The organism is Chryseobacterium sp. OV279 (assembly GCF_900128945.1).
Classification (GTDB): Bacteria; Bacteroidota; Bacteroidia; order Flavobacteriales; family Weeksellaceae; genus Chryseobacterium.
This window is the reverse complement of sequence record NZ_FQUD01000001.1, coordinates 1,197,774-1,313,116: the sequence shown is the minus strand read 5'-3', so window position 1 is coordinate 1,313,116 and position 115,343 is coordinate 1,197,774. Positions and strand designations below refer to the sequence as shown.

Genomic DNA, 115,343 nt, shown 5'->3' with positions numbered 1-115,343 from the left:
AGCAGCTGGGGGAAATTTTTATATACTATCTTCGGATTCATATGAACCTTGCCAGATATTCTCTTTATGCTACATTTATAAATATTAATAATCTATATGAAAAAAAAACTTTTATTTATTGTCTTATTTATTGGAGTATTATTGAATGCTCAAAAATTAAAGTTTAATGATTTTAAACTCATTACTTACGATGTCGAATCAGATAATACTATCATTATCCATTCGTATTCAAGTATTGATAAAGATGGAATATTACATGTTTATTTAAAAAGATATAAAGACACTATTTTTTATAAATACCAACTGACTAAAGATGAAATTGATCAGGTTAATCAACTCTCTTCAAAAAAATTGGAAGATTTTGTCGTGAAAAAACAATTGGAAAAGAATCATTATTATGCCGGAAACAGGAATTATATCACATTCAAAGTCGGGAAGAATAATGATAAGCTTTGCTTTATTCAACCTTTTATGGATTCAGATTTTAATAGAATTATTACTTTGCTTGAAGATAAAATTTATAAACAAGATGAATTGGGGAAATCAGCTAATTTTACTATTGATTTTGAATCTATAAAAAAAGAGATTCTCAAACAAAATGAGATAAACAATTACCTACCTCAAAAACAGCTTCCACCCCCACCAATGCAAGCAGCTAAATAATTAACGGGGGATTCCTTTTGCATAAAATATAATCTTCAGTATAGTGAGAAACTGAAGATTTAAATTAATAAGCTTAAAATAGGGAAATAATAGAGCTGATTTACATCACTATTTCCACCTTCCTGTACATCCATCTCCTCAATCTCCTCACCGGCAGATACACAAAAATGACAGAAAGAATTCCCGCCAGCACACCTACAAGCACCGCCATTGCCGTAGCATCCAGCTTATAGTATTTTGAATAACCAAACTGCGCAAAAAGTAAGACAGACAAAACCAGTAATCCGGTGGTGAGTCCGTGCAGAATACTCAGTTTCGTCATCAGTTTCTTTTTATTGAGCTGCTCATCTACTGTAAATTCAATCGCGCCCTGCTCGGCAGCAATGATCACCCTGTTGATGATATCGATGGTCAGAACTACCGGTAAAAATATCGCCATGGGTAGCGTCAATCGGGCCATATTTTGGGTTCCGGAAAAGAAGTGGGTGTATCCTAATTCCTGAAAACTGGCGTAAGCGATAATGAAATTGAAGAATACATTCGGAAGAACATAGTAAATTGTACGCTTGATTAAAAAGCGTTTCAACGTGGTTTTTTTGAGTTTTTTAGGGGGTGGCGGCTTCAGTTTAAATTTCATAGCGATGAGGTCAGGAGTTCAATGGCTTTATTTTTAATGGTAACAGCTTCTTCTTTGGGCAGAAAATGCTCGTTGGACATAAACGTAAAGTCCATTTGCTGGTTATACGTTGTTGTGACCAAAGTATTCGAATTCAGCCATGGAAAGGCAACAGTCGGACTGATGATCGTCTCCACTTTAAAATTTTTGTAATCGCTTGGGATATTGATTCTTCCCATATTGGAAAGCGTTACATCATGACCGCCTTTGCTGGATTTCATCATAGAAACCATACGTTCAGCGACCGGATGCATCTGCTCACCCATCCACAGAAGCTCTCTGGCCTCCATTTTTTCTATTTTTTCTACAAGATCTTTTTTGATCTGTCTGGCATTACTCAGTAAATCTGTATTTCCTTTTTTTAATGACAGTTCAACCGTTGGTGCAAAAGCAAAAACCTGATCCTGCCTGATCTCCGGAATAAAATGACGCACATCCACAGGACTGATCACTTTTCCTTTTGCCTGCTTTCCCTGAACATCCTGAAAAGCCTGCATAAACGAAGAACAAAGCAAAGCATGTACAGAAACACCGTGAGCTTTAGACTTTTCTGTGATTTGTGCGGTTGTATCTGAATTCAACTTCCAATGAACAACGTAATTGCTGCCAAGGTTTCTTGTCTTACTTTTACGCTGCATAAGAAAAAAGAGTCGCGCCATCATCAGGTAAAAACGGGCTTTTCGCTTCTTTTTTTTCATATTGAAATCAATAGGCAGAAAATCATTGACTGAATTGAATACATCATAAGGATTCATTTCAAAAGAAGGATCATCCAGAAGCCCCAAAAGTTCCTTCATCATGGTGACCAGTGAAGTTCCGTCGCAGATACAGTGAGGCAGTACCCAAAGAATTTCAGATACATCATTTCCTTTAATCCAGACCAATTGAGCCAGTGGCTTTTTATCATCTTTAAACAGCCGAAACCATTCACTTTCGGATTCCTGCAGCCAGTCTTCATCTGTTTTCCGCTCAACAATACGGAGCGGAATAGATTCAACTTCTTCTACTTCTATAAAAAAGGGATATTTTTCACTGCTGTTATCAATTCTGGTTCTCAACAATGGATGTTTCTGCTGGATTTTTTCTAAAGCAGCCTTAAAGTTTTCCTCAGGGATATTCCCTTTGATTTTTGCCGTAAATACACAATTGACAGGTGTTTCGGGATCCACATACATGATCCGTTCTACCATCATTAAATTTCGCCTGATCATAATACTGCTATATGGTCTAATTGTAATTTTACCGTCTGAATCACCTCATCACGAATCGCTAAGGCTTCAGCATACGGTAAATATCCCTCACTTCCTACAAATGAAAAATCCATTTCCCCGTTGAATGTTGATGTCACCATCGTCGTCGTATTTCCCAAAGGTCCGATCACCGAAGGACTGAAAATGGTATCCAGTGTAAATTCTTTGTATTGATGGGGAATCTGAATGCGTCCCAAGTTGGAAAACATACAGTCGTTGGAAGACTTGCCATGCTTCAACAGCTTCGTGAAATTTTTCAAAGCATCATGCGCGGATTCCATCACCATCATGGTAATGTAGGGATTCAGTTTGGAGGTTTTTCTTTCTACAGATTCCTGCATCAGTCTTAAGTTTTCTGAGAAACTTATTTTTTGATTCGCTGAAACCACGATCATCAGCCCGAAAGCAAAAATATGATCCTCTTTGATCTGCTTTGCAAAACGTCTGATATCTACCGGACACGAAACTTTATTGAAAGCCGCTGCCCCTCTCACTTTTTTAAATGCCTGAAGCACGGCTGCACTCAGGAACGTATTAACCGTAACTTCCTGTGATTTACAGTAAGCAATCAGTTCCTGGCTCATTTCTTTGTCAAATTTCCAGTGGATCAGATAATCATTTTGTCGGTCAATGGCTTTTTTGTTGACAGGAATACATTTGATGGCTGTCGCTGCCAATCTTCCGATCACTTTCGCTTTCAGTTTTTGTTTGCGGTTGGTTAAAATCTCAGCAGGAACCACATCATGAATTCCAAGTATGGGATTTTCCACCCCAATTTCTGCGGAAGGACGATCCAGCAGCTGTAAAAATTCATACAGGAAAGCCATCGCAGAACCACCGTCACACAAACAGTGATGAAAAGAAAAAAGCATATCTGAAACCTCTTCCCCTTTGATCCATACAAAACGGATCAATGGCAATTCTCCGTAATTAAACAAGGTTTTCCACTCTCTTGCGGATTCTTCTTTCCAGTCGTCCTCTCCTTTTCGGGCCACGATCCGTATCGGGATGGGCAGACGTCTTTCCGGAACTTCAAACCACGGGATATTGTTTTCATCATGGCTGATGAGTGCTCTCAACCATGGATGTTTGCCCTGAATCTGATTCAGGGCATGTTGAATATTTTCCTCTTTAAAGGTTCCGCGCAACCGGAACGGAATCACCGCATTGAAGGGCTCTGTTCCGTCACCCAGCAGCATGCGCTCACCAAATAACAATTTTCGTCGCATAGGCTTATACCGTAACTAATGTTGAACGATGTTGCTGTACAAACTCTTCCAGAAGCTCTACCGCACGGTCATTACCACCGGCATTCAGCAAATTGGCCTGAACCTCTTTCGCTGCATTTCTGTACGCAGGATTTTCCAGCAATTCAAAAACAGTTTCACGAAGAGCCTCAACACGTAATCTCTTGTATCGGATGCTGATTCCGCAGCCTGCCTTTTCAATTAATTTAGCAATATGAAAATGGTCGTAGGCAATAGGGGTAATCAACATCGGTAACCCGTTGGTGAATGTATCATTAACGGTATTAAAACCTCCGTGGCAGATCACCGCATCCATATGAGGCATCAATGCAGATTGCGGTACAAAACCATTCACGATGAAATTAGAAGGCCATTCATCAAATATCTCCGGCGGAGTGGCTGCAATCACCGTTACAGGCTGATCTGCAAAAGCGGCAATCACCTTTTCAAAAAAGGCTTTCCGGATATCTACCAACAAAGTCCCGAGTGATACAAATATTTTTGGGGTCGTAGATGCTTCCAGTTTTTCCCAGTCAAATGGAGCCGGATTCGGACGTCCTTTTACCGGTCCTACAAATCTCATATGAGACGGAACAGTTTCAAAATCAGCAAACGTCTGTGATGTGAATACCAGATTCAGCTTATTGGAATGGATAAAAATACCTTCATCATTGATCCCCACTTCTTTTTGAAGATCTTTGATCAGGTTTTGCTGCCATTCGAATATTTTGGGTGCATTATTCGCCGTATCGCCCATTACATCGGGGGGAACAGGCGTAGTTGTTACACAAGGAATATGATGTTTATGGGCAAAAAGAGCTCCTCCGAAAGTGATGCAGTCATTCACCAGAACATCCGGTTTCCAGCTTTCCATGAGACGCTCCAATCCGGGCATCATCATTTTAGCAAACGGAACATAGGTTTCTTCCAGTGCGAGCTTTATCACTTCAGGTCCTGAACACGCCGGCCCGTCATCCTGTCTCTTTAAAATACGTTTGATATCCTCCTGAAACGGAATAAGATCTTCTTCAGGATAAAAATAACTTCCTCCTTCCGGAATATGTTTATTGTCTAATGGGGTAATTCCAAACCATTTCACTTCATGTCCACGGGCGATCAGGCTGGCTCCCACACTTAAGGTCGGGCTGATATGGCCAAAAAACGGCGGGATCACAAATAAAAATTTAGACCCCAGCTTTATGGTTTCATCAGCAGGAATTAATGCTTTTTCAAGCAAATTGGCTGCGGTGGCTGTACCTCCGGCTTCGGTGAAAGATTCACGAACCGTTTCAGCAGCTTCTTTATATTCTGAATTGTTTAATATATTTTTCACGGCTTCGTTTAAATGATGGGATTTAAATCTGTTAAAATTAAGACGCTCTCCTGCTCCGGTACGCACAACGCGTCCTGCTACATGAGACTGATCATACGCAATCGGGATCACAACCAGCGGAAGACCATTGGAAAGTGCTTCAGAAACAGTATTGTGACCGCCGTGGCAAACGACTCCATCCAGATAAGGCAAGAGATCCAGTTGAGGAACCTGATTGTAGACCATAAAGTTTTCCGGCCAGCTGTCAAAAAGCTGTGGATCAGAGACCAGTACAACCGTCAGATCTTCATCTTTAAAGGCATCCACCACTTTTTGGAAGAATGCTTTTTTATGATCATGATCGAAAGTGGTTCCGATGCTTACCAAAATCTTTTTGTGGGTACTGCTTTTCAATCTGTCCCAATCAAATTCACAGGAGATGCGGCGTTCCATAAGAACAGGTCCTGTGAACTGATAATTTTCCGGCAGATCCATTTCGCCAAAGAAATATTTTGAAGTTAAAACAAGTGTCAACAGATCAGAAGATGCCAGTGAACGGTTTTCCGTTACACCGAGTTCTTTCTGCAATTCAATGATTTTATTGACTTCCCATTCATGCACTTTAGGCAGCTCGTCCATCATTTTAATGGCGGCCGGAGCCGTAACGGATGTGCTGTATGGAAGATTTAGTTTTTTAGCAGCAATAGCGGCAGCAAATAACTGATGATCTCCAATCACCAAATCGGGTTGATATTGTTTTAGTAGAGTAACGATTCCATTGTAGCAATGTCTGTTTAAAGGAATTAATACGTCATCGTAAAGAAACTTAATACTGTCGATACCGTAGACTACTTTTTTAGAAATAATATCGAGATAGCTTTCACTTTCTCTTTTCTCCTCGTCGGTCTGGTCATATTGAATGAGCAAAAGTTCTCCCCCGACAGGAAGTTTTGCACTTAAATTTTTGTCAAGACTGATCCAGGCCACTTCATGTCCTCTTTGCAGTAATTCTGCGCCGATGCTTAAGGTTGGATTGACATGGCCTGTCAATGGTGGAACAACAAATACAAATTTAGCCATGATTTTGTGTTAATGCGTTAGATAATGATTGAGATAAAAAATGAACCATCGATTCTGCAATCTGAACGGGTTCCTGTATCGGGACATTGTGATCACCGGGAATCAGTTCCAGTTCAGATGAAATGATCTGCGTTTTCAGCCATTCTCCTGTAGGTTTACAGTTCGATTCAGATCCGTAAAGCAAAAGTGTGGGCGTATCCAGTTCTGAGAAATTCGCTTCCCCCAGAAAATGTTTTTCCCTGATCATATCTGCTTTAATGCTGGTCTTTTCAAACAGGAATTCATACATCCGGTGGTTTTTCTCCATCTGTCTTTTGCCCATCTGCACTTTGGTGGTGTCCGTAAAATTGGCCACGTAATGTTCGAGGAATTCTTTACTGTATTCATCGATGATGTTACGAGCCTTTTCGTCCTGAGGATCCGGAGCTTCTATAACGACCAGCTGACTGACACGGTCCGGCGCTTTTAATGCCGTTTTCAAAGCAATAAGCCCTCCGAAACTGTATCCCGCCAGATGTGCTTTTTTAAGGTTTAAAACATCCATCAAAGCCAGTACATCGGATGACATACTTTCCAGATCGTAGCCGTCTGTAAAACGTTCGCTCATGCCGTGACTTTTCAGATCGTACATTACCACGTGGAAATGCTTCGCCAGAATCGGGGCAATATTAAAATAATAAATGGAGAGGTTGCTGAACATCCCGTGGATAAGCACCACCGTCTGTTCAGCCCCTTTGTTGAGTTCCTGAATATGAACCTGTTTATGGTTTACATTGATTATTGGCATTCGTAGATATAATTGATGATCATACGGAGGTCAAGGTTGATCAGTTCGTCTAAGTCCATAGAAGACAGCCATCCCGTGAAATCAATCTGATCCCCGAAATGCGCTTTGATCTTCTCGGAAAAAGAAACGATTTCTATGCTGTCCATTTCCAGGTCTTTGGTGAATGAACTGTCCGGAGTGATATCCATTTCCTCTACAAATTCAGCGCCTATCACTTCCGTAATAAAACCTTTTAAAAGAGTGAACAATTCTTCGTGATTCAATTTTAATGTGTTGTTTATAGTGTCCATCCGATAATATATTTTTTATGTTTAATAGTTTTTATTTCAGTTTGGTTGATCCATAAATGATCTCCCTCAATATTGGTAATTTCAAAGGCCTTTGGATTTCCTTTCAGTCCGGTTCCCAGAAACTTTCCGTACGCTTCTTTGGCTACCCAGAATCTGGTGGTCCATTCTGCCTGATCTCTGTCTTTTAATAAGGTTAATTCGTGATCGGTAAATACCAGGTCGTAAAATCCGGAGCTGCGTTCCTCCATGAGTTCCATGTCGATTCCCACCGGGCCGCCCTGACGTGCAATACCAACCGCATCCTTTTCTTTATGGGCTAAAGAAATATGGATATCTTCCGTGACATCGCCTATCAGATAAGGTTTTCCGACTTCATCCTTCCCTATTTCAAAAGTGATGGGAAAACAGGGATGATTTTTCTTTTCACGGAGAAGGTTTCGTACGGCATCTTTCACGGCTACACGGCTTACCATCCATTCTTTCCGCTTGTTGGGAAACAACTGCTGATGATATTGCTTTTCCGTCTGATTGAAATATCTTTTAAGAATAAAATCCCACGAAGCCACTCTCGTATACGCCTGATGAAAGAAAAATACCTCAGGAGCTATTTCCTCCGAAAGGCGGTTGTGCAAAGGCGACATGGAAACATTCCACAGCGGTTCATCAATTTCCAGTCGGCGGTTTTGCCAGCCTGTAATCGCGCACCATACCTTTCCGTCTCTTTTAAGGATAATATCGGCAATGGCAAATTCTTCATTGAGCTCGGTAAGGATGCAGGTACATTCAAAAAGGCCGTCCTGATCCTCCATATCTCCGAAGAATTCAATATCTCTGATTTTCACAGGGAAAGCAATACGGTCTTTGGTCAGGGTAAGCTGCAGCCACAATCCGAATAATTGCCCGGCATTATCCAGTAAAGATCCTTTTCCACCGTTTCCTTTGATTTTTCCTACAATTCCCTTCGTTCCTACTGCTGAAATCTCTGTAATTCCCTGGTACAGTTCTCCATGGAACATATGTTTATCATAGATCTCTTCAGGTGTTCTTTCAATCGGCAGAAGGTCCCCGATTGCCAGATTAAAGGCAGGAACAGCAGGTGCAGATGAAGCCAGTAAGACTTCTGCATTTGCAAAGTTCTCGATATCAAGGTAAGCATGGTTATTGGAACGCCATTCTCCTTTGACTGTTTTTTCAAAAGGTTTGGCCACATTCATCCATTGAAACACACTTACATTCATGATTTTATGAATGCGGGTTCCCGGTATTTCGGCCTGTGCTATTTCTGCTAACTGCTCAAAAATCATGGTCATCGGGATCACCGGCTCCATATCAGAAACAGTGGTCCATCCTTTCGGCTGTCTCAATAAACTGTGATCGATGAGGTAAGGATGCGTATCTAAAGTAACATACAGAAGTTTCGAGAAATTTTTGCTGACAGGTGCTTTAGAAACCACAGGTCTTGGGATTGTAATTTCCGGACGGTTTTGAAACAATGTCAATACCTCTTCCTGCATCCGGATCATATCAGTGATATTTTCCTGGAAAGCCTGAACCAGAGGATGACCTGTCTTAGCGACCGTCGCTGAAACCGTATTTTGTTTTGGCATCTCAAAGGACTGAGCCAGATTTTGAATTTCTTTAAAATCACGGATGATCGGCGAACCTAACTGTAATTTGATTCCCTTTCCTGATGACTTTTTAGATTGGCTTTGTACTTCTAAAAAGTCCAATGCTACGGTTTTACCTTCCACAAATAATGCGGCTACCACACGCTGCAGCTGAGCCAGTGCAGATCTTGTGGCCACGCTGGAAGCAATCGTACTGAATGCTTTTCCTTTCAAAGTATCATCAATAAACCCGATCAATCCTCCGGTACCAATCTGAATAAAGAATTTTGCACCTTCTTCATACAGTTTATCCGTCAGTTCACGGAAACGGACCGGCTGCACCAAATGCTCGGCACTTAGTTTTCTGATCGCATCCTGATCGGCAGGATACGGTTCTAAAGTCGTTGCAGACCACAACGGGATTTTCGTCTGTTGAAACTGCGCTTTTTCCATTCCTGCTAAAATCACATCCAGTTTATCAGCGATAAACGGTGAGTGAAAACCGGACTGGAACGGCAGAACCTGATGAAAGATTTGTTTTGATTTTAACAATGGAACCAGTTCATCCAGAGCAGCATTACTGCCACAAAGGATCACCTGATTGGGACAGTTGTCATTGGAAATATAAAGATTGGGAATGGTATCGATAAAAGGCTTGACTGCATCAATCCCCGCTCCTATCGCAATGAATCTGGAATCTTTTAATTCAAAGGTTTCCGGATTCAGAACATCAATCAAAGCTTTAACAGAATTCACTTCTGCCAGTTCTGAGGAATATCCTGCCAGCCATTCTCCCAAGCTGTGTCCCGCATTCATATCCGGAACAATTCCCAGTTTTTTCAGGGCGTTATCAAGGATGCTGCATTTGTTGAAAATTCCCAATGCATCACTTAATAAACCTTCCCCTTCTGTTTCGATAGGCTCGGTTAATCCAAAATAACGGCTCACACTGTCCACCTCTCCTTTCGCAAGGCCATCCAGCCCCGGAAATACAAAGGCAATTTTACCTCCATCTTTCAGTAAAGGTGTGTTGGTGTACCAGATATCCTGTTTATTGCGCCATGGATTATTTTTAGCTACAATTTTAGTCGCTTTTTCTATTCTTTCAGGGGTCGGGTCGAATAAAGCAATCCTGTAATCCCCTTCTCCTACTCTGTTTTCGTTGTTTTTTAAAGCTGAAAGTAATTCTTCATGGGTAGGTCTTGCCAATACTAAAACACGGTCTTTCTTCGGCATATCATAGCCTTCCAGAACAACGTGTGCATTGATCCCTCCAAATCCGAAGGCATTAACTGCCGCTACTTTCGGCAAGCCTGTTTTTGACCAGCTTTTCGGTTCCTGTACCGGAGCAAAACGGGTCTGCTCCATATCTGCAATTGGATTTTCACAATATAATGTAGGCGGTAAAGTATCATGATGAAGCGCCAGACAGGTCTTGATTAAACCTGCGATCCCGGCAGCCGGCATGGCATGTCCGATATTGGATTTAACGGATCCGATTCCTGCAGCCTGAGTTGTTTCTTCTTTAGTAAAAAACTGAGCCAGGGTCTGGAGTTCTGTTTTGTCTCCAAGCGGTGTTCCTGTCCCATGGGCTTCCAGATAACCGATCTGCTTTTCGTCCAGATCTGCATTGATCCAGGCCTGTTGTAAAGCTTTAAGCTGACCTTTAACGGACGGGCTCATCACGCTGGTTCCGTTCCCATCGCTGCTTACTCCAACACCTTTGATCACGGCGTAGATTTTATCCTGATCACGGACTGCATCTTCCAATCGTTTTAACACGACGAAACCACAGCCTTCACCAATTAATAAACCGTCTGCATCCATACTGAACGGCTTGATCTGCTGTTGATGAGACAAAGCTCCCAACTGGGCAAAAATACTCCAGAAAGCAGCATTCTGTCCGGTATGTACACCTCCCGCGATGACCATATCACAACGGCCACGGTTGAGTTCCTGAACGGCGTGATCTACTGCAATCAAAGCACTGGCACAAGCGGCATCTACTGTGAATGCAGCACCTCCCAGATTGAAACGATTCGCTACTAAAGAGGCAACCAGATTGGGAATCAATCCCATGGCTGTATCTGCTGCGAAACGGCCTTTTCGCTCCTGGAAAGCATGTTTCACTTTTTCGATATCTGCTGAAGATACCTGAGGCAGTAATTCCTGCAACAGCGAAGAAATCTGTTCTCCGGTGCGTACGATTTCAATGGCACGCGTCGCGCCGGGACCGGTATAGTTTCCTTTACCAATAATGATACCCGTTTTCTCAAGAGATATTCCCTTTTGAAATACGCCGGCATCTTCAAGGGCTTTCTGCACCAAATCAAGGGTTAATAAATGATCTGGCTCTGTGCCTTCTACTGCTAACGGGAGAATCCCAAAAGCCGTCGGATCAAATTCATAATCTGAAATAAATCCACCACGCTGACAGTAAAATCTGTCGACAGGACTGGTCTTATCACTAAAGTGTACAGGATCAATCCTATCAGCCGGAGCCGATTGGGTAGAATCTACCTTGTTGACAATATTCTGCCAAAAAGTATGGGCATCCTGTGCCCCGGGAAAGACACAGGATAAGCCAATAACAGCAACATCTGTTTTTTTCATAGTTATCGTATACAGAGGGTTACCAGTTGTTTCCAGACATGATCAATACCTGACTTTCGGTTCCGTATTTGATCTCGTTAAGGAAGATTTCTTTCCCCTGGTCCAATGGAATTAAAGAAATACCGCGGCGTTCATATTCTGTTTCCAGAGTCGATGAAACCATTCCGGCTCCTTTCCATGGGCCCCAGTTGATGGAGATTACTTTTCCTTTTAATTTTTTGTTTAAAGCTTTCGCATAATCATCCAGTACGGAGTTGGCCGCAGCATAATCTGTCTGTCCTTTGTTCCCGTATACCGAAGCGATGCTTGAGAAGAGCACTACAAACTGACAGTCGGCACGCAGCTGTTCTGCCAATACACGAAGCGGTTTTACTTTGGTATCGAATACACGCTCAAATGAGCTGGAGGTTTTCTGTCTGAAAAGTTTGTCTTCCAAAAGACCTGCTCCATGAATAACTCCGTCTAAACGGGCGTATTTATCGTAAATATTTTTGATCAGATCTGATAATCCTTCTTCGTCACAAAGATCTAAAGACTGATACACTACCGTACTTCCCAGTTGTTCCATATCACGGATGGTACGCAGAATCTGATTGTTTTTGAAAATTCTTACGGTCTCTTTTTCTATTTCAGAAGGAGAAGTGAATTTTCCGGTTTTAATAAGATAGCCTCTTATTTCTTCCTTGGTTTTCATGGCTTCCACTTCTTTAAGGTCCGCTATGACATCTCTAGGATCTGCCGATCTTCCTACCAAAATATAGGTACACGGATACGCTCCGGACATATGCTTCACCAATTCAGAAGTGATTCCCTGTCCGCCTCCGAGTACTAAGACTACAGATTTCTGATCCAGCTGGATATGCGCTTCTTCAAGGCTTGTTGACAATGGAGATGGGATAATATCTATTTTATGCCTTTGGTCGTGTTTGTAAACGACTTCGGAAGGTTTATCTGTGGTTAATATTTCTTTTAAAGCGATCTCTGTAATCTGATCAACTTCCTGTGGCGTGCTCAGACTGATCAGTCTGCAAGAGGTTTGTTCAAATTCTCTTGCTAAACTTTTGAAAAGTCCCGGATAGCCTTTGTAATGACGTAAAAGACGGGTATCAGTCAGTTCCTGAATATGAGCCGGAATATCTGAAATCAGATACACCCATTTGGCTTTATCAAGATCCAGTTTCTTGATCTGATCTACGTGATCAATGATGCTGTGTTTTACGGTTGAGGAGAACAGATCCAGAATGATTAATCCGTCAAAATCTTTAAGATCTCTTTCCGTATCTACCAATTCTGCGATAGCTCCATATTTTTCAAGGGTATTTTTGATCGCCATCGTTTGGGGACTGTTGTCCTGAGTGATGGCAAAACGTTTTCCCTTTATGATTTCTGTATTCTGTTCTGTAGAAACATCGGTTGGAGTGAGGTCAAAACGAAGACGTGACAATAAATTCTGTACCGGTTCAGCATCAGCATCACCATCGGTGTTTCCACTCATTTCGCTGATCCATAAGGCCAATCCTTTTAATGTTTTAATGGCCGCCAGTTTTTCCATCAGATCATCCGCCTGGTCCATATCCTGACCGAAACCTATTTTGGTTTTAAGATCTCCGATAATTTCCATACGCTTAATTGAATCGATACTCAAATCTGCTTCAAGGTCAAGATCCAATCCCAACATTTCTTTCGGATACCCTGTTTTATCACTGACGATATCCAGAATTATATTTTGAAGTTCTTCAAGAGAGAATGCAGATTTACTTTCTACTTCTGCTGCCGGTGTTACTGCAGTTCCGTTTTTTTCAGGAGCGGCTGTTGGAGTTCCTGTCAGTTCTGTCAACCAGGAAACCAGACCGCTTAACGTTTTGATCGATGCTAATTTCTCCATGACCGTATCTTCATCGGCATTACCTGATGTAAGCGCTCCCAGTTCACTGCGAAGCGTTCCGATGATTTCTACCCTTTTGATAGAGTCAATACTCAAATCAGCTTCCAGGTCCATTTCCATGCCGAGCATTTCGTGAGGATATCCTGTTTTATCGCTGACCACCTGTAGCAACAGGGTTTTAATATCTTTTACCGGAGCCTGTTTTACCGCAACAGCAGCAGGTTTTTCTACATGGACCGGCTGTGCAGGAATCGTCACCAAACGATCGTTCACTGGTGCTTGTACCGGCGCAGCATAAACAGGTGCAGGGCTGACCTGTGGATTCTGTCCCAGGAAGGAAAGCATCACATCACGCTGTGCCTGAATCAGCTGTTTCATGGTATTTAAATATTCCTGAAGCATACGTTCAGCGGCAGGCTGAGATTCGGCTACAGGAGCTGGTTGGTTATTCGTAAAATTGTTCATGGGAATAGGATTTAATATCGGTAATGCACCGTTAGCCGGCAGATTACCTGTGGTTGGATGCGCCATTTGTCCGTTCACACGCCAGATGGCTGGATTTTTCTTATACAGTTCAGGCTGGTCTATCTGAATCAGTCTGGCATTACGGCCGTCGAAAAGTTTTTCAATGCTGAAACTTCTGCCAGTTCCCAGATATTGTGCCAGCATAGAAAGAAGATGGCTTAGTTTATTTCGGTTGCTGTCTTCTACATACAGAGTCAGCTGATCTTTTTCCAAGCAGGATTTAGTCAGTCCGGAAAGAACTTTTCCAGGGCCTACTTCAATGAATATTCTGGCTCCGTCTGCATACATCGCCTGAAGTTCTTCTACAAATCTCACGGGCTGTACCAAATGATCCGTCAGTCTTTCCTTGATTGCTGAAGGCGCTGCAGGATAGGTTTCAGCTGTTGTATTCGACCAAACCGGGATCTGCATTTCCTGGAAAGGAACCTCTTTTAAAACTTCATTATATAAGCCTTTGGACTTGGCCAACAACGGACTGTGGAATGCACACGCAACTTCCAGTTTCTTAGCAGAGATACGTTCCTGTTTAAGGATCTCCATTAATTTATTGATTGCCGGCGTACTTCCTGCCACTACACATTGGGTCGGAGCATTATAATTAACCGGATAACAGCCTTCTGTCTTGTCTAATACCGGCTGCAACTGTTCTCTTGTTGCGCTTACCGCAATCATAGTTCCAGGATCACCTCCTTCTACTGAATCCAAAATGGCATGAGCTCTTTGAATACTTAGATCAACCAGTTTTTCTTCTTCAAAAACCCCGGCAAAACATAAAGCTGGTAATTCACCATAGCTGTGGCCTGCTACCATATCCGGAACGATGTCCAGTGATTTCAGGAAGTTAGCTAAAGCCAGGTCAACAATGCCTAAGATAGGCTGCGCCAGGCGGGTATCTTTAATAGTTTCTTTCTGTTGTTTTAAAGCAGCTTCATCAAATGTTGTTGAAGGGAAAACCACTTTCTCCAGTTCAGGATATCCTTCGATCAGGTTACGCATAGCCGGAAAAGCTACGAACAGATCGCGGGCCATATTGATTCTCTGACTGCCCTGTCCCGGGAACAGGAAGGCTACTTTACCATCACGTTTATTCACAGTGAAAGTATCTTTACTTTCGATACCGGATAATGCCAGTTCGATGTTCATCATCAAATGTTCGGCAGTGTCAGCAACGATGGTTAACTGAATTGGTTTATCTGAACCAACCGCTAAGCTGTAAGCCATATCTTTTAATGGAATATCACCATTAACCTCCAATAGAGATTTAATCTGTGACAATGGAATTTTCGCATCCTCATATGTATCCCCACGGAATACAAACAATTCTGACGGCCACGACTGCAATACAGCAGAATCGTCTTCCTTAGGATGGTTGGCAATAACCGTATGAAAATTGGTTCCCCCGAATCCGAAAGCACTGATTCCGGCATAACGGTTTTTCTCGCCCCACAATCCACTTTCTGCATAAAAAGCAAAAGGACTGGTTTGGGCATTATAATAAGCATTAGGCTGCTGTAAATGAAGTGTTGGTGGTTTTACACCGTGATATACTGCCAGTGAAGCTTTGATTAGCCCGGCTAATCCGGCCGCACATTTGGTATGCCCGATCTGCGTTTTTACAGAACCTAAGTGAGTCTGTCCCGGTATCGCTCCTGAACGGCTGAATAAATTCGTCAGTGCACTCAGTTCGGTTTTATCTCCTACTACAGTTCCGGTTCCGTGAGCTTCCACTAAACCAACTGCCGCAGGACTAATCCCTGCTTGGGAATAAGCACGCTCTAAAGCACGTACCTGTCCTATTTTTCTAGGTGCTGTAAGACCCAGTGCTTTTCCGTCACTTGATCCTCCCACTCCTTTGATCACAGAATAAATACGGTCGCCATCTCTAACGGCATCTTCGTATCTTTTTAAGACAAGGATTGCAACGCCTTCTCCAAGGGCAATTCCGTCAGCATCTCCGTCAAATGTAGCACATCTTCCTTTTCTCGAAAGTGCGTGCGTACTGGAAAACATCAGATAATCATTGATCCCGTTATGTAAATCTGCTCCCCCGGCAAGAACCATATCGGATTTCCCTAATATCAGTTCCTGACAGGCCAGATCAATCGCTGCTAAAGAAGAAGCACAAGCCGCATCTACGGTGAAATTTCTTCCGCCAAGATCCAGACGGTTCGTAATCCTACCTGCGATCACATTCGCCAAAATACCCGGAAATGAATCTTCCGTCGTATGTGGAAATGCCTGTTTCACTTCTTCATGAAGCTCTCCGAAAACCTGTTTATAGTATCCTCTGAAACTATAGCTGTTGGCCAGATCATTACCGCCTTCAGCGCCTATAATAACAGAAATATTTTCTCTGTTGATGTGTTTTTCTCCATAACCTGCATCTTCCATCGCACGCTTGGCAACCAATAAAGTTAACAATTGTGTGGGTTCAATGGCAGCAAGAGATTGAGGAGGAATTCCGAATGCCAATGGATCGAAATCAATTTTTGGAATAAATCCGCCCCATTTCGAGTGAGATACATCCGGTCCGTCTGAATCCGGGTGGTAGTAAAGTTCTTTGTTCCAGCGCTCATCAGGGACTTCTGTGACACTGTCTCTTCCCAAAATGATATTTCGCCAGTATTCTTCAAGGTTTTTAGCGCCCGGGAAAATACATTCCATCCCGACAATCGCTACATCCAGAGGTTTTTCTGTGGATACCGGTTGCTCCGGTAAAGCCGCCTCTTCAATATATTTAAAATTATCAATACTTACGTTTTGATGCAGTGATGCAAGGGAAATGACGCGGTTTTGCATCGTAGCCACCTGACCGATCATGTACATTCCAAGATCCAGCTGTTCGTTTTTAGGAACATTAACCAATTTGTCGCCCTGACGATCGATTCCTTTTGCAGCAATCCTAAGTCGGCCCACATTGAGTTTTTCAAGCTGCTCCCAAACTTCTTTTTTATCCATTCCGGCGGCCAGAAGTTTAATTTTCTCGGTGCTGAAATGTTTAGCAAAAGCTGTATTTAAACAACGTGTTTCATGTCCCGGTGCTGTTTCCAGTAAGACCGTGTCTTTTGCCTGCATGGCCTGTACCTGAAATTCTTCCTGAATAGCTCCGGTACGAACGGCTTCTTCTGTATATAAATAAGCAGTTCCGATCAATACGCCAACTTTTACGCCTCTGGCTGCTAAAGGAGCCGCCATGATAGAAACGAATGCTGTTGAAAATGCATTATGAATTCCGCCTGCAAAAAATACGCTGATATTTTCCGGATGTTCTTCTTTTAAAATACGTTCAATCTGTTTTTCCCAAAGCACCATGCTTGAAAGCGGACCTACGTGACCGCCGCACTCACGGCCTTCAAAGATGAAATTGGTAGCGCCTTCTTTCAGGAAAATATCCAGTAATGCAGGAGAAGGAACATGAAGGAAGGTTGTGATACCCGCCTTTTCAAACACCTTAGCCTGCGCAGGTCTTCCTCCTGCGATAAGAACTACCGGAGGTTTGGCTTCCAATATATAAGCGGTCTGTTCTTCTCTTAATTCCTGAGGAGCAAATCCAAGAATACCTACACCCCATGTTTTTTCACCAGCCAGTTTTTTGGTTTCCATCACTAAAGCTTTCGCCTGCTCACCTTTCAGTAAAGATAAAGCAACAAAAGGCAAAGCTCCTGCGTCTGCTACAGCATTGGCGAACAACGGAACATCGCTGACACGGGTCATTGGCCCCTGTGCGATAGGATAACGTAATCCCAGTTTCTGGGCCATTATATTATTTTCACTGATCACTTCAAGTGCTTTGGCCTGCTTCAGGTGACCATACATGGCTTCTTTGAACCCAAAAACCATTTTTTTCAGGCTTTTGAAATCTTCATACAGATCTATTGCCAATGAAATATCCTGTCCCATAGGAATATAACTCTTACTTGGGTCAAGATCCGTGAAATATTGTCTCAGCTCTTCGGCCGTGACATTTTCAGGTAATACAGGTGAATTCGGTCTCACCAATACCCTATGGTTGGCTATAATTTTAGTTTCTGTACCGTTGAGTTTTGAGGACAGGTCTTTGATCTCCTGAGGAACGGAACTCTCCGGGAATAGTGCCAGTTGGCTATCGAGTACAATTCCGGTTGCTCCTAATGATTTTACTGCGGCAGCTGTGTGCAGTCCTATTCCACCCTGTACCCATACAGGTATAGTTTGAATTTCTTTAATGACACGCTGAAACAGTACAAAAGTAGACTCATAGCCTACCAGACCTCCTGCCTCATTTCCTTTTATAATAATTCCTTCTGCACCCGACTGTTCGGCCAGCCTGGCTTCATCCAAACTGGTTACCTGATAGATAACAGGCAGATCCGGTACAATATTCATCGAAACTCCGGACGGAAGGATCGCGAAACTTACTTTTTTCGGGATCTGCAGGGATATAAATTTGTCGTTCGGTAGATAGATACCATAAGAAGGTACATCTGTCTGATCAAGTTGATTCAGTGCTTCCTGAGCGGCCGCCGCATTGTGTCCTAAGCTTAAGATGGGAAATGCACCCGCCTGGTGCAATTTAGGCATAAGACTGACATCCGGCTTTTCAAAAGGCGTTAATCCAATAATGGTTAAGTTTTTCATTGCATTTATGGTATTGAGGTGATAACTAGAAACTCCATAACAAAACGCTGGACCTTTCGGCATCATGAGCGTTTGCTAGTTATGAGGGAATAAAAATAATAAATTTATATTACATTTCTAACCATAAATGAAAATTGATAATAATTTTTTAACAATAAATTATTATGAATTTAAATCCTATTAAAAAAAGCAATTTATATTTTTATTCTCAGAAAATAAGACGGTACAGTCTATCAGATTCAATTATAATTGTTTATAATTGATTAATGTAAGACAAATATAGAAATAAAAACTATAATATTTCAAAAATAAGAGAATTATTTTTCTAATATTACAAAAATATAACATGTCTACAAAAGCGTATGAATTCTGGAAAAAGTGCGTTTGATGATCCGTTAAAAAAAATCATAAAATTCAGAATTTTGAAAAAACAATGACAAAATTTCATAAGATTTTCGCAAAAAAAATAACGTTACCGGGAAGCAACGTTATGAAAATAAGAAGATTATAAAACCTTCTTTATTATCCGATTGGGAAAATCATCCTATTTCTTTACAAAGGTTTTAATGACAAAAACAGGATGATATTCATTTTTAGCCATTTTTACCGGATCAGTAAAATTGCTTTACGATATCGATAATTTCAGTTTCGGGATCCATAAAGAGGTACATACTTCCCTCATCATGGAAAAAATCACCTTTTTTTATTTCAATCTGCCCTAAAAAGAACAGAGGTTGATCGTTTTTAATCGGCCATTCCGGATTCTGTAACCATTTGGGTGGTTTAGTCTGGTATTTAAAAAGTTCCGTGTAGCGCTGTTTTATGTATTGTTTTTGTTCAGATTTTGAAAGTGTTTTGTCTTTTGGCAGAATATGCTGTTCGATAAATCCGGCATCAGCGTCTATATATTTGGGGCTGGTACTTACAATGAATTCATACTCATCAGACTTTTGTGCGCAAGCTGTGATCTCTACTCCAATTTTGCTTAAAAACAGTTGTACCGTTCCTTGAGCATTGAGTCTTCCTTCAGCATTTTTATAATCCTGCTCAATCAGATAAAAGTAAGCAGTGGTGTTTTGTAAATAAGTTCCCCGCCAATCTATTGCCGGATCTGAAAGCCGTTTTTCCAAATCCTGATTGGTGTAAAGCTGCTGTTCAAAGTCTTTATCGGAAAGTTTACCCTCCACGAAATCTTTTAAAATCTGTATTTCATCTGCCATCTGTCAGTATTTTTTTTCCGTCATAGAAGACGAAAGACCAAATTTAAGTCAAAAAAATCACACCAGAATGGTAAAAGAATCTGCCTGATCTGCAAAATTGGCAAGACCTATTTTAAGCTCGCAGATTTCACAGATCAAGCAGATTTTTTAATTAAAATACCTATAAATTAATCCCTGTTCCCGCTTTTGGCTTGTCTTACCGCTTGATTGTCTTTTTGATTAAATCTATAAACCAGCGTTAACCGATACCGCGCGGCATTAGGAATATTGGTCTGGCTAATTTCATAATCTGTTCCTACGGTTCTGCTGTTTGACTTTCGTAATCCAAAGAGGTTACTGACATCGAACATCAGGGTTGCTTTATCTTTTAAAAAAGTCTTGCTGAGTCCAAAATCAATGCTGTGAAGAGCATCTGTACGGGTTTGAGCAGTAGCATTGGCTCCTCTGAAATTATAAAGCATCTGAAAAGCAAGTTTATTCTTCAGCTTCAGCTGAGCACTTACACGGGCAGTTAAGGTATTCCCGGAATAGTCGAAACTCTGATCTTTATAACTTCCCTGTTCGGCATAATGAAACAGATTAAGCTCTGTATTCACCTGCAGCCATTTGACCGGATTATAGAGTACTGACAGTTCAAAACCATAACGGGTTTCTCTATTGATATTAACCGGCATTGTGATAAACAGCCCTTCTGCATTCCGGAACGTATAATCCTCCATCACTCCGGTATTTCGCTGATAATAGAAGGATGGATTCAACGTAAGCGTCTTCCAGTTTTTAAGGAAAGCGATTTCAAAGACATTAGCGTATGAAGGATTAAGATCCGGATTCCCTACATAACGACTTGTAAGATCAGTCAGTTCATTAAAAGGATAAATCATGCCCAGTCTTGGTCTGTTGATCCGCTTGCTGTAACTTCCCTGTAAAGTTGACCGTTCATTGAAACGGTAGCTTATGTTGAATGTCGGAAACAATCGGTTATAATCTTTTTTATTGCTATAGCTTCCCGCGCGGTCTTCGATCCCGATATGGGTGAGTTCGCCACGCAAACCAGCCTGATAACTCAAAGCTCCGGTCTTTCCGGAAAACTGGACGTAAGCGCTTCCAATCAATTCTTTATATAACAAATGATTATCAATCTGTTCAATGATTTCCCAGCCTGCGGAATTCTGCTGTTCTGCGATAAAGTCGCTGTTCACTCTCCTATCCTCTAATTTCAAACCGAATTCAAGAGTAGATGTACTGTCAAGAGGCTGTATCATATCTGTTTTAATCATAAAGTCTTTACTGGCGCCCATTGAACCTGTTCTGATCATCGGTAAGTCAATAGCAGTTGGAAATACTTTGCTGGTTGATAAATTCCAGTCTTTGTCACTGTCCCAGAAATCATACTGCATATCTACTGTCAGTTTCTTACCTGCCTTAGCGAAGTTTTTGGTGTAATTCAATTCGAGCTGATTATAGCTCCGTTTTTCCCATGATTCGCCCTTTCTGGTGAGGCTGCTGTCTAGAGCCCCGTTTTTATTTGAATAGACATAGTTCAGTCGGGTTTTGTCGTGATCATGCGTTGAGTTTCGCATGAAAGCTGCGGTAATGGTATTCTGATCATTGATCTTAAAGTCGGCTCCAAAATAAAGTAATTTAGCATCATCATGTCTGTCCTCATCCTGCCTTCTGTTCAAATCAACCCTCTCTCCTGAAAGTCCGGTGGACTGTTTCATCGTATACAAACCTACATAATCAGATAACCGGATTCCATAAGTCGCAAACAGATTGAGCCTGTCCGATTTATAATTCAGACTAGGACTGATCCGTGTTTCATTGGGAATACCGCCTACCAGACGAAGCTGGCCGCTGAATCCTCCTTTTTTGTTCTTTTTGAGTATAATATTGATAATCCCTGCAGAACCGGCCGCATCAAATCTGGAAGAAGGATTCGTGATCACTTCCACACGCTCTACCTGATCGGCAGGCACCTGTTCCAAAGCATTACCCTGAGTCAGCCCGGTCCGACGACCGTCAATCAATACCAATACATTATTATTTCCCCGCAAACTTATTTCCCCACCGGGGCTTACACTAACCGAGGGAACAACGTTGAGTAGATCCGTTACTGCTCCTGACTGCGAGAGAACATCCTTGCCTACTTCAAAAACTTTTTTGTCCAGTTTTAAACTTATGGATGAACGCTGCCCTGTTATGGAGACTTCCTGCAAAAGTTTTGTATCAGATTCTAAAATAACTGTCCCTACATTGATTACCTCATCAGACTTGACTTCGACAGGTCTGCTGATGGTTTTAAAACCCGCAAGGCTGTAACTGATGGTATACTTTCCGGCCGGAATGCTTTCCAGTCTGAACACGCCTTTACTATCCGAAATACCGGCTGCAATGGCTTTATCCGTACTTTCCTTTAATGTGACCGTTACATAAGATATAGGTACGGCAGATTTTTCCTGAATGATTCCGGTGACCTGAGCTTTCTGTGCTAATGAATACTGAACAGAAAAGAGGGTAAAAATAATGATGACTACTTGTTTCATGATGTAAATTTAAATCGCAGAAACAGCCATTCACAGCAGAAACATCTGAACAACTCTACAGGCTTTCAAACGACATCCGGTTTTTCAAATTAGCTTGTATATTTACATCATGCATACTTTAATGTTTTTATTAACGCTGCTCAGCCTGCTGGCCACGCCTGTTATCCGTAATGAGGACCCGATACCGGTCTATAAAACCGGAGACCATATGATGTGGGCTGATAAAAACTATAACGATAAAGACTGGTCGGAAATAAGAGGCAATACTTCAGACAAGATATTCTGGTCACGTACACAGCTCGACCTGCGTCCGGTGGAGAACGAACTGACACCTCTCGGACTTCAGATCGATTCCTTCGGGGCTTTTGAAGTCTATTGGGATGGTATCCTGATTGGTAAAAACGGACAGCTTCCCAAAAACGGAAATCCTGAAATTCCGGGAACCGAGTGCAGCTATTACAGGATTCCGGATCATCTGATTTCGCCGGGTCTTCATACCATTGCCATGCGCAGTTCTCAGTCACTGCATCCGGATATGCAGCGGAGCATTGGATTTGACATCAATAATTACACAACATTAATCACAAGACCATTGATCACAATGGCTTATATGAACCTGATGGCAGGAGCTTTTCTGATCGCAGCAGTTTATTATCTTTTCCTTTATCTGAACAGCAAACGGAGACAGAAGGACATCCTGATTTTTGCAACCATTTGTCTTCTCTTTTTTACTTTACTGATCATGGAATATCTGAAATTCCATGTGGTGATTCCTTATTCTGAATTTTTCATTCGTCTTGAGATCATCGGATGGCTGACGTTTGCCAATGCATTGCTGGTTCCGTGGTATTTTATGATTCAGTTTAATTTCAGACATGGAAAATGGCTGATGCTCGCATTGCTGTTGACATTGCTGGGACTTTATGGGTTTAATTACGGACACTATGACCTGACTGCCCGACTTTATAGCTTGGCTATGCTGATCGCTGCTTTTATTGTGGTTCTAAATGGCATTATTCAAAAGGAAAAAGGAGGTTTTATAGCTCTGGCGGCTCTTTTGGCGAGCGCATTGGTCAACAGATTGGTGGTTTATGATTTCGGGCTGTTCATCAGTTTTACTATTATTGTACTGTCGATGCTTTACCTTCATTCTATCCGTACCAGTGTTATTGAGGCGGAACACCAGAATGCAGTTTTACTTTCGTCAAGACTACAACTGGAATTGCTTAAAAAGAATATCCAACCTCATTTTTTAAGGAATACCCTGACTTCCATGATGGATTGGGTGGAAGAATCTCCCAAGGATGGCGCCCGTTTTATACAGGCACTGGCCAAAGAATTTGACATTATGAACGAAATCTCTGAACAGACCCTGATCTCTGTCACCAAAGAACTGGAGCTCTGTCGTCAACATATATCGGTGATGGGCTTCCGGAAAGAAATGAATTATATCTGGGAGGAAAAGGGAATCGATGAAACACAGCTGATCCCGCCGGCGGTTATTCATACGTTGCTGGAGAATGGTATTACCCACAGTGAACCTTTGTCTGGAAATACGATTCAATTTATACTCCATTATTCTGAGTCAAAAGAGGCGCATCAGTATATTTTTGAAACTGTAGCGAAGAACAGACAAATCATGACGGACCGCACGGGTGGAAACGGTTTTAAGTATATCAAAGCAAGACTGACTGAAAGTTATGGCTCAAACTGGGCATTCGAATCGGGTGCTACGGAAAACGGCTGGAAGTCTACCATTCAAATTTTAAAATAATGAATATAGTGATTATTGAGGACGAGGCCAGAATAGCCCGCCGTTTGGAGCGTATGACCTCAGAATTTTTTGCGGACAAGCCTAATGAGATCGTTATCTGTGATTCTCTGCAAAAGGGACTTGATCAGGTTTCAGCACAAATTCCTGACCTCCTTCTACTCGATCTTAATCTCAACGGCGACAATGGTTTCGAGTTGTTGGAGCAGATGGTGGCTGCTTCTTTTCATACCATCATTGTTTCTGCCAATATCGATAAAGCTATCACGGCTTTTGCGTATGGCGTTCTGGATTTTGTTCCCAAACCTTTTGATCAGGAAAGGCTCTTTAAGGCTTTGACCAGGTTTGTCAGCCCAGCCTTAAAACCGGATGAAGGCATTAAATACCTCGCTGTAAAAAGAGCAGGACAGGTTCGTCTGATCCATATTTCTGAGGTGATCTACATCAAAGGGGCCGGAATTTACACTGAACTGCATCTCAGCAATGGACAGAATGAGCTCCACGATAAGTCACTTGAGCATTTGCAGCAGCTTCTTCCCGACAGATTTGAACGTATTCACAAATCTTACCTTGTTAATTTTCAACAAATTGAAAAGATCATTATCAATCCCGGGACACGCTATGGAGCCTTGCTTAAAACAGGTGAAGTGCTTCCGGTAGGACGTTCCAAGTATAAAGATTTAAAAAATAAAATGGTTTAATGCCTGAATTTAACGACGAAGATGCAGTTCTTTAAAATAAACTCAGGTCGTACTGCTTCACCAGGTCTAAAATCATATGATAGCCCGCTGCAGAATTTCCATGCTGATCCAATGCCGGGCTGAAAACACCAATTCCCATTTTTCCGGGAACACTTACGGTAATTCCGCCTCCAACACCGGATTTGCTCGGAAGACCTACGGTTCTGGCATATTCTCCGCTGAATTCGTACATGCCGGCAATAAGCATTTGGGATTGAATCAGTCTTGACATTTCTGCATTTTTATACTTGCTGTCTCCGTCAAACCGAACACATTCATTCGCAAAGAAATAGCCTATTTTAGCCAAATCTTCGGCAGTAAGCTCTATAGAACACTGTTTGAAATAATTATCCAGCTGATCTTCATTTCCTGAAATGAGTCCGTTATTTTTCATCAGGTAAAACATCCCGCGGTTACGATCTCCCGTAGACTTTTCGGATTCGTAAACGGATGTATTATAATCAAGAGTCTGGTTTTTAGTGATGTATCGCACCATATCCAAAATTTTCAGAAATGGTTTTTCGCCATCGCCGGAAATTAATGAAGTGGTGAGAATGGCACCAGCATTCATCATTGGATTTAATGGCTTGCCCGTAGTTTCAAGGTTGGAAAAATGATTGAAAGGCTGATCGGTTCCGAAATAGCCCATTTTTTCAAAGACATTGGCTTCGCCTTTTTCACTGACAGCAATCATCAGAGCGATAATTTTGGAGATACTCTGCATGGTGAATTTCTTCTGTACATCTCCCACATTGAATACTTTTCCGTTTTTTTCCACCACTGAAAAAGCAATTGCTTTAGCATCCATTTTTCCCAGCTCAGGAATATAATCCGCTACTTTACCCTTTGTATAATAGGTTCTGTTTTTTTCCAGAATAATGCTTAATGTTTTGTCTGAGATGGTTGAAAGATCTGCTGTTTTCTGAGCATACATCACCGTATTGAAGGAAAGAAAAGCTGCAATACAGATTCCTTTTGCAGAAACTAAGAAACTATTGTTGTTCATAAAGGCATTTTCGGCTAACATCTTATCATCAACCCCGAAAAACAAAGATAAAGTATTTCATCCTTCACTAGCAAATGTCCTGAAAATATACAGGGTTTAAACACGATCCAACCTTATTCAGTATTTCTACTCAAAACCGTAATTGGTCATTTCTACTCTAAAAAAAAAGCATCCTTCTTTGTTACTTTGAACTACCAATCAAGCGGCATCAGTAAAGGCTAAATCCTCAACTGAGACGCTGAAAAAAAGCAGAGGTAAAAACTAACCAACCAAAATACAACCAACATGGAAACATCAAACGTAAGCGGAACCGCCAATTCATCCGGTCAGTTTCAATTAGGGAACGGAGCTCAATTCTGGGTTTATTTGTCTCCTCAGAACAATACAGCCAAAATGATTTCAACATGGCGTGTTACATTCTCACAGGGTAACTGGAGTGATTCTATTTCAAGTGAGGCACCCACTAAACAAATTCAGACGCCTAATCTTTCGGGAATTTTTGATATTAAAGTAGAATTACTAAGCGGGTCTACCGGTACATGGCGCCAGATCCCTCCTCAGCAGGGAAGCTATAATGAAATAGGCTGTAATTCCAACTGTGCCTCAATGGTAGGTATCGTTGCTGACAGCACCACTCCTCCTCCAGGTGCAGTAAATGCCCATTTCTGGACTACATGGGATGCGATGTGCAAAGCCCAATAAAAGCATAAAAAAGTCTTAATCATAACCAGTCCATATCCTTCAATTGCCGGCCGTTTTTTTTGCGAGTTATAGTGCATGATGTAAAACTCGTGTGTTTAAACTTTTCGAAAAACACGGCCGGTAATTGTGCATCATGTACAAAACTTAGGGAAACAAAGTTGGAATTAATTTCATTGATCCCGAAAAAGCGAATGAGAACAGATCGCCTATTTTAAAATTTCACGCAGATTAATCAGATGATGCAAATTTTCATGTTCGTGAATCTGCGTTGTCTGCATAATCTGCGAGAATAAAAATAAAAGTGTTTAAAATGCTTGTATGATCATCATTTAATTCGTGATGAATACACGGATTTCACAGATAAAACTAATACCTATGAAAACAGAAAACTACGACGTCATTGTTATTGGTGGCGGAGCCATAGGCCTGGCTACGGCCTACCATCTTGGCCAACGAAAGGCTAAAACCTTAGTACTGGAACAGTTCACTTTTGTGAATCAGCTTGGAAGTTCTGCCGGAGTTTCCCGCCAGTTCCGTATTCCTTATCCGGATGAATATATGGTGAAAATGGCTCTTGAAGCACAACCTTACTGGGACGAGCTGGAAAAACAGACCAATACTTCGCTGCTGGATAAAGTGGGTACGCTTTGGTTTGGAGACCCTGAAGTACATTCCACGGAAGGAAATATTGCCCTGGCTGAGCAGGCCTTGAAAGAACTGGGTGTTCCCTACACTACCCTAACCTCAAAAGAGATCGAAGAAAAGTACCATTTTAAAAACTTACCGGACAATTATACCGGACTGTTTCAGCCGGATGGTGCAAGCATTAATTTTAAATTAACAATTGAAACGCTTTTAGGCCTTTGCAAACAGGAAGAAACCGTTCAGTTAGAAGAAAATTCGCCTGTACTTGACATCAAACAGGTAGGTGATCTCTTTGAACTCACGACTCCTAACGGAATTTATATTGCTAAAAAACTGGCGATTATTCCGGGGCCTTACATTAACAGTGTCATCAATTTACTGGATTTTAAAATAGAGGCGACGTACTGGAATATGTCTTCGGCTTATTTTAGGAAAACGGATCCAAACATACAGTATCCAACCTGGTTTGTATTCCAGAATGCAATTGAGGAAAATGGTAATCAGTTCTATGGTTTTCCTTCTGTAGACTGGGATCATCCGGAATACATCCGTGTCGCGCCGGATTTTGTTATTACACCTTTGGAAGAACCTAATGACCGAACATTAATTCCTAATCCTCAGGAACTGGCCTATACTTCCGACTGGGTTCAGCAGCATATGACAGGATTGGCTGCAGAGCCTGAATACACTTCAACCTGCCTTATCGCTTTAAGCAAAATACCGAATAAGGAACTGCTGATTGATTTCGCACCAAAATATGTCCCGAATTATAAAAACATTGTGGTCTATGCCACCGGATGGGCTGCCAAATTCACTCCATTCCTCGGAAAAATCATGTCTGATCTTGCCCTGGACGGGCATACGGATTTTGATATTTCTCACTTCCAGTTAGGACGCAAATACTTTAAAGCCATTTAAAAACAATAAACCATGAATAAAAATACACCATTAAACACAGGAAAACATCCTGATTTAAAAATAGAAGTAGCCATCATCGGTGCCGGAACCTCCGGTTTGTATACCGCTTACCGTTTAGTCACTGATAAGAAACTCAAAGCCAGTGAGGTACAGATCTTTGACATGAACAATAAACTGGGCGGAAGACTGGAATCTGTCGTGATGCCGGGAATGAATTTCTGGGGAGAACTGGGAGGTATGCGCTACCTGACGTCTCAGCAAATCGTAACGACCTTGATTGAAGGATATCCGCTTACCGAAGAAGATCCTGCAAAACGAATTCCTGTCCTGAAAGATAAAATGACTCCTGTTCCTTTCCCGATGGGTGATCCTACCAAACTATTGATGTATCTGAGAAAAGAAAGTTTCAAACAGGATGCGTGGGATGTGGCTCAGAAAGAAGGTAAGAAACTGGCTACCCGTTATTATCTGAATGATGATGATTATGGTTTCAGCTCGGATCAGTTATTCAATAAGATTATTTACGATGTGTTGATGGCAGATCCATGGGTAGCTGAGAAATACAGTGATAAGATTATCAAAGGAGACAGCATCTACGATTATAGTTTTAAACTGACCAGTGAGGACTGGGATGATATCAAACCTAAGCTGGTTTATAATTTCCCTAATTCTCCTTATGACCGACGTAAGGTAAATGATCTGGGATTCTGGAACCTGATCAAGGATCAGATTTCACAGGAAGGTTATGAGTTTGTGGCAAATGCCGGCGGATACTACTCCAATACGATCAACTGGAATTCTGCCGAAGCTTTTCCTTATATGGTGGGAGATTTCTCTGCCGGAACCATTTATAAAACCATTGAGGAAGGCTATGACAGCATCGCTTATGCCGTAGCCAATTCTTATATGGAACATGACGGTGCGTGCATCTGGTCTGAAAATAAGCTGCTTACTTTCACCAAAGCGCATCCTTTAATCCATACCCATAAATATCAGCTGACTTTTCTGAATCTGAAAACCAATACGACATGGAATGTATATACCAATAAACTGGTTCTTGCTATGCCGAGAAAATCTCTGGAGCTTCTGGATCAGAACAATTTCTTCTTTAACATTAATGAAAATTCAGTCCTTAATACCAATATCCGTTCGGTAATTATGGAGCCTGCTTTTAAAATATTAATGGGCTTTGAATACCCGTGGTGGAAAGAGAAACAACTGGACATTGATTCCGGCCATTCTATTACTGACCTTCCTATGAGACAGTGTTATTATTTCGGGACGGATCCTCAAACCAATAATTCAATGTTATTGGGAAGCTACGGAGATATGGAAACCGAAACCTTCTGGAAAGCACTCTCCGATGACAAATTACTGTTCGAAGTAAGAGCCGCCAAATCTGCATCACTGAAGGAACTGCACGAACTGGATGATGTTCAGGCGACCCAGATGATGGTAGATGAACTGATGAATCAACTTCGGGAACTGCACGGCCCTGATGTAACGATACCGGATCCTTATGTAACCTACTTTAAAGACTGGACCGATGAACCTTTCGGAGCAGGATATCATGCCTGGAAAGCCGGATATTCCGTTGAAAACGTAATGCCATACATGAGAAAACCGGTAGCTGATGAGTCCATTCACATTATCGGGGAAGCTTATTCCGATCAACAGGGATGGGTGGAAGGTGCTTTCTGCGAAGCTGAAAAAATGCTGCAGGAACATTTTGGAATGCATCGCCCAATCTGGCTGAGCCCGACTTATTATTTGGGATGGTAGACTAATGGGCTGGAAGCTGGAAGAGGGAGGCTGGAAGTTAATAGCGGGATTGGGATTTCTTTTTCTGATTTTTAATGACTTTTCTTTTCAGACTTAAATTTTATTAGCCCATTAATACATTTATTATTCTGAATTTAGATACATACAACCGTCTCATTTTTAGGAATGAGGCGGTTTTTCGTTATACTTTTGTTGTAAAAAAACTTGGGGAGCAAATAATTTTTTTAACGCAAAGAAATTGATTATTCTATTTATAAAAGGAAGCAAAGGTGGAATCAATTTCATTGATTCTAATGAAGGCAATGGAACAGATCACATGATTTTAAAATTTCACGCAGATTAATCGGATGATGCAGATTTTTACTTTTGTTCATCTGCTTTATCCGTATCATCTGCGAGAGAAAAACTTCAAACCATTAAGATTCTGTTAAGCTTTTAAGAATATTAAATTTTAGCTTCGCTTTAAGACGCACAACTTAAAAAATCATTTGATTTTTTCTTAACTCACCTTACATCCTTCATTGATCTTAATGTTTTAAATAGCATGAATTAGATCTGTGTTATCAGAGAAATCTGCGAGAGCAAATCTTTATAAACACTCTTTTGTGGTTTAAAAATACTCAAGACTCCTGATAAACAGTCACCGGGCCTACCAATCCCATAGACTGCAGCGGCTGGTCTTTCTTTTTCTGATTGGTCCAATACTGCGCCACCACATTGTCTTTAAGGGTTTTCATATAATTGACCATCACTGTGACTACTTTGATCTCAATTTCATTAACTCCATCTTTCACTAAACCATTCAAAGGGTAAATTCTCCTTCCGAACCACTGTACTCCCGCTTCTTTCCCATTGATGCGTACTTCGCAAATTCCGTATACATTTCCCAGATTGATGTAGCTGTCCACGTTTTTGTCCTTGATCTGAAACGTATTCCGGTAAATGACTGTTCCTGCAAAATGAGTATAGGCCGGTAATTCTTTAAGATCCGTCAGCTTGTTGAATTCTTCTTTTTTGACCGTCCCGTCATAATGTATCAACTCAACTTTCCATTGATCGTTAAGTTCTTTCACTTTATTTCCGGTCAGAGGACTTTCTTTCCAGCTTGTGCCTCTTTTATGGCCATCAAAAACAATCAGCTTTGAATCGGCAGGGCCTAAATCGATATTGAATCGCCCATCCGGAAGATTCAGTTTGAAACGCTTACCTGTTACCGCATCCCACAGCCAGGCCTGCTTGTTTTTGATCACGCTTTTTTCGAAGGTGATATCCAGCGGTGTACTGTTCTTACTGCTGGAATTATTAAACAGGAAAATCTCAGAGTCACGGGTTTGGTAGCGTATCTGTGTGATGAAAGTTTTCGGTGTCTTTATCTTCACATAAGGGGTCATATTATACTTTTCCTGAACGGCTTTATACCAATTGAGAAAATCGGATTTAGGTTTATTCAGGAAAATAAAACGTTCCGGAAAAGCCTGCATTTTGCTGATCCAGTTTTGTACTTCCCGGTCTCTTTTCTCATAATCATTCCAGCCTGTGGAGCGGTCCGGAATAGCTTCAATGCAGAATATTCTTCCCCCGCCACTCACAAATTCGTACAATTTTTCTGCTGTGGCCGTATTCAGACTGTGCACCTCAATCAAAAATAAAGTGTGGTACTTTCTTTTTCCATACGTAAGAAAACCTTTCTTCACCGCTGAATCACTGATCACCTGTTCCGATACATAATCACATGCATTCCCATTCTGATGGACAGATTCCCAGATCAAAGCCTGATAAGCAGGTGATACCACCGTTGGAAAAGGTTCATTCTGTGCTCCAAATTGTGTCCATTGGTCTGCGAAAGGGGCTAAAAGAGCAATATCCGCAAACATCGTGGACTGTTGCAATAACGCGGAAAGTCTTGCCCGATAATCTGTATAATGTTTAAAATAAGGCCAGATCGTGTTTTTCTCATTCAAATATCCGCCATAGGTGATCCAGCCGGGAAAAGCCGCTTCCGGAGGGGAATAGTTAAATCCATGAAAAATAGGATGGGTAACCCCGGATATCGTGCTCTGATCTCCTGCTATTTTCAGAATTTCCAGAGCTTCGTTGAATACCATATCTGTATTGGTCAGTTCCTCGGAGCTGATGAGTTTTTTATCTTTTAAATGAGCGGCTGAAGACACCATTTTATTGATCATGGTATTTCCCCTACCCAAATGCCATGGATACTGTGTGAATTTTTCTTCACTGATATCTTCCCCAATTCCGTATTTCAGCCAGGTTTCACATTCGGGAATATCAATCTCAAAGCTTCCTTCCAGCGGAAAATATCCACGTCCGTAAGCCTGTGCCCTTGATTTTATATTATTGTCTTTACACCATTGCGCGAAGTTATATACAAAACGTTCTCTAAATAGTTCAGCTTTCGTCAGCTCGAAATCATACCGCATCCGGTCTGTCATCTTTTTAAAATCAGTACCCATTTTTACAGGATAAAGGATATTTACCCCTGTCGTATTTCCCATACTTCCGATTTTAAACAGAACAAAAGGCAGATACGGATACAGGTCATATCCTCTCCTCTTTTGGAACTCGCTCATCATATCATGGTTCCAGTTCGTTCCTTCCGTTTCGAGACTGTCGATGAAGAAAGACCGGATGTTGGGAGCCAATGGTCCTATTTTTTGCTGAATGGTATCGCTCATTCTGTTGAGGTATTTTTTTACAGCTGCTGTATCATAATGATTCAGTACGGGTCCCATTCCGCCCGGGGCGCCCTGGATGACGCTCATAAAACGATCTATTTTTACCAATCCGTAAATGGCGTAATCTCCTTTGGGTATGGAAACTTTAATCATTCCGTTTTTAATCTGGTCTGAAAGATTGATCACCTCGTCCAGACAGTTCAGAGGATCAGGAACAAGCTTCACTTCCAGCATTTCCATGGTTCTTCCGCTGTATGGATTGGTAATGGCAGGATCCGCCTCTTTGTAAAGATCAAAAAGAGAAAACTCTGTTTTAAGAGGGCCCTTGAATTTTTTCACCGCCAAAACCACAATCTGGGAACATTCTTCTTTTTCCAGAAAATCTCCACCCATAGGAAATCCGGTCCCGACAAGCAGGTCACAAGTCATTCCTAATGATTTCGCCTCTTCGAGAGTAAACCTCAACAATTCGATCCATTCATCACTTAACCACTCTACACTCGGTTTTCCCGTATCTTCAGTGCGCAGGGGAAAAGATATCGGATTGATTTCCACACCGCCTATTCCGGCAGCTTTTAAAACCCTGAGTTCCCGCGCCAGTTCTGCTTTTTCTATTTTGTTTCCATTCCACCACCAGCGGACAAACGGGCGATACTGATTTTCGGGATCGCTGAAGATTTCAAACAGTGACTTATATTTCGGGAAATGTTCCTCTCCCAGCATGGCATGGGCATATGATGGCAGCACGTTTACCAAAACCAAGCCGGACGCCGCAATGGAACACTGTTTCAAAAAGTCTCTTCTTTTCATGAATGGTCTATCAATTTAAATTACAACGCCTGTAAACCCTGTGGTTATGTTCTGAAATTCCGGGAACAGAATGATCGGGCAGACCAAATTTAATGGATTTGTTGAGAATATGGCAACTCTAATGAAAAAATCACCTGAAAGAGATCAGGTGATTGAATTTTAATCATTTAATTTGAAAGTTTTGAATAGATAAAGACCTATTTAGACTGTGCTTCTATTTTACGGATCATCTCTTTGCCGTTCTTATTTTCGGGATTCAGTTCCACAGATTTTTGATACATCTTAAGGCCCTCTTCTTTTTTACCGGATTGGAGTAATGCTTCACCATAGCTGTCATAAACATTCCAACTTTTTGGAAAAAGTAATGTGGCTGAACTAAATGTCTGCAAAGAATTTTCACTTTTTCCATTCCTAAGAAATTGATAGCCTAATTTGTTAAAATCTCTCTCTGTTGCTTCATAGCCATTTGGATTTTTCAGATACTCTTTAATCAGCAAATTGGCTTTCTCCTTATTTCCGTTTTCCAATAAACTCCCATAAATTCTGGAAAGATTCGGTGCAGGAATTGTATAAGGTCGATGATCAATTAATTGTAAAACAGCATTGAATGTAGAAAAAACAGGACTGTTTCCCATATTGGATAAAAGAATCACTGACTGATTTTTATTGATATTATGCGCCAAAATACTGGTAAGTCCGTGGATAGATCCGTCGTGAAAAACTATTTTTCCTTTACTTTCGTCAGTATACATAAACCAGCCTAAGCCATAGCTCACTTCTTTTCCATCAATGAGGTAAGTCACTTTCTTTCTGTCATTAAGGATCGTAGCGGTTAACGCTTCCTCTAATTCCTTCTTTCCAAGAATCTGATGGCTAAATAACGCCTTCTGATATTTTTCCAGATCTAAAGCCGTACTTACAATGCCTCCATTTCCATAAAAATTACTTTTTGCAGCGATAGGAAAAGGATCTTTTACGGTATTTATATTCACAAGATCTGTCGAATACAAATTAGGATACGTATATAATTCTACCTGGTTTATTTTTTTAATCTTCCGGTCATTCGGAACAAATGAATTTTTCATTTTTGCAGGACTGAAAATATTTTTTTCCAGATACATGGCATAGCTCATTCCTGATACTTTTTCAATGATCAGGGCAGCGATGCAAAAATTGACGTTATTATACTCCCACTTGCTCCCGGGCTCGAAGGTAAGCGGTGTTTTGAATCGGATAAAGGTTGGAATAATATCCTGGTTGGAAATTATTTTTTCCGGCTGTTCCTGGATAATGATGTCAAACAGATTGTAATAGTCTGCCAGTCCCGAAGTATTATTAAGCAGGTTTTTAATGCTGATCGTAGGATAAGGAAAATCCGGAAGATATTTCTGAACGGAATCATCCATTTTAAGTTTTCCTTTTTCTTTAAGCTGGAGTATCGCTGTTGATGTAAATGTTTTGGTGACGGATGCAATCGGAAACTGAGACTGGTCACTGAACTTTTCTTTTTTTTCGATGCTGGAGAATCCATATTGATCAGAGAAAATTGGCTTTCCGGGTTCGGAAACCACTGTACTTCCATTGAACATATTATTTTTAGAAAGTGAGGAAAAGAAAGTATTTAATTGCTGTCCCGGAATACTCATGGTAAGGAAAACAGTCAGTAAGATGGCAAAAGTCTTGGTCATTGTTTTTATTCAGTTTTTACATTAAGGTCATCCGGGAAATCAATAGTTTTTATTGCCCCTCAGCCCTGATTATAAAACAATCCGGAAAAGACTTTCATTACATTACCTGAGTTCGGATTTTGTAGAGTGATGAGTTATGAGCTCCAGGTGAATTTTGGTTGCTAGTTGCTGGTTACTAGTTGCTGGTTGCTGGTTATAGTAATTAAGCTAACGAATTATCGTCTGATGTCTGATATTTTGTATTTAAAATCTTGAATCTTGAATCTAGCATTCACCATCTTAATCGCAATTGAAAGTCTGATGTCTGATATCTGGTGTCTGAAATCTTAATTGCAGCTTATTTCCAGTAGCTCCACTTTAGTCCATCGAATACAGCTAATGTTTTGCTGACCGTATCATAACAGATCATTCCCGGAAATGGATTTTTAACACTGGTATGGGGAGTGGCTACTTTAGGTAATATTAAGGCTTTATCTGCAGATTCCAGCACTAATACGCCTGGGGCAGTTGTGGTGGCAGATCCTATGATCACATTAGTTTGAGCTGGTGTTTCTGTACTTGTATTGAAGGAAACATTGTCAATAGATCCGGCGTCGCTAAGCGAAATCCACTCAGAATCTGTTTTCATCTTTACAACCTTATCATTTTTATCCATCAGAATAGTTCCTTCTACCGCGTTGGTGGGAAGCGTTTCTACGATCGGAAGCAGAATTCCATTGGTGGTATTGGGTTTAAAATCGAGAATCCCGTCTCCATCCAATGTTTCCTTACCAATTGCTACCTGTGCTTGAATCATTTCCAGGCTAAACAATGCTATTATCAATACTATTTTTTTCATGATGAAGTTATTTCAGGAGTTTCATTACTAATCATTACAGGATCTTTTGATGCAGTTCCATACCGTTCCATTATAGAGTTTAAAACATTGATCTGCCGTATCAAATATTAACATGCCCTCTACTGGAATAGCAATACTGGCGGAAGTGGTTCTGGTAATGACAAAACCTTTATTCTTAGACTCCAGTGTCATAAATCCATTAGGAATATTTGTAGGCCAATTGGGCTGTCTGTTGTTTTGGGCTGTAATCCCAAATCTGGTCATCTCGTTTGGAGTTCCCACGGCCGGGTCTTTTGTACAATGGGTTTGAATATTAATTCCAAATGTGAAATATTTATTCGCCGGAAACGAATAGTTAAAAACCGCCTTACCTCCGGTAAAACCAGTTGACGGAATGAACTCTACATTTTGAGAAAGCCCGCTGTCATCTGCTACTACCATAAATACATTATCGGTAGCGGCAATCCCTGTATAGGCTGAAAGATCGGCCTGCAGCCATGTAGAAGACGTATTATTTGTTCTCTGCGCCAACCATATCCTCTGAATCACCTGACCCGTTGCGATCCCGTTATTGACCAAGGCAATGTTCTGAACATTATTATCTCCTATGATGAGAAAAGTTTTATCCTGTAGAAAATTTGGGCGGCCGGGACTGCTATTGGCTGATATGAAATCATTATCCGTGGACACTGTAAGCATAATATTATTTTCAGTATTGATGCTAGTGGTAACCAACTGATTCAACGCCGAAGCATCATCTTTTGCCAGTCCGAAGATGTTGTTGTTAAAAGAAGTATTCAGTCCGGAATTCCATGTCATGATGGTTTCATCGGAAGCCAGATAATCTTGGGGCTGTACCAGTGTGATCCCGTATTTGACTGCTAAATAAGAATTTACTCTTTGTCGCTCTGCTTCAGTCTGGGTTTCGGAATACAGAATAAATTCTCCAATCCTGTCGCCGGCCAGAGAAGTACTGCCGGAGCCTCCGTCATTATCCATCAAAAGAACCATTCCCGGATAATTAAAATTAGAAGATACATTATTTGATGGCTGACCGTATTCCTTGCCGTTATTTCCAAAAAGATAGTTCATGTTTGCACCGGAAAGTCTGTTATAATAAGACTGTATGCTGGGAACGTCAGTCCCAATGGTATTGATGATATCTGTTCCAAAAAACACATCTCCGGATTCTTTTTCATTATAAAACTCAGGCCGGTTGCCCTGTGATCCGAAAAACGGCGACTGCCATATTCCCGCCACCGAGGATACATTAGAACTTCTGGCGGTTCCATTCATTACAAATACCGTTCTGTAGCTGCCTGAAACGGTTCTCGTCAGATGGGTATAGGAAGTCATGGCATTGGTGGTATTATCCGGAAAGCCCAGTGGAAATTTGTATCCGGATCTGTATCCGTTTGTACTTACAATTTCAATAGCCGGATTAAAGTTAAAATTCGGAATAGAAGGCGCTGTACGGTAAGCCGGTATGGCTCCAACGCCCGGATCTGCATAGTAACCTGGCATTCCCTGATTCGCAATACCATTGACACCACCGGATCTTTGATTTTCCCAAACAGGAACTTTAGAATTGTCTGTCGTTGTTCCAGTTCCTGCATCTGCTTTTACCCATACCTGCAGATTGCCGGAGACCCCGCCTGGTGCCGGAAGCTGTGCCCCCAGTTCATAACTCAACATCAGGAATAAAAGAATAACAGCTTTTTCATTGATGTAAGTTTTCATACCTGTTTATTTTAATAGATAGCTGATGTCTCTGATAGGCAGAAAATCTTCCTTAATTGAAAAATGATGAGTGACTTACACGGAAAACAGTCCATTGTATGACCCGTACCATGTAAGAAACTGACAGCAGCTAAATAGTTGTTTTTTTAAGTTTACAGATATTAAATATAAGTTTTTTTCATTTAAATGGGAAATACTTTAGAATAAAATTCTCAATTTCTGCTCGTTCAAAAAGATAGATAGACCTAAAAAAAGCCTGTCATATTCAATAGATTTTATTATAATTTCTTGAATACTACAGGCTAAAACAGTCCTTTATTTTTAGAGTAACGAGTCGTTTTTATTTATTCTTTGTTGGAACTTTAACACTCAGATGATCTCTTTTTAGAGTGACAGCATTCAGTTTTCCATTGACGAAATCAAATTTTAAAGGGTTCGGATAATCTATAATCTTAAACCATCCGTTTTTCAGATAAACCAATTCATTGTCATTTTTTCCTTTAAAATGATCCAATATGAGGGATTCTACATACAGGCGGTTATTCTTTTCCACGATCTTAGTATCCATTCCCTGGCCGTAAAGGAAATCATCATAGGTTCCGATGAGTTTTTCTTTTAAATCTGAAGATATTTCCTGAGTTTCTTCCTCAGATTCTTTGCTGTTCCAGTCCATCAGTGTCAGGATCTTTTTTTGAGTCTGTCCCATTACAGGAAAACGGTTCGGTTTTTCGCCATTGGCTAAATAAACAAGACCATTTCCATCTTTCATCGTAGCCAGAACATTTCCACCCACTCCGGTATTGGAACCGTTGCATGAAAACCAGTCATAACCGCTATAGCCAAAAGACTTCTGCCAACCGTAGCTCCATCCGCCAACAGCATCTTTTAAAGCGGTCACCGCCGTTACTTTTTTGGCTACAGCATGTGAGATTACCTTGTTGTTTTTATTGCGAAGCGCATTCTGTATCTCTATGGAAAGTTTAGCTAAATCAGTTGGTGTAGACCACATTCCTGACGCCCCAACCTGTGGCGTGATAGGTAATCCCGTTTTAATCACTTTTCCATCTTTATCATGTACAGAAGCAACATTGGTTGGAAATCCCTTTTCATTAGGTTGAGTCATGGTCGTATTTTTCATGCCAAGCGGTGAGAAAATATATTCTTTGGCAAGTTCTGCAATCGGCTTGTTGAAAGTATCTTCCAATGCCATCTGGATAATGACATAACCACCTCCACTGTACGCAAAACTGGTTCCTGGCGTAAAGAGAAATTCAATTTCTTTATCATATCTCGGAATCTGTCCCAAAAGACTCTGCTTTATGGTCGGAATGGTTTCTCCTTCATAATGGTCTTCAAATCCACCCTGACTGGTACCGGCCGTATGATTAAAAAACTGTCTCCAGGTCGGGCTGTTGTTTTCCGTAAACTTACTTTTAGGTAAATGCCATCGTTTTAAGGACTTATCAATCGGATCATTTAAATTAATCAATCCTTTTTCCTCAAGAATATGACAGAGAAGTGATGTGATGGGTTTTGAAATAGAAGCTGTAGAGAAAGCTGTGTTTTCATCTATCTTTTCATTAGAATTCGCAGATTTCAAACCCCACTGGTTTGAATACACGATCTTATAGTTTTCAAAAACCACAAGACTGAATCCCGGAAGTTTATACTTTTCTAATTGCGGGTCTATTTTTAAGCTGTCGGTAAGAAAGGTGTAATCTTCTTTTTTCGACAAAACCTGATGGCTGGTCTGGCAGCTCGAAAGGATGAACAGAGAAATTAGTAAATAAAGAGAAGTTTTCATTGTATCGTTTTTTAATTGTTAAACATTGATTTCGATACAAATTTGGGAAAGAAACCGGCCCTGTGCGACCGAGTAAAAAAAGTCGGTCGCATTTAACCATAAGAATGCGTACGATTAATGTATTCGGACGTACGACTTTTTATAAATCACTACTTAACAACTGTTTACGGTACAAAGTAGGGGTAAGATCCGTATATTTTTTAAAGGCGGTATTGAAAGAAGATTTTGAATTAAAACCCACTTCATAAAGGATTTCAAGAACTGTTACCTTCTTTTTTGCAGGATCTTTTAAGATCACTTTTGCCTCTTCTATTCGATAGGTATTGATAAAGTCAAAAAAATGCTGCCCCAGCTGATGATTGATTAAAAGTGACAGGTCCCGGACAGGAATCTGAGTGCTGTCTGAAACATTCTGAATGGTTAAAGAAGGATCAAGAAAAGGCTTTTCTTCAACCATGTATTTCTTTAATTTGATCAACTCTTCATTCAGTTCACTTTCACTGACGGTCTGGGCTTCATTATTTTTTTCTTCTGAAATAATATCGGAGACCAGCTTTAATCTTGAATTGATATTTCTGAATAAACCGGGATGATTCAATGCCTTAAATAAATACCAGCAGATGATAAACAGCTGGAATACAAGAATTCCGACTTTGATCCATTCGGAGATATACGGATAATCTGAAAATTTAAAAATGTTTTTTATAATGACAATCAGGTATAAAGCCGTCAATACAGATGTAAACTGAAACAGCCAGTTGTAGGAATTGACATTGACTCCTGCATAATTTTCGCGATACAGCTTTTTTGCTTTCCTCAGCAGGACAAAAACAGCCACAAAATAAGCCACAAACTGAATATGGAAAAGAATATGGGTAACCTGCAGCTCAATCCTGCTTTGGCGGTTGATAATAAAATCCATTTTGGAAGCGGCATCCACCATATAAAAACGGGGCAGTAAGATCATATTCACCACTAAAAACGGCAGCAGATGCAATATATGTTTAGGTTTAAGCCTGAAATCTGAATAACAGACAGACATTACATAGAGATAAAAAGCAGGAATCTGCAGGAAAGCCAGCGTATTTCTCAACATCCCCAAGTTGGAAGGGCCATCCGTTACTAAACTCACTAAAGGCTCACTGATATCCATTATGTTCACGATCAGAAAAGCCGCAAAAAGAGAATTGCTTAACCTGTATTCTGTTCTGACCGTCAACAGAAAAAATGCAAGAAATAATGAAATAAACAGGGAGATTCCTGTCACGGTAATTAATACATTGATCTTATCCATTTTTGTTTCTGTTTGTTTATAAATTGTTTTCAAAGAAATTAGTTGTTCGCCTTATGATGAAGTTCCTGCAACTGTCACAGCAACTAAATATTCAAAAGTGAACGGTACAAATATAGATATTGGGCAGGATTTGTTTGCGTATTTCTCATGAAAAAACCTCGCTGAATGTGAATACTACTAATGAGTGTAGTAAGTGACCTGCTCAAAAAAAGCTTTAAAATCTTTTGTGAAAATTTATTTAATGCAAAGTTTCAAAGTAATATGTTTTAGTTTCAAATTGGGCAGAGAGATGCGGCTTCACCACTGAATAAGCGGACGTTTTAGCAGGCAGAAATAAAATATAAAAGAGTGACCAAAAGCCACTCTTTTTTTTTATCAATATAGATCTGTTTTAAGAATATTCGCATTAATTGACACCGGGACCAATTAGTTCTGTGGTTAGGTATACAGATTTTAAAAGATTCTTACGGTCGAACATTAAAATGGTGTAGTGTTTTCCTTTTTTGAAAGTCAGTTTTGAGCCACCTGGAAGTTCCGTGTACTCGCCAAGCTTTTCTTTTGTAGCACCATATTTACTGAATTTGGCTGTACTCTGCTGAAGAGTCGTTTTGTTAAGGGCAAGCTGATATGGAAGTCCCTCAACAACGATTCCTTTATCATCCTCCATATCAAAAGACATCTCGTTAATCGTTTTATTGTTTCCAAGGCTTGCATAAAGCAATACACCTGATTTTGTGATCCATTTAGCATATTTTTCATCATTGGCGTCTTCATAGAAAATAGTTTTCACATTCAGTGCTTTTGAAATTTTGTCCGGTGTCTGAGGAAAAATAAATTCTGCGTTTTTGTCCAGTAAGGAATTCAAACCTGCGTTTTGCTGTGAGAATGCTGTGAAGCTTACCAGCTGAAATACTATGGTTAGGAATAATGTTAATGGTTTCATCTGCATAATTACTGTTTTTAATATTTAAAATTTGGTGGTTAAAGATATTAAAATTACCTCATTTCAGGGCAGGAAAACTCAAATTAAGGTTCCGGATATTGTACTGGTTCCTCTGCATTTATCCAATATCCTTGTTCATACTAATCTCAAATAAACTGACGGATGCATTGTCATAGTGTGCCGGTAATCCATCCGTGTTTTTAAGCTTTTGTAATCCCAGAAAATCGAATCCGCATTTTGTATAATAGGTAATCAATCCCTGATTTTCACCGACCGTATCCAGACGGATATACTTTTTCCCGTTGCTTAAGGCATATTTCTTGGCCCAATGCACTATATCTTCCACAAGCTTTTGCCCCTTGAATTCAGGGTTTGAAGCAATCCTGTGAATGTAAACCGCAGGATCATTGTTGCGCTCTTCCCAAATCTGAGGATCATCAAATGTAGTCGCCCAGACACATGCAATTTGATCATCAATCACAATCTTCCATTGTCTTTGTTCATCAATTTCTTTCTCTATAAGACTTTGTTCAAATTCCGGCCACTGAACAACATGCTTTAATTTCTGAAAATCCGTAGCTATTGTATACAGCCTGAAAATCTCTCCGATATCCTGAGTCGTGGAATTTTGTATCTCCATCGTGTTTATTGTTTTTAGTACCTGTTCTATTTCTAATCTGCAGTTACGGCTACGCAATTATTTTTTCCGTACAGTGAGCTGCAAAATTTAAGATGAATAAAGATACCGCTACCCATTCAAAAATAACAGGTACAGATTTCGAATATTTACCTACCACAGATTGGAAATACACAGATCATCCGGGCGATCAGATTTTTAAAGTATTCGCCATTGATTTTAAATTCCATAATATTGTTTAAACTCAATGAAAACTTAGTTTTTCCGGCACGCGCATTCATGATGCTCGTTGATGTATTGTATCGATTCCATGCACATTTCCTTCAGTACGGAAGTATCGATATCGGACAGTTTTTTCACGTATATACAGGCTTTGCTCATTTTGAATTTCCCCAGATTGGCAATTAAGGTTTTACTCTTTTCCGTCTCAGAATAAACGTAGAGTGAAAACGCGGCCTTCCTCGGTGAAAATCCAAGAACCGGGGCATCACCTTCGTGTCCGCTGGCGTATTTGTAGTGATAATTCCCGAATCCTATTATCGAAGGTCCCCACATTTTCGGTTCAAAGCCGGACCATTCCTGCATCAGTTCTATAAGGCGGAAACTGTCTGCTTTCTTTTGTTCGCTGTCAGCATAGGAGTTGATGAATTCTGCTACATCTGCTCCCGTATAATTCGTTTTAGTCTTAGCCATCGTTCCGGATTTTGATTACTGTCTTAAAATCTTTTCCATCTTTTTACCTTTCGCCAGTTCATCAATCAGCTTATCCAGATACCTGGCCTGTTTGGTCAGCGGAGTTTCGATTTCCTCTATTTTGTAGCCGCAAATGGTACCTGTTATTAAATGCGCATTGGGGTTCAGCTTCGCATTCTTGAAAAACGTTTCAAAAGTCACTTTCTCGTCGATAAGTTCCTGCAGCTTTTGGGTATCAAATCCAGTCAGCCATTCTATCACCTGATGAAGTTCTTTAATGGTTCTGCCTTTAGTTTCCACCTTCTTGATGTAGTGCGGATAAACGGACGCGAATATCATTTTGGCAATACGCTGGTCGTGTTCAGGGGTTGTTCTCATATCCTGATTTTTATTAAAGAAATTTACTTATAAATTCTAATACTTCACCCATTTATTTCGTCATAAAATTCCAGGTTGCTTTGGTAAGATCTGCTATTATTTTTTCGGTGTCTTCCCTTTTTTCTGTTATGTTTTTTAAATAAATTGAAATAATAAAGTGCTTTCCGTTTGGAAGTTTTACAATTCCCACATCATTCATGGCTGCTCTTAAATTATTCTCGTTGGTTGATGAAATTCCTGTTCTGTGTGCCAATTCTGTTCCTTCGGGAAGTCCTGCTTTCATCCAGGTCAGCCCTCGGGAAGTTTCCACCATAATCTGATAGAGGTATTGGGTCGTGGCTTTTTTCAGCACTTTTCCTTTGTAGAATTTCTCCAGCAGATCAGTCGTTGCCAAAGGGGTTGTCGTGTTGATGTACAGGTTTTTCCATATCCGCATTTCCTCTTCGTTCACTTTGATCACAAAATCTTTGATTCCCTGGCGGTTGATGAATTTCTGAACGGTTTCCGGACCTCCGATTAATTTCAGAAGAATATCACATCCGTTGTTATCGCTGTGTGAAACAGTATATCTCAACAGCTGATCGATGGTCAGATACATATTTCCATTGGGATATTCATCTTTTATCGGGCTCCAGGTATCCTGCTGTAAATCTTCCTTTTTAATGAAAACTTTCTGTGCTAAAGAGATTTTTCCTTTATCTACCAGATTTAACGTAGCCAAAGCAATATGAAATTTGAAAACACTCATCATCGGAGCGTTCAGATGACCGTTAATGCTCAACGTGTCTTTGTCTTCAATACTTTTTATGGATATTCCTACGGTTGCATTTTTGGCAGAAATAATTTGTTTGAGCTCCTGACGGAGATTATCTATATTTTGGGCCAATGCCTGAGCTGAAAAAAAGAAAGTCAGGCAAACGAATACTATTTTTTTCATATGGAATTCTATTTCAAAAGTTGACTTTCTCTCACAATTTTTCTCACCTGCTGTTCAAAATAATAAGCAATATCAAAATTTTCATTGGCTGTATTTTCCATAATGACTACGCTTGTTTTCGTTTTTGGATAATACAAATTCACGGCTGTAAAGCCTTCACCCGGATGAAAACCCGTGTGCCCGATTTCTTTAATGGTGTCTTTATCATTAATTCTCAAACCATAGCCATAGCCAATCGGTTTTTCGCCGAAAACAGGATGCCCATTTATTATTGCGTAGCTGGTCATCAGCTGATAGGTTGCGGGTTTCAATAGTTTTCCGTTATGCAGAGATTCGTTCCATTTTGCGAGATCGGATGCTGTCACAATTAAATGACTTCCAAAATAATGATCTGCACTGAAAGCTGACTGCTCATTAAGTTTGAAAGTCCCTTCTTTTCGGATGGTGTGCCCTTTTGTTAAGAATTTACTACTCGCTTCATTCGGGTAATAACTGTCATTCATCTTACATTTTTTAAACAAATCAGTCACCAGTTCCTGAAAACTTTTCCCACTTTGCTTTTCCAAAATCTGCCCTGCCACAAAATATCCGACATTGGAATAACTGAAATTGGTTCCGGGTTTAAACTTCAATGGTTTGTCCATATTATCGCTGTTTAGCCCCGAAGTGTGATTGAGTAAATGATTAACAGTAACCGTATCTGCCCACGAGTATTTAAAATCCGGCAAATATTTTCGGATGGGCACATTCAGATCAATTTTCCCTTTTTCGACTTCCTGTAAAACCAGTGTGGCTGTAATCTGCTTGGCAATCGACATGGTTGAGAATTTGTCGGAAACTTTCAGAGGTGTTTTTGTATTGAAATCAGTCAATCCATGCGCCTGTGCGTATTTTGTTTTTCCATTTTGCTGAATGTAAACGACTCCGTTAAAACTCCTCGGATTTGTGATCTTCAGCAGACTGTCAATTTTTGCTGAGTAGTTGTCTTTTTGCTGTGCAGATGATTGGCAGCCCGTCAGGAAAATGGTCGCTGCAATGAATGTCAGTTTAAAAATATGTTTCATTAATACTTTGTTACCGGTTGATTTTTAGTTTTTAATAGCCAGGTCTAACTATTATTTTTTTATTTTTTTTAAGGCGTCAAGATACTTCTTCTTTACCCCATTATCTTCTTCTTTTTCGCATAATATTTCAATTTCCGGTAACAGCTTTTCATTGTTTCCAGTTTTTAATTTCAGTATTTCAGCCAGTGCATAAGCTGTGGCCCAGCGAACCACCGTTCCTTTGTTTTCAGCATTCTGTAAAAGATGAGGAATCGCTTTGCCAAGTTGGTCAGGGAAAAGCTTTGCAACATTTCCGATCACTTTTGCACTTTCCCATTTAACCCTGGGCTCTTCGTCTTTTAATGTGCCGGTAACGTACTCTAAAACACTTTCATCAGCAATGGCCGGATCTTTTTTAGTGGCATACTCTATAGCTTCAATGCAGGTTGCTTTGTCTGTCGCTTTTTGTTGTTCAGCATAGGCCAATAATTCTTCAACTGGTAACTCCTTTTTAATCAGCCATTCTCCGATGGTTAAAACTTTACCTTTGGCCTTAATGGTTTTATCCTTAAATACCTGTTCTATCGTCATATCTTAAATTGTCAAATGAGTTTGTAAATCAATTCTTCTATTTCTATTTGCCGTGCATTGGCAAAAAAATGATCGGTCCCGATTTTGATGAAACCGTTGTTCTCCAACACTTTTTGTGAACCAAAATTATCAAATGCAACACGCCCGAAAATAGGTCTGGCAGTTTCAATGGTCAGAAATTTTTCAAGTGCGGCTGTTGCAATTCCTTTTCCCCAGAGATTTTTATCAATCAGATAGGTAATTTCCGCATCGCCTTCCCGCTCAAATTTCGCAACACTTCCTACGATCACATCGTCCATAAGAATGGTTTGATTATTTATAGTCGGATCGTTCAGATGTTTGGTGTACTTGGTCAGATAAGCGGTTTTGTCCGTAGGATTCTCAGGAGTGAATGCAGCCATGTAGATGGCCTCTTTATCAAGCTGGAACTGAAAGAAGTGCTCTAAGTCGGCTTCTTCTGTTGGTCTGAGTTGTATGTCGGGTTTAGGATTCATGATCAGGTTTTTGCTTTTTACAAAATTCTATTTTTTCAGACATATTTCTTAAAAATAATAGGTCAATTTTAAGTCAGGGATCAAAAAAACACACAACAATTTGTTTTTCAATCATTTAAATACCATAAAGAAATACAACAGATTAGCAATGATTAATAAAAACAAATTAAATCTTAGCATGATCTTCTGACCTATTCCTTATTTTTGCAAAGAATTAAACGATCGGTCATTTTATTCAAAAAATATGAGCAATACATTTTCTGACAACAGTCAAATTGAAGTGGTTTCTTCTTTTTCCGAACTTATTAATACCAATTTTAAGGGCGCTATGAATGCCGTTTGTTGGCATAGAAATTTAACCGGAGATTTTGAAGAAATTGTATCTCAACTTCAATTAAAAGAGAATGTTACAGAAGTGTCTATTGAAGACCTTTTAGCCCTGCAATTATCAGAAAAAGGAAATCTGGCAAGGGAAACCATCCTAAGTGATTTGCAGTTACTGACCGATTTCGGAGCACTGCCTTCTCTCAATTTACTGAAGCATTATGAACGGGATGAAGAGCTGGGCTTTATTTCAACCGATGTATATTCTTATCATGTAGACCGCTCACCTGTTGGTACCAATACTTTTTTATGTACTTATCATGGTACTGCCAGTGATATTCTGCCCAATGATCAGGTGGAGCAAAAGGTTTTGATTCCGGAAATCAGAGAAAAGCTTAAAGCACTACACGACGGGCCGGAAGAGGAATTTGAAGACTTTTTAAAAGAGTATTTCTTTGATCTTCATTATCAGCCTAAGCCTAATGCAGAACCTGTCAATTTAGGAAAAGGACATCTTTGGAAAATCGCAGTTGATCATCCGGAACAGCAGGCTTTACCCTGTGTTCATAGGGCTCCTGTGGAAAATGATGGGGAGTATAGGTTGCTGCTGATTTGTTAAATGATTCTTTAATCTATACTGAGTTGATGAAAATATCACCCTAAATCGTTATTTCAAAACAGTTGGCTAAAAAGTAAATTTGGTTACTAATAACTAAATCTACAGCCATGAAAAAGTATATTTTATCGTTTATAATCATCTTTTTCGCATACGCAAAAGGATATTCGTTCGACTTGAAAACACATTTATGGATAGCCCAGCAGGTCCTTAATGATGTGGTTAAAAACAAAGCTATTTCTATAAACAATAAAACATATAAGCTGAATGATAAGGTTCTTTCAGCTCTTATTACCAATCCATCCCATTTCAGAATGGGAACTTTGGGTATTGATGTATTTCCGGATCCTATCGTAGGGCAGATTACAGCCCACCCTGGACTAAAAGGAGGCTGGAAAACTGATGACTGGATACAGCATGTACTCAATTCGGCATCCACTCCTCCGGAAATTGCTTTTGCATATGGGTACGCGTGCCATGCCTCCATGGATATTTTTGCCCATACCTATGTAAATGCTTATTCGGGTGATATCTTTCAACTGTCTGATGAAATTGCCGTTGAAAGAAGACATTTTGCGTTGGAAAAATATATCGGAAACCATATTCCCGCCCTTACTTCAGAAAATGGTCAGGTGATAACAGATTACGCTTCATTGGTCAGCAGTCCAGCCGGTTTTTTAAGTAAAACTTTCATTCTCAATAATGCAGTACAGCGTGAATACAGAGAATCTGGATCCTATCATCTGGTTGCTATGAATGGTGTATATCGTATCGTGAATGAACTCGACCGCGCAAACCAGAACGCTATATCTACTCTTAGTACAAGTTATTTAAATCTCCTCAAAGAAGAAGGCAGGTTATTACTTGAATTGGATAAAAAGGTAGGATTAACGGCTCAGGCAGGTCTTCAATTGAAGCTGACAAAGGAAGCTCTGGATCTCAAAACAGAAGCCAATAAGGTATTGCTTGAAAAAATAAGATTGGAGAAAGAATTGTTTGATAAGGGACTGGAAGCTCAGAAAAATCTCGAAAATATTATTCTGCAAAAGCACAAAATAATCAGTGATGGGAATGCTCTTGTTTTCAATCTGGAAAATGAAGCCATTAATAAAAAAGCAGACATTACCAAGTTAGCCACTGATATTTCATTGCTGCCGTTAACAGTCTCTCAGGAAATCACGAAAGAAATCAGCAAATTGGTACCCGGCTTACCTTATCCATGCCCAACCTGGGATAAGCCATTAAAAATGTGTAATAGTTCAACATTGGTAAAGCAACTCATAAAGGAAACTATCAAGGTAACTAACCCAGCTATTGACCAACTCAAAAAGCAGAAAAATAAACTTATCGATGAGATCGCAAATATTGAAAAAACTGTTGCGAAAACTAAAACAGATGTTATTTCCGTAACTAATGATATAGCACAAAAAACGGAAGAACTGAATAATCTGAAAAATAATTTAGCATTATCAGAGGCCAATCAACTTAAGTATAAACTGGAAAAAGAAGCATTGGATAAAGAAACAGAACTATCTCAAGCTGCTTACAACAAAGCACAGGAAATATATGAAAATGCCAAAAAAGAAGAAAGTGATGTCAGAGGGCGTCTTGAAAACTTTGTTGATCAATTTATCAATGTTGCAAAAGATTTAATTGAAAGATATAACCTTGTGCATTTAATCCTTGAAAACTGGAGAAAGGATATTGAAAAAGCCTCTGTTGAATATATCTACGCCGGAGAAAAATTTTCAAAAGATATATTATCTAAAAATGGAAATGGATTTTCACACTACGTTGACTGGTACAAATGCTGGTCGCCTGTATTTGTTTCAGTTCCCAGCCAGATTCCACAGACGACCTGCACGATAGAAAATTATTACCAAAAACTCAATACAGAAATTGATAAAATTTTAGAAAAACTGGGTCCGTTACAATATCTGCTGAATCCTACAAAAATTATAAAGGAAAAAGTAGAAAAAGAGGCAAAACAAGCCATTGAATATGCTTCCATAAAGATATCCAATCATATATTCGGAAAGGAAACCACAGATTTTTTTCTGATGATTTCCGGCAGAGAAGAGGTAACAACAGCAAAGCTTATAGAAATTTTTAAGGAAGACGGGTCAGGAAAAAACTTACTGACTTTCCAGGATATCACTGTGATTATACACAAAGAAATGGGCATTACAGACAGTCAAACGATGATTGATCCTGAAAAATTTTCTTCTCTTTTTAATGCTATTCAACTCTCAAAACTCTCTGTATTGAATGGGCGCAGTCTGAATAAACTCCATTCTGATTATTTAGGCGGAAAAAAAACAGCGTACGGCAAAACACTTTATCCTGATCTGGATAATTCCAATTTCACCATTTTAAATAAGGCAGTCAATTCAATTGACGGCTCTTGCCAATGGATGCATACCTCCACTCCTTTATACAGACACAGCGGGGTTGATCAAAAATGGCCAACCGACCGTAATTACGGATATGCTCATTGCTCAGACAATAGCTATGGCTTCAGATTGTGGGTGGATGAGCACAGCAGAGAAAAAATTTTCAACATCATCTTCAAAGGGCCTCTTACACCGGAATTGCATACATTCGCCTCCTACAACAATGATAATAAACGATTTACACCATGCATAGACAATCCCTTTCCGTCTACGATGAATTCGAACTGTAAGGTATTGGAAAAAAGTCCGGACTGCGATGAAAGTAGTTTACAAAAATTCTTTAGAAAACTCTTTGATTAAAGATCAAATGAGATCTGTAAATTAAAATTTTAGGGCTTGGATTTATAATCTAAGCCTTTGTTTCTTATAAAAGGTGGATAAAACAATTAATTCTTCAGCGAAAGCGTTTTTGCTTGGAATGACACATAATTTTTGGTAAATTGATGTACATTAAAATAAATATTGAACTCACATGGCTGATACCGTTATATTATCTGAAGGAGCAGAATTCGATCGCGTTATAGAAGAGGTTTCAAAATACATCCACCTTTATGTGATGGCCTTTGAAAAGCAAGAACGACCCTTTACACGCATCGATAAACGTGAAAAAATGTATGGAGGAAACGGAACGGTTTATATGATCCAGATGTTCGACCAGAATGAACTGGCGAATAATCGTCTGGCCGCTTACATGGTCCTGTTGAATAAAGGTGACGAATCCGGATTTCACACCCACAATCAAAGAAACGAACAGGAACTGTATGTCGTAGTGCATGGAACCGGAGAATACCGTGAAAGATCCGGAACCCAGGGACCGGAGCGAAAAAAAGTGCTTCAAAAGGGGGATATTACAGCCATTAGTTCCATAGGATATCATTCTATTGAAAACACGGGAGATGAGCCTTTGATTATGTTTGTGATTACGAGTTATAATAGATCATAAAATGTAAAACTAATACAAAAAAGGCGAGATATTAACTCGCATCTTTTGTATGGGATCCTTATGGATACTACTTAAAAGCATATTTATTTCCCGATACAGAATCTAATAAACTCTTTTTATATGATCTTTTTTAAATATATAGTAATACTCTTATAATTTTTTGTTAAATCGGTAATTTATTCAATATCTGTTTTTGAAGTCTCCAATTAGGAAGGTACTTATCCATGAGAATAATGAAATTTTTATTGTGATTCCTTTCTAACAGATGAACCATTTCATGGACAACAATATATTCAATGCATTCTATAGGTTTTTTGGCGAGTTCTATATTAAACCATACTATGCGTTTTTCTATGCTGCAACTTCCCCATTTTGTCTTCATCTTTCTAATACCGAAATGGATATCATTGATGTTCATTTCTTTTGCATATATGGAAATCATCTTACCAATTATACCTTCCAGTTCTCTTTTATACCAATTATAAAGCGTTCGTTCTTTTTGTGCAAATGTTGCTTCAGGCAAAGCATAAAGTTCAATAGTATTATGTTTTAAAAACAATTTTGGTCTGCTGGCTTCGATTACTTTCAGCAAATAACGTTTCCCTAAAAACTGATGACTTTCCTGTGTGATCATCAACTTAGGTTCTTCCCTTTCCTGATTCCTCATTTTTGCCTGTTCTCTTTTTATCCAGCCCAATTTGGTCGCTGCATAAATCTTTACTTTCTCAGTGTCATAAAAATTCGGGGAAGATATTGTAACTCTCCCATTAGGCGGGTGCACACTTAAATGAAGATTTTTAATCTCTTTAAATGTGACCTCAATTTCTACTGCTCCAATAAGTAAAGTCTGTTTTTTCATTAATATTCGTCTTTATGTGCATCGATGATTTTATAAATCTCCTCTACTTTATTAACGTCTTCTACCACATCATAAATAGCTTTCTTTACTAACTTCTGTTTGGCCAGATTTTCTCTGAACCCATCTTGCTTTGCATATTGAACAGCATTTTCACATAACAGAGTCAATTCTTCATTTTCTTCCAGAGTATGATACAATGCTACTTTTCCTTTGGTATTTAAAGATTTTGGAACATCATCTTTCTTACCTTGATTTACCTGACGGACAAGCTCTGCTATTTCATTCAGATACTGCTGATAATTGATCGTTTCCTGTTTTCTTCTTTCAATCAGTTCCTGCAATAAAATACTCATATGATCGAAATATTTAGGATCCAATAAGTGCTCTTCTACAATTTTACTACGAATATTGTTTTCAATAACTTCTGCAACAGCGCTTTGATTTCCTTTAATCGATTGAGGTAAGCTATCAATGGCTTCATCCGTATCGGTTTCAAGCAAATCTAATAAGGAAATATTTTCAAAAGGTGAGATTACTTCTGATTCCTCCGCTCTAATATAAGTATCTATTAGAAAACGCATATCAGCTTCATAAGCTTTCAAATTAATCGTTTCCCCTGAAGCAATGCGTATAATTTCTCTAAGATTTAAATAAGCATCTAATTTATCATTAAAATGCTTGATCTCAGCATCTGTAAATTCAGCGGCCAAAAAGTCTGCCTTTATATTAGTATAGGCTCGAATGTATTCTACAATAGCCTTGTATAAGGCCATCCGTTTATATTCTGTCGCTTTTAAATCGTCCGGATTTTCAGTATTGCCACAAAAATAATGAATATACATCAAATCATTTTTAGGAGGCTCTACATTTTCACAAATGCTCTCAACAGTTTCCAATGCAGTAAAAAGACGGTCTTTTGCCATCTTCAATCTGTCTTTAAGCTGTATTCCAACTTCTTCTTTGGTGAAGCCTTCACTGTCAAGTTCAGAAGTATATACATTAATCGCATCCGTTACATTTCCAAAAAGTTCCATATAATCGATGATATAACCATAATCTTTATCATCTGTATCCAAACGGTTTACTCTACAAATGGCTTGAAACAAGGTATGGTCCTGCATTCTTTTATCTATGTAAATGTAGGTACATGGCGGAGCATCAAAACCTGTCAATAACTTGGAAACTACAATCAGCAATTTCATTCTCGCAGGTTCCTTACGAAAGCTTTCTTTAGCATCAGCTTCATAAGTTTCAGTTTTTGATTTATTGCCTTTTACACTTATGTCTTTCAACAGGTCAGTATAGGTTTTAAAAATAAACTGCTTGTCGGTTTCATTATCTGTTCCCGTATCTTCTAATGAAACGTCTCCAGCAATAGGGTTATATGATGTGATAATGGCACATTTATTTTTCAGCTCGGTATTCAGGAACAGATTATAATATTTGCAGGCTTCGTAAATACTTGATGCCACCAAAATTGCATTCCCGTTTTGCGACTTTAATCGTGGCTTGGTTGAAAAATCAACAATAATATCTGCCACGATTTTCTCCATTCTGCTTTTTGAACTCAACACATTCTGCATTGTCCCCCATTTCTTTTTGAGTTCGTTCTTTTGAAAATCATTTAAACCCGAAGTTTTAGCCTCAAACCATTGATCAACCTTGGTTTGAGAAGTAAGACTTTGTTCAATCGCACGTCCTTCGTACATCAAATCTTTGACTACTCCATCTTCTACAGCTTCATTAAATTTATAGGTATGAATATATCTTCCGAAAACATCCATCGTTGTTTTCTTATCTTCTTTAAGCAAAGGCGTTCCTGTAAACCCAATGAAAACTGCATTATGCAAAACGGCTTTCATCACTTGGTTTAACTTGCCACTTTGAGTACGGTGGCATTCATCAATAAATACAAAAATTTCGCCTTGCGTTTGCACCGGATTATTTTGTAATTCTTTGATAAATGCATCAAAATCAGTTTCCGATTTATTACCGAATTTATGAATTAGTGAACAAACCAATCGTGGACGAGATGAAGTTAGAAACTGCATCAGTTCTTTTCCTGATCTTGTCTTGGCAACATCTGTTTCACCTACATCTTTAAAAACACGTTCAATCTGATCGTCCAGTTCGGTACGGTCGGTTAAAATCACAATTCTGGAATTCGCTACATTTTCTAAAATCCATTTCCCCAGCATCACCATCATTAAAGACTTCCCGGAGCCTTGGGTATGCCAAATGATGCCGCCCTCTTTTCTTTTTACAAATTCCTGTGCTTCTTTCAATCCGAAATACTGATGAGGACGTGGTAATTTTTTTATACCAGCATCAAATATAATCCCGTTATAAATTAAGTCGATGATCCGTTCTTTCCCACAAAGTTTCTTCAGGTATTTATCTAACTTATAACCGTTATTATCTGCTTCATCTTCTTTCCAGGCTAGATAATATTTGTTTTCAGTTTCAATCGTTCCATATTTCAGTCCTTGCGTATTATTTCCCGCCATAACCAATTGAACTGTGGTATAAAACCATTTGTTAAACAATTCTCTTTGATTCGAAATGGACTGATTAATGCTTTCAGAAATGTCAGTAGTTCCCCTTTTCAATTCCAATACCCCAATCGCAATACCGTTGATGTATAAAACAATGTCTGGTCTTCTATTATTTTCGCCTTTGGTAAGAGATACTTCTTCAGCAATTCCAAACTCATTCTTCTCAAAATCCTGCCAATCAACAGGAAAAATTGTATTGAATTGTTCCCCTAGTTCCGGTCTGGCTTTTACCCCATATCGCAAAAGGGAATACAAAGCTTTGTTACGATGATATAATTCTCCTGAATTGGTCGTTGCCAAATCATAGACTTCTTTTACCGCTTTATCAGCTAAAACTTCTGAATACCCTCTATTCAGCAAATTTTTCTTTAAAAGTTCTTCTTCTACATTGCTGTTGTGTTCCCGTTTTTCCCAATTGCCATAATAGATATAGCCCAACTCTTCCTGGAAAAGCTGGATGATACGATTTTGGGTGATGCGTTCTATTGGATTTATCATAACTATACCAATTTTTTTAAAGAGTCTTTTGATCTTGGTTTTCCTATATTCATTACATAACATTTACTATCATCTCCGGCTATAGCAATCATCTTTGATTTACAGTGTTTATCCAGAATCTTATAATTTCTAATAATCTTTTGTTTCCATAAAGGTATTAATGGATAAGCATTCGAATTTGAGAAAATATCTAAATGATTTTTAATATCTCCGCTAAAAAGCAGTTTTTCTAATACTTCACTGAAATATTTTCTGTAAGCAGAATTATAAGAGTAGTTTCTTAAATCGCTAGTATGCTCAATAAGACAACGTTTAGGTAAGTCAACCACATAGACCCAGGAAGTCCAGTAATCATAAAATTTACCATCCCCACAAGTTAAAAACAATGCACGGATTTCGTTTGTAAAATCATTGCTCTCAAAGTAGTTAATAAATATATTCGCAATCTCAATTACCTTAGAATAATCGCCATTTGCATTATTTTCGATAAAATGTAAGACAAATTCAATTCGACCGAAACAAAGCCTGGTATCTTCTATTTTTACTAAGTCTTCATACGATAACAATTTCTCTATTAATAACTTACTTTTTTGAATTTCTTCTGTTACTTGCTTTTCTGCAAATCTGGATTTCATTTTGTAATCTGACAAGAACTCATAAATATTGCTGCTTCCTTCAGAAACTTCATTAATTAACTGTAACGCACCCCGAAACGTATCAACGGTATCAATAGTTGAGTTGGATATTATATTTCGAACAATCCGCATCCATTTGCTGTAATCTTCATTATTATGATAGGCATTTTTTAGTAAATAGCAACTGTGGGCGAAGTGAAATACTCTATTTGGGTAGGTAATACGCCCCGTTACCAAAAGATTATCAATATTTGTAAATTCGTTAATCCATAAGTTCGTATTTGTTTTCAGAGTTCGGGAAACTGAAGAGTACCGTTCTAATAATTGATGTAAGGTATTAATAGACTGCTTATCTAAATAGGTTTCAGAAATATCATCTGCATTAGCTAAAATCTGAGCTAGAAGTTCATCTATAGAAATCTTTTTTTCATTTGTTGATTTATCATCTTCAACTTCAAAATAGGTTTGTATAATATAATCACTTAATTCACTTCTGGTTGCTACTTCCGTGATTAGAAACTGGTGAAAGAAATTAATGGAAAAAGAATCAAACATTTTGCTGTTTTTTCCCTCATCCCAAAAATAATCAGTCCAGTTACCATCTATATTTGTTGAGAATCTTTCCTGATAGTTCTTTTCTGCTTCCCAATCATTTCTCTTGATATGCCCAATCAAATCTGCTTTAAAATTTTCATACGTTGAAAGTACTTTTCCACGGGCATTCATTTTAATATACAAATCATCAGATAAACCAAATTTCTCCAATTCCAGAAACTCAAAAGTAATATCTTTATTTTCTTTTTTGATGATGTCATTAAAGTCAAATTTTGATTCAAAACACTGATTGTGGATTTCGTTAAGCATTCCTAATGCAGAAGCAACAGTAGGGTCATTTTTCCAATAGGTAATAAACCAATTTTGATTAGATATTTCTTCGCTTAAATCAGTTTTTACATCAATGGTGATATTTGCGTCCAGTAATTTCTTAAAGAATTCTTTGGAAGAAACTCTTGTACTGTATGTAAATTTTGCAAATTGTTGTTTGACTTTCAAATCTTTTAACTCATCATCCCTTAACGCAAAATATAAATAATACAAAAATAAGGTAGTAAGACGCTGTTGCCCATCTAAAGGGTAAAATACATTATTCCTTATATTGCCGTAAATAAAATCAAGTTTAGTGGGCTCGCCGTGGGACGCTTCTTTAAATTTTGAAACTATTTTTTTTCTTATCTTCCTATTCTCTTCTCTTCCCTGCACATAATCTCTTTGTATGATTGGAATCTCAATTGGGTATCTTGTCAAAAGTTCCCAAAAATTTGCGTTGTGTATATTATTACTCATGGGTATAGATGCTAAGAGTTTCGACAATGCTTTCTAAATAATCCGCACGATCCTGCTGTGTCCAGAAATATAAATGTTCGGTACTGCCCGAGTAATATTTCATAAACAGATTTTTCGTACAAATAGGAATGAACTGGCCATTCTTATCTTTTTTTATAATCTTACTTCGTTTTTCAGGAAATACGGAATTTTTATATCCTCTATTGGTTTTGGAATCCAAAAGAGCCAAATTACCCAAAGAGTTAGTAGTATCCTCAGCTGATAAATTATTTCCTTCAAAATAGCTCACAATTTCATAAAATAGGCCGGGGAATGTGTCATTGCTCCAGTTTTCACATTTATCCCGCAAGTCCTTGTCGGCTATATATTGCCTTGCTTCATCAATCCAAGCTTTCCGGTGTGCATCCAGCTCAGGTATTTTTTCAGCTATTGAACCAATATGCTCAATATCCCATCCATTTTGCTTGTCTTTGAATTTAGTAAAAGGAAACTTTGCATCATCCGATTTATTTTGATTCATGGTTTCGATGTTGTGAAGCAATAATATCTTTCTCAGTAAGCTTTGATTATTTTTATACTCTATCTTTTCCAAATCACTTCCTACACTTTTTAGAAAAGTAGAAATTCCCCCGTTCAAATATTTCTCAAAATCTCTTTTAGTGATTGTACTGTAAGTGTCTAATATCTCCCGTAGTGAATAATCTTTAAGATCACAATACACTAAAAAGCCTACCTTATTGTGTAATAAAGGGGAATTGAACCACTCCAACAAAACCAGATATGTTTGTTTTATTTCGTACCATTTTTCGAAAATGTAATCTTCATTCTTCCCTTTAAAATCATTATAGTATTGCGAGAAAGTAAAATGATCATCATTATTTTTTTCATCTTTCCTCTTAATAAGGTCCAACAAAAATTCAATCCGGGTGGACAAATCATTTTGGTCTTTGTTTATAAAATCCCAAAAGTCATTATTGTGCAGGCTATATTCAATATTTTCCCAATCAAGAGCAATTTGTAACTGTTTGTGATAAATGGTTTCATTATTCTCAAAATTTGAAGAGTTCAGAAACAAAGCTTTCACAAGCTCAGCATTGGTCAGTTGTATTTTCCCGGTGTTAATACGGGTAAATATTTCGATGGAGTCTGATTCAAAAGTCTGATACCAAATTACTTTCGTTACATCATAAAACTTTCCAATAAATTTATCGCTATTGATCCTATTTACTTCGAACCATTGATGAATGGTTTCGTAAGCTGCTGAAATATGAAAATAGTCGATATTTGAATATTCAATTTCCTGATTTACAGTTATGTTATTTAGAAATACTGTACTGTTCTTTCTTGTCTGATATAGAAGAATTGGCTCAGTATCTTTTTTCTGTCCACGGAACATTTCATTAATATAATGGACAATTAAAAATACAGTTGTCAAGCGTTGTTGTCCGTCAATGACTTCCATCCATTTCTTATTCTGATCTCCTTCAAATTTATCAGGAAAAGAAGTCATTTCTTTTACCACCAAAGGTTGCAAGCAATACCACGTTTCCTCATGAGATACCAACGTTCTAAATTCGAAGTTATAAATATCATCAAGTAGTTGCTCTACCTGTAATTTTGTCCATCGATAGCCTCGCTGATAATCAGGAATAAAATAACTGAGCTTTGAAATTTCTCTTACAGTAATGGGCTCTAACAGAACATTTGTATACTCCATTATTTCTGTTTGTTCTACATTCATCATTCGTTTTTATGGTTATTTATTAGTTTTTATATCAATCTCACTCTCCCCGTCAGCAATTCCTGCATCATCCCTTGTTTTACCTGTCTTGCTTTGCCAAGTTGCACTTCCAATGCTTCCAGCTCCGCATCCATATCCGATAATATCGTGGCGATGCGGGTTTGCTCGGTGAGGGATTTGGGAATATTTACCTCTAAATCTTTTATTTGATTTGAATTGACACTATCGAAAGTAGAACCAGTTGAAAATTGTGCCCAATCGGTTTCTTTGTAAATCAGTAAGTGATAAATAAATTTGTTTTCAGTTCTAAAAGCACAGACACCTCTTCCTAAACAACAATCAAATGTTGCCGTTGCAATTTCTCCAACAGGTGCTCGAACAGACATAATTATATCACCTATTTTACCTCTTTTCGTTATTTGCGAAGTATAATTTCTAATAATTGTTCTTCTATTCTCAATATCTGCATTACCTTGAACCAAAGGCAATCCTTTTCCAGAATTATTATAAAATTGCGACAAAGGTGATTGTCCCATTATTATCTCACAAACCTCCCCCAACCTCTTCACTTCCCAATCGGCCGCAGGCGACAACAATTCCTGCATTGCTCCTTGTTTAATGAGACATTTTTTAGCAATGAGTTGCTCTAGGCTTTCTATCCAAGCATCAGCATCACTCAAGGCTTTTGCTATCACTTCTTGTTCGGGCAAGGGCGGAAGGGGAATTTGGAAAGTTTGAAGTACATTTTTAGGAACAAATCCCATCCCCGAACCACTTTGGTTATTTATCATCAACTTATTGAAGTACGATGAATTGAGGATTTGTGAAAAATAGTGAGGATTAACAATATCCTTTTTGGGCGACAATCTCATTACATTCCAAGCATAGACTGAAACTGCATCAGTTAAATAAATGGAACCTGAGCCAAGACGAGCGCCTATATTAGATAATAGAAAATCATTTTTCGAGATATGAAATCGTGTAGAATACTTTCGAAAAGATTTTTCAGAAATAAATTCACAATTATTCAAATCAATCTGACCATCAATAACATTATTTGCTTTTAAAATAGGTACACCTTCAAATGAGTATTCAGGAATATCAATCGCTGTATTAATGCCCTGTATCATATCCTTGCAAATTTCCTTTAGTGAATTCACTTCCCAATCCTCCGGCAACAAACCAATCTCTGTCTGCCTCATCGTATTTTCCTTTACCATACCAATCCCATTTTTTGCAGGTGAGCCAATACTTTTTGCGAAGCTTCTACTGTTTGGGTTTCCAAAATAGGTAAAGCCTGTTGGTAGCGGTCTGCCAGTTCCTTAATGCGTTGCGTAAGGTTTTGGCTCAGCTTTTCCTGTTCGTTTTGCAATGCCTGTTGCAATACGGGTGTCCATTTGTGGTTAATCACCATATCTTTTATTTCGGCTTCGGTTATTAAAGGATATTGCGCCACCACTTTTACTTCCAGATTTTCCTTCGCTATTTTTATCAGTTTGGTAATGCCACCCAAAGCTTCTTGCGTATCAATATAGTTTTTAATGTATTTCAATTCTTCCTTAGAGGCATTATCGGCTTTACGTTCTTTATAAAAGTCTTTTACATTTTTAAGATTTATTTTTTCCAAATCACTGAAAATGCCTTCCTCGCCGCTGTTTTCTTCTTCAATTTCTGCAAGGGCTTCCTGTGTAAGGTTCAGTTGATTTTCTAAATCCTGTAAACTGTCATTTTGTTCTTTGAAGAAATAATGAATCATCATTTCCGGCGTGACCATTCTGCCTTCAATACCTGCCAAACCTGCAATTTCTTTGTCTTTAGCAGTTTTACCGTCTTTTCCTTTTTTACCTTTTATGACTAATCGGGTATATTCATTCCCTGCTTTCCATCCATCTAATGCAATGGAATAAAAATCATCCTGCATCACTTCATTCCAGTACTGCATCAAGTGCTGGTACATTGCATAACAGTTAACCAAATCATTATGCTCAAAATGGCTAAGGATGGTTTGTGCAGAAGTTTCAATCGCTTCTTTTACGGCAAAACCCTGTTCCAAAGTGTTCCACCCTGTTTGCTGTTGATGCAGCCAGTTATCAAAAGTAGTATGCATCTCTTCATTGAAAGCAACAAATTCCGGATGATTAAAAATGGTTGATTTTATGTCTTCTGCAGATAATTTCAACTCAAAATATCCCGTTCTTGACGGACTAAATAAATCAGCTTTTAAAGAAGGGAACAAATCCCAATAGGATTGTAATGACTGTACATCACGCTCAGGAATACCTCCTGATAAATGTCCCTCCAAATCCTGAATATCTTCCACTTCCTGTGTGTCAATATAACGTGGAATGTTGAGATTATAATCGTTTTTAGGATCAGCAATTTCGGTCATAGAGACCATACGGCTGAATTTTGGCAGTTCGGCAAAAACATCAAACACATCAGTAATTTTACGAATATCCTGCTCGCGTAAACGGTTTTTATTTCCGTCTTTTACAAAGCCTTTACTCGCATCCATCATGAATAATCCTTTGCGGTGCTCTGCATTTTCTTTATCCAGTACAATAATACAAGCCGGAATACCTGTACCATAAAACAAGTTGGCAGGCAAACCGATAATAGCTTTAATATACCCTTTCTTTAAAATGTTTTTACGGATTTCGCCCTCTGCATTTCCACGGAACAAAACTCCATGCGGTAAAACTACGGCCCCTTTTCCATTAGATTTTAGCGATTGTAAAATATGCAGTAGAAAAGCATAATCCCCATTCTTCTCTGGGGGAACTCCTAAAGTGAACCGGTTGAATTCGTCGCTTGCTACATTTACACCATTGCTCCAGCTTTTCAACGAAAAAGGTGGATTGGCAACTACATAGTCAAACTTTTTTAAATTCCCATCAGCTTCTTTATAAAAAGGACGAGACAAAGTGTTATCCGCAATGATGGTTGCAGTTTCAGCACCATGCAGAATCATATTCATGTGAGCTAAATTAGCCGTTGTAGTTTCTTTTTCCTGTCCATAGAGGTCAATATTTTTACCAGCTTCGTTCATCACTTTCAGCAATAATGATCCTGAACCACAGGTTGGATCATAAGCCATTGTTTGATGTGATGAATTGTTTTGATTGATCCCAATTACTTTTGCCAACACCCGGGAAACTTCAGCAGGTGTGTAAAATTGACCCTTCGATTTCCCCGATTCAGTAGCAAAATGACGCATCAGATATTCATAAGCATCGCCCAAAATATCATCGCCCTCTGCTGAATTGCCTGAAAAATCCAAACTTTGATCATTGAAAATACGAACCAGATTGGAAACCGTATCAACCAGGTCTTTTCCTTTCCCTAATTTAGACTCATCATTAAAATCGGGAAATTCATTTAGCTTATTAGATTCTTTAATTGGGTTTAGAATCTGTTTGTTGATCTTATCCCCAATTTCAGGATTTCCGATAAGATCTACCATATCATCAAAAGACGCACCTTCAGGTACTGTGATCGCTCCAAAAGGATCACCTTTATATTTATCTGAAATATACTTCACAAATAACATCGTGAGTACATAATCTTTATATTGAGAGGCGTCCATACCGCCACGTAATTCATCGCAACTTGCCCATAACGAGCTATATAGTTCTGATTTTTTAATTGCCATTATTGAAATTTGAAAAAGTATTGCAAAATACGAAATTTATAAAGGTTTTTCTACGGAAACCAGCAAATAAAAGATATAAAAAAACTCCTTTAACCGTGTTATTGGAGTTTAATTTTTTTTGAAAAAACATTTATTATCTTAAGTTATATAATAAAATAAGGTGTGAAAATTTTGAGGTTTACTTCCCGATACAAAAATAATTAGTATTGATTATCATGTACTTATGTATAATAGTAACACTATAGTGTTGTGTTTGTTTCTTTTTTAAATATTTACCAACTAACCACTGTGTCTCTATCAAAATAGATTTTCTCAAGATTTATTGTACAATTAATTTTTAGAAGATCCTTAGGAATACATAGATAATTACTAAGATGATCTAATAATGTGTCCTTATTTCCATTATTAAAATTATAACTTGAAATTTCTTTTGTAATATCAATGTTATTTATTGAAACTTTAGATATAACTTGCCTTTTTTCCTCACCAGAAAATGTTTTCATAGTTTTTTCAACTGCTACTACATCAACATCATGAATATCATCAGTAGCACTAGGTATGTAAATTGTATTGTCATTTTGTGCAGTTAACAATGTACCAATGAAATCAAAAGATTTTATGAATTGACTTTTTTTCCTTAATCTCAATACTTCCTCAAAGAATTTGCTTTTTTTGTCGTCTCTAAAATTACCATTAGAATCGAAATAAATTTCAAATAGAATACCATTTAAAAGATGATTTTCGCCATTACTTTCATTGAACGGTATCAAGGTATTGCTCAAATTTTCAATAAATTTTATGCAATCCCTAGCACCACCATTAGCAGCTTGTAAAATATTTCTTCCTAGTATAAACTTTTGATTTTTATCTAAAGAAGTGAGGTTCATCTTTAAAACTTTTTCCAATGCATCATTTTGTGTATAATAATTATAGCTTTTAAATGCTGTTATAATTTCACCAAAATCAGACGATTCTGAAAATTTTTGATCCATAACTACTGATTCGTCATAAGGTATACTCAAAGAATATACTAGTTGCCCATCATTAAAATAATAATCACTAATTAATGATGTATGTTCCCATGTAGTTTGTGCTCCATTTGTTAAAGTATATACAGATTGTCTAACTTTTTTAAATAGTGCTTCAACGGAAAGGCGTTCTCTACCTAAATAATCTAAAAGAACACCTGTATAAATACTATGTTCACCATATCCTTTATCACTGGCTCCATCATTAGGTGATGTTGAGAAAGCTATTAATGTTCCACGTGGTGACTGAATGGGCGAAAATCCCAATGTGGTACCCCTATTAAAAGTTCTTCTACAAGCATCAATAATTAATATGTTTACTTTGTTTGGATTTTTCGAGTAGATTTTTAAAATTTCAGATATTTTTATACTATCAGCACCTGCACTATGTACACCAGCTGGCGGAATTTGACAGTTAATAGATGCTAGATAATTCTCACCATCTAACTCAAAACCATGTCCTGCAAAATAGATGATTGTAGCATCATAGCCATCTATTTTAGCTATAAGCCCATCTAATATATTTGGAATATCTTCTTTTGTAATATCTGTTAACAATTCTACATCAAATCTTAATCTCTTGAAGATTTCTGAAATTGCTGTAGCATCATTTACTGCATTATCTAAGGTTGCTCCTTTATGATACTCATTATTTCCAATAACTATTGCTAATGTTTTCATTATATTAATTTTCAACTAATATACATACATTAACAGAATTAGTACCATTTTAACTATATAGAATAATAAGCGATTAATATATCTTAATGATACAAAACAATCCTTTTTCTCACAATTTCAGATGTATCGATAGTGAAAATTATATTTTCTTTGAGTGGTCTACCCTCATTAAGTTAGATATTATTTTTGACTTTCTGAACAGTTCCTATGCTTACATTACAAATTTTAGCTGTGTCCCGGATAGAATTTCCTTTCTTTAGGTTCTTAATTACCTCTTTATATTTGAAAAGGAAGTCTTCTATGCTTTCCGTAGAACCTTTTTCTCGTCCTTTGTAAATGCCTTTCGCCTTTGCTAGTGCAATTCCCTCACGTTGACGTTCTAAAATAGTTTCCCTTTCCATTTCGGCTATATTCGCCATAACAGAAATAATAAGTTTAAAGGCCTGATTCTCCTTTCCTTTGATTAAGCTTTCTATTCCCAGATTATCTACTTTGAGAATAACGTCCTTTTCTTTGAAAAACTCCAAAGTTGTAAGAATGTCATACAAGTTTCTTCCGAGCCTATCAATAGAACTTACAGAAACGTAATTAATCTCATTATTTTCAATTGCTTTTATCAGTTCCTTTCCCTGTTCTCTCTCTTTAAAAGGTGTAGAACCACTGATAATATCAGTAAATATCTTTTCGCCCTTTGCTTGTCGTTCCTCCTGTCTTGCAGTATTCTGAGATCCTGTTGAAACTCTAATATATCTTGCTTTCATAATTGTAAATGTTATAAAGCACCCTGCATTTAAGCAAGGTGCAAAATTAGTATTGTAATTAGTTTCTGAAATAATACCCGTTAGAACTCATATAATCATACATCAAATGTCTTGCGGTTGCTTCCCAATCAATGCAGATGTAAGACGATAAATTTTCAGGAATTGAGCCTTCCTGTTCTAAAGTAGTCTGCGCAAAATCTTCATCCGAGCTGTACTCGCCATAATATGAATCCGAAAGGCTGTCCAATAGGTCGCTTACGTCCTTATGATAGTAACTCATGCACTCTGCATAGGCCTCTATAACCTCGAAATCATAATCTGAATTATTGATTTGCTCGGCTATCTCATAAATGTCTGCTGAAAGATGGCATTCGCTGATTAGCTTTTGTTTGATGAAGAACTGATTACATTCGTAGTCCTGAAACATAAATTCGGGGTCTTGCTCGTCTTGGTGTAGTTCCCGCATAGCTTCTAAAAGCTCGTCATAGTCTGAATAATCTGAAAGTTGAAGCCATTCACCGTAGATGCTTCCTGAATTGTACTTGCCATAAGTACCCACATAGATTTGGAAGTCCTCCAAACAATTTTGTAACTTTGTCATTGTAGATAAGTTTTAATTAGCGTTAGAATTTTTTACACTTCCCCATTCAATATTAGTAGTATTGATGGGGTTTTTTGTTGGTTTATAGTAGTCGAAAACTATGCCAAATGTTATAAAAATAGGGTGATATTCAATGAAATAGCATAAATATTTTGAATTCGTAGAAAATCTCTTCAAACCTGTTCTAACTTTGGATTGTAGTCTAAAAAAAATCTTCAAAAAAGTGATGAGGTTCTTATACCGTGAGAAAACTTTTGGATGGCTTTTCAAAGGTGGGGGGGGATAGCAAAAACTCGCCTTACCCCCTCCCCCTAAGACTACTATGGGTACCCTATCGAGACATATAAAAAGAATTTGAATAATTTTCAAAAAATTATAAAATATGTGGAAAACCCCATAGGATGAATTGAGCTTTTTCATTATACTTACGCAGTTAAAACTTACTACAAAATATATAACTTTAACATTTATTTGTATGAACGATCAAAATACTCTTACTCTAATCACTGCTCTTGGAGCGCCTGTACTAGTTTTTATAGGAGGTTTAATTAGCTGGTTCCTTAAAACTCAAAAAGAAGAATTAAAAGCTATTGAAGATAGAGCTTTAGAAAAAAGAATTGAAACATATAACAAAATCTTAAATCCATTTATAACTCTTTTTGCAGCAAAAGAAAATCAAAAGATGAAAGACAAGGCTCTTGATGAGATTACTTCAGTTGATTATAGAAAGGCAGGATTTAATCTTATTACTTTTGGCTCAGACGAAATGGTAAATGCATATAATGAAATGATGCAAGGGTTTTATAGCGGAGAATCATCTGACAATCCAAACCAAACTATGAAAAAATTTGCTAATTTCTTATTAAGCATAAGAAAGGATGTATATAATAAAAATACAAAATTAAAAGATTGGGATATGCTCAGATTTATGATTACTGATATTGATACAATAATTAAGACTATACCATAAGCAATAGATTTATAGAAAACTCACCTAAGTAACTCTATCTTAAATTAAAAAGTGATGTTTAAAGAATTTATCAAAATCATTTATGAATCTCATATTTTTTTATCATTTTTGCAAACTATAAATATTTAAAAACGGTTTAATTATTGATATAGAAAAATTTATCTAAAAGGCTATCATGCTATTTTAGAATAACATCAAAGAATAAAAGCGTAAAGCTATCGCATTGGTTACTGAAAACTAGGAATCTTCAAGACAACCAAATCCGATTGATTTACGCTCATGCTCCATACGGGCGTGGGCTAAGTCTTTCTGGTTGTCGGGTATCCTAGTACCTCAGTAACAGATTGGCTTCAGTACCACGCTTTATTTTTTGCCCAAAACCAAACGAAATTTACAAAAAATATGAGCAACACAAATGACAACGGATGCCTACCTGTATTAGCATTTATTCTTTATGCAGTCGTAATTATCGGCTCAGGAGTTCTATCATGGAATTGGACTGAGCCAGAATCGTTTATCGGAGCAATCGGATTTATGATTGTCTGGGGAATTTTATCCTACATTGGGCACTTCATTCTGCTTGGAATCATAGCAGTAATATCTGAAAAATAAGTACTATGAAAAAGGTCTACTTATTAATGATTTTTTGCACAATAGTTTGCTGTAAAAAAAGAGATACTTGGGATGATGTCTATACAAATACTGACTCCATTAATTTTGGTAACTCCTATCAAGACGTTATAAATGATTATAACGACTCTACAGACAATATTCATGATATTCCAGCAATCGAGCCAATAAAGCCAAAATATGCTATTATCTGGGCTATTATAGCCCCTAATAGTGACTCTATACTCACCAAAGAAAATATGTCTAGCTATCAAAGTATTGGAAGTGATGTTATTGAAATGATTGACGTAAGTGAAGATGCCAAGTACAGAAAAATGGATGAGTTCGAGAAAACATTATATAAGGACGGTGCTGTTCCTACAGGAATGAATATCAGACAGAGAAAAATCCTTGTTTTCGACAGCTACGCCGAAGCTTCAAAACAGAGAGAAGAATTTATCAAATAAGACAATTATTAACAATCAAAAATAATTACAATGAAAAAATTAATTTTTACCTTAATGGTCGTATTACCAATATTTTATTTTGCACAGGAAGAAAAATCAAAAGAATCACCAAACGTTAAAGAGTGTGATTTACCAAAAGATTTCAAAGAACCAATAAAAAATAACAGATTAAAGAAATTTGTTGCCATAGACAATGGTGTTGATGAAAAAGAAGTAATCATTATTCGAGCGCAAAACAGTTTTGGTAGTGGGATTTATACGGTTTGTGTAAAAGGACAACCTGTCCAGTATCAAAAAATGGGAACAGTGTTTATGCGCGAAGGGAAAAATCCTTTTAATAACGCAAAATGATACTACAATTTCAGAGAGCGTGTATTCCACCATTTGAATTTAAGCAGTATAGCATTTTGGATAATGTATCTCTTATTTTAATGCTCACGGCGTACCTCGTTTTGTACATTGGAAGCGCTTATTCCCTTATGCTAGGTTTGAAACTCGCAATCAATGTATTGAAAAAGTATTTCAAAAAAGGAAATTGCTAAATACCTCAAAACCTGTCTATGACAGGTTTTTTCAGTTTTATACGAATACCGTAAAAATACCTAGTAAAAAAATAGAATTTTTATTTAAATTAGAAAACTTTATCCAAAAAAATAACCCTGAATGAGAAAAAATTTTAAAAAAGCTTTATTAAATATCATTAAACACGGAGATACAGATATATTTCCTTTCCCTTTTGAAAGATATCTTTTTGAAGACAAGCTGGAACAATGTTTAGATATACTAGAGGATTACCACAAAAATTTTGAACAATCTTTATCCCTTTCTCCTCCAATCAATCTCGAAACACTTAGTCAAGTAGGGTATTATGGATTTCGACAAGCAACATTAATTGAACCTTTTTGGAATGCATATTATTTGGGAATAGTAATATCTCTAGCGGAAAAGATTGAAAATAAAAGAATTAATGAGACAGAAAAAAATGTTTTTTCTTACAGGTACGAATGGAATGCAAAAAAAAGTTCATTATTTAAAGACGCAAATTGGATAGACTATAAAAAACAATGTGTAGAATATTCCAAACAGTTTGATTATGTTTTACAAACTGATATATCTAATTTTTACCCAAGAATAAATCATCATAAGCTTGAAAATGCTTTAAAAAAAATTGATACTACAGATATTCCTAAAAGAATATTGAAGTTATTAAGCATCTTTTCTGGAACTATATCGTATGGATTACCCGTTGGTGGACCTGCATCAAGAATTTTAGCTGAATTGGCTTTGAACAATACAGATCTTAACTTGAAAGCGAAGGGTATTGTTTTTTGTAGGTATGTTGATGACTACACAATCTTTTGTAATAGTGAATCCGAAGCATATAAAACTTTAATTCTTTTGTCCGAAAAATTATCAAATGCTCAACTTAGTCTTCAAAAAGATAAAACAAAGATTATGTCTTCGGAGGAATTTAGAGAAATTCATTATTTCTTAGATCCTATATCTGATGAAATAGATAATCCTGAAGAAGAACAAAAACTATTAAACATTTCTATTAGATTTGATCCTTACTCGGCTACAGCTGATGAGGACTATGAAACTATTAAACAATCAATCCGTCAAATAGATATTATTGGAATATTATCCCGAGAAGTAAACAAAACCAGAATTGATCAAACAGTTACCAAGCAAGCGATAAATTCAATAAAAGCTTTGACAGAAGAAAACCAAGTAAATGCAGTAAAAATTTTACTAGATAGTAATAATTTATTAAATCTATCTCCTGTTTTTACAACTATAATCAGAGCAGTTAGGAGTATTTATGATGACTTAATCGATGCTGGAAAGGATTTTGTTGATAGTGCCTTATTAGAGTTATTTGCTGAAGAAAATTATTTAACTAAGATTGAAATAAATTTAAATTATATTGTTCAAATACTTTCATTAAGGCATTCTCCTGCTAAAGAAACTATTTTCATTAACCTTTTTGAAACAGAAACTAATCACTTATTAAAAAGACAAATAATTGTAGCAATGACAAATTGGGATTGTGATTTTTGGCTTGGAGATATAAAAAGTCAGTTCACGACTCTTACAATGTGGGAAAGAAGATCAATTATATATTCATCTTATTATCTAGGAGATGAAGGCAAACATTGGAGAGATCATAATAAGAATTTATTTAGTAAAGAAGAAGTATTAATGAGAGATTGGTTTGCAGATAGAAAACAATCAACAAAACCTGTTTTAGTATGATAAATGAAAGAGAGATTGCTGAAAAATTTTCACCTATTTGGAAACAAAGTTTTCCATTTTTGACTCCTAATTTTATAAGAATGGTAAATGGTACTCAGCTTACTGAAGTAAATAGAATATCTATCCCTTCACTTCAAAAAGCTCGCTATGATATTGTTTCTGAGATTGCATTTACTTTATCTGAACAAGTGATTACATCGAAGCAAAAACTTAAAACTGTTTTATCAGACAATAAAACTTTATTAAATACAACAAAGGAAGTTGCAAGTAAAATCTGGAAAAATGGAAATTATAAAGAGGAAGATCTTATTTTAACCAAAGTTGAAATTAATGAAATTGAAAAAATTTCAAATAATACTTTAGAGTTTATAAGTAAGCAAAATTCAGAAAAAATAATTTTTAGACCAACATTAAAAGGATATGGATTTATTCCCAACCTAGAAGCTGATTTATTAATAGATAATACTATTGTTGAGATTAAAACAGTCAATAGAAATTTTAAGAATAGTGATCTAAAACAATTACTTATATATTTTGCTTTAAAACAGATGTCTGATAAAACAAACTGGGAATGTGGACAACTGTACAATCCAAGAAGTGGGCTAGCTTTTAAATTTGAACTGAAAGAACTTATTTATAAAATATCTGGTGGGAAATCGCAAAGTGAAGCATTTGAAAGCCTTCTAAATGGACTAGTAAGGGAGGTACAAATAGATAGTAAATTTTAAAAATTTTAATATGGAAATACAAAAAAATATTAATAATATCGATTATCAATTCAGCATATCATTTAATAATACAAATGATAACCAACATATTATAGGAGGGATTGAAGTAACTAGAAATATTGACAACTTTAGATTATTAGAAAATAACTCTGAAATTTTGAGAAGTATTCTACATAAAGCATTGCAGGAACGCTTTCAAAAAAAGTTTTATCTCAAAAGTTCTAATGTTGATACAGGATCAGAGTTCTCTGGAGTTTTTCAAAAGATATATTCACATAATGAAAATATAATCGAAATACCTGTAAGATTAGAAACTGCTAATGTTGTGGTCAATGTAAAATTACAAATATTGGAAGATTTTAGTGAGTGTACAAAATTAGAAAGCCCGCCATTCAACTTTGGTAGAGTTTTTCATACAAATACACCAGAAGCATTAGAGTTTTTTGAAAAGATAGTCATTAAAGGTGATATTGATGAGGATCAAAGATTACCAATTATAACTTATCCATTTGAAAATGGAGAGAAAACTATAGAAACAGCTATCAATATATTTATTAATGAAATGCTTGATAATAGCTATTCATACAATATATATGAAACCTTTCAGTGTAATCAGTTTGAACAACAAGTAAAATACATAGTAATGCCTAGACAGGAAGAATAATTTTAAATAATATTAGAACTATAATGAAAGATGGTAAAAATTTAGAAAAACTAATAAGAATTGTTGAAGAAGTCTATAAAACTAATCCTCGAACAAAAATTTTTAGTAATTATAAAATACCAAATGAAAGTGGTAACAAAAGAGAAATAGATATTTTAATTGAATCAACAATAAATAACTTTGATATTAAGATTGCAATTGAATGTAAAGAATATAGCAATAAAGTTTCTGTTGAAAAAATTGAAGCATTTAATTCCAAGTGTTTAAGAATACCTTCAATCAATAAAAAAATCTTTGTATCTCAAGTCGGATTTCAAAAGGATGCAATTGATGCTGCTAAATCTTTTGGAATCAGTCTCTATACTTTTGATGACATTAGTAAGAATGCTAATAATATATTATTTCCTATATCACGAATAAACCCTGTTTTTCATGGTTTTGGAATTGAGGAAATTTATTGTGATGAGAATCCAAAATTGTCACAAATTAAAATAAATAATATTCAAGAGTTACAATTAATTTCAATTTCAGGAGAAAAACTTGTTTTATATGATTTATTAGAAAAAACCGTCATTCCAAATTGGAAATATATTGGGTGGCAAGCATTTAATAATTGGTTAAAAGATAATACAACTGAACACCAAATTCAGTTTGCAGTCAATTTTGAGGGAATATTTTTTGAATTTGAAAATGAAAGAATTATTGTTAATCAATTAGTTTGTCATGCAAAAATTAAATATGAATTTATAAGTGCTGAAACAGAAACAAAAGAGTACAAAAACCTTTCAAGTGGAGAAATTAAAGCTCAAACAATTTCCTTTAATGATGGACAGTATAGTGGAAGTGTCGTTATTGATGTTGCTAATAAAGCACATTTCTTCGATACAACAAATGATGAAATAAAAGAACTAACACTACTTGCAAAGTATGACAAAAATACAGAAACATTTGAAAAGTTTGAATAATAAAACAGGCTCAAAACAAGCCTGTTTTAATATAGCTAATAACCATTACGTTTACTTATACAATGTCCGTAAACTAACTATCTAATAACTCTTCAAACTTGTTATTCATAAGGTCTAACAATGTATTTTTGTGTTCTAATAAATTATTTTTATCAAAATACGGATAGACTTTTTTTGATTCAATTTTAAATTTATCGTCACCCAATTCTGACCAGAATTTATGGGTGCAATATTTGTAAAGCTTGTTTTTCTTGTAGCTTGTGAATTGTTTGTTTTCAATATCATCTATACACATTAGCTTAAACTTCACAAGATTGTATAGTTTATCATACAAGAAAATAAGATTATCCCTATCTTCCAAATCACTTAGCACAAAAATTCCATTTTTATTAAATTCCCTTTTATCTAAAAACTTAACTTCAACCCTCAAAATATTCTCTCCATTACATTGTTGCCTGCCTTTATGATAAATTTTCAATCTATAATTACCTTTTTCAAATTCTTTATATACTTGTTCATTATTTGGTGGGGGTAATTTTGAAGCAGGACAAAAATCATAAAGCACACATTCATTAAGAATAAAGTGGTCTAAATCAAAAGGTAATCTTAAATTCAAACCAAATTCTAAACTTTGTGAAAGGTGTAGATTTTCAGGAGAAAACTTAATTTGTTCCTCCAAAAAATCAATAGAGTTTACAATCGCAGAGCGACTAAAATCATTATAATTCCCATCAATGTTATGCACAAACTTATTATAAAAATGATGTAAGGAATTGTGAATATATGCACCTTGATTGGTGATTTTTAGTTCCATATTTTCAAATTCCCTTTTGTATGTTTCATACAAAACAGATTCATTCCTAACTTTATCAAATCGTGAATAGCTAATTTTTTCGAGATTGTAATTTTCTTTCATTATTTCAAAAATTTCATTTTTATCAGGAAAATATGCTTTGATGTAATCTATCATGTCTGTAAGAATTAAGATTAAACATATTTTCTACTATCAAATCCACGATTTACCTCTGCTTCTATCATTGAAAGAGATTTATATTGCTGTCCAGACATAATCTCTTTCATTAAATCTCTTCTCAATACAAGAAATTTATTTGCAAATTCAGGTTTGTACGCTGGAATCAATCCAGAATTAATTTTGTCTCTAACAACTCTTTCATTCATTCCAAGAAGCTCAGCAACCTCTTTTGTGGTTAAAATTTCCTTGGTATGAGCCATACGGCTAACAATATCTAATCTTGTTACATAAACAGAAAATAGTTTGCTTACTATTTTTTGCACCAATTTTTCGATTATATAACCGAAATTTTCGTTATGGCTGGATTTCGCCGTCATGACATTATTGTTCATGTCACGAGTGCATCAAGAATTTAGCAATTGTGCCAAAAACAAAAAAACTCCCACTTTACAATAGGAGTTTTAAATAGTTAGTAATCAATAAATTATTTTTTTAAATGAAATATCAATTCATTTATAATACCTGATTTTATTAATAAAATGTAATTTTTTTATAAAAAATACAAAGTAGGAGTTTCTTATTTTATGCTTACTATTTCATCAAGAATTCTAAAGCAATTTTCTAAGTTCAAAACATCTGATTGATTGGTTGAATATTTTAAATCTTTTAGCTTATCAGAATTTACTTCAGCATTATTTTGATAGGTGAAAAAATCGGATAAAATTTTCCAATGTGTGTTATTTGTTGAAGTAATAATATTTTTATCATTCAAAACTTTATAAAAACTTTTTAGTAATGAAGGTGTTTTAAGCCAAATAATTCTATCCCTTTCTCTTCTTCGATTATTGAACAAATCATCAATTTGTTCATAAGTTGTTACATTTGCAATAAAGCCATTCTTTATCAAGCTGCTTTTAATTGAATTTATTACAACTTCTCTCGCTTCATCAGTTAATCCCTTTTTAAAATTAGGTCTATTTTCTATCTGAAAAGATTGAATTTCTTTTTTAGATGGGTAAACAAGTCTTTTTAAAGCATTAAAATTATCTTTAGATAAATAATCAACAAAATTAGAGTAGAAATCACGAAAAATATCTAAATAGATCTCTTTAACAGCAATTCCATATTTGGAAAATACATTTTTTTCCTTGCGAATTGCGCCATCTAAATCATTATAATCAATCAACAAAAGTTTAGTAAGTTTGTTAATATAGTTAAACTTATTCTTTGACAGGATATACTCATGCCGAAGCAAAGTTTGTGATTTTGTCTTTTCTTTTAACAAAGCATTATATAAAGGTTCAAAAAATGAAACCATTTTAAGTTCTCCGTCTTCACCTTCAATTCTCATCTTACCTTCAACTTTATACTCAAATTCATATTCTTTAACATTGATAAAGTAATGATATGCTATAAGATAAAAGTAATCACCTCTAATGAAGATATTTTTAAACATATCAAAGTTCTCTATTTTCGTCTCATCAATATTTAAACCTTTTGGACGTAAACTTTCTTTATTCCAAAAGAAATAACGAAACTTTGAAAAAGGGTATACATCGAATTTTTCGTCGTCTTTATTCCCTTCTTCAAAATATTGAAATAGCGGAGAGAAATCAAAATCATTATCTATAACAGGTAAAAATTCTATCATATTCCCAATATTATATTATTAATTGTACTTACTTTTCTTTTATCCACTATTTTAGCATAAATCTCGGTTGTAGTTACATTTTTATGACCAAGCATTTTTGAAATAAGATATATATCTGCTCCGGCTTCTAATTGTGTAACAGCATAGGATGTTCGAAAATTATGAAAAGTAACTTTCTTATCAATTTCTGCCTTCAAAAGCCATTTCCTCAAATTATCATTGAGTGAATGATATGCAATTCTATCAAAAACAAAATCTGATTTTTTAGTTCTATCTCCCATTAAATTTACAGCTTCTTCTGAAATAGGATGGTATTGAAATGCCGATGTTTTTTGCATTCTGAAATATATGTAACTTACCTTATCTCTTACAACAACATCTTCCCATGTTAAATTATTAATATCACTATAACGAAGACCTGTTAAGAATGCAAATATGCAGTATCTTCTTAATGTTTCATCAGAAAATTCTGTTGTGAATAGAGTTCTACACTCATCAATTGTAAGAAAATTCTTCATGACTTCCTCTTCTTCAATCCAGCCAATACGTCCCTTAAAATTTTGTGATAGATAATTATCTTCATAAGCCATTTCTAACACTTGTATAAATCGAATAAAATAACTTGCCGCTGAGTTTCTTCTTAGTTTATGTTTGGTACTTTTTAGCTGATATGAGTCAAGTAATCTATTTTTGAAATCTTCGATTAAAGTTTTATTAATATCACTGAAAAGGACATTATTATAATATTTGACAAAATACCCGTAACAAGCTTTCCAAGCGCCAACTGAATTAGTTGCGTTTTCTGCTTTCTCTTTAAAGTATTCTGTAAATATTTTCTTTTTATTTTCAGCTAATTCTAATGTTTTCAGCTCCGCTTCTGTATAAATATCAGGCTTTGTAATTTCTTTAAACCTTTTTGCTCTATATAATTCAACCATTTCTAAGGCTTCTTTATTATGAAGTTTTTGAGCAGGAGTTAATGTTAATTTTTTAGGACTACCTTTTTTATCTGTAATAATTTCAACTCTTGATTGCTTTTTACCTTTTGTATCTGTATAATAAACGGCCTCACTCTGAAAATCATTATATAAAAAATAACTGGTCTTTTCATAACGTGTATATTTCCCTGTCTTTCTATTGAAAACAGGCGGATAGAAGTTTAAAGATAAATTACTCTTGTTGCCTTTTACAAGTTTTTTCAGTACAGTTACTTTCTTACTCATTATTGAAAATTGTATTTACTAAGTTTTTGGGAACATACACATTTTTACCTTTTGGAATTTTAGGAATATTATGTTTTTTACACAAATAATAAAATGAACCTGAACTAACTTTAAATGTGTCTATGACTTCATTAATAGTGTAATAATTATCATCGCAGAAATATGGTAAATTATATTGTTTTTCTTCGTTATTTTCGGCTTTTTGTATAAAAAGAACATCTAAGTCTACTTTCCTAATTCTAACCGATTTAAAGCCATCTAATTTGCTTAATCTGCCATCTTTTAACATTCGATAAATTGATGTTCTACTAATATTGAGTAAAATCATAACTTCTTTGATTGATAAGTAATCTTTCTTTTGAATTTCTTCAATATCATAACCTCTAATTTGTACTTCCAAATCCTTATCACTCGCTTGAATCTTTTCATCACGCTTTCTCTTTTTGTAGAATTTCTTAGCGCAGTCATCGGAACAGCATTTTGTTGTAGTCTTTTTGGCTACAAATCTATTTCCGCAGAATTGACAAATTTTATTGACTTCCATAACGTCTAAATTCTCCCTAAAAATGTTTCACATTGTTTCTCCATGTTTCCTGCTGTTTCAAAATGTAACATTTTTTAACGATGAAATAACAAATTTTATTCCAAACTAAATTCATAGAAACGAAATAGAAACGAATATAATGTATATATTATGCAACATTAAATTTTAAAACAAAACAAGAGACAAATAAAAAACCCCTTAAACATTACATTTAAAGGGTTTTTTGTATTGTTGCAATTGTAATCTATATACAATCTAAAACATAGTCTACTTTCCGATACAAAACTTCGAAAAAATATTCCCCAGCACCTCATCATTCGTCACTTCACCGGATATTTCACCAAGATGCTCTAAGGCGTTTCTCAGTTCATAAGCCAGCAATTCTGTAGAGATCTGGAAGGAAATGGCTTCCTTTACTTTATGGGTCGCATCCAGAGATTTGCGAAGGGCTTCAAAGTGCCTTTGATTCGTGATGACTACGTTATTTTCCTGGGATTTTAACTGCTCAACGTAGGAAGACAGTTCATTTTTAAGATCCTGTATATTTTGGTTTTCTACCGCTGAGATTCTGATAAAATCAAAGTCCTGGCTGATGGCACTTCTGAAAACAGCTTCTACTGCTTCATATTTTGGAGGCAGGACTTCGTCTATTTTCGTGGCACAGATGATCAGCTTCAGATCGTCTCTCTGTAAGGATCTGATCATTTCAATATCTTCGGAATAGTCTTCGGTAGCCGCATCTGCGAGATATACCAAAATATTAGCGCCCTCCACTTTTTCTTTGGCTTTCTTTACGCCGATGGCTTCAATTTCATCTACCGTTTCACGAAGTCCGGCTGTATCAATAAGACGGAACGCATGACCTTTAATATGCAGAATTTCTTCAATCGTATCTCTGGTGGTTCCGGCAATATTGCTCACAATGGCTCTCTCTTCTTTCAACAGGGCATTCAACAAGGTAGATTTCCCTGCATTCGGTTTTCCGATAATGGCCACCGCAGTTCCGTTTTTGATGGCATTTCCGTATTGGAAACTTTCAATCAAAGAATCCAGTTTCACTTCAATTTTATCTAATAGCCCATTAAGCGCTGAACGGTCTGCAAATTCTACATCTTCTTCAGCAAAATCCAGTTCAAGCTCGACCAGGGAAACAAAATTGAGAAGATCTGTTCTCAATATCGATATTTCATTGGTAATTCCCCCTTTCAACTGGTTAATGGCCACTTTTCGGGAAGCTTCATTTTCAGACGCAATGACATCCGCAATAGCTTCTGCCTGCGAAAGATCAATTCTTCCGTTGATGAATGCACGAAGGGTAAATTCACCGGCTTTTGCCATTCTTGCCCCATTTTTGATCAGGGTTTCCAGAATACGTTTTCCGATATGAGGCGAGCCGTGAAAAGCAATTTCCACAGAATTTTCTGTCGTAAAACTTTTCGGAGCCAGAAAAATAGAAAGCATTACCTCATCAATCGCTTCTTCTCCATCCATAAAATAACCGTAATGAATGGTATGAGACTGCTGCTTTTCCAGTTTTTTGCCCGGAAAACTTTTCTGAACCATCGGTAAAGCATCATTCCCTGAAACTCTGATAATGCCTAAAGCTCCTACTCCATTGGCCGTAGCCAGTGCGCAAATCGTATCGTTATTCATACGGCAAATTTACGATTTTTCAGGCTAATTTCTGAAGGAGTCTTTTATACAGATTGTCTATGGCTGTGATCGCGCTTTTGGGATTTATATCAATCTATTGTTGGTAATCGCAAAAGCGCAAGGTTTTTTATTTAATTTGCATCCTGTTTTTAAGGCGCAAAGATTTTATCGGAGATAAAATTTAATTCTATTACCATTATTAAAGCTATCTCAGATTAGTGACCATTTGTGCAAAACATACGTGATATTCGTGTTTAAAAATCTGCTTAATCAGCAAGATCTGCGCGAGACCAAAAACACATTTTAAATTGTTTGAAATGAGATTGCTTCGTCACTTCGTTCCTCGCAATGACAGTTTATTTAAGCCGTCTCCCCAACTCCTTCACTTTTTGAAGCCATTGCGCCCGTTGCCCTTCTGTAGAGTTTCTTACAATTCCAATATAAGTTACTTTCACAGGCTTCACCCCACAGAATTCCAGCGTCGATTTTTTCAGCTGATTCACACTCGGTTTTCCATAAAACAGCCAATAATACCATCCCGGCTGATCCAGCGTCGTAATAATATGTGCCGTTTTTCCTTTCAAAAGCTTATCCCACCAAACGGAATCTTCTCTGTACTGATAGACAAATCCCGGAAGAAAAAGCCGGTCCAGAAAACCTTTCATCAATGCAGGCAATCCGCCCCACCAAACGGGATGAATCCATACCAGATGATCTGCCCATTGGATCATTTCCCATGCTTTTAAAAGATCCGGTTCCAGTTCCATCCTTTTCTGGTATCCAAAATGGAGAATGGGATCAAAATTTAATTCAGCTATTGTGATCTCTTTCACTTCTGCTCCAACGTTTAAAGCTCCTTCTTTATAAGCTTCAGCAATTCCAAAATTGAAGGAATCTTTATTGGGATGTCCGTTGATAATGACTATTTTTTTCATGATCCAGATTGTATGTTGATGCTTTCGTAGGCCTTTAATTTCTCCAGAAGCGACAGAGGTTGGTGCAACTGATGACTGAAATAAATCTTATTTTCATGGGAATTTTTCAACAGCTCTTCTGTGTGCAGTACGGCAGAAAGAGCCGTTAATTCCGCCTGTCCTTTTGTACTTTGCAGACTTAATTTTTTATTCCCGCTCGATGTTTTTACCATAATTTCAAATACAGACTGATCGCCATTTCCACTCGATCCGAAAATCATTTTTCTTTCCTTTAATGACAGAATATTGAAAAGTTTTATTTTTTGAAATGCTCCTAAAAGCCAGGTTATCAACTTTGAATTGTACGTCATTTTTACACTGACAGAAGGAACTTTTTCAATCTGATTCAAAATATACAGATCCGGTACATCGAAATTATACGCTTCCCTTTTCCCGATTCCAAAAGAGAAATCAAATTTTTCAGAGTCTAAGAAGTGTTTGATCGGAACGCGGCGGTTGTTCTCATACCGAATAAAAGGTTTCGCCACGTTTTCAGCCATAAAGTGTGCTGAGCTTTCTCCCGCAAGATCCTTCACCGAATAATAGACAAAAAGTTTCACTTCCCTAATATCTGCAGTCTCTGCAAGCGTTTTCAATAAACCGTTGACAATGCCTCCCATCCATCCGGAACTGAATACAATTCGGCTTTTTACTGTACTTTCTTTAGCCAGATCATAAGCTCTGACAAGATCAGGAGTAGGTTTTGTAATGTCCAAATAATCGATTCCGTTGGCAATAGCGAACTTAAGAATATGATCCGACTGATCATTCACCGAAAGAATAATCAGACTTATTTTTTTATCAGAAATCACCTGAAAAGTCCCAGGATCAGTCACATCGATCTTAAGGTCATTCTCTGTCCTCCCTCCTTTTCTTCCACCCACTAAAACAGGTACCTGCGGGTTTCTCGATTTTAAAATACGGATAATGGTTTTACCTACCAGACCATTTCCTCCAATAACCAGAATATTGTGCTCCATCTATTTTTTTTACAAAATTATAAAGCTGCTTCACTCTGGTGTAGGACAAATGTCTAAAACGAAAACCATGAATTAAATCTTTACAGGTTTTTATTTAAAGTGAGTTTGGGTTAAGACGTTTTTTTAGATGCCAGATTTCAGACATCAGACTTTCAACTGAGATTAAGAATGTCAATGGTGAATTTTGCTTCGCAAGTGAATGGTGAATGGAGACTTGAAAATAAGAGTCAAGAAACAGGATTATTAGATGTCAGATTTCAGACATCAGACCTCAGACATCAGACTTTCAACTGAGATTAAGAATGTCAATGATGAATTTTGCTTCGCAAGTGAATGGTGAATATTTGAATGGAGATTTCAGACGTCAGATATCAGACACAAGACATCAGACGATTATTTATTAGCTTAACTACCAACCAGCAACTAAAAACCAGCAACCAGCAACTAATAAACCAGCAACCTAAAACACCCTGAAATTCATAACTCATAACTCATAACTCTCTCTCAAATCCGTTGTTTAGAAAATATATTTTGTTTTAGATGGTGACTTCTTTTCTGATCCGGCTAAGATGCCTTTGGGTAATGCCCAGATAAGAAGCCAGATACTGCAAAGGGATTTTCTGAACATAATCCGGTTGATTCCCCAACAGAGCTTCATACCGCTGTGCAGCAGTGTCTCTCTGGAGCTGAAAAAATCTTTTCTCCAATTCCAGATATTCCTGTTCGGCGATCATCTTGAGAAACCTTGTCCAGTTAAGATCATCTTTTACCAAATGATCTACCGCATCTTTTTTTAAAACCATCAGATCAGCATCGGTAATGGCCTGCATATTTTCCCTGCTGGGACAGTCTGAAATAAATGACGAATAGCCTGCCATCAGCTGGTTGGGAAACCGTAAGCAGTAGGTCATATCCTTTCCTTCATCTGAAATATAATAGGAACGGAAAATCCCCGAGACTATAAATGCGATTTCTTTACATTTTTCGCCTTCCTGTACAAAAAAGTCGTTTTTGTATACTTTTCTGGTTTCAAAAAGCTGTAAGAACTCTTTGATCTCAACTTCGGAGAATATATTAAAGCTTCGGAAAAAATCTTCTACCATGGTTTCAAAATTAGAACTTAGAATTCCGTCTGGTTTTCTATAGTTTTCAGCGAAATTAAACAAATCAGAGATGATCCGCAAAAGTAGTATTGATGGCCTCTCGCAGATTTCTCTGATCATGCAGATCTCATTCATGCTTTTTGAAACATTAAGATCAATGAAGAATGTAAGGTTAGTTAAGAAAAATCAAATGATTTTATTAAGTTGTACGTCTTAAAGCGAAGCTAAAACTTAATATTCTTAAAACCTTAACACAGAATCTTAATAATTGGATTTTTCCTTATAAATGATACAGATAGAGCAGATTAAAAAAAGTAAAAATCTGCATCATCTGATTAATCTGCGTGAGATTCTAGTATCATCATATATATCCATTGCATTCATCAGAATTGTAAGATTCTTAAAATTGTAATGTTTACTTATTTATTCGATTTAAATTCAGTTACGTTCATTCATCTATTTATTTTAACGCAAAGAGGAATCTTAAGGCTGCATATTTTAAGTAGGCAAAGAGGGAATCAATTGCATTGATTCGATTAAGCGGGCGTTTTATCCTTATTGATCTGTTTTTTGATAAAAAATAAAACCACTTCAGGATGAAATGGTTTTATCTGCTTTGAATTTACTAAGTGTATATGAAGTTATGAATGATGTCTTGTTACTGATGCAAAGATAGACCACGCCGTATCGCTTTCTGTCAGGGGAATCCCTAAAATTATATCCGTGAAAATACGGTTGTATTCATGAAAAAGCCCCGCAGAGGAATCCGCAGGGCTTCAAGAATTTATCTAACAATTATTAATGTTCAAAGTTTAAATCCGATGGTTAAAGGGTAACGCTCAATCTTTTAGTCTTATCAAAATTGACAATTAATTATTCACAATTGACCTTTCCACCATTCATCTTGTTAAAGCGGGCTCACCAATTCAAGGAACCATTCTTTAACTTCTCCCTCGAGATAAGGGCCTAATTTTTCCTCACAGGTTTTGTGATAGCTGTTCAACCATGCAATTTCCTCCTCAGAAAGAATTTCTTTTACAATCGTATCTTTAAAGAACGGGCAGAAAGTCAGGGTTTCAAATTCATAGAATGTTCCGTGAATTGTTTTTTCTGCTTCTTTTACAGCGATCAGGTTTTCGTGACGGATTCCGTATTTTCCTTCCAGATAATATCCCGGTTCATTGGAACATACCATTCCCGGAAGAAGATCCTGAGCGTTCAGGTCTTTTCTGATACTCTGTGGACCTTCGTGTACATTCATGAAGCTTCCAACTCCGTGACCCGTTCCGTGGTTGAAGTCTTTTCCTTCCATCCACAACGGCAGTCTTGCAATCGCATCCAGATGAACTCCTTTTGTTCCTTTCGGGAATTTCACCATAGATAAACGGATCAGCCCCTGAAGCACCAAAGTAGAATTTCTTCTGAACTCATCAGAAAATGCTCCTAACGCTAAAGTTCTTGTAATATCAGTAGTTCCTTCCAGATACTGTCCTCCTGAATCTACCAAGATGGTTGCATCATTCGTAACGTCTTTGCTTCCTTCGCTTTTTGCAGAATAGTGCATGATCGCCCCATTATCTTTATAGCCTACGATGCTTCCAAAGCTTTCCCCCACAAAGTTTTCACCTTCTGCACGGAAACCTCCCAGTTTTTTACCGATGGAATATTCGTTCATGGCTTCTTTTCCGGCAGTATGCGTCAGCCAGTAAAGGAATTTTACCATTGCTACACCGTCTCTTACCATAACCGTTCTGAATCCTTCCAGCTCAGTTTCATTTTTCTGGGCTTTCATCAGATTACCCGGAACCGGAGCTTTTATAAACTGGTTGTCAGTTTTTAACGTTTCATAGATCATTTGGTTGCTGTTCGGAGAAACCAATACCTTTTCATTTTTGAATGCGCTCAGATAGTTGTAAAACTCTTCGTAAGGCATCATTTTCACAAAGGAATCATCCATCTGCTTTCTGGCAGGTACTTCCAGTTTTTCAAGATCTGTGAATAATACGGCATCATTTTTAGTGATCACGATGTATCCTAAAAATACAGGATTACTTTCTACATCACTCCCTCTTAAATTCGAGGTCCAGGCTACATCATCCAGACTTGAAATAACATGTACCGTAGCATCCTGGTCTTCCATTTTCTGACGGATGGCTCCCAGTTTATCGGTCACCGATTTTCCGGCTCTCTCCACAGGATGTACAAAAATTGGATTTTTTGAAGGGGTTCCTCTGTCTTTCCAGATTTCCTTTAATAACGGAAGATCTGCTAAACTTATATTTTTTGACTGCAGTTTTTGAGAAAGCAGTTCCCAATTGGCATTTGATGTGGCAACAGCATTAACCGCCACTTTTCCACCCGCCGGAATTTCAGAAATGATCCAGTCGATATAGTTGGGAGTTCCTTCTATTCCATCTTTAAAAAGATCAATTCCGGAACCTTCCAGTTCAAGAGCGGCTTGTGTAAAATATCTTCCGTCTGTCCATAGTCCCGCTTTATCTTTTGTAATCACTACAAAACCGGCAGATCCCAAAAATCCGGAAAGCCACGATCTCTCTTGCCATTCTCCGGGCAGATACTCGCTCATATGCGGGTCTGCAGAATATACTATAAATGCATCAACATTACTTTTCTGCATTTCTTCACGAAGTGCAACAACTTTTTCCTTTGAAGTCATTCTTTTTCTTTTTTAAACACCGAAAGTTACGAAAAAATTGAGGTTTAGAAATGAAATCCAGTGTCTATTTTAGTTAATGATTTGTTATTTTTTTCTTTGGATAGGGATGTTTTTATTTAATGATTAGGAATGCTTTTTGGGAAGCTTTGATTTTTAAATTTTAAGCTCCCGCTGATTTTGGAGATTGAGCAGATGTTTGTTGGTTTTCGCAAAGGCGCAAAGATTTTCCTTGGATCGCTTATTTAAGGCGCAAGAAAATCGAAGATTTTCAGCTAGAAAGTTCAGCTATGAAGAAATGTGAGAGGTAGCATTATAACACAATCAATTGTATCGGAGATGAAATCCTTGCGCCTTATCAATATAAAGTACATAAAAACTTAGCGTCCTTGCCAAAAACCAACTGTTATTTTAAACACAAATGATCACTAACTGAAGGTTTCTTATCTATTCTTTACGAATCAAAATGAATGATTCTTGCGAACAACATTATTTATTATTATGATTACCCAAAAATAATTGGCAATATTGATTAAAATACACATTTACATACCACAAAAACATCAATATGACTAAACATATAAAGTTTTGGAAAGATTATTGCTACTATTCACCGTATGAGCGAGCAGAATTATAAAAATCACAGGAAATTTTATCCTCCCCATCATTTCATTTATCTTCCGATATTGATCATACTTGAAATTTTTGGAATTTATAAAATTTGGGACAATCCCGAAAATCAACTGACCTGGATCTTGTTTTCGATTGTCATTTTTCTGCTTTTCTACCTTGCTTTTATGACCAGACAGCATTATGCGCTGGGACTTCAAAACCGGATGGTGATGCTTGAATTTAAGCAGCGGTATTTTGAAATTTTCGGACAAAGATCCGATGAAGTGGCAAATCAGTTAAAATTCAGTCAGATTGCTGCCCTGAGATTTGCTTATGATGATGAATTTAAAGAGCTTCTCGGCAGAGCCCTTAAAGAAAATATTTCCGGAGATGAGATCAAGCGGTCTATCAAAAACTGGAGAGCCGACCACCAAAGAATCTAATAACATCAAAATATTTATATCATGAAAAAGTTGACCTTATACAGTATCACTTTATTTACATTGCTTACACTGACAAGCTGTGAAGCAATAGAAACTATTTTCAAAGCTGGAATGTGGTGGGGAATTATCCTGGTCGTTGCAGTTGTAGTCATCCTTTTTCTGATTTTTTCGAGGGGTAAAAACTCTTAACCATTTTTTATGGAGAAGAATACGGACCTGGAGATTATTTCCCACCTGAAGCCTTCAAAGATTGTCAAGATCATGAAGGATCCCGAAGCCTCCGCAAAGGCGGTACATCTTGTATATACCACCGATGCGGAAACGGCCGGGATCACGCGTAAGAAAACAGGAAAAAAGTATTCGTATTACAAAGACGGTGAAAAACTTAAAGACAAAGAGGAAATCACCCGGATCAATAAGCTGGTCATACCTCCTGCCTGGGAAAACGTCTGGATCTGCGCTTTGGACAACGGACATCTTCAGGCAACAGGATTTGATGTAAAACAAAGAAAACAATACCGCTACCATCCTCTGTGGAGTGCTTTAAGAAATCACACCAAGTTTTACAGAATGCTTCAGTTCGGGTATGCATTGCCTGATATTCGACTTCATGTAGAGCAGGATCTTGCTTTAAGGAATTTTGAGAAGAGGAAAATACTGGCACTTATCGTAAGTCTGATGCAGCGTACCAATATCCGTATCGGGAATAATGCTTATGAAAAATTGTATGGCTCCTTCGGTTTAACAACTCTGAAAGATAAGCATGTGAAGATTAACGGTCAGAAAATGACTTTCTCTTTTAAAGGAAAGAAAGGGATCATGCACAGTATTGATCTTAAAAGCAAGAGACTTTCAAGGCTTGTCCAGAAGTGTAAAGATATTCCGGGAAGGGAACTTTTTCAATATTTTGATGATGAAGGAAACCGCCATTCCATCGACTCGGGAATGGTGAATGACTATATCAAGGAAATAAGTGGAGAAGATTTTACCGCCAAAGATTTCAGAACCTGGTCTGGAACCGTAAGTGCCTTGATCGCTTTTAAGGAAATCGGGTATGCTGAAAATGATTCCCAATACAAAAAAAAGGTAAAAGAGGCCTTGGAGATCGTCGCCGAACATCTCGGAAATACCAGTACGGTCTGCCGGAAATACTACGTTCATCCTTTGGTGATCAATCTTTACGAAAACAACACCATTAAAAAATACATTGATGAACTGGAACACATTGAAGAAAACGATGGAAAAGCCAGCCTTACCCAGGAGGAAAAACTGGTGCTGAAAATTCTGGAAAACGAGAAAATGTAGGAAGGATGGTAGATGGTAGTGTGAAGAGAAAAGTAACTGGAAGCCATACAATTAATCTTCTGCTTCAATTCATCTATCTATGCTTGGAAGAGGGAAGCACGAAGAGGGAAGTTATTGAGCTCGCCGTATAAATTTTTCATCCTTTAATTCAATTATCGTACACCAAAAAACGCTCAAACCCTAAAACGCTCCTACTCTCAAACCCTCTGACTCTCCCAAATCCAAATCACGGAACCCGTATCCCGAAACGCTCAAACCCTAAAACTCTCCCACTCTCAAACCCGAACTCATCAAACCCTGTTCTTCAAAAACTGCATCCTGTATTCCTTAGGCGTAATTCCTGCGATTTTCTTGAAAAGCTGGGTGAAATGTGATGCCGTATGGAAATTCAGTTCGTAAGCTATTTCTGCAATATCTTTGCTTGAATGAAGCAATGCTTTGCTGTAATTAATATCAATCTCATTGATCCACTGTTTCGGTGATTTTTGGGTAACATTTTTGACACATTTATTCAGATAGCTTTCTGTCACGGACAATTTGTCAGCGTAAAAAGCCACACGTTTTTCCACGACATGATATTTAAACAGAAGATCCCGGAACTGAAGTGACAATTCCATCGGGCGTGTCGCTGATTTATGATGGCTGTCTGAATCTGTACTCAGCATTTTTACGAGAATCAGATGCAACATGGTGACTACGACTTCATTAATATTCAGATTGTTCAGCCACAGTTCCTGTTCAAGAATGGGAAGCAGCTGGGTAATGGTTCCGTAGGTCAGACTGTCCAGATTCAGAAAAGGGGTCATAAAGAAGATGCTGCTTTTGTGTTTCGGCAGCTCCTGTTCAGAGAGAATATTGTTTTCATAGGCCAGAAAAAATCCTTCAATATCATCCGAAAGTTCTACCGTTGCGGTGATGGTTCCCTGTTTAATGAAAATCACACCGCCTTTTTCAGCCCGGTATTCTTTATTTTCAAGATACTGCCTGATATGCCCGTTGGTCACGAAAATAATGAAATTAAAAGTAGTGCGGTACGGGATCACCGGCATCAGAATTCCTTTAAGGTAATTTTCGAGGCGGTAAAGCTGTATGTCTGCATTATTGGCCAATATTTTCTCCGTAATTTTCGGAAGAAAGAGCTTTTTATACTGAAAATTGGATAGTACTTCCATGGTTGATTGGATTTTTTGTAAAAAGTAGGATGTACAAAGTAAAATGTAAAATTAAGGTAAGTAATATTAATCAATCATATAATACTGATTTAATCTTGGAAAAAATAATTTGGCTAAAGCCCGCTTCTATTGAATATATAGGAAGCCATTCGGGAATACCTGGTCGTTAAATATGATTAACGACACCCTATTTACCTTTTACTTTGTACACCATACAATTATACTTTTTAAATTAAAACTTATAATACACTCCCATTCTCACCCCAAACGGGCTTCCTGGTGTATAGGTAAGATCTGTGATGGGCTCTGCTTCACCTTTTAACTGGGTTTCTGTAGCAAACTGAGCTTCATTCCAGTTGACATTGAAGAGATTATTCACCTGAATATTGGCACCCCATTTCTGGCGGTTGTAGGAAAGCATCAGATCGTTGACGAAATAGGCTTTTGTTTTGATGCTGTTATCTTCTACTGCCGGTCTGGAACCCAGATATCTGTATTGAAGTCCCAATGAGAAACCATGAAGAAAATCCCAGTTCACGGAACCTGTACTCGTTACAACCGGAGCCAGTGGAACGTAATCTTTTCCTTTTTCTTCTTCGATGAATCTTGCGTGGGAATAGTTGATATCGGCATTAAGGTAGAAATTTTCAAGCGGCTGGAAACGAACGCCCAGATCTGCCCCGAAACGTCTTGATTTCCCGGATGGTTCCACTACCGCATCATCCCCGACGTACACAAATTCCTGCTGCAGATACATATACCATAAAGCAGGGGTAATGATCAGTGATTTGAACAAATGCAGCCTCACTCCGAAATCTCCACCGATAGAATACGGAAGTGTCTTCTGATCAGGATTCGGAACAACTACTCTGAGATCATTGGAGTGGAAGCCCATTCCGGTTTTCAGGAACCACATGATGTTATCGTTTTGAGCATAGGAGAAATTAAGTTTCGGGCTTAGTCTTGTTGCTTCTTTCGACTGTCCGGATGGAAGCTGTTCGGGATCCAGCAAATTATGCATATTAAAAATAAAATGATCTACCCTCAAAGCAGGATTAATAGTCCATTTTCCTGTTTTCCAGATCAGTCCGGAATAGGCGTGAAGATTGGTTTCCGTACCATTTACATCTGCTTTTCTGTCCAGCAAAAGATCTCTGTGATAGACGTGGTTAAGCTGTAATGTATTGATATCATCATTTCTGAGCCCTACTCCGGAGATCCAGTTCAGTGAAGAGTTTCCCAATGTAAAGCTTTTCGTGTATTTCACCTCAGCGCCGTAAATATTTCTACCATCTGTCTGCTGAATTTCGTCGCCGTGGTCTTTATCTTTTAAATACAAAGTAAAATCGGAATACAGATTAAAATTATACTTTGAATAAAACGCCATCGCATCAATCTGTTCTGAATCTGAAATAATATGCTTAAAACTCATTTGGAGATTGGTTCTGGAAGTTTTACCGCCTTCTGTAGGATCAATACTTCCCCACCGGCCGATGATTCCCTGGTCTACGGCACGTTCAGGAATTTGTCCTGATGCATTCCATGAAGAATTAAAGGTGGAGAACTGGATGTTGAAGTAATCTTTATCGGTAATCCACTGGTTGTATTTCCCGAAAATATTGACCCTGTTGAAATTCTGTTTTACGTCAAATGGTCCGTCCGTATAATTGTACTCTGCTGCTACGTAAGCATTTTTCCTTCCTGTATCATCATGCAGAATATTGAACATTCCGAGAACTCTCTTTGAATTGAACGAGCCGCCTTCCAGCTTGATCATGCTGTTTTTTAATCCATTATACGTTTGAAAATCAACATAGCCTGCCGTATTAAAATCTCCGCGGTCCATATAGTAGGCTCCTTTTCCAAAGTCAATATTATTAACCGTTTCAGGAATCACAAAATGCAGATCCGAATAGCCCTGCCCGTGAGCATGAGACACGATATTGACAGGCATTCCGTCTACATTCACGCTAACATCCGTACCGTGGTCTGCATCAAATCCTCTCAGGAAAAGCTGTTCTGCCTTTCCGCCGCCTGCATGCTGTGCAATGAATAATCCTGGAACTTTTCTCAACAGATCCTGTGCAGAATTCACCGGAAATTTATTTAAATCAACCTTTGTAATCGCTGATAAAAACGAACTGTGATTGATGGCTACCTCAGAAATCTGATAGGGTTTATGCTGTAAAAAAATAATTTTGTTTTTATCTTCATCATTAGTCACGACCCATTTTACCTCATCATATCCCTGACGGCTGATTACCAGCGTATCAGGAAGACTTGCTGCCGGAATCGAAAAACTTCCGTCCGTTCCGGAATGGGTATGACTGTTTCCATGATTGTATTTTACCAGAACATCCGCGATGGGAAATTGGTCATCTGCATCTTTTATAGCCAGTTTTTTTTCTGTTTCCTGGGCTGCTATTTTTCCATTAAAAGCCAATGCCAGAAATACGGCTGCTATTTTTGTTATCTTCATTTTTTATTGATTTTTTATTGAGAACTAAGAGACAAGAGCCAGGAATCAAGGTGATAGACATCAGATTTCAGATATCAGACACCAGACTTTAGATTTTAAGATGAATCAGGAGGCTGGAAGAGATATTGTAAAGTTTTTTTTCACACTAAAACTCTCCCATTCTAAAACCCTAATACGCTAAAACCCTCACACCCTCCGACTCTAAAACTCTCTTACTCAATTTTCTTTGTTTTAAATATTTTTTGAATTAAAAGGGTGATCCAGGTTCCAGCGACGAAGGGAAAAGTGAGTACGCCGCCTACTTCATTGAGCGTATTGTGATCTACCAGGAGATCGTCGATGGCTACGGTAATGATGACCGCCATCAGTACCCAAATTCCGTCTGCCTTTTTAAATCCCGAGAAAACTATGGCGGAAAGCACCGCATTGAATCCGAAAAGTCCCATGTGGATTTTATCAATCGGTTCTCCGTTCATATGAGACAGGTAAGCGCCCAAAACAGCACCTGCCAATCCATACAATGCCGCAGCCGGTGAACTGATAAATACCGCTACAAAGAAAATAATCCCGGAAAATATACCTCCCTGAAATATCACTTCCCCAAACGCATTGGTACAGGTTAGAAAATCATCATAATCTGCAGGACCGACCGGGGCCGAGATCATTTCTGAAGCCGGAATCTGTGTAAAATGATGAAGCACAAACACCGCAACCCAGGTAATAATGATAAACGGAAATGTAAATACCGGAATCTTTTTCTGAATAAAAAAATGTTGGATCACTGCTGCCAAAGCTCCTCCCAACAGGATAAGAACCCAAATCAGAAGAGTCGTCTGAAAAACAAATGACAAGGCTACTCCCACCAGTGCAGCACTAAATCCATAAAGTCCTGCATTGATCTCAGACGGATCATACTTTAATTTCATGGCGGTAAAAGTTCCGGCTGCCGTTGACAGCAATACTGCTACCCCGCCCTGCCAGCTTCCCATGAAAATACCGATAAGAAACAGCAGGCCTGTCCATTTGTTTTCCTGGAGCATGATCTGCCCGATTCCTTTTAAAACATTATCGATAAAAGGTAGTTTTTTGAAAAATTCGTTCATAGTTTTGTATTCATGTAGTATTTTATTAGTAGGAGTTTGAGGGGTAAGAAACAAGATTTTAGACGTCAGATTTCAGACATCAGACATCAGACGGTAACTCATTACCTTAATTACTAATAACCAGCAACCAGCAACCAGCAACTAACCAACCAGTAACTAGCAACCAAAACTCATTAACTCTCAAACCCTAAGACTCTCCAACCCCGCATCTCTTCACCATCCCAAAAACACCATTCCGATTCCGCAAACGGTTACTACAGCTCCGCTCACGACTCCCATATATCTTTCCAGTTTTTCTGTATTGAATAGGGTGGAATAGCCGTAGCGTCCCAGTAGAACCATTCCAAGCATTGTCAAAACGGTGGTCAGTGTAAATGATATCACCAGAACAGCGATTTCAGACATGGAATGCTTGACTCCGGAATAGAATAATAAAGGAATTAAAGGTTCGCTCGGCCCCATTACGAAGATCATGAAAAGCACCAATGGTGTCACTTTAATTCTCTTTTGTGGCATTACCATTTCCGTGTGATTGTGCTCATAAACATAGACATCATCTCCCATCACATCGAAATGCTTGTGAGGCTTCTTTCTGATGGCCTGAACCAATCCATAGATCAAATAAACTCCACCAAAGATCAGTAAAGCCCATCCTGAAAAATTTCCTCTTAGATCTTGAAACCATGAGATTTTATTCAATTGCCACCCCAGAAATACACCGATAAAGCCTAAGATCAGAGAGCTAAACACATGTCCGAATCCGCAGACTACGGTTAGAATTGCCGTTTTCATTCCGCTCCATTTTTTAGATTTCGAGATGACGATGAACGGCAGATAATGATCCGGACCAGAGGCGGTGTGTATAAAACTTATTGAGATGGCGCTTATGAGAAGTGCCCAAACTGTAGTGTCCATTTTTGTTTTTGTTTTTTCCAGTGTTATTTAGGTTTTGGCTAAAGCCCTTGTGATGTTTTTATTTTTTTAATCGGGCTAAAGCCCGATTCTATTGAATATTGAGGTCTTTTGATTTAATTGAAATCTTTAATTTCTGTTGTTTATAAATGATCTGATCTTTGACTAAGACCGGGCTAAAGCCCACTCCCATTCATTGAATAACCGTGTGGTTTTAATCCCAAATAATATCCACCAATTATTTATTCCAAAGACCAAAGGATTTCCTGGATCTGGAGGAAAAAATTGTACATCAGTTCCCCTCCATGTCCTAAAGCTCTTACCACAAAACCATTATCTTCCATTGCGGAAACACCTGCTTCCATTTCTTCTTTATGTTGCTCTGCCCATTCTACAATGGTTTCTATCAGATTATTCCTGTCACCATTCTCTTTTGTAGTATAAAAAATAAGCGTTCCCTGGTGGGTATACTGTTCCAGATTTCCGATGCAGTTGATGGGAATGAGATCCGGCTGAATGACAACATTATCCCTGATGACTAACTTATTTTCATGATAAATCTGCATCAGATTCTGGAACCGTTTCAGTTTAAAAACTTCGCCATAATGTTTTCTTCCGCAGGTGATGATCTCACTGATGATGATCTGACTGTTCTTTCCGATATGGATATTGGCCTTACTCTGAAAATTTGAATCTTCATGCGGAACCACCGGGTGTGGAACATAAGCAAATGAAGTGTGGTCCTCCATCTTTACATGAAGCTCCTGAACCGCTTTATCCTTCATATTGAACAACCGTTGATACGACTGTGACTGCAGCTGCAGTGAAGCGCCTTTTTCCAGCTCAATATTCAGGTGATAATGATCTCCGTCCAGAATTCCGGGAGAAGAGCTCATCACCATTTGATAGAGCTTATTATCGCTTTTTCGCTGCCCTACGGAAACGACTCTGAACGGAAGTGAAACATAGAGGTCTTTTACGTAAGAACCACCATCCTTGAATCCTGCAATGATATGTAAACGGCTGTCCATCTATCTTACCAGGTTCGGTTCTTCACACTCTTCCAGAAGCGCATATTTTTTGATCCATCCAATGACTTTATCCAGACCTTCATCTGTTTTAAGGTTGGTAAACACAAAAGGGTTTCCGTTTCTCATTCTTCTGGCATCTCTTTCCATCACCTCAAGGCTTGCTCCTACGTGCGGGGCAAGGTCAATCTTATTAATGATCAGTAAATCTGATCTTGTAATTCCAGGACCTCCTTTTCTTGGAATTTTTTCTCCTTCAGCGACATCAATAATGAAGATCGTCACGTCAGCAAGGTCAGGGCTGAAGGTAGCGGATAAGTTATCACCTCCACTTTCAATCAGTACCAGTTCGATATCCGGAAAACGGGCAGCAAGCTCATCTACCGCTTCCAGATTCATACTTGCATCTTCACGGATCGCGGTGTGTGGGCAACCTCCTGTTTCTACCCCGATAATTCTGTCGTGTGGCAGAAGGCTGTTTTTAGCCATAAATTCAGCATCTTCTTTGGTATAAATATCATTCGTGATCACACCTAGATCATATTTTCCAAATAATTTTCTGCTTAAACGTTCCAGTAAAGCCGTTTTTCCTGAACCTACAGGCCCGGCCACTCCTACTTTTATATATTTTCTATTGTCCATTTTTTCTAATTTTTGTTTTTTTATTTTAATCATTAAGACATATAAAGTCTTGAATAAAGCCTTTCGTGCTGCATACATCTGATGTCAAAAGCGGTATTGCAGAGTCCAACCATATCTCTGTCCAGTGCTATGGTTTCGTGCACTGTTTTTTCCATCACCGGATAAAGAGAGAACAGGATATCCTGACCATCGAGCTGTCCCAGAGGAACCAGTTTCACCGCATTGGTGATCATTCCCGCTACAGAAGTATGATAAAATCCCAGCAATGCTTCGTACAAAGGAATCTTCATCAGGTAAGCGTACACCCCGAATACAATGCAGTAATGTGAATTGGCTTCCCGGTTTTGAACTGCCTTTTCAAAGGTTTCCATAAAAGGAAAACTTTGTCTTCTTTTGAAAATCTTAATCAGCCTCAATCCTAATTTCTGGCTGGCCTGGCGGATTTCACGCGGACACTTGATGGCATTACACTCGTTGTCAAGACTTATTAAAAGTTCCAGATCACTGTTTTCTGCAGCTTCATAAGCCAGTTTTACAAAAGCGCCGTCATTATACTTTAGATTGTACTGAAGCATATTTTCCACGAACTCTTTAGCGGTTTGCAGATTGTCAACGATTCTTTCCTGCACATAGGTTTCAAGGCCGTTGGAATGGGTGTAGCCGCCGATCGGAAGCGTGGGATCTGCGAGGTGAAGCAGCCCTGACAGGAAGTTTAAATTGGTATTATTCATCTTTTGGAGCGGCCATTTTTAAGATCTTGTTAAAAATTGAAGAGCCCAGACTTCCGTGTCCGTGGGGTTCTACGTTGGATTTAAGGAAATTCAGCAGTTTTACAGTCTGTTTTTCCGGTTTAAATCCGCTTGCTTCCAGCCATCTGAACATCGGCATTTCAAAAGGAAGCAGCACTTTATCTTCCTGAATAAAAAGCGGAATATGCTTGTTCCCGATCTCATAACAAACGGTTCCCATTTCCAGAAGAGAATCCGGTGACATAACAATTGCTTCCGTTTCCAGAACATTTACTGCAATGATGTTTTCCTCATCTTCAAAAAGAATATCTCCCTCCCGCAAACGCTGTCCTTCACGGAGAAATTTAATCGCGATATCCGTTCCCAGTCTCGTTTTTTTACGCTGAATTCTTTTGGTCGTTTCAAACCATTCCAGATCCAGATAATCTATATTTTTTGCTGATGGATTCTCCGAGAGATTCCCTATCGTTTGGTTAATGATCATTGGTATCTGCTTTTTTTCTGAAATCAATATTTTTAGAAATTCCCACCCCAAACGTAGAAGCACTGATTCCCGCTACATAGGTTTTGGTCCAGCCTTCCTGTTTCGTTTTGGTCTGCAGCATCGATAATTCAGCAAATTTGAACTTCAAAGCCCAGCCGCCGCCCAGAAATATGGCGAATAAAGGATAAGCCCGAAGACGATAGCCATTAAAATGATCCATAGAAGCTGTGGCATCAGACAATTTCTGTCCCCAAACATAATGAGCATCAATCTGACCGATCAAGGCAAAATATTTCCCTAATGCCACCGACGGACTGTACCAGATCCCAGCTTCATTCTGCTTGTAGATCGTTTTGTGATCCGTCACGTTCTGAGCGTAGGCATAATTCACCCCGATCACGTCATTATTATTGATGAAATATCCCACACCCAGAGGAATTCCGGCATTGTTACTCGTTCCTGTGGAGCTGTTGCTTCCGGAAGGGCTGTTGGTTTTGGAATAATCGAAGGAGCCGTATATCATGAATTGTCCTTTGGGACCTTCTTCGTCACTTTTCAGTCTTCTTCCTCCCAGAAACTGGGCTTTCATCTGTCCGGAAAACACAGACATTCCAGCCACTGCAAGGGAAAAAGCTGTTTTATTTAAGTTTTTCATTTTAATCTGTTCAATGTTAGTTTTGTCATTCAGTTTAAGAAAAGGCCCGGCAGTGACCGAGCCTTAAAAAACTCAAGATTAAAACAAGTAATACAACTGTGTTAAGGGAAGTTTCTCCGCCGGTTCGCAGGTGATGTATTCACCGTCTACCGTTACTTTGTAGTTTTCAGGATTCACTTCAATGACAGGTGTTTTATCGTTGTGGATCAGATCCTTTTTAGAAATATTTCTGCAGTTTTTCACTGGCAGGATCATTTTTTCCAGTTTATAGGATGCAATCGTTCCGTTGTCGATAGAGATCTGGGAAACAAAGTTCGCACAGGTTCCGAATTTTGCCTTTCCATGCGCTCCGAACATGTTTCTGTAAATCACAGGTTGCGGCGTAGGAATGGAAGCATTAGGATCTCCCATTTTGGCTGCGATCACAAATCCTCCTTTTAAAATCATCTCAGGTTTCACTCCGAATAATGCAGGTTTCCAGATCACAAGATCAGCCAGTTTTCCTACTTCAAGAGATCCTACATATTCAGAAATACCGTGTGCAATGGCAGGATTGATGGTATATTTTGCCACATATCTTTTGGCTCTGTAGTTATCATTTTCCGAATCTTTATCCTCTTCTAAATTTCCTCTCTGCTCCTTCATTTTACTCGCTGTCTGCCACGTTCTGGTAATCACTTCGCCAGGTCTTCCCATCGCCTGGGAATCTGAGCTCATAATGCTGAAAACGCCCATATCATGAAGGATATCTTCTGCTGCAATGGTCTCAGGACGGATTCTTGAATCTGCAAAAGCTACATCTTCGGGGATATTTTTACTTAAATGGTGACACACCATCAGCATATCCAAATGTTCGTCGATCGTATTGATTGTATAAGGGCGTGTCGGATTGGTAGAAGCGGGTAAAACGTTCGGATACATGGCTGCTTTAATGATATCCGGAGCGTGACCTCCTCCGGCACCTTCTGTGTGGAAAGTATGAATCACTCTTCCGTTGATGGCTCTCATCGTATCTTCAAGAAAACCACCTTCATTCAATGTATCGGTATGAATAGCAACCTGAACGTCATACTTATCAGCTACTTTCAATGCCGCATCGATGGTGGCCGGTGTTGCACCCCAGTCTTCATGGATCTTTACGCCTAATGCGCCTGCCTCAACCTGTTCTTCAATAGGTCCTTCTGCTGAGCAGTTACCTTTTCCGAAAAAACCAAGATTCATAGGATATTCTTCAGCTGCCTCGAGCATTTTCTGCATATTGAATTTCCCGGGAGTAACTGTTGTGGCATTGGTTCCATCATTTGGTCCTGTTCCACCTCCAATCATGGTGGTAATTCCACTGTATAAAGAGGTTTCAATCTGTTGCGGGCAGATGTAATGGATGTGAGTATCTATTCCTCCTGCAGTTACGATATAGCCTTTTCCGCCATGCACTTCCGTTGAAGCCCCGATGATCATATTTGGAGAAACACCATCCATTGTATCAGGATTTCCAGCTTTTCCGATGCCTATGATTTTTCCGTCTTTGATTCCGATATCAGCTTTGACAATTCCCCAGTGGTCGATGATCACAGCTCCAGTAATACACAGATCGAGAACACCTTCGTCTCTTTTTGCGGTCACGTTTTGTCCCATTCCGTCACGAACGGTTTTTCCGCCTCCGAAAACGGCTTCGTCTCCGTAATGGGTAAAATCTTTTTCTATTTCGATGATGATTTCAGTATCTCCCAGTCTGATGCGGTCGCCGGCTGTAGGTCCCAATATATTGGCATACTGTTTTCTGTCTATAGGTAAGCTCATGTTATTGATTTTTAAAGTTTAATGCTTCAGCTTTGGCAAGACTGGCTTTTTTCTGATCTCCGGAATCTACCTGGCCATCGACAAGGTTATTGAATCCCATCGCTTTTTTGGTGCCGCCAATTTCTACCAATTCCACTTCTTTTTCTTCTCCCGGTTCGAAACGCACGGCGGTACTTGCCACGATGTTCAGTCTCTTTCCAAAGGCTTTTTCACGGCTGAAGCTCATGGCTTTATTCACTTCAAAAAAATGAAAGTGGGAACCTACCTGAATAGGACGGTCGCCTGTATTAACAACTTTTATTTTAACTGTTTCTCTGCCTTCATTGCAGATAATAATTCCTTCTTTTACAAAAATTTCTCCTGGTATCATAATAGAGATTTGTATTAACGGATTGGATTGTGTACGGTCACCAGTTTGGTTCCGTCCGGAAAAGTGGCTTCGATCTGTACATCATGGATCATTTCTGAAACGCCAGGCATTACATCATCTTTGGTAAGAAGATGAGCGCCTTCCTGCATCAGTTCGGCTACTTTTTTCCCGTCTCTGGCGCCTTCCAGCAGAAAATGGCTGATGAGTGCGATAGATTCCGGATAGTTAAGTTTAAGACCTCTGGCCTTTCTTTTCAGAGCAAGCTCTCCTGCCAGAAACAGCATCAGCTTCTCCGATTCTCTCGGTGTTAAGTGCATAGTATTGGATTTTAAATTGGATATAGGGAATCCTGTCTGCCTTTTTGAAAAGACAAATAGATGGGTTTAAACCTATTAAAAACAGGGCATGATTCTTATGGATCTGTATTCAAATACAAATCACAGAATTCATGAAAAGTCCGGGAAAAGATTAGCAGCCCGCAATCTGCAGGGCATGATACAGAATGTACCGTGGTGCTGTGATATAGACGCGGTTTTGAATGGCCACCGCTTTGGTTTCGTAAGAATAACCGGAGAAGAAAAAGTTCAGCCACTGCTGGGTAATGACAGAATAATCAAATTTTACTTTTTCAACATCGTTGGAATCTTGTGCATCCTGATCATCAGAAACACTGTAAATCTCCGGCTGACCCTGCTGGTCTGCGTGCTTAACGAGATGTATTTTTGAGGAAGCATCAGGATATGACTGCGTTTTCCCCTTACCTGCAAAAAGACCTGCACATAAAGCGGAAAAGAACATTACGAAAGAGAATAATAAGACTCTGGTTTTCATATCAGTCATTGATGGTGTAAAATTAGACAATCCCCTATGCTGCAGCTATCAAAAAGGTCATTTAAAATGTTCAAAATCGAGACAAATATAAATTCTTCAAATGGACAGTCCAGACATAAACTCCTTTGTTACAGCCATTCACCGAAATTGCCTAACTGTGACAAGTATTTTGGTGTTATCATTTATATAAGTGTTCTAAACCTATACATCTTCATAATAACTCTAAAAAACTAGGTTAATAAAATGCTGAAACCTGTCATTTTCCGTTGATTGAAAAAGATATTTTTCAACTATAAGCTTATGACAAATTTCACGGTATAAAGAGACGTGATTTTTTTTCTTTGCGTTAATTATTGTAAATTTGTATACCAACATATTGATAATTTTAAAATAATACAACATAATATGTCAAAAGCAATTTCGCAAGTACCATTTGCAGTAAACGAGCCGGTAAATTCTTATGTACCGGGATCTCCAGAAGTTAAAAGCCTTATCGCCACTTACAAAAAAATGTGGGCTGAGAAGATAGAAATTCCAATGTTCATCAATGGAAAAGAAGTAAAAACGGACGAGAAAGTTCAGCTTCAGTCTCCTCAGGATCATGCGCATGATTTCGGGTTTTACTATAAAGGTACGATGCAGCATGTAGATGACGCCATCAACGCGGCATTGGCAGCTAAAAAAGAATGGAATGAGCTGGGCTGGGAACACCGTGCAGCTATTTTCTTAAAGGCGGCTGATCTTTTAGCAGGACCTTACAGAGACGTAATCAACGCAGCAACGATGATCGGACAGTCTAAAAACGTACACCAGGCTGAAATTGATGCTGCGTGTGAGTTTATCGATTTCTTAAGATTCAACGTTGAATTCATGACGGAGATGTATTCTGAGCAGCCGGTTTCCGACAGCGGAATCTGGAACCGTGTAGAGTACAGACCATTGGAAGGTTTCTGTTTTGCAGTAACGCCTTTCAACTTTACAGCGATTTCAGGAAACTTGCCTACGTGTATGGCTATGCTTGGAAACGTAGTGGTTTGGAAGCCTTCTGACAAGCAGGTTTATTCTGCCAAAGTGATCATGGATGTATTAATCGAAGCGGGTCTTCCTGCAGGGGTCATCAACATGGTTTTCACAGACGGAAAAGAAACGGCTGAGAAAGTATTAGCACATCCGGATTTTGCAGGTCTTCACTTCACAGGGTCTACGAAAGTATTCCAGGGAATGTGGAAAATGATCGGTGACAATATCCATAACTACAGAACATATCCAAGAATCGTTGGAGAAACAGGTGGAAAAGATTTCGTGATCGCTCACCCTTCTTCTAACGTGGAAGCTGTAGCGACTGCTTTGGTAAGAGGTTCTTTTGAATATCAGGGACAGAAATGTTCTGCAGCTTCAAGAGCTTATGTACCTAAATCTCTTTGGGCTGATGTGAAAAAAGTAATGGAAACTCAGATCAACTCAATTAAAGTGGGTTCTCCTGAAGATCCGTCGAACTTCGTTAACGCAGTTATTGACAAAAATTCTTTCGAAAAATGTAAAGGATATATCGACAGAGCAACTGCTTCCGGTGAGGCTGAAATAGCAATCGGTGGAAAAGTTGACGATTCTAAAGGATGGTTTGTACACCCAACGGTAATCGAAACTACAAATCCTCATTACGAAAGTATGGTAGAAGAGATCTTCGGACCTATCTTATCTGTTTATGTATATGAAGATCAGGACTGGAAAGAAACATTGAAACTGGTAGATTCTACGTCTCCTTATTCACTGACAGGTTCTGTATTCGCTCAAGACCGTTACGCGATCAACGAAGCTTTCAAAGCTTTAGAAAATGCTTCAGGAAACTTCTATATCAATGACAAGCCAACAGGTGCCGTTGTAGGACAGCAGCCTTTCGGTGGTGGTAGAGCTTCAGGTACCAACGACAAAGCAGGTTCTAAAATGAACTTACTGAGATGGACATCTGTAAGAAGTATCAAAGAAACTTTCGTTTCTCCAAAAGACTACAAATACCCATATTTGGGATAAGAGCTATTGCTGATGAGTAATTGGCAATGAGCAATGAGTAATATGGGCCCTGGAATTTCTTCCGGGGCTTTTTTTTATGGGTAATGAGCAATAGGTAATGAGTAATACCATCGGAGTGGTAAATTCCTCACTCATAACTCCCTCCGCAACTGCAACCTGCAACCCATTATCTGCAACCTCTCAACCCCTCCAGTATTTTTATATCCTCATAGTCCAGTCTTTTAAGTTAGTAATCCTAACTACATTTGTCATGGCAATAATGCCTTAATTAAATACCATTGAATTATGAGTAAATCAGTTTTTTATCATGCAGGATGTCCTGTATGCATTAGCGCGGAACACGACATTGTAAGCCTTATCGGATCAGAGAACGTAGAGATCATTCATCTTGGAGATCATCCGCAAAGTATTGAGAAAGCAGAAAAGGCAGGTGTAAAATCTGTACCGGCTTTGGTCACTCCTCAGGGGAATGTACTTCACATCAATTTTGGAGCTTCCATTGAAGACGTAAAACAGTAAGAAGGCTGAAAACATTGAAAAAATGAAGAAAAAATTTTTAACACTTGTTGCGTTCATCTCTTTCACCACAGCTTTTGCCTGTGATCACTGCAAGCAGTATGAAGACTCAAAAGATTTCAAAATCAAATCGGCACAGGTTACCCACAATAAAAAATACGGAACCCTGGAATTTGAGATCACTGTTGAAGGTAAGGCCGGTAAAACAGTTCCCACTCCAGTCGGCAAACTCGATATGGCTCCTGTATTGGGATACGTTTTCCCTACAACACTGAAGCCTGAAGATGTAGGTTTCAGCCCTACTGAAGGAATTCTAGCACTTGCCTTAACTTCACATCCGGATTTTGATGACAGTCCGCTCTGGGATGAAAATGCAGATGGAAAATTTGATAACGACGGCATTGTATGGCATCCTCACTGGGTGGTTCTGGTACAGGATAAAAGGGTAAAAGGAGGCCTTTCGGTAAAGGAATACAGGAAAGCAGATCCAATAACAAAACCTAAGACTGCTCCGGATATGCCTATGTATATGGATTCACCGGGATTTCCGGTGGTGACTCAGAATAATGCGATCCGTGTTTCTGTACCTGCATACCGCATTAATAATAAAGTCAGCTTTAATTATGATGCTGTTGCCTGCTATCTTCAGGTCTCTGCACCGGAAGGAGGTATGTCTATGGATAAGCCAATGTTGGGGGTTTATAATGTGTACAGTGTGCTTTCCAAGAACCTTTCTTTACCCTACAAGGTAAAATAACAGAGATGATTCAGTTCATCTGTTTCTAAAAACAGGAGCAGGAATGGTCCATTCCCAACATTTTACGATGATATGTGCCGTTCCTGCTTTATCATTAACCTTAAAAAAAATACTATGAAAATTGCCGTTTGGGATACTTACGTTACTAAAAAAGACGGAACCGTGATGCATTTTGATATTCTGGTTCCGGATCACATCAACGATACAAAAACTATTTTTGAACACGGGCAAAACTATCTGGCTCAAAAAGGACAGCAGGGACAGGCTCTTACAGCCAAAGAATGCAACTTATGTCATATGAAAGAAGCCACTCCGGATATAAAAAATGAGATAGATCAAAAAGGATATTATATCATTGAAATGGAAGGATGTAACTAATTTCAAAAACACAACTATTCAAATATACTTTCAGTGAAGATTATTTTGCTGAAAGTTTTTGTTAAATTTACCTGAGTTCGTGTTAAGAACAAAGAAGCGATATATTAATTGTGATAAGAAAAATTAGATGATCAGACTGAAAAAGGGGACAGGAATTACTAATTTAACCATGTCAAGGTTCAAAACCTTGACATGGTTAACAGGATTATGACGGCTTAAACAGGTTCAGAGTCCCTGATCATCATTACAATAAAAAGCTTTTATCTCGAACTCAGGTAAAATATGATGCCTATACAATATACTTAAATTTGAAAAAAAACAAAGATTTTATTTGTTGCGGCTCAATTTGTTTAATCTGAATGAGCTTAAAAATAAATCCATATAGGATCTAACACACATAGAATACCATAAAATGATCCATTCACCCTTTGACCCGAATCACCAGAACCACGAAATCGACAGCAAGATTGTTGTGGCTTTAGAGCGTCTTTCAGAGGCCTTCCGGGTATTGCTCTGGAACGAGAGTAAGCTGAATGCGCTCAGCCCGATACAAATACAGATCCTGATTTCCTTACTCTTTCAGCCGATTGAAAAATGCAGAATAAGCTATCTGGCTAAAGAATTCAACATGAGTAAGCCCACAATCAGTGACAGTGTAAAATCTCTGTTACAGAAAGGCCTGGTTGAAAAAAAAAGTGATCTGCTGGATTCCAGAAGTTATACGCTAAGTTTAACCGACAGCGGCAGGATTACGGCCTTAAATTCAGCTGATTTCACAAGATCCATTGAGAACCCGGTTGGTTCTCTTAGTCTTCAACAGAAAGAAGTGATGCTGGATGGATTACTGAAAATCATTCAGGGATTAAATACAGCCGGAATCATCACCGTACAAAGAATGTGTTTTACCTGCAGCCATTACAGAATCAGTGATGAAGGTCATTACTGCAAATTACTTCAGATGCCGCTGGCTTACAAGGAGATCAGGATCAACTGTCCGGAGCACGCTGCCATCATGTAATGTCAGGAAGATAGAAGATGGATGAGGGAAGTTATGGAAGTCCAAAGTATAGCTAATCCAAGCCCCATTAATATTTTTCCTAAACAACTTGATCAAATTTTTGGAAAACCATTAAAATTAATGTCCAATAGTAACTTCCATCTTCGACCCTCCAGCTTCCAATCTCACAATTTCCACTTCCTCCCCCATTCTCTAACACCTTTTAACAAACTTTATCTATGTTTTAATAGTTTACCCTACCGCTTAGGAATGGTTATTGAACTTTATAAATCACACTAAAAATAAAATATTATGAAAAAGTTATTGTTAGCAGCCTTTGGTTTAGGAATAGTCGCTGTGAGCTGCGGAACTAAAGAATCTTCGATGTCATCGGGTAACACTGATTCTAATGCAACAGTTAAGACTAAAACTGTAACATCGACCAAAACAGACTCAACAAAGATGGCTGTACAAGACAGCATAGGGATTGATTCCGTGGCTGCTACACGTCCGGCTAAATAGATACCCACAGATTTTTAATCTAAATATGGAAAATCCGCAGATGAAAGCTCTGCGGATTTTTTTATTTTTATAATTTCATAGGAACCAATTCTACGGAATACCCCAAAACCTTTAAACTTCTCTATCAGCCCGCAGATACAGGAAAAATGTCTCAACTGGACAGCATTATCCCCCTCAAAACAGCGGAAATATTCTATTTATTACTTCAAAATAAAAGTTTCTCAGAATATATAGCAGACTCTTACAAAGCTCTTAATATTTTTCTATATTTGACGGTATTAAACATCAAAATTAACTATTATGAAAAAATTATGGATAGGAGCTGTTCTAGGCATTCTGTTTTTAGGAAGCTGTGCCCAGAACAAGGAAAAAAGAGAAGAGTTCAAAGACGAACACAATAAAGATTCTCTGAGAAATAAAATGGGTGATTCCGCTGTTGCCAATTCTGAGCCGGCTCCGGTTTCTCATGATTCCGCCAAAGTAAAAACAGACAGTTTAAAGACTAAGTAAAAATAACAAATCCGCAGCTACGCTGCGGATTTGCACTTAAAAAAACTTGACTGAAAAAAACCGGGCAATCAACCCCGATTGTATTATAAAATCTTTACCGTCCCCGGATTATTCACCCAGGTAGATAAAGGTATTGACCACCAGATAAGCAGATCTGTTATCCATAGATGCCCCCATACCTCCTGTAGGAACTGTTGCAATCCCCGACAGTGCATGAATATGGGCACCGGAAGTGGCTGTACTGCTCATCAGCCCGACTCCGCCCCAGGAGGAAATATCATTATTCCCCTGATAATGGCCGGAACCATTATTTCCTACATCTGTACCTCCAAGCAGGAAACCTCCTTCCCCTGATCCGTGTGTGTGGGCACCTGCGCTTTCTGCAGTTCCGCTTACCACACCTGTCAGATTGATATCCGGAAGATTCGAGCGGGTAATCGTCATCGTATTATTCCCGCCATGGCTTCCCAACAGCTCGGCACCATTTCTTGTTTTCAGAACCCTGTCTGCTGCGTCCGGAAGACTCGTCGTAAAGCCTAAGCCTGCCGCTGAATTCTGTGCCGGTAATGGAAGAGAGGAAACTGACCTTCCATTAAGCAGATACCATCCGTTGTGATCTGACGGCTGCACAGAGTTTTTAATATCTCCTGCAGACTGGGGATGCATTTTTCTGGGATCCCCCGGCAGCATTCTCTGCCACATTTTCCCGTCATAATAATAGAGTCCGGTGGCTGTAATATTCACCGTTTTGCTGCTGGGTACCCTTACTGCTGCCGAAGCATAAATAATGGTTCCTGCATGACTCTCTGTGTACTGGAGATCAGCTGCCTTGATCTCATCTCCTGAAAGCCTTGGGGGCAATACCCCTTCAGCTGTGGATCCGTCACTTCTTTTCGCGACGATGTCCAGACTCGCAATCGGCACAGCTGTATTGATTCCTATCTGCCCAAAAGCAGCATTAGAAAATACAGATGCCAACACGACCGTTAAAGTTGTCTTCATCCGTTTAATTTACTAGTTAAAAGTTTTCATGGTTTTTGTGTATAAAATAGTTGGCAGATATTTTATATCGTCTAGTAATTTTCAGTTTTAGTATTTAGATGGCTGAGCGCAGTTCTGCTTTAATGGGAATAAACAGATTAAAAAATGAGTGACAAACTGCAGTAGATTCATTCCCATAAAGCTGGCGCAAAGATATAGATGCGAAGGTCTTACATAAAACAATAGGTTATCTGTTTTCACGAAAATGAAAAGACACAATTCCTAAAAACAATCTGATTTTTAAGTGTTTTCCCGAAAATGAACATTTTTATCTGACTGATTTTCAGCATCCAAATATTTAATATACGACGATGGAGAAAAATCGGTCACAGCCTTGAAGACGGACGCAAATTTACTGTGTGAAGAAAAGCCGCATTCATCTGCCAGGATGCTGATCTTATACTGTCTGTACTTTTCATCATTGATCAGCTTATCCACGATATAGTTAATCCTCAGACGATTGACATAGGTTTTCACATCCGCATTTTTATGCTGATTGATCACATAGGAAAGATACTTCGTATTGGTATTAAGTTCAGCAGCCAGGAATGACAGTGACATATTTTTGTTGTTATACAGGTCTCCTTTTTCAAATTCCTCAAGAAGTTCCAGGAGTTTTGCCTCTGTTTCGGAGGTCATCAGGGATTCATTTCTTCTTTTGTTGGATCCTCCTGCCCGATCATCCACTTCTTCCACAGAAATATTGGAAAAGTCGGAATTTTCCGTTTTTAATGGCATAGATTCTCTGCGGGAACTGATCATTTGAAGCTGAGTTCTTATAATATTCCGGAATTTTGAGCGCTGTTTTCTCTGTTTTGCTTTAAAAAATATAACGATTCCAATCAGGGTAATAAGCAGTACGATAATGGCTGCATTTTTCACAACACTGATCTGTGCGCTTTTTTTACTGGGCTTTACCAAAGTTTCCGGACCACTGAGCGAGACTTCACGGCTCCGTGCAGTAAGACTGTCGTAGGCTCTTACATATTTTACGGCATACAGGGAAGCTTTAAAATTGTCTCCCGTTCCTTCATAATAATCATTGATATTGGAATAGACTGCTTTTTTAAGTTTAAGACTTTTGGAACTGTCTGCTATGTTTTCGGCTTTTTTAAGGTAGGTTTCTGCCTCTTTCCAGTTTTTCTGTTTCAGACGAATCCCTCCTATTCCGTTATACACCAATCCGAGTACACAGCACTTATTTTTAAGCATCGATTCTGCTTTCCGGTAATAGCTTTCGGAGACGGCATAATCTTTTAGTTTAAAATAGACATCACCAAGAATCTGATAGGAAGCGGCTACTGCTCTTTCATTATCCCGGGGATTATCTTTTGCAAAAGAGTCTAATGAATGCTGAATATATTTCACCGCATCAGAATAGCTGCCCCTTTCCATTTCGTAATAGGCCATTTCCTGATTCAGAAGTCCGAGTATTTCCCCTCTTTTTTGAGAATCGGTGATGCCTTTGGCTGCTTCTATACCTTCCAGGGTATACTTTTTTGATCTTTCATGAAGCCCAACCAGACGGTATTCTTTAGCCAGAAATTCGTTCACGCGGGCCAACCATTCCCCTTCACTGATTTGGTTTAAAAGAGAATGGGCATTTTCACCGTAGCATATAGATTTTTTGAATTCTCCGGCGGAGTGGTATAATTCGGCAGAAAGAAGAAGGCTTGTCACCTTGTCTAAAGGTTTCTGTGCAGTCATGTACAGCGAATCCGCCGTTTTCAGGGCTCCCGGAATATCTTTTTGTGCTGTTTGAATAGACGTTCTTTCACAGATTTGATCGAAGCCGTATTTTTTCTGAGCCCAGATAGGGACAGCAGTTATGAACAAAAACAAAAGTTTTAGCAGACTTTTAGGCATAAAAAAATAAATTATTATTTGGATTTTATAATAATTCATCATTTTCATGGGTGTCTTTTTGTTTTTACAAAGCTACTAATATTTTATTTTTTATTAAAATATTCTTCAATTATTTAATTTTTTTAACTAAAAAACAACTTATTGTTTAATTTAATAACATGTTTTTAACAATCCTCACCTTAAATAGAATTATTACATATAAAAATTCAGTTTAAATAAATATTTTCCGTGTATATCGTATACGTGTTAACATAATTATTACATTTGTAATCAATAAAAAGTTTTATGAAAAAATTAGCAATATTTTCTTCTTTATTTATAGCTGCAGTAGCATTTGCACAGGGAATTAAATTTGAAGATAACAATTTCGCAGCTATTCTGGCGAAGGCAAAAAAAGAAAATAAACTGGTATTTGTAGATGCTTATGCATCTTGGTGCGGACCATGTAAACTGATGGTGAAAAATATTTTCCCACTTCCGGCTGTTGGAGATTTTTACAATTCCCACTTTGTGAACGCCAAAATTGATATGGAAAAAGGAGAAGGAATAGGTCTTGCCAAAAAATATAATGTAAAAGCATTTCCTACGTATCTTTTCATCAATGGTGACGGAGAGGAAGTTCACAGAACATTAGGTTACGTGGAGGAAAAAGACTTCATCCAGTTTGCGAAAGATGCGGAAGATCCAAATAAAAGACTGACTGCATTAAAGCAAAAATTTGAAAATGGAGAAAAAGATCCTGAATTTCTTAAAAACCTTGCGGGACTGACCATCTATAATGATTCTGAACTGGCTGGAAGAGTACTGGACCGTTATTTCCAACAGAAAACGACCCTTGATCAGGAAGATGTACAAATGCTTCTTTCGGGAGTGCAGAGTACAGAAAGTCCTTTGTATAAAATATTCCAGAATAAAAAAGCGGAAATCATCAAAATCTTCCCTGAAGATAAATATGCGAAGTTTGACAAAAATATAAAGCTGAATACAGCAGTTAAGAAATCATATAACGCAGATACAAAAACCTGGAATGAAAGCTACTTCTTAACGGAAACTCAAAAATTCATGACCAAAGAGGAGTCTGAAAAGTTTCTGAAAAAAGTAAAAGCCAGCAGAGCTCTGAAGGATAAGGACATTCCTACTTATGAGAAATTAACGATAGAATTGTACAAGGATTATTCTGCAGCAAGTTCTGAAGAGCTAAACTCTTTAGCATGGAATTTCTTTGAAAACGTAAGCAGCAAGGCTTCTCTGGAAAAAGCGGTAGCTTGGGCTCAGGAATCTGTAAAGAAAGATGAAAACTATGCGAATACGGATACTTTAGCGAATCTTTACAACAAAATCGGAGATAAGAAAAATGCAAAAATGTGGGCTGAAAAATCTGTTCAGCTTGCAAAAAGCACAGGACAGGATTCTACAGACACTGAAAAATTACTGAAAAGCCTTTAAATAATAAAGTATAAAAAAGAAATCCGCAGAGCAAAGCTCTGCGGATTTTTTATGTTTAAACCATTTATCAGATATACCGATAGAAGTTTAATGATTTCGTTTGATTAATATTGGAACAGAACACTTCCCCACGTAAATCCGCTTCCGAATGCTGAAAGCAGTACCAAGTCTCCCCTTTTGATCTTTCCTTCTTCAATAGCTTCACTTAAAGCGATAGGAATAGAAGCCGCCGTTGTATTTCCGTATTTCTGAATATTATTGTGGATCTTCTCATCCGGAAGTCCGAATTTCTGCTGTACAAACTGGGCAATTCTAAGATTGGCCTGGTGAGGAATGAACATATCCAGATCTTCAATGGTTTTTCCTGCTTTATCCAAAGCTTCCTGCATCGTTTCAGGGAATCTCGTTACGGCATGTTTGAACACAAAATTTCCGTTCATGATCGGGTACACTTCTTTATCGGTAACATGATCAGGTTCTTTTCTCATTCTGTCGCTCCATCCGAATTTAGAACCGGGGAACTGGGTACATAATTCGTCGGCATACTTTCCTTCAGAATGCATATTTACTGCTAAAATATCTCCTGCATTAGCATCTTCAGTCGCTGAAAGTATAATGGCTCCTGCCCCGTCTCCAAAGATCACGGAAACCCCTCTTCCCTCATCAGAAAAATCAAGTCCGAAAGAATGAATCTCTGCGCCTACAACCAGAATATTTTTGTATGTTCCGGATTTGATAAAAGCATTGGCTACACTTACCGCGTATACAAACCCTGAGCATTGGTTTCTCACATCCAAAGCACCAATCGTATCACATCCCAGCATATCCTGAAGCAAAACGCCACAACCCGGGAAATAATAATCCGGAGAAAGCGTCGCAAAAACAATATAATCTATATCCTGAGCGGTCAGTCCTGCTTTTTCAAGAGCTTTTTCAGAAGCTTTGAATCCTAAATAAGCAGTGGTTTCCTGAGAGTCGTTTCTGTTTTGTCTGTGTCTTCTTTCTTTGATGCCCGTTCTTTCCGTAATCCATTCATCATTGGTGGTCATCAGTTTTGCTAAATCATCATTCGTAACAACATTGTCCGGAACATAAAATCCAATTCCTTTTATTGTACTTTTAATCATATAGTTTTTTTAATTTTGGCAAAGATAAAATTATTTAACACATAGTTTTTCAAAATATTAGTATTTTTATTATATGCCAATCGACACGATATACAGAGATTCCCAATGTGAATGGGTAGATGTAGAGGCTCCCACTGCGGAAGACCTGAAATTTCTTCACGAAAGATATGAGATCAACAATCTTCTGCTGGAAGATACCATGGATCCGAACCACCTTCCGAAATACGAAGAAGATGGCAGTGTAAAATTCTTCCTCCTCCGCGAAAGCACCGAGCTGGAAAGAAAAAACCTCAATACCATAAGCGATATCAGTACGAAGATCGCCATCTTTCTGCTGGAAAATACCATCATCACCATCCACAGGATGAAAACGAAAAGTATTCTGGAGACAAAGAAACAGATTTCTGCCATCCAGACAGAAGTTCCTCCTTCAAAGATCGCTTTAATGATCGCTCTTCTGATTATGAAGAGTTTCGATGATGAATCACTCAGCCTTCTGGAAACGATGGATAATATTGAAAACGAGATTTTCCTCAAAAACACCAACCATACCAACCAGATCAGAAGACTGTATAAACTGAAGAGAAAATCAGGGCTGAACTCACGGGTCCTCATTATTTCAACTGATGCGGTGGATAAATTCAAACTCTTAAATCTTCAGGATTCAGAGATCGTCGATTTAAAAGATAAGCACAAAGATGTTGTGGCAGATTTTGATCATTTAAATATTCAAATCACCAACCTTATTTCAATGTTCCTTGCGCTTTCAGATCAGAAGGCGAATCAGGTCATGAAAGTTCTGGCTATTTATTCGGTGTATTTTTTACCGATTACTTTTATTGCCGGTCTTTACGGAATGAATTTCGAAAATATGCCTGAGTTGCATCATAAGTACGGATACTTTATCACGGTTGGGGTTATGGCTTTGGTTGTGATCTGCACCTTTATTTATGCAAGGCGAAAACAGTGGTAAAATAAAGGGTGAAAACACTTGGATGGGAATAAGGATTTGTGACTAACTTTAGCTAAGATTTGACAGATGAATTTTTGAGCTTTTTGTTGGTTAACGCTAAGACGCAAATTTTTTATAATCGTTAAACTGCTTTAAGGCGCAAAGATTTTATCTTCGATAAAATTGAATACTGTTAATTTTTAGTATTACAATTTTAGGTGAAAATCTTTGATTTTCTTGCGCCTTAACAACATAAACATTTTTAAACACCTTGCGCCTTTGCGAAAACCAACAAAGACCAAGTACAGATACCAAACGCCCAATCACCCATGAAAACTGAAATCTTAAACCAAATTCTTGAAGAAAATATACTTTCCCAGGAATCTAAAGACAAGCTCGCTGCCCTCCATGAGCATATTTCGTTAAAGGAGTTTTCCGATCTGCTGGATGCACAGGGAAGCCAATATGTAGAGTTTGTTCAGGAAGGAGGCGGTGTCTGGGGAAGTGCTTTGGTGGGGTATCTTTATGGGTTAGAGATTTTTGGTGTTCGGTTTTTAAAAGTGGCGGGAACCAGTGCCGGTGCGATCAATACCATGCTTATTGCAGCCTGTAAGACCAAAGAGGAGGCTAAAAGTGAAGTGATCAAGGATATTCTTTTCAGCTGGAATTTTGCAGATTTTATGGATGGAAAGACGTATGTAAAAACCACCATTCATGCGATTCTGAACAATAAGGATTTCTTTAAGATTAATGCGATTATTTTGGCGGTCATTATGGTGATCCTCGTGATCATTCCTTTTGCATCCAGACCGGAAACCACGCTGAATGCGAAACTCCTTTTTCTGATTCCTTTAATTCCTGTGATTATCACCTTTTTCTGTATTAAAAAATTCTACAATGATTTCCGAAAACAGAACAGCGGATTCAATCCAGGGAATACTTTTTTACAAACTATGCAAAGTGTTCTGGACGGTTTCGGGATCAAATCGGTGGCTGAGCTTAATGATAAGTTTATTCAGAAAGAACAGGCCCTTAATCTTAATTACCGTTATGGAAATACACAGGAATATTACACCATCGCTTTAAAAAGCATTGAAGCCATTAAGAATAAAAATCTGGAGCATATCGACCAGACACGTTACAGGATATTTTATGAAAGTGCCGTGAACAATGATTACTATAAAAACAATCCGTTTTACCAGCTCCGCTCGGAATATGTCGTTATCACTACGGATATCAATGCGAAGATCAAAGTAGAGCTTCCTACAATGGCCAATTTATACTGGTCTGAAGAAGAACTGAAGCATGTAAGTCCAGCCGAATTTGTAAGAGCTTCCATGTCTGTCCCATTCTTTTTTGAACCTTTCCAAAAACGGATCGATAAGGATGACAGCTCAGTGAAATACGCCTGGAAATTCTGGATGAACACAAAACCCGAGGATATCTACCCTGCCGGACTTTTCATTGACGGCGGAAGTATTTCCAACTTCCCGATCGATATTTTTCATGCCAGCGATGTCTTTTATCCGAGAATGCCGCTTTTCGGGGTGCAGCTTACCAGTGATTCGGATATCCTGTCTGAGAAGGGGAAAACGAGTGAAGAAATCCTCAAAACACCTTTTTCTTACGCGGGAAATATCATCAGCACCTTAAAAGGATTTAACGATAAATCATTTTTAGCCAAACACAGTTTTTACCGTCTTTACAGCATTCAGACCGTGAATTGCGGAACGAGCAGCTGGCTGAATTTCTTTATGAAAAGAGAGGAAAAAGAAGATCTTTTCAACAGAGGTTTTCAGGCTGCCCTGGATTTCCTGAATCAGTTCGACTGGGAAAAATACAAATACGAAAGAATGATGCTTTCCATGAAGGAGAAAAAGATACTGAAGGAAGAGGATACACCGACGGTGGGATAAGGAATTTTGAGTATTTTAGATGTTTAATATTGTCAATGAAGAAAAGATATTTTTTTGCCATCGGAATTGTAATCGTTCTTGTATTTATTTCTATCCCCATTATTCACGTTCTCAGAACGAAGTGGAATGAGTCCGATCTTAAGACTGAAACACCAAAAGGCTATGCGAATGATGTAAGCCAACTGAATTTAACCAAAATAGATACTTTAATAAAGGTTCCTTCTTCAAAAACAGAGATCGAAAACCAGCTGCGCCAGATTCTGAAATATGCTAAGGAAAAGAAATTAAAAATATCCATTGCCGGAGCACAGCACAGTATGGGCGGACACACGATTTACCCAAACGGCATTTTATTGAATATGCTTCCGTATAAACATATGGAACTGGATGCTGAGAATAATATCCTTACCATTGGCTCGGGTGCTCTTTGGGAAGATGCTATACAATATCTCGATAAAAAAGGAAAATCAATTGCCGTCATGCAGGCTTTCAGTTCTTTTTCCATAGGCGGTTCAGTAAGTGTGAACGGTCACGGATGGCAGAAAAATATTCCCCCGGTTGGATCAAGTGTTGTTTCATTTACATTAATGAATCACAATGGTGAAATTATCAGCTGCAGCAGGGAGGAGAATCCTGAGCTGTTTAAACTGGTGATCGGAGGATATGGTCTGTTCGGAATTATTTTGGATGTGAAATTAAAAGTGGTGGATAATACAAACCTCAAATACCGGTATGTCCGTTTAAAATCTGATGACTATACGAATGATTATAAAAGGCTTATAGCTGATCGCCCGGAAGTCAGTCTTGTTTTTGGAAGGTTAAGGATTTCCGATAAGCATTTTCTGGAAGAAGCCACGATCAACTATTTTGAAAAGACTGATGAAAAACCTTCATCGATTGCTGCTAAAAATGCAAAAAGTGAAGAAACAAAACGTCTTGTTTTTCGAAGCACCGTCAACAGTGAATATGGAAAAAGGCTTCGGTGGGATCTGGAAACCAACCTTAGCAAAATGGCTCAAAATATTGTCTATACAAGAAATGAACTTCTTGACGGCCATGTTTCTCTCATTGAAAATAAAGACCCAAATTCTACGGACCTTCTGCAGGAGTATTTTATCCCGGAAAGAAATTTCAACCAGTTTATCAAAGATATCAAGCCGGTTCTCAAAAATTCAGAATTGGACCTTCTCAATATAACAATCCGCGCAGTGAATAAAGATGAAGACAGCTATATGAACTATGCAAGGGAAAATGTTTTCGGGTTTGTCTTATTATTTAACCAAAAGAAAACAGCAAAACAGGAAGACGCCATGAAGATCCTGACCAACAAACTGGTAGATGCTACCCTTAAAAATGAAGGAACGTTTTATCTGCCCTACCGTCTCCATATCGACAGAATAAAGATGAGGAAAGTATATCCTCAGGCTGACTCCTTCTTCGCTATGAAAAGAAAGTATGATCCTCAGGAAATTTTTGACAACAAATTTTACCAGCATTATAAATAAAAAATTACTATCACTTTAAAAATCTAATAATGGCCAGCTGTTTTATTGTATTTAAAGACGGAAGATGCTTCTCCAGAAGATGGACGGGCTACGATTATATCATAAGGATTGCGATTAAGGAGTTGGCTTTTATTGAAAATGGAAAGCCCCTGGCAGAATGGCTGGAACTTCAGATCCCTCCCGAAGACGAGGACGAATATGAAAGAGCAGAAAGTGGCTATGGCTTTTACAGCTCCCGCACCGATGAATGGATTAACCGGCATCTGGATACCAGAAGCCTGACAGAGGAAAACCAAAAGTTGTTCTGGAACGCCATTGAAAGCGGAAGAATCAAGGTGCATGACCCGGAGTTGCCGGATTACACGGATTTAAACCCTGAATATTTTGATTTGTTTTATGAAATGTACAGACTTTCAGAGGATGGAGCTCCACCGCTGGAATATTCGCATTGGGGCGTTGTAACGGAATGTCATGAGAAAGACGGTCCGGGATGGGAGTGAAAACAATTCAATACATTAATGATCTGAATATGAACTGGGTGATCAGAAGCACAAAAACGATAGAATTTCACACAAACCTTCATGAAGTTTTAAAACCGATCTGGGAAAACCTTGTTGATTACGATTGGATCCTGACAGATCTGGATTTCATAACAGATGATCAATTACCCATCCATTTTAATCAAGATTATTTTATTTTAAACAGAGAAGAGTTTAGTATAATTTATCAATCCCGGACTCAAATAATTTGGGGAATTATTTCTGCTGTGCCCCAAAATATACAATTGGATCTTACCCTTATTTCAAATTTATCTGCAGAAGATGAAAATGTATGGAAAGCCAATCAATATTTGATTAAAGAATCTTATCTCGAAATTACAGCATTTGACAGTGGATATACCATCGTTAAATTCAAAGATGAAAAACTCTCAAATAAATTCAAGGCCTATTTTCAGGATGAAGCTATAGATTTATATGAGTTTAACAAAAAATATAGGCTATGAAATTAAGATCAATTGGTAAATACTTGTTCCTTTGCGGAATAGTGATGTTTCCCCTTTCTGTCATCATGTTTTTAATTGGGGCAGGAATGTTTACTGCCAGAGGAAACTTTTCACCAATAGTCAGAAGCTTAGCGGAGTTTTGTTTTATTTTTTGGCTGCCCTTTTTTGCATTGGGAATTATTTTTTCACTTACTGGAATGATTATTTATTTCATCAAAAATAAATCAAAAGATTAAATTAACCTGAGTTCGGGATAAGAAGTATTTAACAATTTCTTTTAATTTTTTTTAATAAAGATCTAAGGAAAATCCTGGTGTCTCAGTTTTGGCTAAAGCCTTTTGCAATGTGTATATCTTGTAGACGGGCTGAAGCCCGTCCCTATTGAATATATAGGAAACCATCGAGAAATATCTGTCAGTTTATCAAGGCATTAAATCTTATCACAAGAAAAAAATAATTCCAATCCTCATTTTTTCAGTCTTATCATCTCAATGCTTTTATTTCTATCTGATATGACCATTTTTGCTCTTTCTTTGTTCTTTGTTCTATACTCTTTATTCTCTCTTATTATCCCAAACTCAGGTTAAATTACAAACCTTCCAAA

General features: G+C 38.0%; 95 protein-coding genes (1 of these 95 only partly in view). 34 read left to right on the top strand and 61 right to left on the bottom strand.

What is annotated here, in order from left to right; all coding sequences use genetic code 11:
- Nucleotides 1–96 precede the first annotated feature (96 nt).
- Nucleotides 97–663: a hypothetical protein gene (locus BUA72_RS05915; RefSeq protein WP_072922153.1), complete on the top strand. Its 567-nt coding sequence runs from the start codon at nt 97–99 to the stop codon at nt 661–663.
- Nucleotides 664–763: 100 nt separating this feature from the next.
- Here the strand turns inward: BUA72_RS05915 and BUA72_RS05910 are convergent, their stop codons facing one another.
- From BUA72_RS05910 to BUA72_RS05865, 10 genes are all read right to left on the bottom strand, one after another.
- On the bottom strand, nt 764–1,249 hold the full coding sequence (locus BUA72_RS05910; protein WP_228407839.1) for a hypothetical protein: 486 nt from the start codon (nt 1,247–1,249) through the stop codon (nt 764–766).
- Nucleotides 1,250–1,296: 47 nt separating this feature from the next.
- Nucleotides 1,297–2,550, bottom strand: a complete 1,254-nt coding sequence (locus BUA72_RS05905) for a condensation domain-containing protein (protein WP_072922151.1) — start codon at nt 2,548–2,550, stop codon at nt 1,297–1,299.
- Complete coding sequence (locus BUA72_RS05900; protein ID WP_072922150.1) at nt 2,547–3,818, bottom strand: condensation domain-containing protein; 1,272 nt, start codon at nt 3,816–3,818, stop codon at nt 2,547–2,549. The genes BUA72_RS05905 and BUA72_RS05900 overlap by 4 nt, the downstream gene beginning before the upstream one ends.
- 4 nt (nt 3,819–3,822) lie before the next feature.
- Nucleotides 3,823–6,228, bottom strand: coding sequence for a glycosyltransferase (locus BUA72_RS05895; protein ID WP_072922149.1), 2,406 nt, complete (start codon nt 6,226–6,228; stop codon nt 3,823–3,825).
- The gene (locus BUA72_RS05890; RefSeq protein ID WP_072922148.1) at nt 6,221–7,015 is read right to left on the bottom strand and encodes an alpha/beta fold hydrolase; all 795 of its coding nucleotides are present in this window, start codon (nt 7,013–7,015) and stop codon (nt 6,221–6,223) included. The genes BUA72_RS05895 and BUA72_RS05890 overlap by 8 nt, the downstream gene beginning before the upstream one ends.
- Nucleotides 7,006–7,305: an acyl carrier protein gene (locus tag BUA72_RS05885; RefSeq protein WP_034728171.1), complete on the bottom strand. Its 300-nt coding sequence runs from the start codon at nt 7,303–7,305 to the stop codon at nt 7,006–7,008. The genes BUA72_RS05890 and BUA72_RS05885 overlap by 10 nt, the downstream gene beginning before the upstream one ends.
- Nucleotides 7,293–11,525: a type I polyketide synthase gene (locus tag BUA72_RS05880; protein WP_072922147.1), complete on the bottom strand. Its 4,233-nt coding sequence runs from the start codon at nt 11,523–11,525 to the stop codon at nt 7,293–7,295. Before BUA72_RS05880 ends, BUA72_RS05885 begins: the two co-directional genes overlap by 13 nt.
- 19 nt (nt 11,526–11,544) lie before the next feature.
- Nucleotides 11,545–18,552, bottom strand: coding sequence for a type I polyketide synthase (locus tag BUA72_RS05875; RefSeq protein ID WP_072922501.1), 7,008 nt, complete (start codon nt 18,550–18,552; stop codon nt 11,545–11,547).
- A gap of 611 nt (nt 18,553–19,163) precedes the next feature.
- Nucleotides 19,164–19,772 (bottom strand): hypothetical protein, encoded by a 609-nt coding sequence (locus BUA72_RS05870; RefSeq protein WP_072922146.1) that lies wholly within the window; start codon nt 19,770–19,772, stop codon nt 19,164–19,166.
- Between the two features lie 167 nt (nt 19,773–19,939).
- Nucleotides 19,940–22,315 carry a TonB-dependent receptor gene (locus BUA72_RS05865; protein ID WP_072922145.1) on the bottom strand — a complete coding sequence of 792 codons (2,376 nt, stop codon included), beginning with the start codon at nt 22,313–22,315 and terminating at the stop codon, nt 19,940–19,942.
- 121 nt (nt 22,316–22,436) lie between these two features.
- On the opposite strand from BUA72_RS05865, the gene BUA72_RS05860 reads away from it, so the two are divergent.
- Nucleotides 22,437–24,089 carry a histidine kinase gene (locus BUA72_RS05860; protein WP_228407838.1) on the top strand — a complete coding sequence of 551 codons (1,653 nt, stop codon included), beginning with the start codon at nt 22,437–22,439 and terminating at the stop codon, nt 24,087–24,089.
- Nucleotides 24,089–24,787: a LytR/AlgR family response regulator transcription factor gene (locus BUA72_RS05855; protein ID WP_072922143.1), complete on the top strand. Its 699-nt coding sequence runs from the start codon at nt 24,089–24,091 to the stop codon at nt 24,785–24,787. Before BUA72_RS05860 ends, BUA72_RS05855 begins: the two co-directional genes overlap by 1 nt.
- 31 nt (nt 24,788–24,818) lie before the next feature.
- On the opposite strand, the gene glsA is transcribed toward BUA72_RS05855, so the two are convergent.
- Nucleotides 24,819–25,832, bottom strand: coding sequence for a glutaminase A (gene glsA, locus BUA72_RS05850; protein WP_072922500.1), 1,014 nt, complete (start codon nt 25,830–25,832; stop codon nt 24,819–24,821).
- A gap of 285 nt (nt 25,833–26,117) precedes the next feature.
- On the opposite strand from glsA, the gene BUA72_RS05845 reads away from it, so the two are divergent.
- From BUA72_RS05845 to BUA72_RS05835, 3 genes are all read left to right on the top strand, one after another.
- Nucleotides 26,118–26,534: a hypothetical protein gene (locus tag BUA72_RS05845; RefSeq protein ID WP_072922142.1), complete on the top strand. Its 417-nt coding sequence runs from the start codon at nt 26,118–26,120 to the stop codon at nt 26,532–26,534.
- A gap of 375 nt (nt 26,535–26,909) precedes the next feature.
- Complete coding sequence (locus BUA72_RS05840) at nt 26,910–28,097, top strand: FAD-dependent oxidoreductase (protein ID WP_047453847.1); 1,188 nt, start codon at nt 26,910–26,912, stop codon at nt 28,095–28,097.
- Nucleotides 28,098–28,109: 12 nt separating this feature from the next.
- A complete protein-coding gene (locus tag BUA72_RS05835) occupies nt 28,110–29,879 on the top strand; it encodes a flavin monoamine oxidase family protein (protein ID WP_072922141.1) in 1,770 nt (589 codons plus the stop codon).
- A gap of 620 nt (nt 29,880–30,499) precedes the next feature.
- On the opposite strand, the gene BUA72_RS05830 is transcribed toward BUA72_RS05835, so the two are convergent.
- From BUA72_RS05830 to BUA72_RS05795, 8 genes are all read right to left on the bottom strand, one after another.
- Entirely contained in the window at nt 30,500–33,382 is a 2,883-nt protein-coding gene (locus BUA72_RS05830) for a glycosyl hydrolase (RefSeq protein WP_072922140.1), read from the bottom strand.
- Between the two features lie 197 nt (nt 33,383–33,579).
- On the bottom strand, nt 33,580–35,070 hold the full coding sequence (locus tag BUA72_RS05825) for a serine hydrolase domain-containing protein (RefSeq protein WP_072922139.1): 1,491 nt from the start codon (nt 35,068–35,070) through the stop codon (nt 33,580–33,582).
- A gap of 337 nt (nt 35,071–35,407) precedes the next feature.
- Entirely contained in the window at nt 35,408–35,908 is a 501-nt protein-coding gene (locus tag BUA72_RS05820) for a hypothetical protein (RefSeq protein WP_072922138.1), read from the bottom strand.
- A 27-nt stretch (nt 35,909–35,935) separates the two neighbouring features.
- Nucleotides 35,936–37,648 (bottom strand): DUF8202 domain-containing protein, encoded by a 1,713-nt coding sequence (locus BUA72_RS05815; protein ID WP_072922137.1) that lies wholly within the window; start codon nt 37,646–37,648, stop codon nt 35,936–35,938.
- Between the two features lie 340 nt (nt 37,649–37,988).
- Nucleotides 37,989–39,452 (bottom strand): serine hydrolase domain-containing protein, encoded by a 1,464-nt coding sequence (locus BUA72_RS05810; RefSeq protein WP_072922136.1) that lies wholly within the window; start codon nt 39,450–39,452, stop codon nt 37,989–37,991.
- 139 nt (nt 39,453–39,591) lie between these two features.
- Nucleotides 39,592–40,746: a helix-turn-helix domain-containing protein gene (locus BUA72_RS05805; protein WP_072922135.1), complete on the bottom strand. Its 1,155-nt coding sequence runs from the start codon at nt 40,744–40,746 to the stop codon at nt 39,592–39,594.
- A gap of 406 nt (nt 40,747–41,152) precedes the next feature.
- Nucleotides 41,153–41,689: a hypothetical protein gene (locus tag BUA72_RS05800; protein WP_139259531.1), complete on the bottom strand. Its 537-nt coding sequence runs from the start codon at nt 41,687–41,689 to the stop codon at nt 41,153–41,155.
- A gap of 118 nt (nt 41,690–41,807) precedes the next feature.
- A complete protein-coding gene (locus BUA72_RS05795; protein ID WP_072922133.1) occupies nt 41,808–42,329 on the bottom strand; it encodes a GNAT family N-acetyltransferase in 522 nt (173 codons plus the stop codon).
- Between the two features lie 92 nt (nt 42,330–42,421).
- Between BUA72_RS05795 and BUA72_RS24375 the strand changes: the two genes are divergently transcribed.
- On the top strand, nt 42,422–42,568 hold the full coding sequence (locus BUA72_RS24375) for a hypothetical protein (RefSeq protein ID WP_175548857.1): 147 nt from the start codon (nt 42,422–42,424) through the stop codon (nt 42,566–42,568).
- Nucleotides 42,569–42,581: 13 nt separating this feature from the next.
- On the opposite strand, the gene BUA72_RS05790 is transcribed toward BUA72_RS24375, so the two are convergent.
- The 6 genes from BUA72_RS05790 to BUA72_RS05765 are packed head-to-tail and all read right to left on the bottom strand — an operon-like array spanning nt 42,582 to nt 46,462.
- Nucleotides 42,582–43,019 carry a DUF1801 domain-containing protein gene (locus BUA72_RS05790; RefSeq protein WP_072922132.1) on the bottom strand — a complete coding sequence of 146 codons (438 nt, stop codon included), beginning with the start codon at nt 43,017–43,019 and terminating at the stop codon, nt 42,582–42,584.
- Between the two features lie 15 nt (nt 43,020–43,034).
- Nucleotides 43,035–43,397 carry a DUF2200 domain-containing protein gene (locus BUA72_RS05785; RefSeq protein ID WP_072922131.1) on the bottom strand — a complete coding sequence of 121 codons (363 nt, stop codon included), beginning with the start codon at nt 43,395–43,397 and terminating at the stop codon, nt 43,035–43,037.
- A 52-nt stretch (nt 43,398–43,449) separates the two neighbouring features.
- The gene (bla, locus tag BUA72_RS05780) at nt 43,450–44,334 is read right to left on the bottom strand and encodes a class A beta-lactamase, subclass A2 (RefSeq protein WP_072922130.1); all 885 of its coding nucleotides are present in this window, start codon (nt 44,332–44,334) and stop codon (nt 43,450–43,452) included.
- An 8-nt stretch (nt 44,335–44,342) separates the two neighbouring features.
- Nucleotides 44,343–45,398: a serine hydrolase domain-containing protein gene (locus BUA72_RS05775; protein WP_072922129.1), complete on the bottom strand. Its 1,056-nt coding sequence runs from the start codon at nt 45,396–45,398 to the stop codon at nt 44,343–44,345.
- A 51-nt stretch (nt 45,399–45,449) separates the two neighbouring features.
- Nucleotides 45,450–45,968 carry a HEAT repeat domain-containing protein gene (locus tag BUA72_RS05770; RefSeq protein ID WP_072922128.1) on the bottom strand — a complete coding sequence of 173 codons (519 nt, stop codon included), beginning with the start codon at nt 45,966–45,968 and terminating at the stop codon, nt 45,450–45,452.
- 11 nt (nt 45,969–45,979) lie between these two features.
- A complete protein-coding gene (locus BUA72_RS05765) occupies nt 45,980–46,462 on the bottom strand; it encodes a GNAT family N-acetyltransferase (protein ID WP_072922127.1) in 483 nt (160 codons plus the stop codon).
- Between the two features lie 244 nt (nt 46,463–46,706).
- Between BUA72_RS05765 and BUA72_RS05760 the strand changes: the two genes are divergently transcribed.
- The 3 genes from BUA72_RS05760 to BUA72_RS05750 all read left to right on the top strand — a co-directional run bounded on the left by BUA72_RS05760 (nt 46,707) and on the right by BUA72_RS05750 (nt 50,798).
- Nucleotides 46,707–47,405: a DUF1826 domain-containing protein gene (locus BUA72_RS05760; protein ID WP_072922126.1), complete on the top strand. Its 699-nt coding sequence runs from the start codon at nt 46,707–46,709 to the stop codon at nt 47,403–47,405.
- 107 nt (nt 47,406–47,512) lie between these two features.
- Nucleotides 47,513–50,155 carry a hypothetical protein gene (locus BUA72_RS05755; protein ID WP_072922125.1) on the top strand — a complete coding sequence of 881 codons (2,643 nt, stop codon included), beginning with the start codon at nt 47,513–47,515 and terminating at the stop codon, nt 50,153–50,155.
- 172 nt (nt 50,156–50,327) lie between these two features.
- Nucleotides 50,328–50,798, top strand: coding sequence for a cupin domain-containing protein (locus BUA72_RS05750; protein ID WP_072922124.1), 471 nt, complete (start codon nt 50,328–50,330; stop codon nt 50,796–50,798).
- Between the two features lie 163 nt (nt 50,799–50,961).
- On the opposite strand, the gene BUA72_RS05745 is transcribed toward BUA72_RS05750, so the two are convergent.
- From BUA72_RS05745 to BUA72_RS05705, 9 genes are all read right to left on the bottom strand, one after another.
- Nucleotides 50,962–51,657 carry a M48 family metallopeptidase gene (locus tag BUA72_RS05745; protein WP_072922123.1) on the bottom strand — a complete coding sequence of 232 codons (696 nt, stop codon included), beginning with the start codon at nt 51,655–51,657 and terminating at the stop codon, nt 50,962–50,964.
- The gene (locus BUA72_RS05740; RefSeq protein WP_072922499.1) at nt 51,657–54,710 is read right to left on the bottom strand and encodes a type I restriction endonuclease subunit R; all 3,054 of its coding nucleotides are present in this window, start codon (nt 54,708–54,710) and stop codon (nt 51,657–51,659) included. Before BUA72_RS05740 ends, BUA72_RS05745 begins: the two co-directional genes overlap by 1 nt.
- A gap of 2 nt (nt 54,711–54,712) precedes the next feature.
- Nucleotides 54,713–56,689: a GmrSD restriction endonuclease domain-containing protein gene (locus BUA72_RS05735; RefSeq protein ID WP_072922122.1), complete on the bottom strand. Its 1,977-nt coding sequence runs from the start codon at nt 56,687–56,689 to the stop codon at nt 54,713–54,715.
- Nucleotides 56,682–58,433 carry a DUF262 domain-containing protein gene (locus tag BUA72_RS05730; RefSeq protein WP_083544120.1) on the bottom strand — a complete coding sequence of 584 codons (1,752 nt, stop codon included), beginning with the start codon at nt 58,431–58,433 and terminating at the stop codon, nt 56,682–56,684. Before BUA72_RS05730 ends, BUA72_RS05735 begins: the two co-directional genes overlap by 8 nt.
- Nucleotides 58,434–58,459: 26 nt before the next feature.
- Nucleotides 58,460–59,650, bottom strand: coding sequence for a restriction endonuclease subunit S (locus BUA72_RS05725; RefSeq protein ID WP_072922121.1), 1,191 nt, complete (start codon nt 59,648–59,650; stop codon nt 58,460–58,462).
- Entirely contained in the window at nt 59,644–62,082 is a 2,439-nt protein-coding gene (locus BUA72_RS05720) for a type I restriction-modification system subunit M (protein WP_072922120.1), read from the bottom strand. The genes BUA72_RS05725 and BUA72_RS05720 overlap by 7 nt, the downstream gene beginning before the upstream one ends.
- 272 nt (nt 62,083–62,354) lie before the next feature.
- Entirely contained in the window at nt 62,355–63,791 is a 1,437-nt protein-coding gene (locus tag BUA72_RS05715; RefSeq protein WP_072922119.1) for a caspase family protein, read from the bottom strand.
- Nucleotides 63,792–63,964: 173 nt separating this feature from the next.
- Nucleotides 63,965–64,552, bottom strand: coding sequence for a recombinase family protein (locus BUA72_RS05710; protein WP_072922118.1), 588 nt, complete (start codon nt 64,550–64,552; stop codon nt 63,965–63,967).
- 58 nt (nt 64,553–64,610) lie between these two features.
- Entirely contained in the window at nt 64,611–65,153 is a 543-nt protein-coding gene (locus BUA72_RS05705; RefSeq protein WP_072922117.1) for an antirestriction protein ArdA, read from the bottom strand.
- Between the two features lie 475 nt (nt 65,154–65,628).
- Between BUA72_RS05705 and BUA72_RS05695 the strand changes: the two genes are divergently transcribed.
- The 8 genes from BUA72_RS05695 to BUA72_RS05655 all read left to right on the top strand — a co-directional run bounded on the left by BUA72_RS05695 (nt 65,629) and on the right by BUA72_RS05655 (nt 71,812).
- Nucleotides 65,629–66,123 carry a hypothetical protein gene (locus BUA72_RS05695; RefSeq protein WP_072922115.1) on the top strand — a complete coding sequence of 165 codons (495 nt, stop codon included), beginning with the start codon at nt 65,629–65,631 and terminating at the stop codon, nt 66,121–66,123.
- 402 nt (nt 66,124–66,525) lie between these two features.
- Complete coding sequence (locus tag BUA72_RS05690; RefSeq protein WP_072922114.1) at nt 66,526–66,735, top strand: hypothetical protein; 210 nt, start codon at nt 66,526–66,528, stop codon at nt 66,733–66,735.
- Between the two features lie 26 nt (nt 66,736–66,761).
- The gene (locus tag BUA72_RS05685; protein WP_139259529.1) at nt 66,762–67,199 is read left to right on the top strand and encodes a hypothetical protein; all 438 of its coding nucleotides are present in this window, start codon (nt 66,762–66,764) and stop codon (nt 67,197–67,199) included.
- Between the two features lie 30 nt (nt 67,200–67,229).
- Nucleotides 67,230–67,550, top strand: a complete 321-nt coding sequence (locus BUA72_RS05680) for a hypothetical protein (protein ID WP_139259527.1) — start codon at nt 67,230–67,232, stop codon at nt 67,548–67,550.
- Between the two features lie 312 nt (nt 67,551–67,862).
- Nucleotides 67,863–69,455, top strand: coding sequence for an RNA-directed DNA polymerase (locus BUA72_RS05670; RefSeq protein WP_072922110.1), 1,593 nt, complete (start codon nt 67,863–67,865; stop codon nt 69,453–69,455).
- The gene (locus BUA72_RS05665; RefSeq protein ID WP_072922109.1) at nt 69,452–70,183 is read left to right on the top strand and encodes a hypothetical protein; all 732 of its coding nucleotides are present in this window, start codon (nt 69,452–69,454) and stop codon (nt 70,181–70,183) included. Before BUA72_RS05670 ends, BUA72_RS05665 begins: the two co-directional genes overlap by 4 nt.
- A gap of 10 nt (nt 70,184–70,193) precedes the next feature.
- Nucleotides 70,194–70,847 carry a hypothetical protein gene (locus BUA72_RS05660; protein ID WP_072922108.1) on the top strand — a complete coding sequence of 218 codons (654 nt, stop codon included), beginning with the start codon at nt 70,194–70,196 and terminating at the stop codon, nt 70,845–70,847.
- Nucleotides 70,848–70,870: 23 nt separating this feature from the next.
- Nucleotides 70,871–71,812, top strand: coding sequence for a restriction endonuclease (locus BUA72_RS05655; protein ID WP_072922107.1), 942 nt, complete (start codon nt 70,871–70,873; stop codon nt 71,810–71,812).
- A gap of 73 nt (nt 71,813–71,885) precedes the next feature.
- Here the strand turns inward: BUA72_RS05655 and BUA72_RS05650 are convergent, their stop codons facing one another.
- From BUA72_RS05650 to BUA72_RS05605, 10 genes are all read right to left on the bottom strand, one after another.
- Nucleotides 71,886–72,782, bottom strand: coding sequence for a hypothetical protein (locus BUA72_RS05650; RefSeq protein WP_072922106.1), 897 nt, complete (start codon nt 72,780–72,782; stop codon nt 71,886–71,888).
- 17 nt (nt 72,783–72,799) lie between these two features.
- Entirely contained in the window at nt 72,800–73,162 is a 363-nt protein-coding gene (locus BUA72_RS05645) for a helix-turn-helix domain-containing protein (RefSeq protein ID WP_175548856.1), read from the bottom strand.
- Between the two features lie 200 nt (nt 73,163–73,362).
- Complete coding sequence (locus BUA72_RS05640; RefSeq protein ID WP_072922104.1) at nt 73,363–74,436, bottom strand: hypothetical protein; 1,074 nt, start codon at nt 74,434–74,436, stop codon at nt 73,363–73,365.
- Nucleotides 74,433–75,659, bottom strand: coding sequence for a tyrosine-type recombinase/integrase (locus tag BUA72_RS05635; protein WP_072922103.1), 1,227 nt, complete (start codon nt 75,657–75,659; stop codon nt 74,433–74,435). The genes BUA72_RS05640 and BUA72_RS05635 overlap by 4 nt, the downstream gene beginning before the upstream one ends.
- A complete protein-coding gene (locus tag BUA72_RS05630; protein ID WP_072922102.1) occupies nt 75,652–76,203 on the bottom strand; it encodes a helix-turn-helix domain-containing protein in 552 nt (183 codons plus the stop codon). The genes BUA72_RS05635 and BUA72_RS05630 overlap by 8 nt, the downstream gene beginning before the upstream one ends.
- A 267-nt stretch (nt 76,204–76,470) precedes the next feature.
- Nucleotides 76,471–77,856, bottom strand: a complete 1,386-nt coding sequence (gene mnmE, locus BUA72_RS05625) for a tRNA uridine-5-carboxymethylaminomethyl(34) synthesis GTPase MnmE (RefSeq protein WP_072922101.1) — start codon at nt 77,854–77,856, stop codon at nt 76,471–76,473.
- Nucleotides 77,857–78,212: 356 nt separating this feature from the next.
- On the bottom strand, nt 78,213–78,791 hold the full coding sequence (locus tag BUA72_RS05620; RefSeq protein WP_072922100.1) for an NAD(P)H-dependent oxidoreductase: 579 nt from the start codon (nt 78,789–78,791) through the stop codon (nt 78,213–78,215).
- Nucleotides 78,788–79,810, bottom strand: a complete 1,023-nt coding sequence (locus BUA72_RS05615) for a saccharopine dehydrogenase family protein (protein ID WP_072922099.1) — start codon at nt 79,808–79,810, stop codon at nt 78,788–78,790. Before BUA72_RS05615 ends, BUA72_RS05620 begins: the two co-directional genes overlap by 4 nt.
- Nucleotides 79,811–80,346: 536 nt before the next feature.
- On the bottom strand, nt 80,347–80,913 hold the full coding sequence (locus BUA72_RS05610) for a Crp/Fnr family transcriptional regulator (protein WP_072922497.1): 567 nt from the start codon (nt 80,911–80,913) through the stop codon (nt 80,347–80,349).
- Nucleotides 80,914–81,820: 907 nt separating this feature from the next.
- Nucleotides 81,821–83,590 carry an aminopeptidase P family protein gene (locus BUA72_RS05605; protein ID WP_072922098.1) on the bottom strand — a complete coding sequence of 590 codons (1,770 nt, stop codon included), beginning with the start codon at nt 83,588–83,590 and terminating at the stop codon, nt 81,821–81,823.
- Nucleotides 83,591–84,204: 614 nt separating this feature from the next.
- Here BUA72_RS05605 and BUA72_RS05600 point away from each other — a divergent pair.
- The 3 genes from BUA72_RS05600 to BUA72_RS05590 are packed head-to-tail and all read left to right on the top strand — an operon-like array spanning nt 84,205 to nt 85,947.
- Complete coding sequence (locus BUA72_RS05600; protein WP_072922097.1) at nt 84,205–84,642, top strand: DUF6526 family protein; 438 nt, start codon at nt 84,205–84,207, stop codon at nt 84,640–84,642.
- 21 nt (nt 84,643–84,663) lie between these two features.
- On the top strand, nt 84,664–84,831 hold the full coding sequence (locus BUA72_RS05595; protein ID WP_034728232.1) for a hypothetical protein: 168 nt from the start codon (nt 84,664–84,666) through the stop codon (nt 84,829–84,831).
- A gap of 9 nt (nt 84,832–84,840) precedes the next feature.
- Nucleotides 84,841–85,947, top strand: a complete 1,107-nt coding sequence (locus BUA72_RS05590) for a DNA topoisomerase IB (protein WP_072922096.1) — start codon at nt 84,841–84,843, stop codon at nt 85,945–85,947.
- A gap of 290 nt (nt 85,948–86,237) precedes the next feature.
- Here BUA72_RS05590 and BUA72_RS05585 read toward each other — a convergent pair whose 3' ends face one another.
- From BUA72_RS05585 to BUA72_RS05525, 13 genes are all read right to left on the bottom strand, one after another.
- On the bottom strand, nt 86,238–87,119 hold the full coding sequence (locus BUA72_RS05585; protein WP_047453805.1) for a helix-turn-helix domain-containing protein: 882 nt from the start codon (nt 87,117–87,119) through the stop codon (nt 86,238–86,240).
- A gap of 232 nt (nt 87,120–87,351) precedes the next feature.
- Entirely contained in the window at nt 87,352–89,598 is a 2,247-nt protein-coding gene (locus BUA72_RS05580; protein WP_072922095.1) for a TonB-dependent receptor, read from the bottom strand.
- Between the two features lie 212 nt (nt 89,599–89,810).
- The gene (locus tag BUA72_RS05575) at nt 89,811–90,701 is read right to left on the bottom strand and encodes an urea transporter (protein ID WP_072922094.1); all 891 of its coding nucleotides are present in this window, start codon (nt 90,699–90,701) and stop codon (nt 89,811–89,813) included.
- 213 nt (nt 90,702–90,914) lie between these two features.
- Nucleotides 90,915–91,616, bottom strand: a complete 702-nt coding sequence (locus tag BUA72_RS05570; RefSeq protein ID WP_072922093.1) for a hypothetical protein — start codon at nt 91,614–91,616, stop codon at nt 90,915–90,917.
- A 239-nt stretch (nt 91,617–91,855) separates the two neighbouring features.
- Nucleotides 91,856–92,644 (bottom strand): urease accessory protein UreD, encoded by a 789-nt coding sequence (locus BUA72_RS05565; protein WP_072922092.1) that lies wholly within the window; start codon nt 92,642–92,644, stop codon nt 91,856–91,858.
- Nucleotides 92,645–93,283, bottom strand: coding sequence for an urease accessory protein UreG (ureG, locus tag BUA72_RS05560; protein WP_034728326.1), 639 nt, complete (start codon nt 93,281–93,283; stop codon nt 92,645–92,647).
- Between the two features lie 32 nt (nt 93,284–93,315).
- Nucleotides 93,316–94,014, bottom strand: a complete 699-nt coding sequence (locus tag BUA72_RS05555) for an urease accessory protein UreF (protein WP_072922091.1) — start codon at nt 94,012–94,014, stop codon at nt 93,316–93,318.
- A complete protein-coding gene (gene ureE / locus BUA72_RS05550; RefSeq protein ID WP_072922090.1) occupies nt 94,007–94,516 on the bottom strand; it encodes an urease accessory protein UreE in 510 nt (169 codons plus the stop codon). Before ureE ends, BUA72_RS05555 begins: the two co-directional genes overlap by 8 nt.
- The gene (locus BUA72_RS05545; protein ID WP_072922089.1) at nt 94,506–95,171 is read right to left on the bottom strand and encodes a hypothetical protein; all 666 of its coding nucleotides are present in this window, start codon (nt 95,169–95,171) and stop codon (nt 94,506–94,508) included. Before BUA72_RS05545 ends, ureE begins: the two co-directional genes overlap by 11 nt.
- 78 nt (nt 95,172–95,249) lie before the next feature.
- A complete protein-coding gene (gene ureC, locus BUA72_RS05540; protein WP_072922088.1) occupies nt 95,250–96,971 on the bottom strand; it encodes an urease subunit alpha in 1,722 nt (573 codons plus the stop codon).
- Nucleotide 96,972: 1 nt separating this feature from the next.
- A complete protein-coding gene (gene ureB / locus BUA72_RS05535) occupies nt 96,973–97,341 on the bottom strand; it encodes an urease subunit beta (protein WP_072922087.1) in 369 nt (122 codons plus the stop codon).
- A gap of 14 nt (nt 97,342–97,355) precedes the next feature.
- On the bottom strand, nt 97,356–97,658 hold the full coding sequence (gene ureA / locus BUA72_RS05530; protein ID WP_034728329.1) for an urease subunit gamma: 303 nt from the start codon (nt 97,656–97,658) through the stop codon (nt 97,356–97,358).
- 151 nt (nt 97,659–97,809) lie between these two features.
- Complete coding sequence (locus BUA72_RS05525; protein WP_139259525.1) at nt 97,810–98,172, bottom strand: hypothetical protein; 363 nt, start codon at nt 98,170–98,172, stop codon at nt 97,810–97,812.
- Nucleotides 98,173–98,577: 405 nt separating this feature from the next.
- Between BUA72_RS05525 and pruA the strand changes: the two genes are divergently transcribed.
- The 7 genes from pruA (at nt 98,578) to BUA72_RS05490 (ending at nt 103,883) form a co-directional block, all read left to right on the top strand.
- Nucleotides 98,578–100,203 carry an L-glutamate gamma-semialdehyde dehydrogenase gene (gene pruA / locus BUA72_RS05520; protein WP_034729102.1) on the top strand — a complete coding sequence of 542 codons (1,626 nt, stop codon included), beginning with the start codon at nt 98,578–98,580 and terminating at the stop codon, nt 100,201–100,203.
- Nucleotides 100,204–100,488: 285 nt separating this feature from the next.
- Nucleotides 100,489–100,722 (top strand): thioredoxin family protein, encoded by a 234-nt coding sequence (locus BUA72_RS05515; RefSeq protein WP_072922086.1) that lies wholly within the window; start codon nt 100,489–100,491, stop codon nt 100,720–100,722.
- A 22-nt stretch (nt 100,723–100,744) separates the two neighbouring features.
- Nucleotides 100,745–101,476 carry a hypothetical protein gene (locus BUA72_RS05510; RefSeq protein WP_072922085.1) on the top strand — a complete coding sequence of 244 codons (732 nt, stop codon included), beginning with the start codon at nt 100,745–100,747 and terminating at the stop codon, nt 101,474–101,476.
- A 114-nt stretch (nt 101,477–101,590) separates the two neighbouring features.
- Nucleotides 101,591–101,854 (top strand): DUF2024 family protein, encoded by a 264-nt coding sequence (locus BUA72_RS05505; protein WP_072922496.1) that lies wholly within the window; start codon nt 101,591–101,593, stop codon nt 101,852–101,854.
- A 412-nt stretch (nt 101,855–102,266) separates the two neighbouring features.
- Nucleotides 102,267–102,872 (top strand): MarR family winged helix-turn-helix transcriptional regulator, encoded by a 606-nt coding sequence (locus BUA72_RS05500; protein WP_072922084.1) that lies wholly within the window; start codon nt 102,267–102,269, stop codon nt 102,870–102,872.
- Between the two features lie 291 nt (nt 102,873–103,163).
- Nucleotides 103,164–103,373: a hypothetical protein gene (locus tag BUA72_RS05495; RefSeq protein WP_072922083.1), complete on the top strand. Its 210-nt coding sequence runs from the start codon at nt 103,164–103,166 to the stop codon at nt 103,371–103,373.
- Nucleotides 103,374–103,673: 300 nt separating this feature from the next.
- Entirely contained in the window at nt 103,674–103,883 is a 210-nt protein-coding gene (locus tag BUA72_RS05490) for a hypothetical protein (protein WP_072922082.1), read from the top strand.
- A 108-nt stretch (nt 103,884–103,991) separates the two neighbouring features.
- Here BUA72_RS05490 and BUA72_RS05485 read toward each other — a convergent pair whose 3' ends face one another.
- Together BUA72_RS05485 and BUA72_RS05480 are read right to left on the bottom strand one after the other, a co-directional pair.
- Nucleotides 103,992–104,885 carry a hypothetical protein gene (locus BUA72_RS05485; protein WP_072922081.1) on the bottom strand — a complete coding sequence of 298 codons (894 nt, stop codon included), beginning with the start codon at nt 104,883–104,885 and terminating at the stop codon, nt 103,992–103,994.
- 279 nt (nt 104,886–105,164) lie between these two features.
- Nucleotides 105,165–106,790, bottom strand: coding sequence for an AraC family transcriptional regulator (locus tag BUA72_RS05480; RefSeq protein WP_175548855.1), 1,626 nt, complete (start codon nt 106,788–106,790; stop codon nt 105,165–105,167).
- Between the two features lie 285 nt (nt 106,791–107,075).
- On the opposite strand from BUA72_RS05480, the gene BUA72_RS05475 reads away from it, so the two are divergent.
- Complete coding sequence (locus BUA72_RS05475; RefSeq protein WP_072922079.1) at nt 107,076–108,236, top strand: thioredoxin family protein; 1,161 nt, start codon at nt 107,076–107,078, stop codon at nt 108,234–108,236.
- 104 nt (nt 108,237–108,340) lie between these two features.
- Here the strand turns inward: BUA72_RS05475 and BUA72_RS05470 are convergent, their stop codons facing one another.
- A complete protein-coding gene (locus tag BUA72_RS05470; protein WP_072922078.1) occupies nt 108,341–109,363 on the bottom strand; it encodes a 3-oxoacyl-ACP synthase III family protein in 1,023 nt (340 codons plus the stop codon).
- A 73-nt stretch (nt 109,364–109,436) separates the two neighbouring features.
- Between BUA72_RS05470 and BUA72_RS05465 the strand changes: the two genes are divergently transcribed.
- The 5 genes from BUA72_RS05465 (at nt 109,437) to BUA72_RS05445 (ending at nt 114,739) form a co-directional block, all read left to right on the top strand.
- Nucleotides 109,437–110,336: a magnesium transporter CorA family protein gene (locus tag BUA72_RS05465; RefSeq protein WP_047453762.1), complete on the top strand. Its 900-nt coding sequence runs from the start codon at nt 109,437–109,439 to the stop codon at nt 110,334–110,336.
- Nucleotides 110,337–110,644: 308 nt separating this feature from the next.
- Entirely contained in the window at nt 110,645–112,231 is a 1,587-nt protein-coding gene (locus BUA72_RS05460) for a patatin-like phospholipase family protein (RefSeq protein WP_072922077.1), read from the top strand.
- A 35-nt stretch (nt 112,232–112,266) separates the two neighbouring features.
- On the top strand, nt 112,267–113,736 hold the full coding sequence (locus tag BUA72_RS05455) for an FAD-binding oxidoreductase (protein WP_072922076.1): 1,470 nt from the start codon (nt 112,267–112,269) through the stop codon (nt 113,734–113,736).
- A 29-nt stretch (nt 113,737–113,765) separates the two neighbouring features.
- Nucleotides 113,766–114,236, top strand: coding sequence for a hypothetical protein (locus BUA72_RS05450; protein ID WP_072922075.1), 471 nt, complete (start codon nt 113,766–113,768; stop codon nt 114,234–114,236).
- Nucleotides 114,233–114,739: a hypothetical protein gene (locus BUA72_RS05445; protein WP_139259523.1), complete on the top strand. Its 507-nt coding sequence runs from the start codon at nt 114,233–114,235 to the stop codon at nt 114,737–114,739. The genes BUA72_RS05450 and BUA72_RS05445 overlap by 4 nt, the downstream gene beginning before the upstream one ends.
- A gap of 588 nt (nt 114,740–115,327) precedes the next feature.
- Here the strand turns inward: BUA72_RS05445 and BUA72_RS05440 are convergent.
- A protein-coding gene (locus BUA72_RS05440; protein ID WP_072922073.1) for an NAD(P)H-dependent oxidoreductase crosses the window boundary here: on the bottom strand, nt 115,328–115,343 show its 3' portion. Its footprint extends 515 nt past the window's final position; 16 of the gene's 531 nt are visible here — the last part of the coding sequence; its start codon lies beyond the right edge, outside the window; its stop codon occupies nt 115,328–115,330.

Excerpts from the sequence above, each read along its gene's own strand:
- BUA72_RS05760 (WP_072922126.1), top strand. The coding sequence starts at position 46,707 with ATGAGCAATACATTTTCTGACAACAGTCAAATTGAAGTGGTTTCTTCT.
- BUA72_RS05720 (WP_072922120.1), bottom strand. The coding sequence starts at position 62,082 with ATGGCAATTAAAAAATCAGAACTATATAGCTCGTTATGGGCAAGTTGC.
- BUA72_RS05620 (WP_072922100.1), bottom strand. The coding sequence starts at position 78,791 with ATGAAAAAAATAGTCATTATCAACGGACATCCCAATAAAGATTCCTTC.
- BUA72_RS05810 (WP_072922136.1), bottom strand. The coding sequence starts at position 39,452 with ATGAAAACTTCTCTTTATTTACTAATTTCTCTGTTCATCCTTTCGAGC.
- BUA72_RS05715 (WP_072922119.1), bottom strand. The coding sequence starts at position 63,791 with ATGAAAACATTAGCAATAGTTATTGGAAATAATGAGTATCATAAAGGA.
- BUA72_RS05825 (WP_072922139.1), bottom strand. The coding sequence starts at position 35,070 with ATGACCAAGACTTTTGCCATCTTACTGACTGTTTTCCTTACCATGAGT.
- BUA72_RS05595 (WP_034728232.1), top strand. The coding sequence starts at position 84,664 with ATGAAAAAGTTGACCTTATACAGTATCACTTTATTTACATTGCTTACA.
- BUA72_RS05915 (WP_072922153.1), top strand. The coding sequence starts at position 97 with ATGAAAAAAAAACTTTTATTTATTGTCTTATTTATTGGAGTATTATTG.
- BUA72_RS05505 (WP_072922496.1), top strand. The coding sequence starts at position 101,591 with ATGAAAATTGCCGTTTGGGATACTTACGTTACTAAAAAAGACGGAACC.
- BUA72_RS05695 (WP_072922115.1), top strand. The coding sequence starts at position 65,629 with ATGAACGATCAAAATACTCTTACTCTAATCACTGCTCTTGGAGCGCCT.
- BUA72_RS05750 (WP_072922124.1), top strand. The coding sequence starts at position 50,328 with ATGGCTGATACCGTTATATTATCTGAAGGAGCAGAATTCGATCGCGTT.
- BUA72_RS05775 (WP_072922129.1), bottom strand. The coding sequence starts at position 45,398 with ATGAAACATATTTTTAAACTGACATTCATTGCAGCGACCATTTTCCTG.
- BUA72_RS05450 (WP_072922075.1), top strand. The coding sequence starts at position 113,766 with ATGGCCAGCTGTTTTATTGTATTTAAAGACGGAAGATGCTTCTCCAGA.
- BUA72_RS05765 (WP_072922127.1), bottom strand. The coding sequence starts at position 46,462 with ATGAATCCTAAACCCGACATACAACTCAGACCAACAGAAGAAGCCGAC.
- BUA72_RS05565 (WP_072922092.1), bottom strand. The coding sequence starts at position 92,644 with ATGGACAGCCGTTTACATATCATTGCAGGATTCAAGGATGGTGGTTCT.
- BUA72_RS05685 (WP_139259529.1), top strand. The coding sequence starts at position 66,762 with ATGATTTTTTGCACAATAGTTTGCTGTAAAAAAAGAGATACTTGGGAT.
- BUA72_RS24375 (WP_175548857.1), top strand. The coding sequence starts at position 42,422 with ATGAATAAAGATACCGCTACCCATTCAAAAATAACAGGTACAGATTTC.
- BUA72_RS05660 (WP_072922108.1), top strand. The coding sequence starts at position 70,194 with ATGGAAATACAAAAAAATATTAATAATATCGATTATCAATTCAGCATA.
- BUA72_RS05855 (WP_072922143.1), top strand. The coding sequence starts at position 24,089 with ATGAATATAGTGATTATTGAGGACGAGGCCAGAATAGCCCGCCGTTTG.
- BUA72_RS05820 (WP_072922138.1), bottom strand. The coding sequence starts at position 35,908 with ATGAAAAAAATAGTATTGATAATAGCATTGTTTAGCCTGGAAATGATT.
- BUA72_RS05510 (WP_072922085.1), top strand. The coding sequence starts at position 100,745 with ATGAAGAAAAAATTTTTAACACTTGTTGCGTTCATCTCTTTCACCACA.
- BUA72_RS05725 (WP_072922121.1), bottom strand. The coding sequence starts at position 59,650 with ATGGTAAAGGAAAATACGATGAGGCAGACAGAGATTGGTTTGTTGCCG.
- BUA72_RS05800 (WP_139259531.1), bottom strand. The coding sequence starts at position 41,689 with ATGAAACCATTAACATTATTCCTAACCATAGTATTTCAGCTGGTAAGC.
- BUA72_RS05840 (WP_047453847.1), top strand. The coding sequence starts at position 26,910 with ATGAAAACAGAAAACTACGACGTCATTGTTATTGGTGGCGGAGCCATA.
- ureC (WP_072922088.1), bottom strand. The coding sequence starts at position 96,971 with ATGAGCTTACCTATAGACAGAAAACAGTATGCCAATATATTGGGACCT.
- BUA72_RS05570 (WP_072922093.1), bottom strand. The coding sequence starts at position 91,616 with ATGGACACTACAGTTTGGGCACTTCTCATAAGCGCCATCTCAATAAGT.
- BUA72_RS05690 (WP_072922114.1), top strand. The coding sequence starts at position 66,526 with ATGAGCAACACAAATGACAACGGATGCCTACCTGTATTAGCATTTATT.
- BUA72_RS05585 (WP_047453805.1), bottom strand. The coding sequence starts at position 87,119 with ATGGAAGTACTATCCAATTTTCAGTATAAAAAGCTCTTTCTTCCGAAA.
- BUA72_RS05525 (WP_139259525.1), bottom strand. The coding sequence starts at position 98,172 with ATGAAAACCAGAGTCTTATTATTCTCTTTCGTAATGTTCTTTTCCGCT.
- BUA72_RS05475 (WP_072922079.1), top strand. The coding sequence starts at position 107,076 with ATGAAAAAATTAGCAATATTTTCTTCTTTATTTATAGCTGCAGTAGCA.
- BUA72_RS05890 (WP_072922148.1), bottom strand. The coding sequence starts at position 7,015 with ATGCCAATAATCAATGTAAACCATAAACAGGTTCATATTCAGGAACTC.
- BUA72_RS05610 (WP_072922497.1), bottom strand. The coding sequence starts at position 80,913 with ATGGTAGAAGATTTTTTCCGAAGCTTTAATATATTCTCCGAAGTTGAG.
- BUA72_RS05645 (WP_175548856.1), bottom strand. The coding sequence starts at position 73,162 with ATGACGGCGAAATCCAGCCATAACGAAAATTTCGGTTATATAATCGAA.
- BUA72_RS05905 (WP_072922151.1), bottom strand. The coding sequence starts at position 2,550 with ATGATCAGGCGAAATTTAATGATGGTAGAACGGATCATGTATGTGGAT.
- BUA72_RS05710 (WP_072922118.1), bottom strand. The coding sequence starts at position 64,552 with ATGAAAGCAAGATATATTAGAGTTTCAACAGGATCTCAGAATACTGCA.
- BUA72_RS05515 (WP_072922086.1), top strand. The coding sequence starts at position 100,489 with ATGAGTAAATCAGTTTTTTATCATGCAGGATGTCCTGTATGCATTAGC.
- BUA72_RS05650 (WP_072922106.1), bottom strand. The coding sequence starts at position 72,782 with ATGATAGATTACATCAAAGCATATTTTCCTGATAAAAATGAAATTTTT.
- BUA72_RS05460 (WP_072922077.1), top strand. The coding sequence starts at position 110,645 with ATGAAAACTGAAATCTTAAACCAAATTCTTGAAGAAAATATACTTTCC.
- ureA (WP_034728329.1), bottom strand. The coding sequence starts at position 97,658 with ATGCACTTAACACCGAGAGAATCGGAGAAGCTGATGCTGTTTCTGGCA.
- ureG (WP_034728326.1), bottom strand. The coding sequence starts at position 93,283 with ATGGACAATAGAAAATATATAAAAGTAGGAGTGGCCGGGCCTGTAGGT.
- BUA72_RS05870 (WP_072922146.1), bottom strand. The coding sequence starts at position 19,772 with ATGGCAGATGAAATACAGATTTTAAAAGATTTCGTGGAGGGTAAACTT.
- BUA72_RS05655 (WP_072922107.1), top strand. The coding sequence starts at position 70,871 with ATGAAAGATGGTAAAAATTTAGAAAAACTAATAAGAATTGTTGAAGAA.
- BUA72_RS05900 (WP_072922150.1), bottom strand. The coding sequence starts at position 3,818 with ATGCGACGAAAATTGTTATTTGGTGAGCGCATGCTGCTGGGTGACGGA.
- BUA72_RS05755 (WP_072922125.1), top strand. The coding sequence starts at position 47,513 with ATGAAAAAGTATATTTTATCGTTTATAATCATCTTTTTCGCATACGCA.
- BUA72_RS05830 (WP_072922140.1), bottom strand. The coding sequence starts at position 33,382 with ATGAAAAGAAGAGACTTTTTGAAACAGTGTTCCATTGCGGCGTCCGGC.
- BUA72_RS05815 (WP_072922137.1), bottom strand. The coding sequence starts at position 37,648 with ATGAAAACTTACATCAATGAAAAAGCTGTTATTCTTTTATTCCTGATG.
- BUA72_RS05485 (WP_072922081.1), bottom strand. The coding sequence starts at position 104,885 with ATGAAGACAACTTTAACGGTCGTGTTGGCATCTGTATTTTCTAATGCT.
- BUA72_RS05745 (WP_072922123.1), bottom strand. The coding sequence starts at position 51,657 with ATGAAAAAACAGACTTTACTTATTGGAGCAGTAGAAATTGAGGTCACA.
- BUA72_RS05885 (WP_034728171.1), bottom strand. The coding sequence starts at position 7,305 with ATGGACACTATAAACAACACATTAAAATTGAATCACGAAGAATTGTTC.
- BUA72_RS05590 (WP_072922096.1), top strand. The coding sequence starts at position 84,841 with ATGGAGAAGAATACGGACCTGGAGATTATTTCCCACCTGAAGCCTTCA.
- BUA72_RS05615 (WP_072922099.1), bottom strand. The coding sequence starts at position 79,810 with ATGGAGCACAATATTCTGGTTATTGGAGGAAATGGTCTGGTAGGTAAA.
- BUA72_RS05640 (WP_072922104.1), bottom strand. The coding sequence starts at position 74,436 with ATGATAGAATTTTTACCTGTTATAGATAATGATTTTGATTTCTCTCCG.
- BUA72_RS05680 (WP_139259527.1), top strand. The coding sequence starts at position 67,230 with ATGAAAAAATTAATTTTTACCTTAATGGTCGTATTACCAATATTTTAT.
- BUA72_RS05495 (WP_072922083.1), top strand. The coding sequence starts at position 103,164 with ATGAAAAAGTTATTGTTAGCAGCCTTTGGTTTAGGAATAGTCGCTGTG.
- BUA72_RS05605 (WP_072922098.1), bottom strand. The coding sequence starts at position 83,590 with ATGACTTCAAAGGAAAAAGTTGTTGCACTTCGTGAAGAAATGCAGAAA.
- BUA72_RS05490 (WP_072922082.1), top strand. The coding sequence starts at position 103,674 with ATGAAAAAATTATGGATAGGAGCTGTTCTAGGCATTCTGTTTTTAGGA.
- BUA72_RS05575 (WP_072922094.1), bottom strand. The coding sequence starts at position 90,701 with ATGAACGAATTTTTCAAAAAACTACCTTTTATCGATAATGTTTTAAAA.
- BUA72_RS05455 (WP_072922076.1), top strand. The coding sequence starts at position 112,267 with ATGAAGAAAAGATATTTTTTTGCCATCGGAATTGTAATCGTTCTTGTA.
- glsA (WP_072922500.1), bottom strand. The coding sequence starts at position 25,832 with ATGAACAACAATAGTTTCTTAGTTTCTGCAAAAGGAATCTGTATTGCA.
- mnmE (WP_072922101.1), bottom strand. The coding sequence starts at position 77,856 with ATGAATAACGATACGATTTGCGCACTGGCTACGGCCAATGGAGTAGGA.
- ureE (WP_072922090.1), bottom strand. The coding sequence starts at position 94,516 with ATGATCATTAACCAAACGATAGGGAATCTCTCGGAGAATCCATCAGCA.
- pruA (WP_034729102.1), top strand. The coding sequence starts at position 98,578 with ATGTCAAAAGCAATTTCGCAAGTACCATTTGCAGTAAACGAGCCGGTA.
- BUA72_RS05895 (WP_072922149.1), bottom strand. The coding sequence starts at position 6,228 with ATGGCTAAATTTGTATTTGTTGTTCCACCATTGACAGGCCATGTCAAT.
- BUA72_RS05635 (WP_072922103.1), bottom strand. The coding sequence starts at position 75,659 with ATGAGTAAGAAAGTAACTGTACTGAAAAAACTTGTAAAAGGCAACAAG.
- BUA72_RS05670 (WP_072922110.1), top strand. The coding sequence starts at position 67,863 with ATGAGAAAAAATTTTAAAAAAGCTTTATTAAATATCATTAAACACGGA.
- BUA72_RS05790 (WP_072922132.1), bottom strand. The coding sequence starts at position 43,019 with ATGGCTAAGACTAAAACGAATTATACGGGAGCAGATGTAGCAGAATTC.
- BUA72_RS05705 (WP_072922117.1), bottom strand. The coding sequence starts at position 65,153 with ATGACAAAGTTACAAAATTGTTTGGAGGACTTCCAAATCTATGTGGGT.
- BUA72_RS05545 (WP_072922089.1), bottom strand. The coding sequence starts at position 95,171 with ATGAAAAACTTAAATAAAACAGCTTTTTCCCTTGCAGTGGCTGGAATG.
- BUA72_RS05835 (WP_072922141.1), top strand. The coding sequence starts at position 28,110 with ATGAATAAAAATACACCATTAAACACAGGAAAACATCCTGATTTAAAA.
- BUA72_RS05465 (WP_047453762.1), top strand. The coding sequence starts at position 109,437 with ATGCCAATCGACACGATATACAGAGATTCCCAATGTGAATGGGTAGAT.
- BUA72_RS05845 (WP_072922142.1), top strand. The coding sequence starts at position 26,118 with ATGGAAACATCAAACGTAAGCGGAACCGCCAATTCATCCGGTCAGTTT.
- BUA72_RS05480 (WP_175548855.1), bottom strand. The coding sequence starts at position 106,790 with ATGCCTAAAAGTCTGCTAAAACTTTTGTTTTTGTTCATAACTGCTGTC.
- BUA72_RS05730 (WP_083544120.1), bottom strand. The coding sequence starts at position 58,433 with ATGATGAATGTAGAACAAACAGAAATAATGGAGTATACAAATGTTCTG.
- BUA72_RS05875 (WP_072922501.1), bottom strand. The coding sequence starts at position 18,552 with ATGAAAAACTTAACCATTATTGGATTAACGCCTTTTGAAAAGCCGGAT.
- BUA72_RS05795 (WP_072922133.1), bottom strand. The coding sequence starts at position 42,329 with ATGGAGATACAAAATTCCACGACTCAGGATATCGGAGAGATTTTCAGG.
- ureB (WP_072922087.1), bottom strand. The coding sequence starts at position 97,341 with ATGATACCAGGAGAAATTTTTGTAAAAGAAGGAATTATTATCTGCAAT.
- BUA72_RS05665 (WP_072922109.1), top strand. The coding sequence starts at position 69,452 with ATGATAAATGAAAGAGAGATTGCTGAAAAATTTTCACCTATTTGGAAA.
- BUA72_RS05580 (WP_072922095.1), bottom strand. The coding sequence starts at position 89,598 with ATGAAGATAACAAAAATAGCAGCCGTATTTCTGGCATTGGCTTTTAAT.
- BUA72_RS05860 (WP_228407838.1), top strand. The coding sequence starts at position 22,437 with ATGTTTTTATTAACGCTGCTCAGCCTGCTGGCCACGCCTGTTATCCGT.
- bla (WP_072922130.1), bottom strand. The coding sequence starts at position 44,334 with ATGAAAAAAATAGTATTCGTTTGCCTGACTTTCTTTTTTTCAGCTCAG.
- BUA72_RS05785 (WP_072922131.1), bottom strand. The coding sequence starts at position 43,397 with ATGAGAACAACCCCTGAACACGACCAGCGTATTGCCAAAATGATATTC.
- BUA72_RS05555 (WP_072922091.1), bottom strand. The coding sequence starts at position 94,014 with ATGAATAATACCAATTTAAACTTCCTGTCAGGGCTGCTTCACCTCGCA.
- BUA72_RS05470 (WP_072922078.1), bottom strand. The coding sequence starts at position 109,363 with ATGATTAAAAGTACAATAAAAGGAATTGGATTTTATGTTCCGGACAAT.
- BUA72_RS05500 (WP_072922084.1), top strand. The coding sequence starts at position 102,267 with ATGATCCATTCACCCTTTGACCCGAATCACCAGAACCACGAAATCGAC.
- BUA72_RS05805 (WP_072922135.1), bottom strand. The coding sequence starts at position 40,746 with ATGGATAAGATCAATGTATTAATTACCGTGACAGGAATCTCCCTGTTT.
- BUA72_RS05740 (WP_072922499.1), bottom strand. The coding sequence starts at position 54,710 with ATGATAAATCCAATAGAACGCATCACCCAAAATCGTATCATCCAGCTT.
- BUA72_RS05600 (WP_072922097.1), top strand. The coding sequence starts at position 84,205 with ATGAGCGAGCAGAATTATAAAAATCACAGGAAATTTTATCCTCCCCAT.
- BUA72_RS05770 (WP_072922128.1), bottom strand. The coding sequence starts at position 45,968 with ATGACGATAGAACAGGTATTTAAGGATAAAACCATTAAGGCCAAAGGT.
- BUA72_RS05630 (WP_072922102.1), bottom strand. The coding sequence starts at position 76,203 with ATGGAAGTCAATAAAATTTGTCAATTCTGCGGAAATAGATTTGTAGCC.
- BUA72_RS05735 (WP_072922122.1), bottom strand. The coding sequence starts at position 56,689 with ATGAGTAATAATATACACAACGCAAATTTTTGGGAACTTTTGACAAGA.
- BUA72_RS05880 (WP_072922147.1), bottom strand. The coding sequence starts at position 11,525 with ATGAAAAAAACAGATGTTGCTGTTATTGGCTTATCCTGTGTCTTTCCC.
- BUA72_RS05865 (WP_072922145.1), bottom strand. The coding sequence starts at position 22,315 with ATGAAACAAGTAGTCATCATTATTTTTACCCTCTTTTCTGTTCAGTAT.